Below are 112,160 nucleotides of genomic sequence, written 5' to 3'. Positions count from 1 at the left end.
GCGGTTCGCATATTCTTGCCGGACGACGGGCTCGAGCAGCGTGCCCCAGCGCATTGGTTCGCTCTCGGCTTGGTCGACGAGCAGGCCGCGCTTGTCGAGGAAGACGTCCAGCGCAGAACGGTAAGGCGACACACCGAGAATGGCGGCAACATCGCTCCCGCCGATGCCGGTGCGGCGCTCGGCAAGCCATGCTTCGCGGGTTGAGATGGCGTTCAAAGGAACTTCTCCGTCGGCTTGAGATCGAACAGGTGATCCGCGTAGCGCCGCGCAACCCGGACGGTTTGGCCGCCCACGGTCATCCACTTCGGCGCGGTCGCTCGGATCAGGTAGAAGCGCAGCGTGACCGCACCGGCAGTGTCGGTGTGCCGGATCATCACGCGCTCACCCTTCAGGTAGAGCGCCGCGGAGGTTTCGAGTGCATCGGCCAGGTTGATCGGTGCCTGCCCTTGATTGAGGCGGGCGGTGCCATCCTCGTTGATGAAGAACAGCTCGAACTCTTCGGCCCGATGTGCGCGGGGGCGGGCAACGGCGGCGCTCACAGCGCGAGCACTCCGACGATGAGCCCAAAGACGGGCACCGCCCAGAGCATCGCCGGCACGACCGCGCGGCGGATCAGGTGGCGAGCATAAGGGGTCATGCCGCCACCCGCTGCGCCGGGGCCGCGCTCAGGCGCCCTGTGAGCCGATCGTAGATGACCCATGCGACGGGACGCTGGGCATAGAACGCCGCATGATCGCAGCGCCCCATGGCCTCGCACTCATACTGATCGCGGATCGCTTCAAGGCGAGCCGGACCGGCACCGAGATAGCGGATGTAGTCGTCGTGGGTGCGGTAGTAGACGCGCCGATGCTCGGCCAGCGCAGGCGGGTTCAGCGCCAGCGCTTCGAGGATAGCCCGCGCCTCGGGGTGATCCCACCAGCGCGCGATGCCCGCCGGGGCATCGTCTTCGACCATCTGGCGCAATGCCCAGTTGCATCCGGGCTGAGTGTTGACCCGCGACATTCGTCCGCTCCCTGGTGATGAGCGAACATTAGTGTGATATTACACACCAAGTCAAGCGGGAAGGTGTGCTATCTCACACTTATTTTTTGGCGCAGGGGTATCCCTCTTTCAAGGCGGTCAAAACAACCACCGCAGCCTGACGGTTCAAGGCGTCTGGGCGGCGCTTCATAAAGTCGACGACGACTTTGCGGCTTTCGCGCATTGTCGTTTGATCCGGCATGCAAAAGACCAGCGGAGCTTCCGCTAAGCCGCTCCCGAGGTAATAGCCGTCGATGACCCCGCCGATAAAGGCGTAGCACTGCATGCCGCGGTCCAGCTCTTTGGCGGTGCAATTTTCGTAGAGTTCAGAGGCGTCCCGGACCGGGGTGGACGGGAGCTCCTCTTGGATTACGGCCGAGGCCGCGAGCGTCGCGGCATAACCCAGAGCACTGGCGTAGCCCATATGACCTCCACATCCATCATGTCAGCGGCGTTCAAGGATCGCAGGGTGTAGCGGCCCGGCATGGTTCCAGGCGCAAGGATCTTCAGAAACGTCCCGCCATCGGCGGTGCAGACCGCGCAATACTCGCCGAGGTATTCCGGCAGCACGCCATCATGATCACGGCGGACATAGATGACGTCTCCCGCCTCGTATTTAGGCAGCATAGAGTCGCCGCTTACTTCGAGCGCCATAAGCCGGCCAGCCGCGAGCGGCGGGCGCGGGACGCACTCAGGCTCGTCAGTTTCTTCGAACAAAATTGCTCCGCCCGCCCCGATCTTACCGAGCAGTGGCACAGGATCGCGCCCAGCTATATGGTCTAAGCTGACGTCAAAGAACTCGGCAAGCTTCACAAGGGTGCCGACGCGGACATCGTGCCGCTTTTCATCAAACAGATCGCGGATAGCCGTTTCACCTAAGCCCGCCTGCTTGGCGAGCGGCTTTCGCTTGATGTCGCGCTTGTCCATGAGGTCTTTCAAGACTGCGCGCACCGCGTCCATGTCGAACCCGTCGGCCATGCCGCGGGTATCGCATGTCGCCGCGAGCGATCGGCAGTCGGGCAATATCACCCGTTGACGGTGTGCAGTATCACACCTTATAACGGGCTGCATGAGCACGCTCCTCGTTGACATCGAAGCTTTCCTGACAGCTCACGACATGTCGCCGACGCGTTTCGGCGAACAGGCGCGTGGCGACCGCCATCTCGTGCGGCAGCTGCGCGAAGAAAAGCGCCGCGTTTGGCCGGAAACAGAGCAGGCAATCCGTCGCTTCATGGCGACCTACCCGAACCATGAGCCTTGGGTTCCGAAGCGCCCCCGCGCGCGTCGCAAGGCCGCAGTATGACCCAGCCGACCGAGCATGACATCCGCCGGATCGTGCGGGAGGAACTGGCCGCAATGATGCGGCGGTGCGCCGACGCGAGTGGCGCCGACTGCAGCAGAGCCAAGTCGGCCGCATGAGCCCGCCCGGATCCTCTGTTTCCCCGTCGGCACTCCCGCTGACACCGCACGGCGTAGGCGTGCGGCACCTGTGTGCTGCGTCGGGCAATGCCCCACCCCCGTGCTCGGCGCAGCACACGTTTTTCCGTCTTTCCCCCATGTCGCCGGAGTAGCCCGTGTCTGACCATTGTGCAGCGGAAGGGTCGCCAATCGTCTCGCGCGATCGCGTGACCGAGACGGTGCGCGCGCTTCTGCAGACCGCGATCCTGATCGAGCGCAAGTTTACGGCCGAGCAGGTCGCTCATCTGTCCGGCCTGAAGCTGCGCGCCATCCGGTCCTATATGGCGAACGATCCGGCAGAGATCCGCGAGACGCCTCTGTCGAGTGCTCTTTCGATTGCAGTTGTCCTGGGCGGCAAGGCCGTGAACTCGATCCTGGCGCTGATCGGTTATGGCGGCGCCACGCCGCTTGATGAGCCCGACGAAATCTCGCCCGGCGTGATTGTTGCCCAGCTGATCGAGCACACCGCGCCCATCGCTCAGGCGGCTGCGGACGGGCGCATCGACCATGTCGAACGACCGATCACCCGCGCCGCGGCCGACAAGATCATCGCTGCCGTTCTGCCGCTCTCCAGCATGGCGGATGCCGGCTGATGGCGGCCAACCATCCCGCGTTCGGTGCTGGCTCGCGCGCTCGCTTTGACGGCCAGCCTTCCACCGCGAACCCGTATCCAATCGGCAGCACGGCCTATCGCGCCTGGGCCAAGGGCTGGAACGAGATCAACGCCAAGCTCGGGAGCGGCCGATGAGCCAGAACCGCTCCACCGCCGTGATGCAGCGTCGTGTCGAGGCGCATGACTCGCTTGAGGATTTCCCGACGCCGCCCTGGGCGACGCGCGCCCTTTGTGAATGGCTGCTTGGCTTGGACATGGATATCTCACTCGACGCGCAGACCGTGCGCGAGCCGGCGGCCAACCGCGGCCACATGGTCAGGCCGCTCGCCGAGTATTTCGCCGAGGTGCGCGCCAGCGATGTCCATGACTATGGCGTCGGCTTTCCCGTGGCGGATTATCTGTTCGGGCCAGCCGATCAGCTCGATCTGACCGATTGGACCATCACCAACCCGCCTTTCCGGCTTGCTGAGCAGTTCATCGCACGCGCTCTCGAGACCAGCCGCATGGGCGTCGCGATGATCCTGCGCACCTCTTTCCTTGAAGGGGTAGGGCGCTTCGAGCGCCTGTTCTCGATCCGGCGGCCGTCGTGGGCGCTGCAGTTCACCGAGCGCGTCGTCATGCACAAGGGCAAGCTTTCGGCCAACGGATCGACGGCGACTTCCTATGCCTGGCTGGTCTGGCAGCATGGCAAGTCCGGGACGCGCCTCGACTGGATAGCGCCGTGCCGCCGGCACCTCGAGCGCGCGACCGACTACCAGAATCAGGATTTGGCGGCGTGAGCGGCGGTTCAGCCCAGTTGCGCCGTTACCGGCGCCTGCGCCGCGACGGTGCTTCGCAGATCGAGGCCGCCATGCGCGCCGGCATCTCACTAGGCGAAGCGAACCTCGTCGACGCCGACGACGCGCGCTGCCCGCCATCTCCCGAAGCCTTCGAACTGCTGGAGATCAGCCGTGACGACACACGATCAGCTCAGGTCGGAGATGGCGCACGACCTGAGGAGCCACCGCGCGAAGCAGCGCGAACGCCGGAAGCGGGCACCGATCATCGCCAAGATGAACCTGATCCGGGCCGAGCTCGGCCTGCCAACGATCAACCCCGAAGGAGCGTGACCATGGGACGTGCCCGAAAGCAGAAGACGGAAGAGGTCGAGGAGCTCGGCCAGAAGGACTTTGGCGTGTCCGCCGTCAGCGCCAATGGCACAGATTTGAGGTTGTGATTTAAGGAGGATCTGGGCTTCGTCGCAGTGACGAAGGAACGAAGATGAAGCCCAGATCCTCCAATGCAAAATCGCCGGTGAAGGCCCCTGCGGAGCGGGTGGTGAAGGACATCCGGCGACAGACCCGACGCCACTTCTCGGCCGAGGACAAGATCCGGATCGTGCTGGAAGGCCTGCGCGGTGACGACAGCATCGCCGAGCTGTGCCGCAAGGAAGGGATCGCCCAGAGCCTGTACTACACCTGGTCGAAGGAGTTCATGGAAGCGGGCAAGCGCCGCCTTGCGGGCGACACTGCCCGTGCCGCGACCACCGGCGAGGTGCAGGACCTGCGTCGCGAAGCCCGTGCGCTGAAGGAATGCGTGGCCGATCTGATGCTGGAAAACCGGTTGCTCAAAAAAAGCATCGTCGCGGATGGGGGCGACGACGAATGAGGTATCCCGCATCCGAGAAGCTCGAGATCATCAGGATCGTCGAGCAGTCACACCTGCCTGCCAAGCGCACGCTGGAGCAGCTCGGCATCCCCCGCCGGACGTTCTATCGCTGGTATGACCGTTACCTTGAAGGCGGGCCGGAGGCGTTGGAAGATCGGCCATCGGCGCCGAGCCGGGTGTGGAACCGCATCCCGGCCAACATCCACGACCAGATCATCGAGCTGGCGCTGGAACAGTCTGAGCTGAGCCCCCGAGAGCTGGCCGTGCGCTTCACCGACGAGCAGCGCTACTTCGTATCGGAAGCCACGGTTTACCGGCTGCTCAAGGCCCACGACCTGATCACCAGCCCGGCCTATGTCGTGATCAAGGCGGCCGACCAGTTCCACACCAAGACCACCCGCCCGAACGAGATGTGGCAGACTGACTTCACCTACTTCAAGATCATCGGGTGGGGCTGGATGTACCTGTCGACCGTGCTCGACGACTTCTCGCGCTACATCATCGCCTGGAAGCTGTGCACCAACATGCGAGCCGAGGACGTCACCGACACGCTGGACCTCGCCCTCAAGGCCTCGGGCTGCGACAGCGCCACGGTGCTGCATAAACCCCGGCTGCTCAGCGATAACGGCCCCAGCTACATTGCTGGCGAACTGGCGGAATACATCGAGGCCCGGAAGATGAGCCACGTCCGCGGCGCCCCGTGTCATCCCCAGACCCAGGGCAAGATCGAGCGCTGGCACCAGACACTGAAGAACCGCATCCTGCTGGAAAACTACTTCCTGCCCGGCGACCTTGAGGCCCAGATCGAGGCCTTCGTCGAGCACTACAACCACCAGCGTTACCACGAGAGCCTGAACAACGTGACGCCCGCCGACGCCTACTGCGGCAGGGCTCCAGCCATCATCAAACAGCGCGAAAGGATCAAGCGACAGACCATCGACCATCGGCGCTTGCAGCACCGCAAGCTCGCCGCCTAACATCAATCCCCAGACGACGCCCGCACTCCGCTAATTTACGCCGCGATCTGTGCCGAATGTCCTGACGACGGACATGCTGCGACGGATCGTACATCCCTGAACATTCTCAAACGGACTCATAGCCACAGCAACGGGCATCCGATACGACTTACGCGTATCTGCAGGAGGTCGTCGATGCGAAAACGCGCCCCAATCCGTCTGTTGAGCTTAGGCAGCATCTTTCTTATCGCGACTAGCTCTGGTGTTTACCCTATGATCGCCGCCGTGAAGGACCAAGAAGCAGGAGAGGGTGCGAAAATCTCTGTACGTCCAGAATGCGATACGCCCGCCGAAGTCGCTGGTGATCTTGTTGTAACGGACCTACCCAAGAATCCCACTGCAATCCGGATACAGCCAGGCGTCGATCTGGCTATTACTTCGATATCGAAAGTGACTGGATCCTGTGTTGACGATCTCTCCGAGGTCAACGGAAGCATCTACGAGTTCAGGGGCCAGGTGGCGGTCGGTTATACAACTCAAGGCGTTGTCCCAGCAAAAGTCGGTTCTGTTTTCAAGGGTGCATGGACACGAGAGGACATGAGGCTGCCGGGTAACGCCGCGAAGTTCGTAATGGCCATTCCCGTACCTTCCCCCCTAGGACCGACCACGATACGTTTTACGTGGGCCTCTGGCGTTACAGAAAGTCTTCTTTGATTGCTTCGTTCGCCGTCTGCAAAGATGGATCTAAAACAAGGCCAAAAATGATCGCCCAGAGCGATGTTCCATTTTCGAAACTATCGATTTTTCCATCGCATCACTATTCTGTCGCAGGACTCTCTCTGCTTTCCGAAATGAAAAACAAATCTCGGACCGTTTTGATGCTCCGTTACTCCTATAGCTTCGACGGCGCTGAAATATGTAATATTGCGAGATAGTCAGAAAGGGCATCAAGCGTGTCTACGGAGACAGAAGACTATAACGATACCATTGTCGTTACTGGTTCTCGGCAAAAATACCACGACTATTGGGGAAGTTGGTTTTGGGTCAGCGGCGCTGGCTTCGCCGGCCCGCTTGATGGGATAGGCGGTGGGGGTGGTGTCCAGTCCTCTCCAGATAGTGCCAACAACGTGGTTCATGTCAACTTCGAGCCGACAGATGGGCAGGCGGCATTAGGGCCAAAACCCAATCAGCCTCTTGAAACTTGCCGCGCACATTGATTCAGGGAGTCTCCGCTGAGGCAGGAGGCTTTGGAAATGTCGCGTTCGTTGTTTTGGCTGTCGGATGAAGCATGGGCTGCGATCGAGCCGCACTTGCCGAAGAACCAGCCCGGAGCGCGTCGCGTCGATGACCGGCGGGTGATCTCGGGCATCGTGCACATGCTGAAGTGCGGTGGCCGCTGGGCGGACTGCCCGCCCGAACACGGCCCTTCGACGACGGTCTACAACCGCTGGAACCGGTGGAGCCGCCGGGGCATCTGGACGCGCATCTTGGCGGCGCTCACTGAGGAAGGCTGGATCGCGGAGACCGGTCAGATCGACAGCAGCTACATCAAAGCCCACCGCTCCGCCGACGGCGCAAAAGGGGGGCGCGGGCCAATGCCATTGGCATCTCGCGTGGCGGCCGGACGACGAAGATCCACGCCCTTGTCGATGTCCTCGGACGGCCCCTCCGCCTCGTCCTGACGCCCGGCAATACCTCGGATGTGAAAGGCGCTGACCTGCTGATCGGCGAAACGGCTGGAATGAAGCGGGTGATCGCCGACCGCGGCTAAGATGCCAACCGCATCCGGGCTGCCTTGCGCGAGCAGGGCACGATCCCGGTGATCCCCGGACGGCGCAACCGCAAGCGCCCGATCCAATATGACGAACGACGCGACAAGGACCGTTGGCGCGTCGAGGCCATGTTCTGCCGCCTCAACGACTTCCGCCGCATCGCTACCCGCTACGACAAGCTCGCCAGGAACTTCCTGTCGGCCATAAGCCTCGCTGCCGCCGTCGCATTCTGGCTCTGATCGAGTCTCGACCCTAGGTGGGTTCAGACGGGCTGCTTTGATGCGCCTCTGGATCTGGTGCAGCGTCGGCGGTCTGGGCGGGGTAGTTGAGTGCCTGCTGTCGGGCTTCCAAAAAACAACCCCGTTCCCGGAACATCCCCAGAACCCCGTCGGGGACTATTCGGGGACTCCCCCTGCCGGCCGCCGCCATCTGCTGCCCGCTGTTGCCGCTCCGGTGATCTCCGATTGACCGTGCCAGAGGGCAGCGCCTAAGGGAAAAGCCGTGTCGGGGAGTAGCGCAGCCTGGTAGCGCATCTGCTTTGGGAGCAGAGGGTCGCAGGTTCGAATCCTGTCTCCCCGACCAACCATGATCCTCGTCGTCCACCCCTTCGGTCCTGGCGATCGGCATGGCTATGGTCGTCGACGATGCGGTGACAGCGACCGCGCATCGATTGTCGCCGGGGCCAGACGTCGCGTCAGCTGCGGTTTTGCGCTAACGGCGATTGATGGATGGGTCTTTTGAGGGTGCGAGCGCGCCACCGCGTGCGGACGAGGGCTATTGGCACCGCGCGGCGGACCGGCTGGTGGCAACGCTTGCTGCGCTCGATGCCGGGGCAAGTGCGCCGGCGGTCGGCGATGTCTTTCCCGATCTGGCTCTGCCCGACGCGCGCGGGCGGCTGGTGGGGCTGGCGTCGCTGCTGGACCGGGGGCCGGTCGTGCTCAGCTTTCATCGCGGGCTCTGGTGCCCATGGTGCGTGGGCGAGATCGAAAGCTGGCGCGGTGCGCGACCTGCGCTCGATGCAGCGGGAGCGCGGCTGGTCGCGGTCACGCCGGAGCTTGGCGGGCGGGCGGCCGACATGGCGGCGCTGCTTGGCCCGGCGGGGCAGGTGCTGTGCGATGTCGATTTCGGCGCGACGCTGTCGCTGGGGCTGGGTTTCTTCGTCGGGGCCGATCTGATCGCCCGTTATCAGGCGGCGGGGATGGATCTGGATGCGCTTTACGGCGCGGCGAGCGGCATCCTGCCGATCCCGGCGACGTTCGTCATCGGCCGTGACCGCATCGTGCGTTTCGCTCATGTCGACCGCGATTTCCGGCACCGCGCCGATCCGGCCGACGTGCTGTCCTCAATCGCCGGCCGAGGCTGAAAAACAGGCCTTGTCGTCCGCGATGGTGACCGGGCCGGGATAATGGCGCGCGATCGCGGCCAGCCCCTCGGCCCGGCGCACCAGCGCACGTGCCATATTGTGGGTGAGGATCAGCCGCTTCGCCATCAGCCGGGCGGCGGCGGCGCCGATGTCGGCGGGCGGGCGGTGCAACCCGCGGGGCTGCCCCGGGCCTTCGGGGATCGCATGATGCATGATCAGCAGATCGGGCCGGCTGCCGGCCAGCCGCGCCTCAAAGCCTGATGACAGCGCGCTCTGGTCCCCTGCGAACACGATCATCCGCCCGCCGGCCCGCACCAGATAGGCAAGGGCGGGGACCGGCCCATGATGGACGGGAAGCGCGGACAGCACATAATCATCCCCCGTGATCAGCACTTTTTCCGCGCCGGACCTGATGTCGGCGGCGGCAATCTCGCGGATCGCAAGGCGCGGTGCCGGCTCGGCCAGCCAGTCGGCAAGATAGGCAAAAGCGCCATTTTCCCCCGCGATCACCGTCATGTGCGCGCTGATGCCGGCAAACACCCCGCTGCCGTCCGGCCCGAACAGCGTCAGCCGGGCCGGCGGGTCGGCAAAGTTCGATGTCTTGAGGATCGCGGCAAGATCACCGGCATGGTCGACATGCAGATGGCTGATCGCGATCGCATCCAGTGCAGCGGGGGCAACCCCGGCCTCGCCCAGCCGCAGCGCCGCCCCGGCCCCGCATCGATCAGCAGTCGTGGCCGCCCGTCGATCCGCACCAGATAGGATGGCCCGGCGCGCCCCTCGGCAATCGGGCCGCCCGATCCCAGAATGTCGACACTCAGGCCAGCGCCCGGGCATGCGAGTGCCGCCGCCAGCAACGGGACGAACGACAGCGGCATCAGGCGGCGATCATCTGCACGGGGCTGCGTTCGGTGCCGAGCAGCCGGTCCAGCGACCATTGGCCGCCGCCGCGCGCGATGAGCGGCAGCAGCATCGCCGCCCACGACAAATGGGTCGGCCACGCATCGGGATAGACGAAGATCTGGATCGTGGCCGTCATGCCCATCAGGCCGAGCGCACCGAGGCGGGTGAACAGGCCGAGCGCGAGCAGGATGGGAAACAGATGCTCGCAATAGGTCGCGGCATGGGCGGCGATGCCGGGCGGGACGAGCGGCAGCGCATATTCATATTCGAACAATGTATAGGTCGACTCCTTGATCGTCAGCAGCCCCTCGACCTTGGTGCGGCCGGACAGGAAAAACACCGCCGCCGCGCCCAGCCGTGCAACCAGCAGCCAGAGCGAGTCGGGGATGTGCGTGAGCAATGCAGCCAGCCGGGCATAGATGTTCATGCAGTCTCTCCGTGGATGGGAATAAGTGCGCCGACCCTGGCGAGCGTCGGCAACTGGGCCAGCGCCGCCGGGGGCAGCGCCGATGCCGCATCGGCCAGCGTCTTGCCGGCGCGAAGGGCGTCGAGCAGCGGCAGCGCGTCGCGGGCGACCGGCCTGACCTGCACCCCCGCACCGGCGCGGGTAACGAGCGCCAGCTCGCCATGGTCCGGGAACGCCGCCGGCCATTCCGCCCTCGGCTGATGGGCCGCCCACAACGTGGCCACCGGATGCGGCGACGCGCACCAGCCGGTCGCCGGAGCGAGCGGCCAGCGCTGGCTGGGCGAGGGCGGTGCGCGGAGCGGCTTCGCATCGGCGGCGAACAGCGCCCGTACCACCAGCCATTCGAGGCGCGCGACATCGGCGAGCCATGGCCATGCGGCGAGCGGGCGGATCCGCGCGATCGTCGTCGCCAGCCCGCGCCCGTATAGGCACAGCCGGGGATCGGCCGGCGGCTGCCGACGAATGTGGCGCAGCGCCAGCGCGGCAAAGCCGTCCGCGCCGATCATCGCCCGCAGCACGGGATAATTGTCCTGAAGCGCGGTCTGCGCTGCCACCAGCGCATTGTTGCGGTGAACGGCAATCGCGGCCGCTGCCTCCCGGCCCGCCGGTATTGCGGGTCGCCCAAAGCGTCCGGACACGGGCAGCGACAGAAGACGCGCGAACCGCGCCTCGAAGGCCTCCGGCGCTGCGGGGGGCAGCGGGCCGTCGCCGCAGGGACCGGCTCAGGCCGCATAGTGTCGCGGCCCGGTCCCGCCCGCCGCCGCCAGCAGCGGGGAAAACGCCTCCGCCTCGGCCAGCAGGGCTGCAAAGGGGGCAGATCGGCGTCGCGCTCGACGAGCAGCGGCACCGGCCCGGTGCGGGCCAGCAGCCGTTCAGCAAGGGCGAACACGGCCGAGGCGACGGGACAGTCATGGCTGTCGATCAGCAGCCTGCCGCCGGGATCGGCGCTGTGGCCCGCGACATGGATTTCGGCGACCGCCTCGGCCGGCACCGCATCGACCAGCGCGACCGCGTCCAGCCCGAGATTATGGGCGGAGACATGGATGTTGTTGACGTCGATCAGCAGCCCGCAGCCCGTGCGGTCGGCAAGTTCGGCCAGAAACGCATGTTCGGGCATGTCGTGATCGCCCGGCAGATCGGCTTGCGCGACATAGTGGGACGGGTTTTCGATCAGCAGCCGCCGGCCAAGGATCTGCTGTGCCCGATCGACATTCGCCGCCGTCAGCGCCAGCGCGGCGCGGGTGCGCGGGAAAGGCAGGAAATCGGGCACGTGCCAGCGGCCGATGCGCTGCCAGGCCAGATGGTCTGAAACGAGGACCGGCCCGACATCGTCGCACAGCCGCGCCAGCCGCCGCAGGTGCGGCAGCGGGGCCGGTTCGGTTCCGGCCAGCGCCAGGCCGACGCCGTGCAGCGACACCGGGTGCCGGGCGGCGATGTCGATCAGCGCCGCCCGGCGTGGCCCGCCGGGAACCATGAAGTTCTCGGCATGCACCTCGAACCACAGCCCGTCGGGCAGCAGCGGATCGACATCGCCGCGCGCGATGAGCGCCAGATGCGGCAGCCTGAGGCCGATGCCCGGGGTCGCGCGCAAAGGTGCCGGATGCTGGCCGGGCCGGTCCATTGCGGGTCTCAGGCCGGGGTGAGCGAGCCCGAGCCCTTCGGCGTCTTGATCTTGGTGCAGGTGCCGGCAGGCACCAGCTTCCAGGCATTTTTCTGGTAATCGACCTTGGACGTGCCCGCGCAGCTGGTGCCGGCACCGGCCGCACAGTCATTCTGGCCGGCCTTGGCCACGCCATAGCATTTTTCCATCTTGGGCTTGTCAGGCGCAGCCTGCGCCGCGCTTGCGGCAAGGGCGGCGGCCAGCACCGGCAGGATCAGCTGGGAACGGTCAATCGTCATCGGGACACCCTGTCATCCGCCGCTCGCCAGGCCGTGACGCAGCCGCCCGGCAAAGCGGGCGGCTGCGTGGAACCGACGGGGAGAGGCGGGGCAAGAGCGTCGGCACCACCCCTTGTCCGGGCCGGGCGGCGATCCGGTTACATGCCCGCGCCGGACCGGTCGTGGCGACGTGCGGCGTGTAACCGGTGGCGTGACCGGGCCGAACAGACAGATGCCGGGTCCGCCAACGGGGCGCGGCGCGAAACCGATGGCCCGCCGGGCCGATTCGAGGAGATGAACATGCTTGCCACCCGCATCACCATTGCCACCGCCGCCGCCACCGTGGCGCTGGCCGGGGCCGCGTCCGCCCAGAGCCAGCACAAGGCGGCCGACGAGGACAAAGTCGTCCATTGCTATGGCATCAACAGCTGCAAGGGATCGTCGGACTGCGCGACGGCCAGCAGCTCGTGCAAGGGGCAGAACTCCTGCAAGGGCCAGGGTTTCAAGGCGCTGACGGTCAAGGCGTGCAAGGCCGCCGGCGGCCGGCTGACCGAAAAGTAAAGCCTTGGCCGGGCCGCAGCCGGCGGCGGACATGACTGGCCCGGGGGGCGGCACCTGCCGGCCCCCCCAACCGTCCTATCCGGCCGGCGCCTGCCGGCCCCTCAACCGTCCAGCCCGGCCGGCACCTGCCGGCCCCTCAACCGTCCGGCCCGGCCGAGCCGGCGCATTTCGGAAGGCGAGGCAAATGCCCGCACCCCTTGCATGTCCCGAACTTGCCGCCCCGCTTTACGGGCTGGGCCTTCGGCGTCCGCACCATGATGCGTTCATGGCCGGTCGGGTGCCGGTCGATTTCGTCGAGGTGATTTCGGAAAACTTCATGGTCGATGGCGGCCGGCCGGCGCATGTGCTGCGCGCCGTGCGGCGGCACCATCAGGTCGCGTTGCACGGGGTCTCCATGTCGCTCGGCTCGGTCGACGGTCCCGATCCGGCCTATCTCGTCCGGCTGAAAAGGCTGGCTGACGAGATCGAGCCGATCTGGATTTCGGATCATCTGGCATGGACGGGGATTGGCGGCATCAGCAGCCATGATCTGCTGCCACTGCCCTATACGGCCGAAGCGCTGGGCATTGTTGCCGCCAACATCCAGCGCGCGCAGGATCTGCTTGGCCGTGCGCTGCTGATCGAAAATCCGTCGACCTATCTTGTCTTTGCCGACAATGAGATGCCCGAATGGGCATTTCTTGCAGCGCTCGTCCGCATGACCGGCTGCGGGCTGTTGCTCGACGTGAACAACATCCATGTGTCCGCGCATAATCACGGGTTTGATCCCGCCGACTGGCTGGACGGGCTGCCTTGGGCTGCGGTCCGCCAGCTTCATCTGGCCGGGCCGAGCCAGGGGCCGGACGGCCTGCTGATCGACACCCATGATCATCCGGTGCCCGAGCCGGTCTGGGCGCTTTATGCCGAGGTCCGTCGCCGTGCCGGGCCGGTCGCGGTGATGATCGAGCGCGATGACGAGATCCCGCCGCTCGGCGAGCTGCTGGCCGAGCTTGACCGGGCGCGGCTGCCCGACCCCATGGCCATGCCCGCAATGGCGGACCGGCCATGACCGGCCTTGCCGCGCTGCAGCGCCGCTTTCAGGCCGGGCTGATCGCCGGCGATCTGTCTGGCCTTAGGGATCTGGTGCGGGCGCCCGCGGGGCTTGCCGTTCATGCCCATGCCGCGCGCGCGATGCTGGTCGATGCGCTGGCCGACAATCATCCCAAGACGCTGCACTGGCTGGGCGGGGAAAGTTTTACGGCATTGGCGCTCGATTACATCGCGCTGACGCCGTCCTGCAGCTGGACGCTGGCCGATTACGGGGCCGATTTTGCCGAATATCTGGCCCGGACCTGTGCCGCCGATCCCGAAATCGGCGAGATTGCGGCAATCGACTGGGCGCTCAGATGCGCGTTTTCGGCCGCCGATCCGGGCTCGGACGACTGGGCGCGGGTGCCCGGGCTGGAGTGGGACCGGCTGTCTCTCATGCTTGCACCCGGCGCAGCGTTGCTGCCGGTTACGACCAATGCCGATGAGATCTGGGCGGCGGTGCCCGAACGGCCGGTGACCCCCGGCTGCTTGGCGAAGGCGTCACGCTGCTTGTCGCGCGCGACCGGCTCGAGCCGGTGTTCCGCCGCCTGCCGGCGGGCGAGGCGCGGCTGCTGGCGCTGCTGGCCGCCGGCACCGCCTTTGGCGCGGCCTGCGAGCGATGCGGGGCGGACGCGGGAGCAATCGGCCGCTGGCTTGCGGGCTGGCTCAGGATCGGGCTGGTCGTCCCGCGCGCCTGATCCGCACGATTGCCGCACAGCCAAGCACTGCCAGGTTCATCACGGCAAATCCGATGAGCGCGCTGGCCGCGCCCGCGGGTGCTGCGCCCAGCAGCAATGCATCATTGCCGCCCGGCAGCAGCCGTGCGCCCATCATCATCAGCGCACCGCCGATGATGCTGCGCCCGGTGGCCTCCCAGCCATTCCAGCACAGGCGAAGCCGGCCGGTCAGCCAGCCCGAGGTCAGCGCACCGCCCAGCGTCGCGATCATCGCCAGCCCCGCCTGACCCGGCGGACGGGCCATCCCCGCGATCAGCCCGTCCAGCGTCTCGCGCTCGACATCGACCCAGGTCCAGCCGGGCAGGGCGACGAACAGCAGCCCGCCCGCCAGCCCCATCGCGGTCATCAACCCGAACAGCCGCGTGCCGCCGGGCCGGGACATCAGCCAGATCGCGGTTGCGGCGAGCATCAGCCCGCCTGCGGTGACCAGCATCAGTCCGGCGCTGCCCGGTTCGGCGAACGGTCCCGGTGGCGGCACCACCCGCCAGCCAAGCCCGGCCCCCAGCGCATCGCCGATCGCCACCCCCAGCGGCAGCGCCACCAGATGAGCCTCGCCATTGCCCAGCCGCCAGAGCGACCCGATCAGGCACGCCCCGTTCACGAACGCGCCGATGCCGAGCAGCACGCCTCCGCCGATCAGCGCCGGACCGACGGGGGTGCTGCCCGGCAGATGGTCACCCACACCCAGCAGCCACGCGGCGGGCAGACAGATGACCGTCGCCGCTGCCATTGCGGTTGCAAAGCCGATGATCAGCCGCGCATCGCGCCGGTCGAGCCACTGGGTCATGGCGACGACGCCGCAGGTGCCGCCGCGATGGGCCGCGAACCCGACGACAAAGGCAGCGATCAGGCAGAGCAGGGCGATGATCATGCGGGCAGGTCCGGCCGCTGGGTGATGATCCGCGCCGCCCGGTCGAACGTCAGATAGCTCCACAGCCAGTTGGTGCCCACGATGAGGCGGTTGCGAAAGCCCGCCAGCGCCCACACATGCACGGCGCACCACAGCAGCCAGGCGAAATGCCCGCTCAACCGTGCGCGCCCCAGATCAGCGACCGCGCGCGACCGGCCGATGGTCGCGAGGCTCCCGGCGTGGCGGTAGCGGAAGGCCGGGGCCGGCCGACCGCTGCGCCGGGCGATGATCGTCTGACCGACATGCCGGCCCATCTGGGTCGCGGCCGGGGCGAGGCCGGGAACCGGCCGGCCATCGGGGCCGGGCACGGCGGCGGTGTCACCAATCACGAAAATGTCGGGATCATCGGGCAAGGCGAGGTCAGGCCCGGTGAGCACACGTCCCCCGGGATCTGCCGCCGCCCCCAGCCATGTTGCGGCGGGCGAGGCCGCGACCCCGGCCGCCCACGCGATAACCGCCGCCTTGATCTGTTCCGCGCCGATCATGATCATGCCCGCCGATATCCCCGTGACCTTGGCGTTCAGGCGCACGTCGACGCCCAGGGCGTTGAGCGAGCGGGCCGCAGCATCGGACAGCGATGGCGGAAAGGCCTGCAGCAACCGCGCGCCGCCATCGACCAGCAGCACGCGGACGCAGCGGCGGGTGATGTGGGGAAAATCGCGCTCCGCCGCATGACGGGCGAGTTCGGCGATCGCACCGGCCAGCTCGACCCCGGTCGGCCCGCCGCCGACAACGACAAAGGTCAGATGCTCGGCGCGGGTTTCGCGGGATTCGGCGCGCATCGTCTCGGCCCGCTCAAGCGCGAGCAGCAGCTGATGACGCAGCCGGATCGCATCGTCGATGGTCTTGATGCCCGGCGCATGTGCGGCCCAGCCCGGCTGGCCGAAATAGCCATGGCGCGCGCCGGTCGCGACAATGAGCGTGCTGAACTCCAGCCCGGCACCGCTCGCCAGCCGGACGGCGCGGCGCGCCCGGTCGATGCCGGTCACCTCGTCCATCACCACGCTGACCGTCGGCCAGCGGCGCAGGATCGTGCGGATCGGCGCGGCGATGTCGGCCGGTGACAGACCGGCCGTCGCGACCTGATACAGCAGGGGCTGGAACAGGTGATGGTTCTGACGGTCGACAAGGATCGTGGCGACGCCCGCCTGGCCGAGCATCCGGGCGGCGGCCAGCCCGGCAAAGCCGCCGCCGATGATGACGACCGGGTCGGCAGGGTGATGCAGTGCAGACATGCCCGGTCATTCGCACCGGGCGGGCGCGGCGTTACACGGGCCGGCCGGGCCGGGCGGGCATCGCGCCCGCGATGGCGGTGCTGGCCATCGCCCCACGGGGCGCATTATCCTTGCTGCACATATGCTGCCGATTGCCCCATCTCTTGCCGCCGAAGCTGCCCGCCTTGCCCCTTATGCTGCGGCCTATGATGCGCTCATTGCCGGCATGGTCGCGCGCGGGGCCGGGCGCCGCGCGCCGCGCGTCGGCCAGGCGTTTCCGGGCTTTGCCCTGCCCGATGCGACCGGGCGGTTCCACAGCCTTGCCGAGCTGCTTGCCGGGCAGGATGCGCTTGTCCTGAGCTTTCACCGCGGGCTGTGGTGCCCATGGTGCCGGGTCGAGAGTCAGGGCTGGGCGGAGGCGGGGCCGCATCTGGCAGCGGCGGGCGCGCGGCTGGTCACCATATCGCCCGAACTGGATGGACGCGCCGGGGCGATCGCCGCGCGTGCCGGGGCGCTTGGCCTGTGCGATGTCGATCTCGGCCTGTGCCTTGCGCTCGGGCTGGCCATCGCTCTGCCGCCGGAGCTGGTGGCCGATTATGCGCGGGGCGGCGACGATCTGGTCGCGCTGACCGGTGGCAGCGGGCGGCTGCTGCCGATCCCGGCCACCTTCCTGCTCGACCGGGCGGGGATCGTCCGCTTCGCCTTTGTCGATCCCGATTTCCGCCGCCGTGCGGAACCGGCGATGGTGCTGGGCATGCTCGACCGGATCTAGCGCGGCATCCGATCCGATGCATCGGATCGGCCGTTCTGTTGCTCAGGTCTCTCGCTGTTCTCCGGGTCTCCGGGCGGGTCAGCCCGGCGGCAAACTGTTAGCCGGCGGCGTTCGTCCAGGCGCGTGCCCGGCTGGCGCGGACGAAGCTGTCGGCCGCAAGGCTGCGGCGTCGCCCCGAAATCCCCGCCAGCACGACATCGGCGGAAATCTCCGCGCCTTCGACGCTCAGGCCGTGCATGCCCGGCTCGCCGGGATCGGGCATGAAGCCGGTGCCAAGCCCCGCCGCGATCAGCCGCCGGAGCTGCATGCCGTCGCGCGCCATGTGGCGGAAGCCGAGATCAAGGCCGACAATCTCCGCCCGCGCGCGGAGCGCCGCGACACCCTCGCAGTCATGGTCGATCAGCGGCTCGCCGGCCAGCTCCGCGAGCGTGACGCGGTTGCGGCCGGCATGGATATGTCCCGATCGGACGACCATCCGGTAATCATGGCTGAACAGCCGCCAGGCTTCGAACCGTTCGGGCGCGTCGGCAGGAGCTTCGACGATCATCAGATCAAGCGTACCGGCCAGCGCCTGGGCGATCAGCTCCCGGCTGGTGCCGCCGACGACGTTCAGCTGCAGCCCCGGCATCGCCTGCGCCAGATCGCCGAGCACCGCATCGAGTGTTGCCGATCCGACGAGCGCGCAGACGCCCAGATTGAGCGGCGCGACCTGTCCCTTGCCAAAGCCGCGCGCCAGCGTCTTTGCCGCCTCGGCGGCTTCATAGGTGCGCGTCAGGTGCGGCAGCATCAGCCGGCCAAGTTCGGTCAGATGGGTGCGCGCCCGTTCGCGCCGGAACAGCGGCCCGCCCAGCTCGTCCTCGAGCTTCTGGATCGCGCGGGTGAGCGATGGCTGGGCGACACGGCATTCCTCCGCCGCCCGGGTGAAATTGAGCAGCCGCGCCGCTGTCAGGAAATACCGGATCTGATGCATTTCCATAGGCGTAGGATAACAAAGCGGCACGGCGCGACAAGACCCGTTGCGCAGCTGGTATCATTTTTGATCCTGATCGCGGCGATAGCGTTCTCCTATCGAAAACATGCGCCTCCGATGGCTGTGCCCCCCGATCCGCCCCCGGCAGACTGGTCGCAGGGTGTGGGGAGGAACGATGGCATGAACGGGAACAATGCCGTAACGGGCAGCAACTCGGGCCGATTGCTCGACCGTGACCCCGAGCGGCGCGGCGGGGGCCCGGCGGCGATCAAGGTCCCCGGACGGGGGAAAGGGGGCGCGCGCAATCCCGCCGACATGCGCTGGTCCGACCTGATGGCACGGGGCAGGGCTGGCGACCGGCGCGCCTATGACCGGCTGCTTGGCGAGCTGCGTCCCTGGCTGTGCCGCTATTTCGCCCGGCGGCTGCCGGCGATCCATGTCGACGATGCGGTGCAGGAAACGCTGATTGCCGTGCACAATCGCCGGCATGATTTTGACATCACGCTGCCCTTTCACCCCTGGCTGGCGGCGATCGCCCGGTTCAAATGGGTCGACCGGCTGCGGATGATGGAGCGTGAGCAAACTGCCCTGGATGCCGAACCGACCACCCCGAGCCACGAGATCGACATTGTCAGCTGCCATGTCGTCGGGCGGTTGCTGGGCGGGCTGCGCCCCGCCCAGGCCGAGGCGATCCGGCTGGTCAAGATGAACGGCCTGTCGATCATCGAGGCATCGGCACAGACCGGCCAGTCGCAGTCACTGGTCAAGGTCAATATCCATCGTGGGCTCAAACGACTGGCCGGGCTGCTGGTTGAGCCGGCCCCGGCGCTGGCGGACGCCGTCACCGGTCGCTGACCGGCCGTGCCGATCATGGTCAGCCCCTGATCATGGGAGCGAGCCGAGCGGCCAGATCGCCTGCGCCTGGCCCGACGATCAGGTGCAGGCTGCCGCCCGCCATCGTCGCGCCGCGAATACCCAGGCGGTGCAGTTCGGCCATGGCTTCCGGCCGGGCGAGCAGATCATCGACCGGACCGGCGCACTCCAGCACAAGCCTTGTGTCGCGCGCGGTGATATCGGCGGTGGTGAGCGGGCGCAGCCATGCCGCCAGCGCATGCGCATCGATGGCGGATCGCAGGCCAGCCGGGAGAGGGACGGGAACAGTCCGGGCGTCCAGCGGCGCGTCCGGCATCTCCGCCGGGGCGGTCTCGGCTGCAATCTGGCGGATCTCGCCCGCCAGCCGGTCGGCGGTCGGGCCGATCACGACCTGCAGCGCATCGCCACCGGGGCGGAACACGCCACGCGCGCCCAGCCGCCTGAGTGCCGCCTCATCGACCAATGCCTGATCGGCGACGCGCAGCCTTAGCCTGGTCGTGCAGGCGTCGATCGCGCTGAGATTCCCCGGCCCGCCAAGCGCTGCGGCAAAGCGCGCGGCGACCGGCAGCGCCATGTCCGCATCGCTATCCGCATCGATGGTTGCTGACACATCGTCAGCGGGATCGCGGCCGGGCGTTTTCAGGTCGAACCGGCGGATGCACCAGCTGAATGCGGCATAATAGACAAGCGCATATGCCGCCCCGACCGGCAGCAGCATGAGGGGCCGGGTCGCGAGGCCAAAGCTCAGCAGATAATCGAACAGCCCGGCGGAAAAGCCGAAGCCCAGCCGCACGCCCAGCGCATCCATCAGCGCCATCGACAGCCCGGTCAGGATCGCGTGCAGCGCGTAAAGCGCAGGGGCGAGGAACATGAAGCTGAACTCGATCGGCTCGGTCACCCCGGTCAGGAAGCTGGTTGCCCCCAGGCTGAGCAGCATGCCGCCGACCGCGCGGCGCTGGCTGGCATGGGCGGCGCGGTACATCGCAAGACAGGCGGCGGGCAGGCCGAACATCATCACCGGGAAAAAGCCGCTCATGAACGCGCCGGCCGCGGGATCGCCGGCGAAGAAACGCTTAAGGTCGCCGGTCGCGCCGCCGAAGTCGCCCAGGATGAACCAGGCGATGTTGTTGAGGATATGATGCAGCCCGGTAACGATCAGCAGCCGGTTGAGCGCGCCATAGGCGAACAAACCCGCAGGCCCGGCCTCGACCGCCCGGCGGCTGAGCATATCGACCCCGGCCGACAGCAGTGGAAACCCCATGCCAAAGACAAGCGCGACGCCCAGTCCCGCCAGCCCGGCCGCGATCGGCACGAACCGCCGCCCGCCGAAAAACGCCAGATAATCGGGCATCCGGATATCGGCGTAGCGGTTATACAGCTGCCCCGCGATCAGCCCGGAGACGATCCCTGCCGGCACGCTGAGCCGGGCGATCTGGCCGTCGCGCCAAGCACTGGTCAGCGCGGCGCGGACGTCGCTGCCCAACCCCGCGCCAAGTCCTGGCGGCACGGCGAGCAGCGCCTTCGCGCCTTCGGTCGCGACCAGATAGGCGACCGCTCCGGCCAGCCCTGCCGCGCCATGGTTTTCGCGCGCCAGTCCGATGGCGACCCCGATGCCGAACAGCAGCCCGAGATGGCCAAAAATCGCATTGCCGGCGGCGGCGATGAACGTCAGGTCGAGCAGATCGGGCTGTCCGAGGCGAAGCAGCAGCCCGGCGACGGGCAGCACCGCGATCGGCAACATCAGCGCACGGCCAAGCGGCTGCAGACGGGCGAGGACGGCGCTCATCGGGCAAACTCCTGGGCAAGGGCGCGCACGGCGCGGGCATCGGGCAGGCAGAGCGCCGTGCGCGCGAGATCGCGGCAGGCGGGCAGGTCGAGCATGCGCAGCCGCGCCTTGACCGGCGCGATCTGGTCGATGGCAACCGACAGCTCGGTCACGCCCAGCCCGATCAGCAGCGGTGTGGCGAGCGGATCGGACGCGATGCCACCGCACACGCCGATCCAGCGACCGTGCCGGGCCGCGCCCTCGGCTGCAAGCGCGATCAGGCGCAGCACCGCCGGGTGAAGCGCATCGACCCGCGCGGCGGTCGCCGGATTTCCCCGGTCGCACGCAAGGGCATATTGGGTAAGGTCGTTGCTCCCGATCGACAGGAAATCGGCCTCGCGCGCAATGGCATCGGCCCCCAGTGCCGCCGCCGGGGTCTCGACCATCACGCCAAGCGGCGTGGGGCGGTCGATACCCAGCGTCCGCTCGGCCGCGCGCAGCCGGTCGCGCACCGCGGCAAGTTCGGCGGGTTCGATCACCATCGGCACCATGATCCGCCGCTGGGGCGCCGGCACCCCGGCAAGGATCGCGCGCAGCTGGGTGTCGAGCAGATCCTGCCGCGCCAGGTTGAGACGCACGCCGCGCAAGCCCAGCGCAGGATTGTCCTCGGTCGCCATCGGCAGATAGGGGGCGGGCTTGTCGCCGCCAATGTCGAAGGTGCGCACGATCAGCGGCCGGTCGGCCAGTGCGGCGGCGATCTCGCCATAGATGCGCGCCTGTTCCGCCTCGCCCGGCGCGTCGGCGCGGTCAAGAAACAGGAACTCGGTGCGCAGCAGCCCGCAGCCTTCCGCCCCGCCCGCCACTGCGCGCCCCGCTTCGGCGGCCGAGCCGAGATTGGCGAACACCTCGATATGGGTGCCGTCGCGCGTCATCGCCGGACGATGCGCCTCGGCCAGTGCCTCAGCCCGCGCCGCGCGCGCGGCCGCCAGCCGCTGGGCCGCGGCGTCAAGCCGCAGCTCGTCGGGTGCGGTGTCCAGCCCGGCATCGGCATCGAGAATGAGCGGCTGGCCATCGGCGATCGCGAGCACATCCGGCCCGAGCGCGACGAGCATCGGCACGCCCGCCGCAGCGGCCAGGATCGCGACATGCGAGGTCGGGCCGCCCCGCGCCAGCGCGATACCGGCGAGACGGCCGGTGTCGAGCGCCTGAAACTCGCTGGGCAGCAGATCATCGGCAATCAGGATGGCTGCGCGGGGCAGGGGGACGGCTGAGTGCGGGGGGGCTGCTGAGGGCAGGGGCGCGTGCGCCGTTCCCGCGCAGACCAGTTCGGCGATCACCTGCCGCTCGATATCGGCCAGATCGTCGATCCGCTCGATCAGCAGGGCGTCGCCGGTTGCCGCCAGCGCCGCCTGACAGTCGCGCACCGCGCGCCGCCAGGCAAAGGCTGCGCTCGCCCCCGCATCGATGGATTTTCCGGCAGCGTCGGCGAGTTCTGGATCGTCGACCAGCGCGCGGTGCGCGGCGGCAATGTCGGCCATCGGGCCGTGTCCATGTGTGTCAAGCCGGGCGGCAACGGCGGCGCGGGCGCGGTCGAGTGCGGCGCGTTCTTCGGGGGCAGGACCACCGGTTTCGGGCACGGCAAGCTCGGCGCGGCGGAACTTTGCGGCGACCCCGATTGCCAGCCCCGGGGCTCCCGTGACGCCCAGGATCAGGTCGCCCGCGCGCTGCGATGCGCCCATCGCCGGGGGCGGAGCATGGGCGCGGACCGGCGGCGGATGATCGGCGGCTTCGCCCATGCCGCTGTCGATGAGCGCGAACAGCGCATCGGCTGCCGCCTCGGCATCGGGGCCATGCGCCTCGATGGTCAGCCGGTCGCCGTGCCGCGCGGCCAAGGTCAGCAGCGCCACCGTGCTGCGCGCGCTTGCCCGCCGCGCGCCCGTCAGGATCGCGACATCGGCGGCATAGGGGCGGAGCGCGGCAACGATCCGCGCCGACGGGCGGGCATGAATGCCGTTGGCCATTGCCAGCACCAGCTCACGTCTGGCGGCCGGCCTTGCCGGTGCTGCGGGGACGGCTGGAGAAGCGGGGGGCGGTGCACCCGGCACGACATGGCCGATCGCAGCACCAGCGGTCACCAGCCTGGCGTTCTGGTCGATCAGCATCCGGTCGCCCTCGCCAATCACGACGATCGGCGTGACGACCGACCGCGCAGCGCGGGCGACATGGTCGAGGTCGAAGCAGATCAGCGGATCGCCGGGCGCGACCTGCGCCCCTTCCGCCACTTGCGGAGTAAAACCGGCCCCGCCCAACGCCACCGTGTCGAGGCCGATATGGATGAGGATCGTCGTCCCGTCCCCGGCCGCGATGGTCACTGAATGGCCGGTGCGGGCGACTGCTACCACCGTTCCCGCGAGTGGGGCCGTGACCAGGCCGTCAAGCGGGTCGATCGCGATGCCCGGCCCCATCGACCCGCTGGCAAAGACCGGATCGGCAACCTCGTGCAGCGGCATCAGCCAGCCGCCAAGCGGCGCGAGAAAAGGTGTCACTTGATCAGTCTCACTTGCTCGATCGCCCAGAGCGGGTCTGGCCCCCAGGCGGTGTAGGTCAGGCACAGCGTCGCCTTGTCCTGCAGCGGCGGCAGCGGCGCGGTCAGGATCGTCACGCCCGGATTGCCGGTCGCGGGCTGGAGCGGCAGGCGGGCGACCGGTTCGCCGTCGCAGCTGCCGGTGCGCACCTCGATCTCGCCGGCTGGCGTCGCGGGCGGGCGGAAGCGGATGGTGTCACGATCACCCCCGACCTGAAAGTTGAACGGCAGCTGCCCGACATGCACGGCAATCGCGTGGGCGCCGTTTGTCGGCGCATCGTCCCACCGCCAGCAGGGATCCAGAATGTCGATCAGGAACCGCGCCCGCTCGCCTGCTGCCGGATAGTCATCCTCCAGATAGAGCGGCAGCCGCCCTGTGCAGCTGCGCAGGGCGGTGCTCGACACCCGGTCCGGCGTGGAGGGCACAGCGCCGCCGGCTGCGTCCCGAAAGGCGGTATCGGCAGCCACAAGGCCGAGCGGCGTCATGCGGCCAAGCTGGGGAGCCAGCCGCGCAAGAAAGTCAGGATAGTCGGCCGCGCCCGCCCAGCCGATTTCGGCAACCGCCAGCGCGCGCGGAAATGCCATCCACGCCACCCGGTCCTCGGTGCGGACATGTTCGGTCCACACCTGCCCCTGCAGCCCGCGCAGATGCCTGAGCAGCGCCCTGCCCGGCCGGTCGCCCAGCGGCTTCACGGCAATCACGCTCGCCAGATCCTGCACCCTGCCGCGCCCCGGCGGCTCGGCCGGGCCCTCGCCCTGGCGATGGTCGAAATACAAAGCGGGTGCTGCGGCCAGGATCGTGTCATGCCCGCGCGCCGCCGCCTGTTCGGCACCTTCGCGCCCGCGCCACGACATCACGATGGCATCGCCGGGCAGGGGCGCGTCCAGAATCTCGTCCCAGCCGATTAGCCTGCGGCCATGGCGGGCCAGATACTGGCCGATGCGGCCGATCATCCAGTTCTGCAGCCCCGCTTCGTCGCCGACGCCCAGTTCGCGGATCCGCGCCTGCACGCGCGGATCTGCGCGCCACTGGTCCTTGATCGCCTCGTCCCCGCCGACATGGATCTCGCGCGATGGGAACAGCGCGATCACCTCGGCGAACACATCCTCCAGAAAGGCGATCGTCCGTTCATCAGGCGCATAGAGCCAGGGGAACACGCCCCAATGGGATTCGATGCCCGGCGGCGGGGTCACGCCCATGCCCAGTTCGGGATAGGCGCGCAGCGCCGACAGCGCATGGCCGGGCAGCTCGATCTCGGGCACCACGGTCACGCCCCGCGCGGCGGCGAAGGCGACAATGTCGCGCACATCATCCTGCGTGTAATGGCCGGTGACCGGCGGCAGCGGCGGTGCACCCGGAGCTGTCGCGGGCAGGCGGGTGCCGCCGATCGCGGTCAGCCGCGGATATTTGCGGATCTCCAGCCGCCAGCCCTGATCGTCGACCAGATGCCAGTGAAACCGGTTGAGCTTGTTGACCGCCATCCATTCGATGAAGCGACGGATGAATGCCGGCGACTGGGGGTGGCGGGCGGAATCGAGCATCATGCCGCGCCAGCCGAAGCGCGGCTGGTCGTCGATCCGGACCGCCGGCAGCTCGCCGGTGCGGCCCGGCCGGGTCGCCAGCTGCCACAGGGTGACGGCCCCGTAATACAGCCCGGCGCGGTCGCCGCCCGTCACGGTCACGCCGCGCGGCGTGGCAACCACGCGGTAAGCCTCGGGTTGCAGCGCCGGATCGCGGCGGAACCTGATCGCCGGGCTGCCGGCACCGTTGGCACGGATCACGGGCGCGATGCCCGTCGTGCGCCGCATCAGATCGGCAAAGGCCGCCGCCGCATCGGCATCGCCGGTCAGCGGGGTCGATGCGGAGACAAAAAAACTGCCGCCATCGACCCGGATCCGGGCCGGTTGCGGCAGCAGGTGGAGAGATTGCGCCGCCGCCGGGGCCGCCAGCCCGATCAGGGCGGCGACCACGGCCTTGGCGACCGGACGGATCATGGGACCGGGCATTGGGGGCCTCAGTAGCGGACGCGCACCCCGGCATAGAAGATCCGCCCATTGTCATACAGGGCGCGGAACCGGTCGGTGGTTCCGGCATATTGGAAAATCTTGGTGTTGGTCAGGTTGACCGCATCGGCCGTCAGCGAGACATTGTCGGTCAGCTTGTAGCTGATCGAGGCGTCAAGCGTGTCGGTAGCCGCCTGGTTGAGCGGCGAGGCGCGGTCGATGTTGATGAAGAAGGCCGAGCGATAGTTGTAGGACAGGCGCGCCGACAGCCGGTCATTCTCGTAATAGCCGGTCAGGTTGAGCGCATGCTTGGAGTTGCCGGGGATCGGATCACCCGATTCAGACTGGGCATCTGAATAGGTATAGTTGACCACCGCGCCGAAGCCGCCCCAGATCGGCCGCGACACCTGCAGTTCGAAGCCCTTGTTGGTGCCGCCCGCGCCGTTCGAGCGGCGGTTGATGTCGAACAGGCAGTTATAGAGCTGCTGGCCGGCATTGATCAGCGTGCATCGCGACAGGTTGGGCGTGCCGGTCTGCACCGGGAAGCGCTCCTGCACCGTGCGGTTGACGATGTAGGACTGGATGTCGCGGTAATAAAGCGCGGCGGCGACGATGGTGTCGCGGTCCGGATACCATTCGATGCTCAGGTCCGCACCATTGGCGCGATAGGGACGGACATTGGGATCACCGCCGTCGCCGGTGAGCGCGCCGGGGTTGAGGCTGACGCGCGGGACGATGTCGGTATAGTCGGGCCGCGTGACCGTGCGGCCCGCCGCGACGCGGACGACGACGGTCGGGCTGACGTCGAACGCCAGGTTCGCGCTCGGCAGGATGTCGGTATAGGACTGGTTGATCTCGACGGGCAGATAGGTGCCGAACGGATTGGCGATCGCACCCGGCGTGTTGGCCGGCACGCCGAGCAGATTGCCGCGCGAAATCTGGTCGGTGCGGATGATGCGCACGCCAAAGTTCCCGCGGACCTTTTCACCCTCGCCGCCGATCTTGGCCATCACATAGCCGCCATAGGTGCGCTCGGTGATCGAATAATTCTCCGGCGGGTTGATCACCCGCTCGCGCACCGAGGCCGGCTGGCCGTTGAGGATCGAGCGCAGCTTGCCCCGGTCGACCGCGAAATAGCTGGTGAGCGTGCCGGGCAGGGCTATGTTGGCGAGGAAATCATCCGGCAGGCTGCCGCCGGCAAAGCTGGCCGAGGTGCAGGGCGCTCCGCCACAGCCCCGCGTGCTCAGCGGGATGAAGAAGCCGCCGAACGTGGTCGCTAGGAACCGCGCCTCGCGCAGATGGTCGGTATATTTGCCGCCGAACTTGAGCGCCGTGATCGGGCCCCAGTCGACGTCTTTTTCAAGGTCGGCGTAGAAATAGGTTTCCTCGTCGATATTGTCGATCTTGTGCAGCGACGCGAAGTCGAAGATCAGGTCCGACGGCCGGTTGGGATCGATGCCGGTAAAGCGCACCTGGGGCACGCGGCCGGTGATGTCGAAGGTGAAGGCCCCGGGCGCCGCACCTTCGTAAAAGGGCTGGGAGTTGGTCGCGCCCTTGGCCTTGGTGTAGCCGCCCTTCAGGTGCAGTCGCGCGCTGTCGCCGACCTGCCAGGTCACGTCCAGATCGCCCGACCAGGTGTCGGCAAAGGCATCGCGGTCGATCACGTCGTACACGGCGGCGCGGCCGCCGGGCGTCGAGGTCACGGTGCCGCGGACGACGGTGCCGTTGGCGACGGTCGGGTTGGTAAGCGTGCCGCCGCCGCCCAGCGCGTTCGATGTCCAGGCGAGATAGTTGGCGTTCACATTGTCGGCGTTGAAGCGCGAATAAAGCCCGGTCGCGATGATCTCCAGATCGTCGGACGGCTTGAACTGCAGCTCGATGTTGCCGCCATAGCGTTCACGGGTCTGCTGGAACAGTGCCGAGCCGATGAGTGCTGGGATCTGCGCCGTCTGGCCGCCGACCGTCACGTCCTGATAGCCGAGCACTTCCACACCGTCGCGGCGGATCTGGCGCTTCTGATAGACCGCGCCCAGCAGGATGCCGAACGTTTCGTCAGCATTTTTCCAGCTGACCATGCCCGAGGCCTGCGGATCGACCTTGCCCGAACGCTCGGTATAGACAGCCTGTGCCGAGGCCGAGACCGTCCAGCGGTCGAGATCGAGCGGGCGGCGGGTATTGACGTTGATCGTGCCGCCGATGCCGCCTTCTTCGATATCGGCCTGCGGGCTTTTGAACACTTCCAGCTTGCCGACGATTTCCGACGGCAGCGTCAGATAGTTGAACGAGCGCGTCGCCGACAGCTGGTCGAGGATGAACCAGTCTGCGGTGGCGATGCCATGGCCGTTGACCAGCGTCTTGGTCAGGTTCGGCGCGGTGCCGCGCAGAGATACGCGCTCGCCTTCGCCAAACTCGCGGTTGATGACGATGCCTGGCACGCGCTGCAGTGCTTCGGCGACATTCTTGTCGGGGAATTTGCCGATATCCTCGGCCGACAGCACATCGGCAACCATGTCGGTCAGTCTTTTGGCCTGGAGCGACTGGGCGATCGAGCTGCGAAAGCCCTGGACGACGATCTCGTCGCCATTCTGGCCGCCGCTGTTCTGGCTGCCGCTGTTCTGGGCTGCGGCCGTCTGAGCCGGGTCGGCCGCTGCCACATCCGCTGCAGCGTCCGGTGATGCTGCAAGGACCGCGCCGGGCGTGCCGGCAATCAAGATCGCCGCCAGGCTGGCCGCGCTGAACAGGTGATTATGCTTGGTCATCATTTCCCCCTCCCGTTGACGGCGGCCTTTGGACATTTCCAATAAGCTACCAATATGGGACCAGATGCAGTTCATCATATGCATTGGCATCACCGTCAAGGGGGATTCTTGCAAAGTCATGACAGAAAAATGCATTTTTGGGCTGGCAATGGTCCGATATTGGTTATAGGTGTCGAACCAAGGGAGGCGTCGCATATGGGGCTGTTGCAGGATGTCGTCACGCTCGAGAAGCGGGCCGGGAACAAGCAGTCCGGGGACGGGCAGGCGGCCGGCCCGCTCTATCTGCGGCTGCAGGATGCGCTGCGCCGCGCCATCGAGCAGCGCCAGCTGAAGCCCCAGGATGCGCTGCCCCCCGAACGCGATCTGGCCCGCGACTTCGGGGTGTCGCGCATCACCGTGCGCAAGGCGCTGGACGGGCTGGTGGCCGAAGGGCTGCTGACCCGGCGGCAGGGGGCGGGCACCTTCGTTGCCGGCCGCGTCGAAAAACAGTTCGCCAAGCTCACCTCCTTTTCCGAGGACATGATCGCCCGCGGCCGCGCGCCGAGCAGCGAATGGCTGCTGCGGGCGCGCGGCGCGGTCACGCCCGATGAGTCGCTGACTTTGGGGCTGTCGCCGGGCACGCCGGTCTACCGGTTCCACCGCATCCGCTTTGCCGATGGCTCGCCAATGGCCCTTGAACAGTCGACGATCGCCGGGGACTGTCTGGGCGATGTCGATGCGGTCAGCGACTCGCTCTATGCGGCGCTGGATGCGGCCGGCAACCGGCCGGTGCGGGCGCTGCAGCGGTTGCGCGCGGTGCTGTTCAACCGCGAACAGGCCGGGCTGTTGCAGGTTTCGGCCGGCGCGCCGGGCCTGTTCATCGAGCGGCGCGGCTTTCTGGACGATGGCCGCGCGGTCGAGATGACCCACAGCTGGTATCGCGGCGACGCCTATGACTTTGTTGCAGAGCTGAACGCGCTGTGAGCACCGCCGGCACCACCCGCATGCAGATCGAGGCCGCCGAGGCGCCCGAAGTCGTGGCCCGGCTGCTCGCCGCCAATGCCGGCCGCGTGGCCGAACTCGCGGCGATGCTTCGCGCTGCCCCGCCGCCCATGGTGATGACCTGTGCGCGCGGCAGCTCTGATCATGCCGCCACCTATGCGAAATATCTGATCGAAACCCGGCTCGGCATCCCCGTCGTGTCGGCCGCGCCCTCGACTGCGTCGGTTTACGGCGTCACGCCGCGCGCGGGCCGGGCCTTGTGCATAGCCGTGTCGCAGTCTGGGGCCAGCCCCGATCTGCTCGCCACCGTGGATGCCGCGGCCGATGGCGGGGCCGGGATTGCGGCGTTCGTGAATGTCGCCGATTCGCCGCTCGCCGCCCGCGCCGACTGGCTGTTTCCGCTCCATGCCGGTCGGGAGCTGAGCGTCGCGGCGACCAAATCCTGCATCGCCAGCCTGGCCGGCCTCGCCCAGCTGGTGGACGGTTGGGCCGGCGAACCGGCGGCCGATCTCGTCCGTCTGCCCGACCTGCTGGCGGCAGCGCAGGCGTGCGACTGGACGCCGCTGGTCGCGCGACTGCGCGATGCGCGCGGGCTGTTCGTCCTTGGCCGGGGTGTGGGACTGGGCATCGCGCAGGAGGCGGCGCTCAAGTTCAAGGAAACCTGCCAGATCCATGCCGAAGCCTACAGTGCGGCAGAGGTGCGGCACGGGCCGATGGCATTGATCGGGCCGGACTTTCCGGTGCTGATCTTCCGGCAGGAAGATGAAACGGCGGTCGGCATCGATGCGCTGGCCGCTGATCTGGCGGCGCGCGGCGCGCCGGTGTTCATGGTCGGAAAGGCGCTGGCTGGGGTGACGGCGCTGCCAGCGGTCGCGGCACCTGCCATGCTTGCGCCAATCGTCCAGCTGCAGAGCTTTTACCGCGCGGCGGCCGAACTCGCGGTCGCGCGCGGGCTTGATCCTGATGCGCCGCCGCATCTGAAAAAAGTGACCGAGACGGTCTGATGGCGCTGCTGTTCGTGAATGGCCGGGTGCTGGTCGACGGGGTGCTGCGCACCGACGTGTCGGTGCTGGTCGACGGCGCGCGGATCGCCGCGCTGCTGCCCGCTGATGCGCGCGCGAATGCCGAGACCGTCGATCTGGCCGGCGACATTCTGGCACCCGGCTTTATCGACACCCAGGTCAATGGCGGGGGCGGGGTGCTGTTCAACGACGCGCCGACAGCCGCCACCATCGCTGCCATCGGGGGCGCGCATCGTCGGTTCGGCACGACGGGCTTTCTGCCGACGCTGATCAGCGATGATCCGCCGGTCATCGCCCGCGCGATCGCAGCGGTGGATCAGGCGATCGAGGACGGGGTGCCCGGCGTGCTCGGCATCCATATCGAGGGGCCGTTCCTGAACGTCGCCCGGCGCGGCATCCATCTGGCCAGCAAGATCCGCCAGATCGACCATGCCAGCGTCGATCTGGTCACCCTGCTGCGCGGCGGGCGCACGCTCGTCACGCTTGCACCCGAACTGGCGACGCCGGAGCTGATCCAGGCGCTGGTCGCGCGCGGGGCGGTGGTTGCCGGCGGCCACAGCGATGCGCGCTATGATGAAGCCCGTGCCGCGGTTGCGGCGGGCATGACGGGCGCGACCCATTTGTTCAACGCCATGTCGCCGCTCGGCAACCGCGAGCCGGGGATGGTCGGGGCGGTGCTCGACAGCCCCGGCGTCATTGCGGGGATCGTTGTCGATGGCCGCCATGTCCATCCCGCGACGCTCAGGATCGCCATCGCCGCGCGCGGGGCCGATGCCTTCATGCTCGTCACCGATGCGATGCCGACCGTGGGCGGCGGCAGTTCGTTCATGCTGCAGGGCAAAAGGATCGAGGTGCGGGACGGGGTGTGCGTGGATGAAGCGGGCACGCTCGCCGGATCGGATCTCGACATGGCCCGCGCGGTCCGCAACGCCGTCGGGCTGATCGGCCTGCCGCTTGAGACCGCGCTCGCCATGGCCTCGGCGGTGCCGGCCCGGTTTCTGGGGCTGGAGGCCGAATATGGCCGGATCGCGCCGGGGATGCGGGCGAGCCTTGTTCGCCTGACTGCGGCGCTGGAGGTCGTGCAGAGCTGGATCGACGGCGCGGCCTGACACCGGTTACGAGCCAAGCCTCACACGCGCTGCCACGCCAGGACATGGTCGCGGATGCGGCCGTCACGCATCGCCTCGGGGGCGGACAGGACCAGCCCGCTGTGGCCGTCGAACCGCGCCAGCCGGCGCTGGTCGGTTCCGGCCATGTCGGGGTTGAGCGCCATCGTCACATGATGGACGACATGATCGCCATCGACCGACCATGGCCCGGCATAATGGAAATAGCCGTCAAACGCCCCGGCCTTGGCCGCCGGATCGGCGGCCCGCGCATTGGCCAGGCCGAACACCGGCCGGCCGGCGCGTGCGATGCTGGCCGTCATGACGCCGGGGGCGTAGACGATATAGCCATGCGCGTCCGGCCCGAACGGATGGGTCGCCCCGCCGTCCGGATAGTCGATGCGCCAGGCAACCAGGCGCCATGCGCCCAGGAAAGCGGCGGGATCATGCGGCATGGGCGTGGTCCTGTGGCAAAGCGGGCCGGCGGTTCTGCACGATGCGGAACCGCCCGGCGACAAAGGCGAGATCGGCAAGACAGGCATTGCCCGCCGGATTGAGCCCGGTGACGTGATAATCGCTATAGGCGGCGGCAAAGTTCGCCCACATCGCGCCGGTCAGGTTAATCGACAGGTTCATTCCTGCGCCGGCAAAGGCGTCCGCCGCCCGGTCGATCAGCGCCGGATCGGTCGCATAGAGATAGGAGGAGATCGCCCCGTGCCGGCGGCCGAGCGTGGTCGCCTCGTCAATAGCGGCCTCGGCATCGTCGGCGGCGATCAGGAACAGCACCGGCCCGAAATGTTCGGCCCCGTACAGCGCCTCTGCCCCGGCGGGAACGGCGACGACCAGCGGGGTCATGGTCCGCGCCTCGGGATAATCGGGATGGGCATAGGGGCGGGGGCGCCTCAGCACCCGTGCGCCGGGCATCTGCCCGGCCCGTGCCTCCAGCGCGCGGACGATGTCGCAGCTCGCCTCGGCCTGCACCGCGCCCATGATCCCGGCGGCGCTGGCCGGCGCATCGGCAATCTCGTCGATCGCGGCGATGATCGCGGCGGCGACATCGTCGAAGCGCATCGGTCCGGCCGGGGTCTGGATGCCGCCTGCAGGGATGTAGATGTTCTGCGGGCTGGTGCACATCTGCGCTGAATAAAGGCAGGCCGCGCGCGCGACGGCGCGGGCGACCGCCGCCGGATCCTCGGCCCCGGCCAGCACCACCGCATTCAGCCCGGCGGTTTCGGTGAACAGCAGCTTGCCGGTCACGCTGCGTTCCAGTTCGCCGCCAAAGGCCGGGCTGCCGGTAAAATCGATGATCGCCACCGCCGGATCGTCGATGAAGCGCCGCGCGACCGGTTCCGCCCGTGTGTCGACGGCAAGCGTGACCAGATCCGGGTCAAAGCCATAATCGGCCAGCGTCCGCCGGCACGCGGCGACCGCGATCGCCATCGGCAGCACGGCGATGGGATGCGGTTTCACGATCACCGGGTTGCCGGTGGCCAGGCTGGCGAACATTGCCGGATAGGCGTTCCAGGTCGGGAAGGAGGCGCAGCAGATGACCAGGGCGATGCCGCGCGGGACCAGCCGGTATTGCTTGGCCAGCACGACATCTTCGGCGCCGAACTGGCGCTGCCACCGCGCTTCGGGCGTCACGTCGCGCATCGCCTTGGCGGCATAGGCGAGCGCCTCGATCCCCCGGTCGAGTGCATTGGGGCCGCTGCCGCTGAACGCCTGGGTGAAGCTTTGCCCGGTGACCTGCATCACTGCATGGGCCATTTCAAAGTTCACCGCATAGAGCCGCAGCGCCATTTCGGCGCACAGGGCAATGCGCTGTTCGGGCGGCGTGGCGGCCCAGCCGGGCAGCGCCGCTGCGGCCGCCGCGATCAGCGCCGCCGGATCCGATTGCGGATAGCTGATGCCGAGCGGGCGGCGCGTATAGGGCGACACCTCCTCGCCGATCCAGCCGGTGATGCCGGGCTGATCGAGGGCGAAGCGCCGGTCGAGCCGGGCATTGAACGCCGCCCGCCCGGCTTCCGGCGCGCCCGGGGCATGGAACCGCGCGCTCGGCGAGTCGCGGAACGGGCTCCAGTGGCGGCGGGTTTCGACCGCGGCAATGGCATCGGCGATCAGCGGCGCATGGCGCGCGGCGAGCATGGCGGGTGTTTCAGTCATCACTGTCCGGTCCGGGGTTCAGGCGTTGGACGATCATCGCGGCACCGACGCCCGATGCGCCGCTGGTCACGACCATGCCTAGGCTGGCCCCGCCATGATCGAGGCTGTCGAGCAGGCTGGAGAGCAGGATGGCCCCGCTTGCGCCCAGCGGATGGCCCTTGGCGATATGCCCGCCGCCGACATTGACCCGGCCCGGATCGACCCGGCGGTCGCGCAGGAACAGGGCGGCGGTGACGGCAAAGGCTTCCATGAACTCGATCCGCTCGATGTCGCGCAGATCAAGCCCCGCGCGGCTGAGCGCGCGGGCCATCGCGTCCAGCCCGCCGGTCAGCCCGGCCGCCGGGCTGGCCGCGCCTTCGGCATAGGCAAGGATGCGCGCCCGTGGCCGCCCGCCGCCATCGCCGCTCAGCAGCGCGAGCGCCGCGCCGTCGCACACCGGCGGCGCATGACCCAGCGTGTGGCGGGGTGCGAAACGCCGGCCCTCCAGCGCCTCGGCATAGTCATCCTGCAGCGCGCCGAACGCCGGGGGCAGGGCGGCCAGCGCCTCGGCCGTGGTCGCAGGCCGGATGCACTCTTCCCGCGCGAGACCCGCGGTCGCCACGCGCGAGGCGTTGAGCCGGGGATCATGCTCCGCCGCCGCCGCCCGCTGCTGCGACATCAGCGCGACCGCATCCAGCTCGTCCCGGCCGATGCCCAGCGCGTCCGCCAGCCGGTCGGCGGCCAGCACGACGGGGATGTAGCGCCGGTCGGCGGGCAGGGCGGCATCGGTGTAATAGTCCGCGCGGTCGCCCATGAACGGCACCCGGCTCATCATCTCGACCCCGCCGGCCAGCACATGGCCCGCCTGTCCGGCGGCGATCTGCGCCGCAGCCATGCCGATCGCGGTCAGCCCCGAGGTGCAGTAATTGTTGATGCTGAGCGCGGGCATGGTGTCGGGCAGCCCCGCCTCCAGCCGCGCAACCAGGGCGATATGCCCGCCCTGCGCGCCCGTCTGGCCGACACAGCCGAGGATCAGCGCATCCGCCGCGCGTGCATCCCCCGACCCGCGCCGTTCGAGCGCTGCAACCTGACCGGCGACCAACTGTCCGGGCCGGAGCGCGGCCAGACCGCCATCGGCGCGCGCCTTGCCGCGCGGCGTGCGCACCGCATCGTGCAGATAAACCGGCGTCATGACGTCAGACGCCGACCACGAAACAGACCGATGTCGTCGCGCTGCCGCCGACATTGAAGGTCGCAAAGCGCCGTGCGCCCTCGACCTGGCAGTCGCCCGCCCGGCCGCTGACCTGTCGTGCGGCGTCGAGCAGCATCCTGACCCCGGTCGCGCCGACCGGGTGGCCCAGCCCGATCAGTCCGCCCGACGGATTGACCGGCAGCCGGCCGCCAAGCGCGATCGTCCCGTCTTCCACCGCGCGCCAGCTTTGCCCCGGCGGGGTCAGGCCGAAATGATCGATCGCCATATATTGGGTGATCGAAAAACAGTCATGCACCTCCAGCCCGTCGACCTGATGGATGTCGGCCAGCCCGGCCCGGCCAAGCGCATCCATCATCGCGCGGCGGACAAAGGGGAAGACGAACGGGGCGTCGCGGCTGTCGGCCAGCTTGCGGGTAAAGGACAGGGGCGCGGTGCTGTGGCCCCAGCCGGTGATGCGCGGGATCGTGTCCAGCCGCTGGCCGGTGCGCTCGGCATAAGCGCGCGCGACCTCGGCCGAGGCGAGGAAGATCGCCGCCGCGCCGTCGGTCACCTGGCCGCAATCCGATTTGCGCAGCCGCCCCTCGATCACCGGGTTGAGCATGTCGTCATCGCCCAGATGGTCGGGCGTCACCGTCCAGCCGCGCGTCTGCGCCAGCGGATTGCGCCGGGCATTGGCAAAGGCATTGGCCGAGATCGCGCGCAGATGCGCCCGATCGAGCCCGTAACGGCGGTCATATTCGTCGGCCACGCCGGAAAAGATGTGCGGCCAGACATAGGTGGCGTCCTGCGCCTCCTGCCCGGCCCAGGCGGCGGCCCCCAGATATTCGGCGGCGCGCCGGCCCGGCACATTGCGCATCAGTTCCACCCCGACGACCAGCGCGAGGCCGTAGCGCCCGGCCTCGATCTCCGCCGAGGCGGCGAGCGCGGCGATGCTGCCCGACGCGCAGGCAGCCTCGTGCCGGGCGGCGGGGACGCCCGCCAGCGCGGGGTGGACATGGCCCATGAACCCGCCCAGCTGCCCCTGGCCGGCGAACAATTCGCCGACGAAATTGCCGATATGCACGGTCTCGACCTGTTCGGGCGCGATGCCGGTTGCGGCGAAGGCCGCTTCGCTCGCGTCGCGGATCAGTTCGAACAAGCCGCCGCCCTCGCGAGTGACGTTGCGCGCGAAATCGGTCTGCGCGCCGCCAAGGATGAACACCTCGCGGCTCATGCCGCCGTCTCCGCCGCACCTGCCAGCGTGGCGAGCGCCTGGGCGCGGGCTTCGCTGCGCATCACCTTGTTGGTGACGTTGCGGGGCAAGGCGGGCAGGCGGAACAGCCGCTCCGGCAGCTTGAACACCGCCATGTCCTTGCCGCGCAGGAAATCGGTCACCTCATCCAGCGTCAGATCGGCCTCGCCACGCGGCACATAGGCAAGGCCGATGCGCTCACCCATCACCGGGCAGGGGAGCGAAAAGGCGCAGGCCTCCGCGATCAGCGGGTGGCCGCCCAGCAGCTGGTCGATCTCTTCGGGTGCGATGTTCACCCCGCCGCGGATGATCAGGTCCTTTGACCGGCCGACGAAGCGGTAATGCCGGCCGCCGCCCGCAATCTCGAACAGGTCGCCGGTGCGGAACCAGCCATCGGCGGTGAAGGCCTGGGCGGTCTGGTCGGGCGCGTCCCAATAGCCTTCGAACACCGTCGGTCCGCGGATCTCAAGCTCGCCGGCCACGCCTTCTTCCTCGATGGGCGCGCCGCCGCCCGGCGGCACCAGCCGGGTTTCGATATTGGGGCCGCGCCCCGCGCCATGCGGCCGGGCGAACAGCGACCGGCGCGGAAAGATCGATGCCCGCGCATCGGGATCGGGTTCGTCGGCGGCGCTGGTGATCAGCGATACGCCTTCGTTCGATCCGAAGATGTTGACCACCTCGATCCCCAGCCGCTCCTGAAAGCCGCGCACCATCGCCGGGGCAAGCGGGGCGGAGCCCGATCCGATCACCCTGACGCTCGACAGATCGACCCGCGCCAGCAGCGCCTCGTTCTGGAGCAGCATGTTGAGCACCGCGGGCGGCGCGATGGTGAAGGAGGGGCGCTCCTCGGCAATCTGGCGCAGATAGATTTGCGGGTCGAAGGGATGGTGCAGCACCATGGTGCCGACCGTTTTCAGCCAGCACATGGTGATCCCGCCGATCGACGCCATGTTGATGAGCGGGAAGGGGTTCAGAAGCACCGCCCCATCCTCCAGCCGCGCGGCCTCGTAACAGGCAGCGGCGATCGCCACCCAGTGATTGTGGCTGCGCGGCACACCCTTGGGCACGCCGGTCGTCCCCGATGTCCAGCAGATGGTGAAGATGTCATCCGCGCTGCCGCCCGCTGCCGGCACGGGATGCGCCGCCGCATCACCCGGCGCCGACAGGTCGATCGCCCCGGCAGGCGGGTTCGGGCCGAAGGTCATCAGCCGGCAGTCGGCGGGCAGCAGCGGCCGCGCGACGCCGACATGATCGGCATGATGCACCTGGGTGGCGCAGACAAAGCCGCGCGGGCGGACGATGCCGATCATCGTGCGCAGCTCGTGCGAGCGATACTGGACCGCGACCGGGCTGACGATCACGCCGATCGTGGCGGCCGCGAAATAGAGCGTCACGAACTCGCTGATATTGGGCAGCTGGACCATCAGCACGTCGCCGCGCGCCAGCCCCGATGCGGTCAGCAGCCCTGCCAGCCGCGTCACCTCTGCCGCCATCTCGGAATAGGTCAGCCGCCGCGGCGCGCCAAAGGCGAAATCGGCCCGGTTGGGCGCATCGACCAGCGCCGTCCGCGCCGGATGGGCGCCGGCATTGGCGCGGAACATCGCGTCCAGCGTCACATCCCCCCACCAGCCATCGGCGCGGCAGGCGGCGCGTTTTTCGGCACTGGCGACGGTCATCGGCCCGCCCCCGCCGTGAGGATCGGGTTTTCGCCCATGCCGATGTCGCTGCCATTCGCCCAGCTGCTGTGCGTGCCAGCGCAGATGCGCTCGGGCAGGCGGATGCGGCACACCGGCCCGGCGGCGATGTCGCGCGCGTCGATCAGCACGCATTCGGACGTGTCGCTGTTCAGATCGGCGACGAACGACACCAGATAGCCATCATCCTCTGCGGTCGCGCCGATGCGCGGTGCAAACGGGCTTTCGCTGGCAAAGCGGCCGGGGCCGAACTCATAGCTCTGGCTCGCCCCCGTCTCCAGATCATGCTTGACCAGCCCGCGGAACAGGAACCAGCCCGGTTCGGGGATCGCGCTGTAGGCGTAACGATATTTCCGCCCGGCATATTTCTGGTTGAACATGCCGAACTCGAGGATGCGGTCATCGAGCCGCTCCTCATGCGTCCGCCCGGTCTTCAGGTTGAACCGCCAGCGGTGGAGCTTGGGCTTCAGCAGATGCTGGTCGAGATAGGCCATCATCCGTTCCAGCCCCTCGGGCGCGCCGGGATAGGAGCGCGGCATCGGCTCTTCCTGGAAATAGCCGTCGAGGATGATCTCGTCGCCCTCCTCATAGGCGTTCAGCCAGTGGAGCGTATAGGTGGGCGTGGCCTCGAACCATCTGATGTCCTCGGTCCGGCCATAGCGCGGGATGATCGCGAACCGTGTCGGCATGTCGGGATGGAACTGCACGACATGCAGCCCGCGCTTCAGCAGATCTGGATCCCAGAACAGTGGCATGTCGTTGAGGATCGAATAATTGGCGGTAAACGCCATGTCGTGCGGCAGGCGCGGCCCGGGCAGCGGCACCGGCACATAATGTTTCAGGCGGTTGTCCGCGCCGACGACGCCGTAATGCATATAGGGCGCGTGCTTGGAGTAGTTGAAAAACAGCAGCTCGCCCGTCGCCTCGTCGGTCTTGCAATGCGCCGAAATGCCGTCGACCGGCACCCACGCCTCGGTGCCATATTGTTCCATCGTGAAGGGGTCGAGACGATAGCCCTCGCCGCACTGGTAGAAGGTCGACAGGATCCGCCCGGCATGGACGACCACGTCGGTCGACGAGGAATCCTTCAGCCATTCCTGCGCCCCCCAGCCGGGCCGGGTGGAGCGGTGCGGCGGTTCCATCAGCCCGGCCCAGAGCGACCGCCCGGCCTCGCGTTCGGCCTCGAAACCCTTGGTGCGCACGAAACGGCTGCGATAGCTCGCCCGGCCGCCCTTGAACGAGATCGAATGGATGAAGCCGTCGCCATCGAACGGGTGATAGCGGCCGATCGGCTCGTGGATCTGGTTTTCCCCGGTGCGCACATAGACGCCGTCGATATCGTCGGGGATGCGGCCGATGACTTCGGCATCGCCATTGGCGAACACGGCGTCCCATTCGTTATAGGTCGGGCGCCACGCCCCTTGCGTATAGGGGTTGTCGCTCGGGGCCAGGGTCGATGCGATCGTGTCGACAAGGGTCGCGGGCATTTGCTCTCTCCTAAATGTCGAAACCGGGCAGCCTCAGCGCCGCCTCATATTGGTGTCCGATCCGCGCGATGATCGCCGCCAGCGGTTCGACCGCGTCGACCGCGCCGACACCCTGTCCGGCGGACCACACATTCTTCCACGCCTTGGCCTCGCCATGCGCGTCGGCGAAATCGGGGCGGCGTGCCTCAGGCATGTTGTCGGGATCATGGCCGGCGGCGATCAGGCTGGCGCGCAGCCAGTTGGCGGGCACGCCGGTGATGCCGCGCGACAGCACGATGTCCTCGCCGCCGGCCTCGACGACCATCTGCTTATAGGCCGGGTCGGCCAGGCTTTCCGCACAGGCGATGAGGCCGGTGCCGACATAGGCGAGATCGGCCCCCAGTATCTCCGCCGCGCGCACCGCCCGGCCGGTCGTGATCGCCCCGCCCAGCACCAGCGGCCCGCTCCAGAAGCGGCGGACCTCCTCGACAAAGGCAAAACCCGCCATCGCGCCGGTATGGCCGCCCGCGCCCGCGGCGACGAGCACCAGCCCGTCGACGCCCGCCGCCGCCGCCTTGCGGGCAAAACCAACCGAGTTCACATCGGCGAACACGCGCCCGCCATAGCCATGGACGGCATCGACAACCCTGGCCGGGCTGCCAAGCGCGGTGATCACCAGGGGCGGCCGGTGGCGGACGACAATCTCCAGATCCGCCGCCAGCCGGGTGTTCGATGGATGGACGACCAGATTGACCGCCCATCCGGCCGCTTCCGGGCTGGCGGCGATCGCGGCGGCGATCCGGGCCAGCCAGTCGTCGAGGATTTCGGGCGTCCGCGCATTGGGCGAGGGCAGCGATCCGATGATCCCGGCACGCGCGGCCGCGATTACCATGTCCGGCCCGGACACCAGAAACATCGGCGCGGCGATCACCGGCAAACGCAGATTATGGCGCAGAATGGGCGGTATCGGCATCGCGGCGTCGGACTGTCCTGCGAGACTGGGTTCTGGGCCCGGACTTATGCCCGATCCCGGCTTGTATAACCATACCTAAATGCGGTAGGTTCCATTATGCAAGCCAAAAAGCCCCGGCACCGCATCTCCGCGGCCGAACCGGGGGACGTCAGGGAGGATGCACATGAAACGGACGATCCTGCTGTGCCTCATGGGAACGGCGCTGACCGCCCCCGCCTTCGCCCAGTCTGTTCAGGATGGGCAATCGGGTGATGGGCTGGATGATATCATCGTCACCGCCCAGAAGCGCGCGGAAGGCCTGTCGGACGTGCCGATTTCGATCTCGGCGGTCAGCGGCAAGCTGCTCGAAAGCTATGGCCAGACCAGCCTTGAGCAGCTGTCCTATTCGGTTCCCAACCTGAAGATCACCCAGACGGCGATTGCCAACCGCATCGCCATTCGCGGCATCGCGTCGGGCGACAACAAGGGGTTCGAGCAATCGGTCGCGATGTTCGTCGACGGCGTCTATTATGGCCGTGACCAGCTGAGCCGGCTGCCGCTTGTCGATCTGGAACGGGTGGAGGTGCTGCGCGGCCCGCAGCCGACCTTGTTCGGCAACAACGCGATTGCCGGGGCGGTCAACATGGTCACCCGCCGGCCGACGTCGGAGCTTGAGGCGTCGCTGAGCGGGCTTTACGAGTTCAACCATCAGGAAGCGCAGCTGACCGGGGTGATTTCGGGCCCGGTGGCCGATGGCGTCGGTGCCCGGCTGGTCGGCTATTACCGGCATATGGACGGGTTTTTCCGCAACACGCAGACGCGGCGCGAAGAACCCAATCTGCGCGAGGCGTTCGTGCGCGGGATCGTCGATTTCGACCGGGGCGGGCCGGCCCGTGCGAGCCTGAAGCTGGAATATGCCGATTTCCGCACCCGCGGCCAGCCGCGCGAGGCGTTCGGCGCGACCGGCACCTATTCGGCCATATTCACCGGGCCGCTCGCGGTCGATACGGTTGAGGATTATGTCAAGGCCGATGGCGGATATGTCAGCGACAACAGGGTTTTGAACGCTGTTCTGAATACCGAGTTCGATGTCGGCGAGCATGTGCTGACCTCGGTCACCGGCTATGTCGACTATCGCACGCGCGAGACGGTGGACGTCGATTTCACCGAGCTGGCGCTGCTCGACGGCACCACCCAGGGCGAGGATTATGCCCAGTTTTCGCAGGAGCTGCGCCTGACCTCGCCGGGCGGGGAAAAGTTCGATTACATCGCCGGCGTCTATTACCAGCATTCGCGGCTCGACGCCGATGATCAGGTGCGGTTCAACCGCACCTTTCTGGGCTTTGGCCCGCCGTTCAACGCGATCGGCGACACCAGCAACGAGCGTGTCTATGCGCAGAAATCGGACCTGTTTTCCGCCTTTGCGCAGGGCAAGCTGGAACTGGCCCGGTCACTGCGCCTGACCGCCGGCGCGCGGTTCAACCATGAACGCAAGAGCGGCGCGCGCACTCTGGTGATCAATCGCGGGGCGGCCAATCTCTTTCCGCTGCCGGTGGTGCTCGGCACGTTCCGCGCGCTCAACATCGAAGCGCACCAGATTTCCGGCCGCTTCCGCCAGAGCTGGCTCGATCCGATGGCCAATCTGCAGTTCGATGCCAGCGACGCGCTGATGGTCTATGTCTCGTTCGCGCGCGGCACCAAGGCGGGGGCTTTGACATTCGGTCCAACTCGCGGCCGGATTCGACGACGGTGGCGCGGCCCGGGGCGTTCCAGTTCGACCGTGAACGGGCGAACAATCTAGAAGCGGGGCTGAAATACAAGGCTGGCGCGCTGGCGTTCAACCTGTCGGTCTACCGCACCGATTATGACGATCTGCAGGTCAACATCTTCGACGGCACGCTGAACTTCAACGTCCGCAACGCTGCGGGTGCGCGCACCCAGGGGGTGGAGGCCGATGCGCGGATCGCCGTGACCGACCGGCTGACGCTGAGCGGTGCTGTCGCCTATCTCGATTTCAAGTTCACCGACTTCACAAGCGGTCAGTGCTTCTTCCAGCAAGTGCCAGGGCCTGGTGGGTTTTGTGACTATACCGGCAAGCGCAATGCGCTGTCGCCGCGCTGGTCGGGCAATGCCAATGCGGATTTCCGCCAGCCGCTGACCGATGCGCTGAAGCTGGGCATCAACCTCAACATGGATTTTTCAAGCAGCTTCATCGCCTCGGCCAATCTCGATCCGCGCACCCGGCAATCGGGCTTTGCCCGGCTCGGCGCGCGCATCGCGCTGGCGGCCGATGATGATCGCTGGGAGGTTGCGCTTGTCGGGCGCAACCTGACGAACCAGCGCATCCTGCAACAGGCCGGGCCGCTGCCGCTGTCGACCACGATCACGCGCGGCGGCGGGATCGCCTATACCGGGATTTACGACCGGCCGCGCAACATCGCGCTGGCGTTCAACCTGCGCTTCTAGGGTGGGCTGCGTGCAGAGCGAGCGCCGCGTCGGCCCGCGCGTCTTTGACGGCGGGGGCCACGCGGCCTATCGGCGGACGCCAAGGGGCGAGATGGACAGGCGCGGGCCGGGTTGGCGCGCGGCAAGCGAGCGAGGACTGAACAGCGACGATGAAGGCTGAAACTATCCGGGCCTGCTCGATCTGGCGGGCGCTGGAGGTCGTGGGCGACGTGCCGGTGCTGCTCATCATGGAGCGCGCCTTTCTCGGCACGAATCGGTTCGAGCTGTTCGTCGAACAGACCAGCCTGCCGCGCTCGGTCGTCAGCGCACGGCTTAAAAAGCTGGTTGAGAATGATTGCCTTGCCCGCGTCCGGCGCCCGCCGGCGCGGCGTCACATCTATGTGCTGACGACCAAGGGACGCGACCTGTTCGGCATCGCGCTGATGATGCTGCGCTGGCAGCATCGCTGGGAGCCGCGCGCGCGCGAGTTTCGCGTCGATCTTGTCCACCGCGGATGCGGCGGGTCGATCGAGCCGGTGCCGGTGTGCGCGGCCTGCGACACCGAAATCGATCCGCGTGCCGTCAGCTGGCGCGAAGGCCCCGGCCTGGCGCAGGTCACGCCGACTTACGGGCGGCGGCGACGGCTGACCGAGGCGGTGGCCGGGCGACGCAGCACCGGCACGCTGATCGACACGGTGATCGAACTGTTCGGCGACCGCTGGGCGACTTTGGTCGTGCGCGCCGCCTTTACCGGCATCCACCGGTTCGACGACATCCAGCGCGACACGCTGATGGCGACCAACATCCTGGCCGGGCGGATCGAAAGGCTGGTCGCGCAGGGGATATTGCGCGCCGTGCCTTATTCGAACCATCCCGACCGGTTCGATTACAAGCTGACCGAAAAGGGGCTGGATCTGTATCCGGTCATCCTCGGGCTGCTGCAATGGGGCGACCGCTGGTATGCCGATGAACGGGGCCGCCGCTGCTGCTCAGCCATGTGCCGTGCGGCCATGACCTGAAGATGCGCGTGACGTGCAGCGGGTGCGGCGGCGAGCTGACGCTCGACAATAGCAGCTTCTCGCTTAGAAGCAGGGAAAATCAAGACAAGGCAGATATATGACCGGCTTTCCTGTCAGGATTTATCACAATCCGTCCTGTGGCACTTCGCGCAATGTGAAGGCGATGATCGAGGCGGCGGGCCATGTGCCGGAGGTGGTTGAATATCTGAAGGCCGGGTGGACGCGGCCCGAGCTGGAGGCGCTGGCCGCGCGCATCGAGGGCGGCGTGCGCGCGCTGCTGCGTGAACGCGGCACCCCGGCAGCGGAACTGGGGCTGACCGATGCCGGCGTCGATGATGCGCAGATCCTTGATGCGATGTGCGCGCATCCGATCCTGGTCAACCGGCCGATCGTGGTGACGCCAAAGGGCGCCGCGCTGTGCCGCCCGGCCGAAAAGGTGGCAGATCTGCTCACGCCCTGAGGTGGGACGGGCGCGGGCCGCAGATGCGGCTCTGAGGCTCCGCACCCTTTAAAGAATGGCCAGCCTTCCCGCCTTCAGGCTCTGGCTGTCGGCCCCTGAACCGCGACGGCGCGGCTGTCGCCGGGGTGCGTCCCGGGCTTGACACTGTGTGTTCATGCATGGAACATAACATGAACATATGCGGGAAGTCATGCAGGAATCGGTGCGTCTTCACCCCGCCTTCCGGCGGGCCGTCACTCTGGCTCCGGCCATTGGCCGGGGGCGGGACGGGCTGTGCGCGCTGGGCGACGGCGCGGTCGATCAGGCGCTGGCCGGCGGGCTGGCGCAGGGCGGCTGCATGAAGTCCTGACGGCAGCGGCCGAGGATGCGGCGGCAGCCGCCGGCTTTGCCGCGATGCTCGCCCGCCGCCTCGCCCGGCCCGCCGGTCCGCTCATCTGGCTGCGCGAGGAGGCGGTCGAGCGGCGGCTGGCGCTGCACGCCCCCGGGCTTGCCGCATTGGGGCTGGATCCGGGGCGGCTGGTGCTGGGGGCGATGCCCGATGCGCTGGCGGTGCTGCGCGCCGGGGTGGAGGCGCTGCGCTGCGGTGATGTCGCGCTGGTGGTGATCGAGATCTGGCACCAGCCGGCGATTCTCGACCTGACGGCGACCCGCAGGCTGGCGCTGGCGGCCGAGCGCTCGGGGGTGACGCCGCTGCTGCTGCGCATCGCCGCCCGGCCGATGCCCAGCGCCGCGCATACGCGCTGGGATGTGACGCCGGCCCTGTCCCGGCCGCTGGTCGACGACGCGCCCGGGCACCCGGCGCTGGCCGCGCGGCTGGCCCGCCACCGCGGCGGACGGGCGGGCATGGATTGGCGAATGGAATGGGATCGTGACACAGGCAGTTTCCGCGCAGCAGCGCTATCTGGCGCTGTTCCTTCCCTTTCTGGCGACCGACCGGCTGCGGTTATCCGACCGGGGCCATGGCGGCGCGTCGGCTGATCTGCCGCTCATCCTGACTGAAAAGCTGCGCGGGGCAGACCGGGTTGCCGCCTGCAACGCCCCGGCGCTCGCTGTGGGGCTGGTGCCGGGCATGGCGCTCGCCGATGCGCGGGCGCGGGTGCCGGACGTCAGGGTCGCGCCGCATGATCCGGCGGCCGATCTGGCGCTGATCGAGCGGCTGGCCGACGATCTGGACCGGTTCACGCCGATGGTCGCGCTCGATCCGCCCGACGGGCTGATGCTCGACATGACGGGCTGCGTGCATCTGTTCGGCAGCGAAGCGGCGCTGGCCGCGCAGGTCGAGGCGCGGCTGACCGGGTTCGGCCTTGCCGTGCGCCATGCCTTTGCCGCGACGCCCGAGGGCGCGCGCGCGCTGGCCCGGTTCCAGAGCGTGCCCGCGGCGAGCGAAGCCGCGGCGCTGCGCCGGCTGCCGGTCATGGCGCTCGAGCTTGAGGACGAGGCGCTGCACGCGCTGCGCCGGGCCGGGCTGCGCACCATCGGCGATCTGGCCGGGCGGCCGCGCGCGCCGCTGGCGGCGCGGTTCGGGGCCGGCGTGACCGACCGGCTCGACCGGCTGCTCGGGCTGGCCGACAGCCGCATCACCCCGCGTCGGCCGCCCCCGGCACTGCGGTTCGAGCGCCGCTTCGCCGAGCCGCTGGGGCTGGCCGGCAGCCTGATGGCGGTGATCGCCGAACTGGCCGGCGAGGCGGCGGCGGCTCTCGCCGAACGCGACCGGGGCGGGCGCTGCTTTGTGCTGCGCTGCTATCGCTGCGACGGCCATGTCCGGTCGCTCATGGTCGATACCAGCCTGCCCAGCCGCGATCCGGCGCTGGTCGTGCGGCTGCTGCACGAGCGCATCGACGCGCTCGCGGACCCGCTCGATCCCGGTTTCGGGTTCGACATGCTGGCGCTCGACATTCCCCGGGTCGAGCCGCTCGCGCCCACCCAGCTCGCGCTTGAAGGCGGGGCGGTGCGCGAGGCCGAGCTGGCCGGGCTGATCGACCGGCTGGCCGCGCGTCATGGCCGGACGCGCCTGCGCCGGCTGGTTCCGGGCGACAGCCATGTGCCCGAACAGGGCGTGCTCAGCCTGCCCGCCGCCGATCGTCCGGCCCCCGCGCCCTGGGCCGCGCCCGCGCCCGGAGAGCCACCGCTCCGCCCGCTGCATCTGTTCGATCCGCCCCAGCCGATCGAGGTTGTCGCCGCCGTTCCCGAAGGTCCGCCGCGCCGGTTCCGCTGGAAGGGCAATGTGCATGATGTCGTCCGCTATGACGGGCCGGAGAGGATCGCCCCCGAATGGTGGCGGCTGGCGGCGGGCGAGGGGCGGACGCGCGACTATTTCCGCATCGAGGATGCGCGCGGGCGGCGTTACTGGCTGTTCCGGCACGGGCTTTACGGCCGGGAGGCGGCGGCCCCGCGCTGGTTCCTGCACGGGCTGTTTGCGTGATGCCCGGTTTCGCCGAACTGGCGGCGGCGACCAATTTCTCGTTCCTGCGCGGTGCGTCCCACCCGGCGGAAATGGTCGCGCGGGCGATCGAACTGGGCTGTGCCGGGCTGGGCATTGCCGATCGCAACAGCGTCGCCGGGGTGGTGCGCGCCCATGTCGCGCTGCGCGAGGCGCGGGACAAGGCGCTTGCCGCCGGCCTTGTGCCGCCCGCGTTCAGGCTGGTCGTCGGTGCCCGGCTGGCCTTTGCCGACGAGACGCCCGACATCATCGCCTATCCGGCGACGCGCGCCGGCTGGGGGCGGCTGACCGGGCTGCTCAGCCTGGGCAATCTGCGCGCGGCCAAGGGCGATTGCATCCTCCACCTCGCCGATCTGATCGACCATGCCGATGATTTGCTGCTGATCGTCATGCCCGATGCGGAGGCGGACGGGGTGGACGATGCGGTGCTGCGCCGCCTTGCCGCAGCCGCGCCGGGGCGGCTGTGGCTGGGCGCGACGATGCCGCGCAGCGGCCGCGACCGGCGGCGGCTGATCCGCCTTGGCCAGCAGGCGGACGGGGCGGGGGTGCGGCTGCTCGCGACCGCCGATCCGCTCTATGCGCGGCCCGAGGACCGGGTGATCCACGATATCATAAGCTGCATCCGCATGGGCACCACCGTCATGGCGGCAGGACGGCTGTTGCTGCCCAATGCCGAGCGGCATCTGAAGGGAGCAGACGAGATGGCGCGGCTGTTCGCCGCCCGCCCCGATGCGCTGGCGGCGAGCCTCGACCTCCTCGGCCGGATCGCCTTTTCGCTCGACGATCTGCGCTATTGCTATCCAAACGAGCCGGTGCCGGACGGCTGGGACGCGCAGGGCTGGCTTGAACATATGGTGCGGCAGGCGGCGCTTGCGCGTTACGGCGATCCGCTGCCGCCGCGCGTGGCGGCGATGCTGGCGGAAGAGTTCACGCTGATCGCCCGTCAGCGCTATGCCCATTATTTCCTGACCGTGCATGATCTGGTGCGTTATGCCCGCGCGCAGCAGCCGCCGATCCTGTGCCAGGGCGGGGATCGGCGGCGAACTCGATCGTCTGCTTCCTGCTCGGCGTGACATCGGTCGACCCGGTCGAGCACGACCTGCTGTTTTCCCGCTTCGTGTCCGAAGAACGCAGCGAACCGCCCGATATCGACGTGGATTTCGAGCATGAGCGGCGCGAGGAGGTGATCCAGTATATCTATCGCCGCTATGGCCGCCACCGCGCCGGCATCGCTGCGACCGTCATCCGTTACCGCCCGCGCAGCGCGATCCGCGAGGTCGGCAAGGCGCTCGGCCTGTCGACCGACGTGACCGCGCGGCTGAGCAGCACCATCTGGGGCAGCTTTGCCGACCGGGTGGAGGAAAAACGCTATCATGACGCCGGGTTCGATCCTGACGCGCCGGAGATTGCGCGGCTGCGCCGGATCGTCGACCGGCTGATCGGCTTTCCGCGCCATCTGTCCCAGCATGTCGGCGGTTTCGTGCTGACCGAGGATCGGCTCGATGCGCTGGTGCCGATCCACAATGCGGCGATGGCCGGCCGCAGCTTCATCGAATGGGACAAGGACGATATCGACGCGCTGGGGCTGATGAAGGTCGATGTGCTGGCGCTGGGGATGCTCAGCTGCATCCGCCGCGCCTTCGATCTGATGCGCCGCCACGGGCTGGGCGATCATGACCTGGAGGTGGATCTGAAGGCCGATGATCCGCTGGTTTACGACATGCTGTGCCGGGGCGACAGCATCGGCGTGTTCCAGGTCGAAAGCCGGGCGCAGATCAACATGCTGCCCCGGCTGCGGCCGCGCTGTCTTTACGACCTGACCGTCCAGGTCGCGATCGTCCGTCCCGGCCCGATCGAGGGGGAGATGGTGCACCCCTATCTGCGCCGCCGCGCCGGGCTGGAAAAGGCCGAGCTGCCATCGCCTTCGCCGCCGCACGATCCCGATGAACTGCGCACCGTGCTCGGCCAGACCTATGGCGTGCCGCTGTTCCAGGAACAGGCGATGAAGCTGGCGATCGTGGCCGCCGGTTTTTCCCCGTCAGAGGCCAATCAGCTGCGCCGTGCCATGGCGACGTTCCGCAATGTCGGCACCATTCACGAATTTCGCGACAAGATGGTCAGGGGCATGACCGCCAAGGGCTATGACCCCGATTTCGCCGAACGCTGTTTCCGCCAGATCGAAGGCTTTGGCAGCTACGGCTTTCCTGAAAGCCATGCCTTGTCCTTTGCCCGGCTGGTCTATGTCTCGTCATGGATCAAATGCCACCAGCCGGCGGTGTTCGCCTGTGCGCTGCTCAATGCCCAGCCGATGGGCTTTTACGCGCCGGCCCAGATCGTCCGCGATGCCCGTGAACATGGGGTGGAGATCTTTCCACTGGATGCGAATTCAAGCGATTGGGACAATAAGCTTGAACCGGATGTGAAGGGCGGCCTTGGCCTGCGCCTCGGCTTTCGTCAGCTTGACGGGTTTCGCCAGGCCTGGGCCGAGGCGTTGGTCGCCGCGCGCGAGCGGGGTGAGGGGGGCGGCCGTTTCGGCACGATCGGTGAGCTGACGCGGCGCGCCGGGCTGCCGAGCGCGGCACTCAGGCTGCTGGCCGATGGCGATGCGTTCGGATCGCTGGGGCTGAAGCGGCGCGATGCGCTGTGGGCGGCGCGCCGGATCGCCGGGCCGGCGCTGCCGCTGTTCGAGGCTGCCGGGGCCGATGATCAGGGGCGGAGGCCGATATGGCCCTGCCGCCCATGCCTGCGGCAGAAGCGGTGATCGCCGATTATCAGGCGCTGCGCCTGTCGCTCAGCGCGCATCCGCTCGCCTTTCTGCGCGACCGGCTGCGCGGGGAGGGGGTGGCCAGCTGTGCCGACATCGCCGCTGCGCGTTCGGGCGCGCGGATGCAGGTTGCCGGGCTGGTGCTGGTCCGCCAGCGGCCGGGCAAGGGCAATGCGATCTTCGTGACGCTGGAGGATGAAACCGGCATCACCAATGTGATCCTGTGGGCCAGCCGCTTCGAACGCTATCGCCGCGCCGTCATGGCGGCGCGGCTGATGCAGGTGGCGGGCGAGGTGCAGAAAAGCCGCGAGGGCGTCGTGCACCTGCTCGCCGCGCGCATCATCGACCGCAGCGACCTGATCGACGCCCTTTCCGACGCCGAAGCCCGCATGCCCCGCGCCCATGCCGACGAGGTCGACCACCCCCAGCCGCCCCGCAGCGCACCGCCCCGCGCGCGGGCCATCCCCGCGACGCACGGCTGATGCCCCGTTCGCGCGATTTTCACTGACACGGGCTGGTCAGCCGAAAATGTCATTGCCGATGATTGGCCGGTAATGGCCCGGGATCACGATCAAGCACGTGGCTGAAAAGTGCCGCGCCTATGCCGGCGTCAGCCGCAGCAGCCGTCCGCCGGGATGATCTTCCAGAACCCACAGTGATCCGTCTGCGGCCTCTTTCACCTCACGGATGCGCTGTCCAAGCGGGATACGCTGCACTTCGGATGCCGTCGTCCCGTCCAGCTGAACGCGCACCAGTCCTCTCGACACCAGACCGGTAATGATCGCCTGACCCCGCCAGCCGACGAACAGCGAACCGGAATAGACGATCATGCTCGAGGGGGCGATCGACGGGGTCCAACTGATTGCCGGGGCGACATATTGCGGCGCGGTGGCGTGACGCGGGATCGGCACGTCATCATATCGAATGCCCTCAGACACATTCGGCCAGCCATAGCTTCTGCCGGGCTGAATCAGGTTCAATTCGTCGCCGCCTTTCGGCCCCATTTCATTCTGCCAGAGCCGCCCCGACAGGTCGAACGCCAGCCCATACGGGTTCCGGTGCCCCGTCGACCAGATCTCGGGCCGGGCACCGGCGGTCGTCACGAACGGATTATCGGCCGGGATGCTGCCATCGTCACGCAGCCGGATGATCTTGCCCAGCGTCGTCGCGGTTTCGCTGGCATCCACACCGACGGGCCTGTCGCCTGCGGCGATGAACAGAGTTCCGTCCTGCGCGAACAGCAGGCGCCCGCCATAGCCGCCATCGGCGGCAACCTTCGGATCCTGTCGCCAGATCACCCTTACATCGGTAAGGCGATAGGATTGAAGATCGATCACGGCGCGGGCAACGGCAATACCCCGGGCCGTGCTGTCGCCCTCGACATAGCTCAGATATATGGTCCGGTTCGACTGAAACTGCGGGTGCAGTTCCACATCAAGCAGACCGCCCTGGGATTCAATAAAGTCCACTGTGGGCACGCCGGCCACATTTGCGACTATCGTGCCGGCGGAGGTGAGCACCCGCAGGCGCCCTGCCTTTTCCGTGACGAGCAACCTGCCATCGGGCATGAATTCCATCGCCCAGGGACGATCGAGAGTGGCGATTGTCTGGGTCTGAACCGCCGTCGTCGGCGGTGGCGGCGGAGCAGGTGTCGGCACAGGCGCCAGGCCCCAGGGACAATGCTGACTTGGGGGGAACGCTCATCGGCCTCGCCGCCGCCGCCGCAGGCGGCCAGCAGCAATGCGAGACAAAGCGGAGTTCTGATCTTTACCACGTTGCCACTCCCGCGAGAATCTAGCTTTCGCGGTGCCCGACACGGGATTTTGGAATGGTTAGCGCCGGATCAGTAGCTTTACTTAACGCCGCGTTCAGCACGCGCCGCCCCGCCTGCCGGAGGGCGTCCGTAGCCTGCTACCGTGAGGCGGCTACCGTCCCCGCGACGCACGGCTGATGCTCCGCTCGCGCGATTTTCACTGAAACGGGCTGGGCGATCGCGACTGGCCGGGGCGTGGGAAGGCCAGGGCCAGGGCCAGGGCATCTGGCCCGAACCCCGGATCGCCTGGTTCCGGCTGCTTGAGTCGCTGCATTTTCCGGATCACCGGGCAACCCAGCCCAAAGAGCCTTGGGCTTTGCCGGCCATCTCCCTTGCCCCGCCCATAAGTCTGTTTCGGGCCGCTCCCGCCACACGAGCGGGTTCACTCGCGCATTACGGCGCGCAAGCAGCGATTAGGCGACGCGAGGAAGTGCCGAAAAACGACCGGTTATCAGCGACGAAGCTTGGCGGAGACGGAGGGATTCGAACCCTCGGTACGAGTAATCCCCGTACGGCGGTTTAGCAAACCGCTGGTTTCAGCCACTCACCCACGTCTCCGGATGCGGCGGAAGCGGCGCTATAGCCGGGGCTGGCGCGCGGATCAACCGGTGGCGTGACAACATTCGGCACGGCGTGCGCGGGGGCGTATTCACCCTCCAGACAGGTTGGGCTAGCTTAACCGGCAGGGGCGCTGCGGCATCTGCCGGGGCGGCGATATGCACGAGACGGAAAAAGGGACTGAGGGCAATGAAGATCACGCAGCAGGGCCGGCACGGTATCCGGGCGGCGATGATGGCGACGCTGGCGCTGGGCATTGCCGCCGCGCCGGTCGCGGGCGGGGCGCAGGTGAGGACCATCGACCCCAACACCGCGATCGACGCCGATCTTGCGCCCCGCAGCCAGCCCGCCCCGGCTACGCCGCCGGCCGAGACCATCTATTATGGCGACACCAACCCGCCGGGCCAGCAGGCACCGGGGCAGTCGACACCGGGGCAGGCGGCCCCGGTTCAATCGGTGCCGGCGCAGCCCGGGCAAACCGGCGGCTCCACCCCGGGCGCACCCGCTGCCGTGCCGCCATCACCGACCGCCAAGGCCTATCGCGAGGATGATCTTATCGGTGCCGCCGAAGGTGTTTTTGGCAAGGGAGCCAAGGGCCTGGCGGACATTATTCGCAAGGTGTTGAAGGATCAGGGCGAGCCCAGCGCCTATATCACCGGGCGCGAGGCGGGCGGCGCGCTGGTCGTCGGGCTGCGTTATGGTTCGGGCACGCTGTTCCATGCCGTCGAGGGCCAGCGCCCGGTTTACTGGACCGGGCCGTCGGTCGGCTTCGATGCCGGTGGCGATGCCGGGCGGACGTTCGTGCTCGTCTATAATCTGCACGACAGCCAGGAGCTTTATCAGCGTTTCCCGGCCGGGCAGGGCACCGCCTATTTCATCGGCGGATTCACCGCCAGCTATCTGCGTTCAGGCGATATCGTACTGATCCCGATCCGCCTGGGCGTCGGCATGCGGCTGGGTGCCAATGTCGGCTATATGAAGTTCACCGAGAAGCAGAACTGGTTCCCCTTCTGATCCGGACGGCCGGGGCAGGGGGCGCAGGCACGTATCCGGCCGCCCCGCTGCACCGGCGCCACGGTCAGCCGACGAAGCGCCAGCGCAGTGTTTCGCCGGCATGAAAGGGGACGACATGGTCGCCGCCGGCGGGCAGGCTGTCGGGCACCGTCTGCGGCGCGCGTTCGAGCGTGATCTGCCCCTCGTTCAGCGGCAGGCCGTAGAAGCGTGGGCCATGTTCGGAGGCAAAGCCTTCGAGCTTGTCGAGCGCGCCTTCCTCCTCGAACACGGTCGCATAGCTTTCAAGCGCATAGGGCGCGTTGAAGATGCCCGCGCAACCGCAGCTGCTTTCCTTCGCATGGATTTCGTGCGGCGCGCTGTCGGTGCCGAGGAAATATTTGGGCGAACCCGAGGTCGCGGCGCGGCGCAGGGCCAGCCGGTGGCGCTCACGCTTGGCGACCGGCAGGCAATAGGCATGGGGTCGGATGCCGCCGGCGAACATCGCGTTGCGGTTGATGATCAGATGCTGCGGGGTGATCGTCGCGGCGATGTTCGGCCCGCCATCGGCCACGAAATCCACCGCATCGGCGGTGGTGATGTGCTCGAACACGATCCGGAGCGCCGGGAAATCCTGCATCAGGCCGATCAGCACCGAATCGATGAACGCGGCCTCGCGGTCGAAAATGTCGATATCCGCATCGGTCACTTCGCCATGGATCAGCAGCGGCATACCGATCCGCTGCATCGCCTCGAGCGCGGGATAGATGTTGCGCACATCGGTCACGCCATGCGCCGAGTTGGTGGTCGCATGCGCGGGATAGAGCTTGCAGGCGGTGAGCACCCCGGTTTCAAAGCCGTGCGCGATCTCGTCCGGATCGGCATCGTTGATCATGTAATAGGTCATCAGCGGGGTGAACCCGCTGCCCGGCGGCAGCGCGGCGAGAATGCGGTCGCGATAGGCGGCGGCCGCCGCGACCGTGGTGACCGGCGGCTTCAGATTCGGCATCACGATCGCGCGGGCAAACTGCCGCGCCGTATAGGGCGCGACCGAGGCCAGCATGTCGCCATCGCGCAGATGCACGTGCCAGTCATCGGGCTGGCGGATGGTCAGCCGGTCGACGGAACCGGAACGGGCGGCGGCAGCGGGGGCGGGGCGATGCTCTTCCTTTTCCATGCCTGCCTCCTTAACTGGGTCGCATGTCGCAAACCACCCTTATCGGCCGCGCGCTCGTCCGTCTGTCGGGCGATGATGTGCGCGATTTCCTCCAGGGGCTCGTCACCCAGGACGTCCGACTCGTCACGCCGGAGACGCCGCGCTACGCCGGGCTGCTGACGCCGCAGGGCAAGGCGCTGTTCGATTTCATCCTGTGGGCCGATGGCGCGGACATTCTGATCGATTGCGAGGCGGATGCGGCGGAGGCGCTGGTGCGCCGCCTGTCGATCTACCGGCTGCGGCGGCGGATCGACATTGCCGTCGATGCCGGGCTTGCCGTGCACTGGGCACCGGATGGCGATCAGGGGGTGGCCGATCCCCGGCTGGCCGCGCTTGGCCGGCGCTGGATTGCGCCGGCGGATATGGGCGCGGATGGGGGTGGCGACGGCGGTGCCGATGCGCGCTGGACCGCCCACCGGCTGGCGCTGGGCGTGCCCGAGGGGGCGGTCGATCTGGGGCAGGACAGGGTGCTGTGGCTTGAAACCAATGCCGCTGAGCTGTCGGGCGTCAGCTTCACCAAGGGCTGCTATGTCGGGCAGGAAAACACTGCCCGGATGAACTATCGGCAGAAGGTCTCGCGCCGTCTGCTGCGCGTCGGCGGGCCGGACGGGGCGGTGTTCGAGCGTCGCCGCGTCGAGGCACCCGGCGACGACGCCTTCATTCCCGACTGGCTGGCCCCGGCCCTCGCCGCAGCCGGATGAGCGCGACCAGCGCGATCCCGGCCCAGATGACGTTGAGCGCGGCCGACGGGATCGCCCCGTTCCAGCCGCTGTTGATGATGAAGCCGACCGCGCCGGCAAGGTTCATCGCCTGATAGGCGGGGCTGGCCGCCGCCATCCGCCCGGCGGTCAGCAGGCCATAGGCGACAAGGATCAGCAGCGCGCCGCCCCAGCCCGCAATATCAACCCAGATCGGGGTCACCAGCTGAGCGACGCCTTCAGCCGCTCTGCCCCGGCATGGCTCTGGGCATCCGCCGGCCCGGTGCCGTCATAACGGGGCACGATGTGCAGATGCGCGGGGAAGGACCGGCCCGGTCCGTTGCCGGCCACCGCCGCCACGACGGTAAAGCCCGTCGCGCCGAACGCCGCCTGCTGGGCACGGCCGGCCGCGTCGGCGGCGCGGTAGAGCGCGGCGCGTGTCGGCTCGGGCAGATCCTCGATCCGCGCCACGGCCTGACGAGGAATGACCAGCGTCTGGCCGGCGGCGGTCGCGGCGGGCGGGAGCACGATCAGCGCCTCCGCCGACGCCGCGATCACCGCGCGCCCGCCATCGGCGCGCAGCAGACACGAAAACGGGTTGGCCGGATCGAGCAACGGGGCAGCCAGGGTGGCAGGCAGCGGCGCATGCGCCGCTGCCGCCGCCATGACCAGTCCGGCCAGCATCGTCACGAAGCGAGTTTCCGCAGCACGTAGGGCAGGATGCCACCGTTCAGGAAATAGTCCAGCTCGTTCACCGTATCGATGCGGCACCGGGTCGCGAACGTCTCGGTGCTGCCATCGGCGCGGCGGAGCGTGACATGCACGTCCTGGCGCGGCTTGAGCCCGGCGACATCGGCGATGGTGAAGGTCTCCGTGCCGTCGAGCCGCAGCGTCTTGCGGTCGACACCCTCGGCAAACTGAAGCGGCAGGACGCCCATGCCGACCAGGTTCGAGCGGTGGATGCGCTCGAAGCTTTCGGCGATGACGACGCGGACGCCGAGCAGGTTGGTGCCCTTGGCCGCCCAGTCACGCGACGAGCCGGTGCCATATTCCTTGCCCGCGACGACGATCAGCGGGGTGCCGTCGGCCTTGTGGCGCATCGCCGCGTCGTAAATCGCCATGACCTCGCCCTGATAGCTGGTCATGCCGCCTTCGACGCCCGGCACCATTTCGTTGCGGATGCGGATGTTGGCGAAGGTGCCGCGCATCATCACCTCATGGTTGCCGCGCCGGGCGCCATAGGAGTTGAAGTCGGCGCGGGCGACCTGATGCTCCATCAGGTAACGGCCCGCCGGGCTGTCGGCCTTGATCGAACCGGCCGGCGAAATGTGGTCGGTCGTGATCGAATCGCCCAGGATCGCCAGCGGCTTGGCATCGATGATGTCGGCGACCGGCGCCGGGGTCATGCCCATGCCCTCGAAATAGGGCGGGTTGGCGACATAGGTCGAACCGGCGCGCCACGCATAGGTGTCGGACCCTTCGACATTGATGCCGCGCCACTTGATGTCGCCGTCGAACACATTGGCGTAGCGCGACGCGAACATGTCGCGGGTGACGCTCGCATCCATCAGCGCGCGCACTTCGGCGTTCGAGGGCCAGATGTCCTTCAGATAGACGTCCTGGCCGTCGCTGCCCTTGCCGATCGGCGTCGTCACCATGTCGTCGCGCACCGTGCCCTTGAGCGCATAGGCGACGACCAGCGGCGGCGAGGCGAGGAAGTTGGCGCGCACATCGGGCGACACCCGGCCTTCAAAGTTGCGGTTGCCCGACAGGACCGAGGCGGCAACCACGTCATTGTCGTTGATCGACTTGCTGATCGGTGCCGGCAGCGGGCCGGAGTTGCCGATGCAGGTCGTGCAGCCATAGCCGACCAGGTTGAAGCCGATCGCGTCGAGATCCGCCTGCAGCCCGGACTTTTCCAGATAGTCGGTGACCACCTGGCTGCCGGGGGCCAGGCTGGTCTTGACCCAGGGCTTGCGGGTCAGGCCCTTTTCCCGCGCCTTGCGGGCGACGAGGCCGGCGGCGACCAGCACCGAGGGGTTGGAGGTGTTGGTGCAGCTGGTGATCGCGGCGATCACGACGTCGCCATCGGCAATGCCATGGTCGGTGCCGTCGACGGCATGGCGGCCGGCGGACTTGCCCTCGACCGAGGCGTTGAACACATCATCGACGTCGCCCAGCGACACCCGGTCCTGCGGCCGCTTCGGCCCGGCGAGCGAGGGCTGGACGGTGCCCATGTCGAGTTCCAGCGTGTCGGTGAACACCGGATCCGGCGTGTTCGCGTCGCGCCACATGCCCTGCGCCTTGGCATAGGCTTCGGTGAGCGCGATGGTTTCTTCCGGCCGGCCGGTCAGGCGCATGTAATCGAGCGTCTGCGCATCGACCGGGAAGAAGCCGCAGGTCGCGCCATATTCAGGCGCCATGTTGGCGATGGTCGCGCGGTCGGCCAGGCTCAGCGCATCGAGGCCGGGGCCGTAAAACTCGACAAAGCGGCCAACGACGCCCTTCTTGCGCAGCATCTGGGTGACGGTGAGCACCAGATCGGTCGCGGTGATGCCTTCGGCCAGATTGCCGGTCAGGCGGAACCCGACGACTTCGGGGATCAGCATCGACACCGGCTGGCCGAGCATCGCGGCTTCCGCCTCGATGCCGCCCACGCCCCAGCCGAGCACGCCCAGGCCATTGACCATCGTGGTGTGGCTGTCGGTGCCGACCAGCGTGTCGGGATAGGCGACGGTCTCGCCCGCGGTATCGGCCGACGACCAGACGGCGCGCGCCAGATATTCCAGGTTGACCTGATGGCAGATGCCGGTGCCCGGCGGCACGACGCGGAAATTGTCGAGCGCCTTGGAACCCCATTTCAGGAACTCATAGCGCTCCATGTTGCGCTGATATTCCAAGTCGACATTCTGCTCGAACGCCTTGGGATTGCCGAACTCGTCCACCATCACCGAATGGTCGATGACCAGATCGACCGGGACCAGCGGGTTGATCTTCTGCGCGTCGCCGCCCAGCCGGTTCATCGCGTCGCGCATCGCCGCCAGATCGACGACGCAGGGAACGCCGGTGAAATCCTGCATCAGCACGCGGGCCGGGCGATACTGGATCTCGCGGTCCGAACGCGGGTTGTTCTGCCAGTCGGCGAGCGCCTTCACGTCCTCGACCGTCACGGTCACGCCGTCTTCGAACCGGATCAGGTTTTCAAACAGCACCTTCATCGAGAAGGGCAGGCGCGACACATCGCCGACCTTCGCCGCCGCCTTGGCGATCGAATAATAGGCGTAGCGCTTGCCGCCCACCTCGAGCACGGAGCGGGTGGAAAGCGTATCCTGGCCGACAGCGGTCATGGGGCGTGTCCTCTTTTGTCTGGGGCCAGTGGTCCTGGCCGCGTTTCGCTGAAAAATCCCGGCGCTCCTAGCAAGCCCGGTCAAGCTCGAAAAGGGCGCGAAATGTGCCATTGCGGCACGAGGGCCCGAAACGAACGGTCAAACACGCCTTTGTCACATATCTGAAGCCTGTGTTAACTACCCGCTCGTGCCTGACCGGTCGGCATGGCCGCCTGCCTCGTCATCGCGCAAAGGGGTAATATAGGATGAAGAAACTGTTCCTGGCCGCCACCGCGGCCATTGCGATCGCTGCTGCCGCGCCGGCCGACGCCGCGACGCTGATCTTCACGATCACCAATATCGGCGGCGAGGATCGCGGCGATTTCAGCTTCACGCTCGACACCAGCCGGGTGCCCGACCTGGTGCTGACCGACAGCGTGCGCTACACCTCGGGCATCCAGGTCAGCTACCGCGATGTGCCGGGCGCCGGCACCGGCGTGGCGACGACGGGCCTGAGCTTCTTCACCGGCCGCCAGCAGGGTGGCCTGTCGCTCGGCGCGTCGGGCTGGCTGCCGATCGGCACCCTGCGCCTGCTCAACACCGCGCTGATTACCAATGCGAGCTTCAACACCGCGCTGCCGCGCGGCCAGAACCTGCCGGTCTTCCGCCTTGGCACCTTCGATGTGTCGACCACCGCGCAGAACAGCGGCCCGCGCCCGTTCGACAATTACCGCATCACCATCGCCGAAGTGCCGGAACCGGCGACCTGGGCGATGATGGTGATCGGCTTTGGCGCGGCCGGCTATGGCCTGCGCCGCCGCCGCGTCGCCTATACGCTCGCCTAAAGCGTTTTAAAGCCGGGTGGCCTCACCCGGCGACAGCAAAAACGCGGTAAAACAATAGCCTGGAGTGGCTTCCGATCCGATGCAATCGGATCGGAAGCCACTCCAGTCCCGTGCCGGGCCGGGCCGGGCAGGATATCCGTCCGGCCCGGATGCGGTCAACGTTCCTCGTTCAGATCCTGCAGCCGCGTGCGCGCCATGCGCGGTTCGCGCTGCAACCCGCCATCCTGCTTGATCTGGCGGCGCAGCTCGTCGCGCTTTTCATGGATCGAGGCGATCACCGGCCCGACCGCGACGCCCAGATCGACCAGCACCGCTTCGGACAGCTGCAGCGAGCTTTCGAGCGTCTCGGGCACCGCATCGGTCGCGCCGGCCTTGTAGAGTTCGGCGGCATGGTCGGCATCGCGGGCGCGGGCGACAATCGTCAGGCCCGGCACCCAGCCGCGCACCCGCCGCGTCAGCTGCACGCTCAACACCGGATCGTCCATGGTCAGGATGAGCGCCTGGGCATGGCCGAGGCGCAGCCGGTCGACCAGATCGGGCCGGCTGGCATCGCCGAACAGCACCGGATAGCCGTCGCGCCGGGCACCAGCGACGGTGTCGATATCCGATTCAACCGCAACGAACGGCTTACCGTGCATCTTCAGCATGTCGGCGACCATCTGGCCGACCCGGCCAAAGCCGATGATGACCGTGCCGCCGGGCGGTTCGTCGCTCGCCTCGATATCCTCGACCCGCTCGATCCGGCGGCCAAGATCGCGGCCCAGCCGGGCGAGCAGCGGGGTGAGGGTGAGGCCGAGCGCGGTCACGATCTGCCAGAACGCAGCATCCGATGCCGCGATCAACCCGGCCTGTGCGCCCGCGCCAAGGACGATCAGCGTCGTTTCCGACGGAGAGGCCATCAGCACCGCCGTCTGCACCGCCGCGCCGCGGTTGATGGCCGCCAGCCGGAGCAGCGCCCCGGTCATCAGCGCCTTGACCAGCATGACGCTGATCACCGCAAGGGTGAGTTCCGGCCAGCGTGCGATCACGGTCGCCAGATCGATGCTCATGCCGACGGTGATCAGGAACACGCCCAGCGCCAGCCCGCGGAACGGCGCGGTGATCGATTCGACCTCGCCGCGATATTCGGTTTCGGCGATGATCAGCCCGGCGATCAGCGCGCCGACGATCGGCGACAGGCCGGCCGCGCTGGTCGCCAGGCTGGCGGCGATCACGACCAGCAGGCTGGCGGCAAGGAACAGCTCGGGACTTTTGGTGCGCGCCGCCTGTGCGAACAGCCGCGGCAGCACCACCCGGCCGCCGACGACAAGCGCCAGAATCGCCGCCGTGCCCAGCGCCAGCGTCTGCGCAAGGCCCGACATGGCATCGCCGGCGCGCGGCCCGATGGCGCTCAGCACGAAGATGATCGGGACGAGCGCCACATCCTCGAACAGCAGCATCGCAAAAGCGGGGCGGCCGATCGCGCTTTTCGTGCCGACCATCGGCAACACGAGCGCAGTCGATGACAAAGCAAGCGCGACGCCAAGGCCGAAGGCGGCGGCGGGCTGCATCCCGATCAGCCACAGCCCCGCGCCGATCAGCGCGCCCGATCCGAACAGCTCGGCCGCGCCGACGCCGAACACCAGTGCGCGCATGCCCCACAGGCGGCGGAAGGACAGTTCCAGCCCGATGGAAAACAGCAGCAGGATGATCCCGAACTCGGCAAAAGGCTCGATGGCCTCGGGCTCCGAGATCGTGACATAGTAAAGCCAGGGGTGGCGGGCGACGAGCTGGCCGAGGCCGAACGGGCCGACCAGCGCGCCGACAAGAATGAAGCCGATGACCGGGTTGATGCGGAACCGGGCAAAGGCAGGGATCACCAGGCCCGCCGCGCCTAGGATCACCAGTGCATCCGAAAAACCGCTGCTCGCCAGATTGATCGCCATCGCGGCAGCCTAGAGCGTTTTCATCCCGGGTGGAAACACCCGGCGGTGCGGAAAACGCGGCAAAACAGCAAGCTCGTTCGGTCGCATAAGCCGGGGCGTGACGGCCAAATCACCCCCCGGCGCGGCAGTTTCAAAAAATGGCTCAGGCCCAGTTGGCCATCGCCTTTTCAAGATTGGCGCGGATCGCCTCGAAGAACTGCTCGGTCGTCATCCAGGGCTGATCCGGGCCGATCAGGATGGCGAGGTCCTTGGTCATCTGGCCGCTTTCGACGGTCTCGATGCACACGCGCTCGAGCGTTTCGGCAAAGCGCGTCACGTCCGGCGTGCCGTCGAACCGGCCGCGATATTTGAGGCCGCCGGTCCAGGCGAAGATCGACGCGATCGGGTTGGTCGAGGTCGACTTGCCCTGCTGGTGCATGCGGTAGTGACGGGTCACGGTGCCGTGCGCGGCCTCGGCCTCGACGGTCTTGCCGTCCGGCGACAGCAGCACCGAGGTCATCAGCCCGAGCGAGCCAAAGCCCTGTGCCACCGAGTCCGACTGCACGTCGCCGTCATAATTCTTGCAGGCCCAGACGAACTTGCCGCTCCACTTGAGCGCTGAGGCGACCATATCGTCGATCAGGCGATGTTCGTAAACGATGCCGAGCTTTTCGAACTGCGCCTTGAACTCGTTCTCGTACACCTCCTGGAAGATGTCCTTGAAGCGCCCGTCATAGGCCTTCATGATCGTGTTCTTGGTCGACAGATAGACCGGCCATTCGCGCAGGATGCCGTAGTTCAGCGACGCGCGCGCAAAGTCGCGGATCGAATCGTCGAGATTGTACATCGCCATCGCGACGCCCGAGGACGGGAACTGGAACACCTCCTCGTCGATCGTCTGGCCGTCCTCGCCTTCGAACACCAGGCGCAGCTTGCCGGGGCCGGGCACGCGGAAATCGGTCGCGCGATACTGGTCGCCAAAGGCATGGCGGCCGACGACGATCGGGTCGGTCCAGCCCGGCACCAGCCGGGGGACGTTCTTGATCACGATCGGCTCGCGGAACACCACGCCGCCCAGGATGTTGCGAATCGTCCCGTTGGGCGATTTCCACATCTTCTTGAGGCCGAACTCCTTCACCCGTGCCTCGTCGGGGTGATGGTCGCGCACTTCACGCCGACGCCATATTTCTTGATCGCGCGGGCGGATTCGACGGTGATCTTGTCGTCGGTCTCGTCGCGCTTCTCGATGCCCAGGTCGTAATATTCGAGGTCGATGTCGAGATAGGGCAGGATCAGCCGTTCACGGATCCACGCCCAGATGATGCGGGTCATCTCGTCGCCATCGAGCTCGACAACGGGCGTTTTCACCTTGATCTTGGCCATCGACAATCATCCTGTGGTTTCGTTTGCACCGCCCTTAGGCAAGCCGCGCGGCCCGATCAACCGGGGCGATGGCAGCAAGCGCGGTGCCGGCAAAGCCTTGGGGCGTGCGCCATCCGCCGTTGAGATTGCGCGCCGACCGGCCTAGACGCAGGGGCATGGCTTCCCTCGATACCCCGCCCGCCGCCACCGCCCCCGTCAAGTGGCGCTTCCCGGCCGTTCATCCCGAAGGGCGCAAGTTCGTCCTGATCGCCGCGCTCATCACCCTTGGTTTTGCGCTGATGGCGTGGGAAACGCTCGCCTGGCCGATGGCCGGCATCACCATCTGGGTCGCGGCGTTTTTCCGCGATCCCGTGCGCAGCGTGCCGCAGGGCGAGGGGCTGGTGATCGCGCCCGCCGACGGGCTGATCACCCTGATCCAGCAGGTGCCGCCGCCGCGCGAGCTGACCGGGCCGGACGGGCTGGACGACGCGCCGATGATGCGCGTGTCGATCTTCATGAGCGTGTTCGACGTCCACATCAACCGCGCGCCCGTCGCCGGCCTGATCCGCCAGGTCGTCTATATCCCGGGCAAATTCCTGAACGCCGACCTCGACAAGGCGAGCGAGGACAATGAGCGCCAGCATTTCCTGGTCGAGGCCGAGGATGGCACCCGCATCGGCTTCACCCAGATCGCCGGGCTGGTCGCGCGGCGCATCGTGCCGTTCGTGAAGCCGGGTGACCGGGTCGGGCGCGGCGAGCGGGTCGGCCTGATCCGCTTCGGCAGCCGTGTCGATGTCTATCTGCCCGCCGGCACCGCGCCGCGCGTGGCGCTCGGCCAGCGCACCATCGCCGGGGAAACCGTGATCGCCCGGCTGGGCGAAACCGAGGCGGGAGCGGGCCTGCCGCAATGATCGCGCGCCGCCCCCTGCGCGGGATCTCGCTGCGCGCCGTCGCGCCCAATGCGGTCACTGCGCTGGCGCTGTGCATGGGGCTGTCCGGCGTGCGCTTTGCCATTGGCGGCGAATGGGACCGGGCGCTCGGCGCGATCATCGTCGCCGGGGTGCTTGACGGGCTGGACGGGCGCATCGCCCGGCTGCTCAAGGGCGAGAGCCGGTTCGGCGCCGAGCTTGATTCGCTGTCCGACGTCATCGCCTTCGGCGTTTCGCCGGCGATCATCCTCTATCTCTGGTCACTTCAGGCGCTGCCCAAATTCGGCTGGATCTTCGCGCTTGCCCATGCCGTGTGCTGCGCGCTGCGCCTGGCACGGTTCAACGCCCAGATCGATGCCGTCGAACAGCCGCACAAATCGGCCGGTTTCCTGACCGGGGTTCCGGCACCCGCCGGCGCGGGGCTGGCGCTGCTGCCCGTCTATATCTGGCTCTGGTCGGGAGAGGCGACGCTGCGCGAGCCGTGGCTGGTCGCGCCCTGGGCCGCGCTGGTCGCCTTTCTGATGATCTCGAACGTCGCGACCTATAGCTGGTCGTCGCTGCGTCTGCGCCGCGGCATCAGGCTGGAGGCGATTGCCGGTGTCGCGCTGCTGGGCGGGGCGCTGGTATCCGATCCGTGGATCACGCTGACCGTCATCACCATCGTCTATGCCGGGCTGATCCCGTTCAGCATCCGTTCCTATGCGCGGGTCAGGCGGCAGCGGCAAGCCGCAGGCCCCGCACCGACCCGGCCTGCAGCCGAGCCGTCCGGCCCGCCGGCCTGACCGGTCCGGCACGCACGGGCCGGGCCCCGGCCATATGCCCCGGTGCCAGCGCAGCGCGGATCTGCGGCAGGTCGCGCAGGATCATCGCGCCCACCAGGCCAAGGCCCGACACGAACAGCAGCGAGAAAGCGAGGGCAGCAAGAACGTGAGCGGTGAGGGCGATCATCATGGCCTCCATTTGTTCCGTCGCCGTAGTTCGCTCTTTGTTCCGATCTTGTCAACCCTTGCATTTGTTGGCCGGCGCCGCTAATGCGCCGCCCATTCCACATGAGGGCCGCACATACCGGTGCCGGGGCAACCTGGTTCCAGGCTCTCAGAGGTTCAACCGGGTAGGAGAAAGACCATGGCGGTTCCCACCGTCTCTCTGCAGGCGCTTATCGAAGCCGGCGCGCATTTCGGCCATCAGACGCATCGCTGGAATCCGAAGATGAAGCCGTACATCTACGGCGAGCGCAATGGCGTTCACATCCTCGACCTGTCGCAGACCGTTCCGCTGTTCGCCCGCGCGCTCGACTTTGTCAGCCAGACGGTCGCGGCCGGCGGCAAGGTGCTGTTCGTCGGCACCAAGCGCCAGGCGCAGGAGCCGATCGCCGAGGCCGCGCGCCGCGCCGGCCAGCATTATGTCAACCATCGCTGGCTGGGCGGCATGCTCACCAACTGGAAGACGATTTCGAACTCGATCAAGCGTTTCAAGGCGCTGGAAGAGCAGCTGGCGGGCGATACCCACGGCCTGACCAAGAAGGAAGTCCTCCAGCTGACCCGCGAGCGCGACAAGTTCGAGCTGTCGCTGGGCGGCATCCGCGACATGGGCGGCATTCCCGACGTGATGTTCGTGATCGACGCCAACAAGGAAGAGCTGGCGATCAAGGAAGCCAACACGCTCGGCATCCCGGTCGTCGCGATCCTCGATTCGAACGTCTCGCCCGACGGCATCGCCTTCCCGGTGCCGGGCAATGACGACGCCAGCCGTGCCATCCGCCTGTATTGCGAGGCGATCGCCCAGGCCGCGACCCGTGGCGGTCAGGCCGGTGCCGCGCAGCGCGGCGTCGATCTCGGCGCGATGGACACCCCGCCGGCCGAGGAAGTGCTCGGCGAAGGCGCGGCCGCCTAAGGCCGCCTGACCGGTGCGGGCGGCGGCTGACCGTCGCCCGCGCCGGTTTCCCGATTTTGTCACAGCTGCCCGGCAGAGCGCGGAGCGCCGCTGGGCCAAACCCAAGCCAGGAAGGAGCCAGATGATGGCGGAGATTACGGCTGCAACGGTCAAGGAGCTGCGCGAGCGCTCCGGTGCCGGCATGATGGACTGCAAAAAGGCGCTCAACGAAACCGGCGGCGATATCGAAGCCGCGATCGACTGGCTGCGCACCAAGGGCCTTGCGGCCGCCGCCAAGAAGGCCGGCCGCACCGCTGCCGAGGGTCTGGTCGGCGTCGCCGTTGCCGGCACGCGCGGCGCGGTTGTCGAGGTTAACTCGGAAACCGACTTCGTCGCCAAGAACGACCAGTTCCAGTCGTTCGTCCGTGACGTCACCCAGATCGCGCTCGGCACTGGTGAAGATGTCGACGCGCTGCTCGCCGCTGCCATGCCTGCCGGCGGCACCGTGCAGGAGGCGCTGACTGCCAACATCGCCACCATCGGCGAGAACCAGTCGCTGCGCCGCGCCCGCGTGCTCGAAGTGAGCGAGGGCGCGGTCGTGTCCTATGTCCACAATGCTGCGGCACCCGGCCTTGGCAAGATCGGCGTGCTCGTCGCGCTCGAGGGCAATGCTCCGGCCGACCGCATCGAAGCGCTTGGCAAGCAGCTCGCGATGCACATCGCGGCCGCCTATCCGCTCGCGCTGACCGGCGACCTGATCGATCCGGCGCTGATCGAGCGCGAAGCCGCGATCGCCCGTGAAAAGGCTGCCGACAAGATCGCCGGCAAGCCGCCGGAAGTCGCCGAGAAGATCATCAACGGCCCGGTCGAGAAGTTCCGCAAGGAAAATGCACTGCTCACCCAGGCGTTCGTGATCGACGGCAAGACGCCGGTGCAGGACGTGGTCGCCGCCGAAGCCAAGGCGGCGGGCGGATCGATCGCGATCAAGGATTTCGTCCGCTTCCAGCTGGGCGAAGGCATTGAGAAGCAGCAGAGCGACTTCGCCGCCGAAGTCGCCGCGACCGCCGGGCTGAAGTCGGCCTGACGATGGTGCCGGGCCGGCCATGCGCCGGCCCGGCTGCCGCCTGACGGGCGGCGTTCCCGCCCGTTCGCCGCCCATTGGCGGCAGGGCGCGGCACGGCCCGCCCGATACGCTTGGATTTCCGCGCTGCCGCCACTAAGGTCGCGCGCCACACCGAACCGAACCCGATCGGACCAAACATGACCCGCCCGCGCTTCAACCGTGTTCTCCTGAAGCTGTCCGGAGAGGTGTTGATGGGGCCGGGCCAGTTCGGCATCGATCCCGACACCGTCGCCCGCGTCGCTGGCGAGATCGCCGCCGCCAAGGAAGCGGGGCACGAGATTTGCGTTGTCGTCGGCGGGGGAAACATCTTCCGCGGCCTTGCCGCCGCCGCCAAGGGCTTTGAGCGCGCCACCGCTGATTATATGGGCATGCTCGCCACGGTGATGAACGCGCTCGCGCTGCAGAACGCGCTTGAGCAGATCGGCGTCGACACCCGCGTCCAGTCGGCAATCCCGATGGCGTCGGTGTGCGAGCCCTATATCCGCCGCCGTGCCCAGCGCCATCTGGAGAAGGGGCGGATCGTGATCTTTGCCGCCGGGGTCGGCAGCCCGTTCTTCACCACCGACAGCGGCGCTGCGCTGCGCGCGGCCGAAATGAACTGCGACGCGCTGTTCAAGGGCACGTCGGTCGACGGCGTTTACGACGCCGATCCCAAAAAGGTCGCGAGCGCGACCCGCTATGAAACGGTCGCGTTCAGCAAGGTGCTGTCCGATGACCTCAAGGTCATGGACGCCAGTGCCATCGCGCTGTGCCGTGACAACGATATCCCGATCGTCGTGTTCAACATCCGCGAACAGGGCAATCTGGCCCAGGTGCTGCGCGGTGAGGGCGTGGCCACGATCGTTCAGAACGAAGGAGCTTGAGTGATGCCCGCTTATGACAAGGCCGACCTTGAACGGCGCATGCACGGCGCGGTCGAGGCGCTGAAGCACGATCTGACCGGCCTGCGCACGGGCCGTGCGTCGACGTCGCTGCTCGATCCGGTGCAGGTCGAGGTTTACGGCGCGCATATGCCGCTCAACCAGGTGGCGACGGTGTCCGCGCCGGAACCGCGCATGCTGTCGGTGCAGGTGTGGGACCGCACCAATGTCGGGCCGGTGGACAAGGCGATCCGTTCGGCGGGCCTCGGCCTCAACCCCATTGTCGACGGGCAGACGCTGCGCCTGCCGATCCCCGATCTGACCGAGGAACGCCGCCGCGAACTCGCCAAGCTGGCGGGCCAGTATGCGGAAAAGGCGCGGATCGCGGTGCGCAATGTGCGCCGTGACGGGATGGACGCGCTCAAGACAGATGAAAAGAAGAACGGGCTGAGCGAGGACGAGCGCAAGCGCGCCGAAACCGATGTGCAGAAGCTGACCGATGCGACGATCGCCGAGATCGACGCCGCCGCCCAGGCGAAGGAAAAGGAAATCCTCGGCAAGTGACCGGTCAGGGCGCCCCCCTGTCCGCGCCGCCGCACGCCGCGGCGGATGCGGCCACGCCCGGGGCGGGGGGCGAGCCTGCCGGGCCGCGCCATGTCGCGATCATCATGGACGGCAATGGCCGCTGGGCGAAGAAGCGCCGGCTGCCGCGCGTGGCCGGGCACCGCAAGGGGGTCGAGGCGGCGCGCAATGTCGTCCGCGCCGCCGGTGATCTCGGCATCGAGGTGCTGACGCTTTACGCCTTCTCGTCCGAGAATTGGCGACGGCCGGCCGAGGAAGTGGCCGACCTGATGGGGCTGCTGCGCCATTTCATCCTCGCCGACATCGAAGAGCTGGCACAGGCCGGGGTCAGGCTACGCGTGATCGGCGAATATCGCGCGCTCAGCCCCGATCTGGTGCGGCTGATCGACGGGGCGCTTGCCCGCACGGCGGACAATCGCGGCACCACCCTGGTCGTCGCGCTCAATTACGGCGCGCAGAACGAGCTGGTCGAGGCGACGCGCCGGCTGGCCGAACGCTGTGCGCGCGGCGAGCTCGATCCCGCCGCTATCGGGCCGGCGCATATTGAATCCGAACTGGCGACGCATGGCCTGCCGCCGGTTGACCTGCTGATCCGCACATCGGGCGAACACCGGCTGTCGAACTTTCTGCTGTGGCAATGCGCCTATGCGGAGCTGCTGTTCGTCGATGCGCTGTGGCCCGATTTCGATGGCGACCGGCTGGCCCAGGCGCTGGACGATTTCGCCCGGCGGGAGCGCCGCTTCGGCGGACTATGACCGCCGGCAAATCCGGATCTGATCTGGGCGTGCGCAGCGCGGTCGGGCTTGTGCTGATCGCGGTTGCGCTGCTCGCGCTCTGGGCCGGGCCGGTGGGGCTGTGGCTGCTGATCGCGACGGCGGCGATGCTGATGCTCGCCGAATGGTGCGATCTGTCCGGCGCGGACGCCCGCGGGCGCCGCGCGGCGCTGTTTGCCGCCTGTGTGCCGCTGGCGATCCTCGCCCCGCCGCCGGTTGCCGCCGGTCCGGGATCGCTTGCGCTCGGGCTGGGCGTGGCGGCGGCGCTGGTGACGGCGGGCATCACCGGGCGGGTGCGGTTGGGTCTGGGTGTTCTTTATGTCGTGCTGCCGGCGATCGCGCTGGTCTTCATCCGCGCCGAGGCGGACGGCCTGCTCCTGTGCCTGTGGGTGCTGGCGGGGGTGTGGGCGACCGATATCGGGGCCTATTTTGCCGGGCGGACGATTGGCGGGCCGAAGCTTGCCCCGGCGATCAGCCCGAACAAGACCTGGGCCGGGCTGGGCGGCGGCGTGATCGCGGCGCTTGCATTCGGCCTCATTCTCTGGCGCTTTCTGGAACTGCCGCTGGCGCTGGCGCTGCTCAGCCCGGTGCTGGCGGTGGTCGCCCAGGCGGGCGATCTGTTCGAAAGCGCGCTGAAGCGCCGTGCGGGGGTGAAGGACAGTGGACGGATCTTGCCGGGGCATGGCGGCGTGATGGACCGGCTTGACGGTCTGGTCACGGCTGCGCCGGTGGCAGCGATCCTGATCCTCGTCCAACGGATGCTATGACAAAGAAGATTTCGATTTTCGGGGCCACCGGGTCGATCGGCACATCGACGCTTGATCTGGTCGAACAGGAACCGGGGCGGTTCGAGGTGGTCGCGCTGACCGCCAATCGCGACGTGCAGGGTCTGGCGGCGGCGGCGCGGCGCACGGGCGCGCGGATCGCGGTGATCGGCGAGGAGGCGCTGCTCGGGGACCTGCGCGCCGCGCTTGCCGGATCGGGGATCGAGGCGGCGGCCGGGGCAGGGGCACTGGTCGATGCCGCGCGGGCCGGGGCCGACTGGACGATGGCGGCGATCGTCGGCTGTGCCGGCCTGCCGCCGGTGATGGCGGCGATCGAGGCGGGGGGCGTCGTCGCGCTCGCCAACAAGGAAGCTCTGGTGTCGGCGGGCGCGCTGATGACGGCTGCCGCCGCGCGCACCGGCGCACGCATCCTGCCGGTTGATTCCGAACATAATGCAATCTGGCAGTGTTTCGACCATGACCGGCCCGACCGGATCGCACGCATCCTGCTGACGGCGAGCGGCGGGCCGTTCCGGTCGCGCTCGCGCGCCGAAATGGCGTCGGTCACGCCCGAAGAGGCGGTGCGCCATCCGAACTGGTCGATGGGTGCCAAGATCTCGGTCGATTCGGCGACGATGATGAACAAGGGGCTGGAGCTGATCGAGGCGGCGCGGCTGTTCCCGGTGCCGCACGAGCGGATCGAGATCCTCGTCCATCCCCAGTCGGTCATCCATTCGATGGTCGAATATGTCGACGGGTCGGTGCTGGCGCAGCTGGGCACGCCCGACATGCGCACGCCCATCGCTTACACGCTTGCCTGGCCCGACCGGATGACGACGCGTGCCGAGCGGCTGGACCTTGTGCGCCACGGCCGGCTGGAGTTCGAGGCACCGGACGAAGACCGCTTCCCCGCGCTGCGGCTGGCCCGCGCAGCCGTGATCGCCTGCGGCGCGCGCCCGGCGATCCTCAATGCCGCCAATGAAGTGGCGGTGGCGGCGTTTCTCGGCCGCCGGATCGGCTTTCTCGACATCGCTGCAATTGTCGAGGAAACGCTCGGCCGCTATGATCCGCCCGCGCCCCGATCGATCGACGATGTGTTCAGCATCGATCAAGATGCGCGCAGGCAGGCAGAAGCCGCGATGAAGGTGTTTGTCGATTGACCCAGTCTCCCGGCGTGCTGCTGACGGTCCTTGCCTTTCTCGGCGTGATCGGTCCGCTCGTGTTCCTGCACGAGCTTGGCCATTATCTTGCCGGGCGGCTGTTCGGCGTGAAGGCGGAGGTGTTCGCGATCGGCTTCGGGCGCGAGCTGTTCGGGCTGACCGACCGGCGCGGCACGCGCTGGACCTTTGGCTGGCTGCCGCTGGGCGGCTATGTCCGCTTCGCGGGTGACCTCAATGCGGGCAGCGAACCCGATCCCGCCTGGCTCGCCTTGCCGGCGGAGGAGCGGGCGCAGACATTCCAGGCCAAGCCGCTGTGGCAGCGGGCGATCATCGTCGCCGCCGGGCCGGTTGCCAACTTCATCGTCGCGGTGATGATCCTGGCGGCGTTTGCGATGCTGGTCGGCGTCAACCGCACCCCGCCCGTCGCGGGCACCGTTCAGCCGGGCAGCGCGGCGGCCAGCGCGGGGATCCGTGCCGGCGACCGCATTCATACCGTCGACGGGCGCGCTGTCGATGATTTCGGCGATATCGCCGAATATGTGATCGCACGCCCGGCGGTGCCGATCCGCTTCGAAGTTGAACGCGACGGCCGCATGCGCACCATCACCGCGATCCCGGCCGTGCAGTACAAGGCCGACCGGTTCGGCAATCGTTACGCGTTCGGGCGCATGGGCATCACCTCGCCGACGCCGGTCGTGGAGCGTGTCTCGCTGGTCGAGGCGCCGGGCGTTGCGGTCGATCAGACACTGGGCATCATGCGGACCATGGTCGATGGCATCGGCCAGATCATCACCGGGCTGCGGCCGGTCAGCGAACTGGGCGGGCCGCTGCGCATCGCGCAGTTTTCGGGCGAGGCGGCGAGTGCCGGGCTGACCAGTCTCGCCTATCTGATCGCGCTGATTTCGATCAATCTTGGCTTCATCAACCTGTTGCCGGTCCCGATGCTGGATGGCGGCCATCTGCTGTTCTACGGGATCGAGGCGCTGCGCAGAAAGCCGGTCGGTGCCGAGGTGCAGCAATGGGCCTATCGTTCCGGGCTGGTGCTGCTGCTGTCGCTGATGCTGTTCGTGACGTTCAACGATCTGGCCGCTTTTGGGCTCTGGCGGGGCTGGCGGGGTTGATCGGTTAAACGCCATCGGGCAGGGCGCGCACTGGGCGCGGGACTTTCATTTTCGTCCAAGGGTATTTCGGTGACGGCGACAGCATTTCATCCATTCGGCAGACGCGCGGTTGCGGCCCTGCTTGCGGGCACCATCTGCCCGTCCGTCGCGGTCGCGCAGACGGTGGGCGCGCCCGCCACACCGGCACCGCCGCCGGTGACGTTCGTGCCCGCGCCGCAGGGTGACATCATCACCCAGGTCAATGTCGTCGGTTCGCAGCGCATCGAGCCGGATACGGTGCGCTCCTATGTGAAGCTGCGCCCGGGCCAGCTCTATACCGCCGAAGCGGGCGACCAGGCGATCAAGGACCTGTTCGAGACCGAGCTGTTCGCCGACGTGACGGTGCGCGAGACCGCCGCCGGCGTCGTGACCATCGAGGTCAAGGAAAACCCGGTCATCAACCGCATCCTGTTCGAGGGCAACAAGCGGCTGAAGGAGGACAAGATCCTCAAGGAGATCCGCCTCGCGCCGCGGCAGATCTTCACCCGGTCGAAGGTTCGCGCCGATGTCGCCCGGATCATCGAACTCTATCGTCGCCAGGGTCGGTTCGCCGCCACCGTCGAACCGCAGATGGTGATGCTCGACCAGAACCGGGTCGATATCGTCTATGCGATCTCCGAAGGGCCGAAATCCAAGGTCCGGCAGATCAACATCATCGGCAATGACAAATTCAGCGCCGATCGCCTTCGCGGCGAAATGGCGACGAAGCAGACCCGCATCACCAGCTTCTTCAGCTCCAACACCAGCTATGACCCCGACCGGCTGGCCTATGACCAGCAGAAGCTGCGGCAGTTCTACCTGACCGAGGGCTATGCCGATTTCCGCGTCGTGTCGGCGGTCGCCGAACTGACGCCGGACAAGGAAGACTTCATCATCACCTATGTGATCGAGGAAGGGGAGCGGTATAAATTCGGCGAGGTGAAGGTCGAAAGCGAGCTGCGCGACTTCAAGCCGGATTTCGTCAAGACGCTGCTGCCGATGAAGGCGGGCGACTGGTACAACGCCAAGCAGGTCGAAGACACGGTCAACTCGATCAGCGAGACCGCGGGCCTGCTCGGCTATGCGTTCGCGCAGGTCGAACCGAACTTCAACCGCGATGCCGAAACGCGGACGATGGAGCTGACCTTCCAGGTCGCCGAAACGCCGCGCGTCTATGTCGAGCGCATCGACATCAACGGCAATACCATCACGCAGGACAAGGTGATCCGGCGCGAGTTCCGCCTGCAGGAAGGCGATGCGTTCAACGCCTTCCTCGTCAAGCGTTCGAAGGACCGCATCCAGTCGCTCGGCTATTTCCAGGAAAAATTCGAGATCGAGCAGAAGCCGGGCTCCGGCCCGGACCGGGTCGTGCTCGAGGCGAATCTGGAGGAAAAGCCGACCGGCGAGCTGACGCTGTCGGCAGGTTTTTCCAGCCTTGAGCGGTTCATCGTCAATGCCGGCATCTCGCAGAACAATTTCCGCGGGCGCGGCCAGTCGGTCAGCGCCTCGGTCAATTATTCGCAGTTCAACAAATCGGTCGAGCTCGGCTTTACCGAGCCCTATCTGCTCGATCGCAACATCGCGCTGGGCGGCAACATCTTCCGGCGCGATTTCAACCAGTTCAACTTTATCGGCGGCAATCAGCGCAACACCACCTACAGCCAGGTGTCGACCGGGTTCCAGCTGCGCCTCGGCGTGCCGCTGACCGAGTTCATGCAGTTCCAGGCGCGCTACAACTTCAGCATCGACGATGTGTCGCTGGCGCAGGATTTCTTCACCGGCGGGCGCTGCGATCCGTTCCTGGCCGGGCGCTTCTTGTGCGACACCATCGGCAAGCAGACGACGTCGTCGATCGGCTATTCGATCGTGTATTCGACGCTCGATAACGGCATCCGCCCGACGCGCGGCAACCGCATCACCTGGAACCAGGATTTTGCGGGCCTGGGCGGCAGCATCCGTTATCTGCGCAGCCGCCTGAACGCCGACAAATATGTCAATCTCGGCCGCGGCTTCGTCCTGAACTTCGGCTTTGAGGGCGGCTATATCCGCTCGTTCAACCGCACCCTGCGCGACGAGAACGGCAACGCGATCGAGCCGGTGCGGATCATCGACCGCTTCTTCCTCGGCCAGCCGCAGTTCCGCGGCTTCGAGATCCGCGGCATCGGTCCGCGCGTGCTGCGCTATCAGCTCGATGAGCAGGGCGAGCCGATCATCGGCCGGCGGCGCGAACTGCTCGCCGACGACTCGCTCGGCGGTCGCGCTTATTATCTTGCCAAGATCGAGATGCCGCTGCCGCTCGGCTCGGGCATCCAGGAACTGGGCATCCGCCCTTCGGTGTTCGTCGACATCGGTTCGGTGTTCGGGGTCAAGCGTCCGCAGGTCACCTCGCGCGAGACATTCCGCGATCCGGCCGATGGCGTGATCAAGGCCAAGTGCCGCAACATCGCGACCGGCCAGCTGACCTTCCCGCCGGCCGGCGGTGCCTGCCCGACGGGCACGACCCCGCTGCCCGCCTTCGACGAACAGTTCCTGGGCGACACCTGGAGGCCGCGCGTGTCGGCCGGTTTCGGGGTCAACTGGAACTCGCCGTTCGGCCCGCTGCGCATCGACATCGCCAAGGCGCTTGTCACCCAGCCGGGTGACGATCCCCAGCTCATCACTTTCAACGTAGGGACCCAGTTCTGATGACCAAGCTCACCACCATCGCGCTCGCCGCGCTCGCGCTGTCCGCCGCCCCGGCCGTCGCGCAGAAGCTGCCCAACGCGACCATCGCGGTTGTCGACACCGACCGCATCCTGCGCGAATGCACGGCCTGCCGCGCCGCCCAGACCCAGCTGCAGGCGCAGGTCCAGCAGCTGCAGCAGCGCCAGCAGACGCTGGCCGCGCCGCTGCAGACCGAGGCGCAGGCCCTGCAGACCCAGGTGCAGGCGCTGCAGGGCAAGCAGCCCGACGCCGCGCTCCAGCAGCGGATCCAGTCGCTCCAGACCCGCCAGAACCAGGCGAATGAGGAGCTTAACCGCGGCGAGCAGAATCTGCGGTCGATCCAGCAGCATGTGCTGCAGCAGATCAACACGCGCCTCGGGCCGATCATCGACAGCACGCTTGCCGCGCGCGGCGCGAGCGTCGTGCTCGACCGTGGTGCGGTGCTGGCGGTCGCCCCGGCGATCGACATCACCAACGATGTGCTCGCCCAGCTCAACACCCAGCTGCCCAGCGTCAGCGTGACCCCGCTGCCGCAGCCGGCGCAGCAGCCGGCCCAGCAGCCCCAGGGCCGCTGATCATGGACGGTGAGGCGGTCGAACGCGGGCCGCTGGACATCACCCGCGTGCTCGCGGCGCTGCCGCACCGCTATCCGATGCTGCTCGTGGACCGGGTCGAAAGCCTGGTCCCCGACCAGTCGATTGCGGCGATCAAGGCGGTGTCGTTCAACGAGCCGTTCTTCCAGGGGCATTTCCCCGGTCGCCCGATCATGCCGGGCGTGCTGATCGTCGAGGCGCTGGCCCAGGCGGCCGGCGTGCTGGCGATCGAGACGCTCGGCCTCGCGGGGACCGGCAAGCTCGTCTATTTCATGGCGATCGAGAATGCGAAGTTCCGCAAGCCCGTCGAACCGGGCGTGCTGCTGCGTCTCGAGGTCAGCTTCGTCCAGAAGCGGGCGCGGGTGTGCAAGTTCGCCGGCCGTGCGCTGGTCGATGGCGAGCTGGCGGCCGAGGCGTCGTTCACCGCCATGATCGCGGACGCGCCGGCCTGAGCGGGACGATGCTGATCGGTTGAACCACCGGGCCGGTTCTGCTACCGGCCCGCCTTCCATTTGCGTGGCTGGTCGGAAACCAGCCCTGACGGAGCAAGGCGCATGAAGAAGAACATCCACCCCGACTATCACATGATCAAGGTGCAGATGACCGACGGCACCGTCTACGAGACCCGCTCGACCTGGGGCAAGGAAGGCGACACTATGGTCCTCGAAATCGACCCGCTGGCCCATCCGGCCTGGACGGGCGGCACCCAGCGTCTGCTCGACGCCGGTGGTCAGGTCGCGCGCTTCAACAAGCGCTTTGGCGGCCTCACGCTCGGCAAGAAGTAAGCTTGGTTTGCCGGCACTGCGCCCCGCGGCGCGGTGCCGGCAACAGCCCGGATCAGTCCGCGGCCATCACTGTTTCGACGTTACTGGCCCGACGTTACTGGCCCGAAGCTGCCGTCAGCCGGGTCGAGAAGGCTCAAAAGCCCGTCGGCAATCGAAAATATCGCGCCGTGCAGGCGCAGCGTGCCCGCCGCCTCGCGCGGTGCGATGAACGGGAAGCTGCGCAGATTGGCAAGGCTGACGCGCACGCTCTCGCGCTCCAGCGCCGCCACCGCGTCCGGCCCGTCGCCATGTTCGGCCATCACGCGCTGCCGCGCCTGATCGAGCAATGCCATCCAGTCATGGATGAAGCCGCCATCGCCGGGTGCGGACGCTTCGAACCGGCGGCTGAGCGCGGCGCTCACCCCGCCGCAAGCGCCGTGCCCCATCACCACGATGTCGCGCACCTCAAGCTGGGTGACCGCAAACTCGAGCGCCGCCGATACGCCATGATGTCCGCCGCCCCGCTCGAACGGGGGCACCAGTGCGGCGACGTTGCGCACCACGAACATCTCGCCGGGCGAGGTGTCGAAAATCTGCGCCGGGTCCACCCGGCTGTCGGAACAGGCAATGACCATCACCTGCGGCGCCTGCGCCGCCGACAGGGCAGCCCAGCGTTCGCGCTGCGTGGTCCAGCCGGAATCGTGGAACCGGCGATAGCCCGCGATCAGCGCCTCAAATCCCTGTTTCATCACGGTTGCGGTTAAGGCCGCGCGGCGGGGGTGGCAAGGCCGCCACCGGATCGCTATCTGCACGCACATGACCGAACCGCTTTCGACCGAGCCGCGCGCGCCGCGCATCCGCAAGCCCGACTGGATCCGCGTCAAGGCGCCGACCAGCACCGGCTTTGCCGAGACCCGCGCGCTGATGCGCAGGCTCAATCTCGCGACCGTGTGCGAAGAGGCCGCCTGCCCGAATATCGGTGAGTGCTGGACCAAGAAACACGCGACGGTGATGATCCTGGGCGATGTCTGCACGCGCGCCTGCGCGTTCTGCAACGTCAAGACCGGCATGCCGCGCGCCGTCGATCCCAAGGAGCCGCAGCATGTCGCCGATGCCGCCGCCGAAATGGGGCTGCAGCACATCGTCATCACCTCGGTCGACCGTGACGATCTGCCGGACGGCGGCGCCAGCCAGTTCGTCAAGGTGATCGAGGCGCTGCGCCGCACGACGCCGTCGACCACCATCGAGATCCTGACGCCCGATTTCCGCAACAAGCATGAGGCGGCGGTCGAGGCGATCGTCGCCGCGCGGCCCGATGTCTATAACCACAATCTGGAAACGGTGCCGCGGCTCTACCCGACGATCCGGCCGGGCGCGCGCTATTATGCGTCGCTGCGGCTGCTTGAACAGGTCAAGCGGCTCGACCCGACGATCTTCACCAAATCGGGCATCATGCTCGGGCTGGGCGAGGAGCGGCTGGAGGTGCATCAGGTGATGGACGACATGCGCTCCGCCGATGTCGATTTCCTGACCATGGGCCAGTATCTCCAGCCCACGCCCCGCCATGCCAAGGTGGCGGAGTTCGTGACGCCGCAGGCGTTCAACGCCTATGCCGCGATCGCCCGCGCCAAGGGCTTTCTGCTCGTCGCCTCGTCGCCGCTCACCCGGTCGAGCTACCATGCCGGCGAGGATTTCGAGCGGCTGCGCGCGGCGCGCAACGCGCGTCTGGGGCGCTGATCCCGGTGCCGCGGCACAGCGAGACCCGGCAGCTGCCCTATTCGCCGGAGCAGATGTTCGACCTGGTCGCCGATGTCGCGCGCTATGGCGAGTTTCTGCCCTGGGTCGCGGCGGTGCGGGTGCGCTCGGACAGCGAGACCGAGATGGTCGCCGACCTGATCGTCGGGTTCAAGGCGCTGCGCGAACGCTTCACCAGCCGCGTTCACAAGACGCGGCCGGCGCGGATCACTGTCGATTACCTCGACGGGCCGCTCAAGCATCTGAGCAATGAATGGGGCTTCCGCCCGGACGGGCAGGGCGGAACGCTGGTCGACTTCACCGTCGATTTCGCGTTCCGCAACCGGCTGTTCGAGGCGATTGCCGGCCAGATGTTCGATACCGCGCTGCGCAAGATGATCGGCGCGTTCGAAGCGCGTGCCGCAGCGCTTTACGCCCCGGGCGCGACCGACGCCTCGGGCATCAGCAGTTCAAGCGCGCACAACGCCGCCTGAAGGCGGATCCCGCCCCGGCCAAGATCGCCGAACTCGCGCCGTTCGGCCTTGACCTGATCGGGCGCTGCGTCGCGCTCGGCGCGGGCGAACACCACGGTGCCGACCGGCTTTTTCTCGCTGCCGCCGCCGGGCCCTGCAATGCCGGTGATCGCCACCGCGACATCGGCGCGCGACCGCGCGAGCGCACCCTGCGCCATCGCCCAGGCAACCGCGACCGACACCGATCCAAAGGTTTCAAGCACGTCGAGGCTGACCGACAGCAGGTCCATCTTCGCCTCGTTCGAATAGGTGACGAAGCTGGTTTCGAACACGTCGGACGAGCCGGCAATCTCGGTCAGCGCGGCGCTGACCAGCCCGCCCGTGCAGCTTTCGGCCACCGCGATGCGCCGCCCGGCAGCGCGATTGGCCTCCACGACCGCGCGGGCGGCCTCGCGCAGCGCCTCGGGCAGCAGATAATCCGTCATTCCAAAACCTCCCTGGGCCCGCGCTGACCGGCCATTGCGGCAGCCGCGTTGCACCGCCCGGCGGGGCTGGCGACGCGGTGCCGGCCGCCGGTCATGCCAGAGCCTCGATGATCCGCACTGTGGCCACGGCCTGGGCGGCAATGCCTTCGCCCCGGCCGGTAAAGCCCAGCCGCTCCGTGGTCGTTGCCTTGACGCTAATCCGCCCTTCGGGAAGCCGCAACAGCCCGGCGATGTGCGCGCGGATGGCGTCCCGATATGGGCCGATCCGGGGCGCCTCGCAGATGATCGTCAGGTCGACATGCTCGATCCGTCCGCCGGCCCGCGCGACGCGCAGCGCCGCATGTTCGAGAAAGCGGGACGAGGCCGCGCCGCGCCATTGCGGGTCGCTGGGCGGGAAATGGCTGCCGATATCGCCGTCGCCGATCGCGCCCAGCACGGCGTCGGTCAGCGCGTGCAGCGCGACATCGGCATCAGAGTGGCCGATCAGGCCCTGCGCATGGGGAATGTTGATCCCGCCCAGCCACAGCTGATGGCCGTCGCCCAGCCGGTGGACGTCATAGCCCATGCCGGTCCGCCAGCTGCTCGCCGCCGCCAGCCAGGTTTCGGCGCGGTCGAAATCGGCGGGATGGGTGATCTTGTCGAGCACCGGATCGCCCGCGACCAGCGCGACCGGCTCCCCCAGCGCGCGCAGCATCTGCGCGTCGTCGGTCGGCTCCTCGCCGCCCGCCCAGCCGCGATGGGCGGCAAGGATCGCGTCCAGCCGGAAGGCCTGCGGCGTCTGGACGCGCTGCAGCCCGTCGCGCGGCACGATGTCGCCAAGCGCGCCCTGATCGCCGCGGGCGAGCGTGTCGGCGACCGGCAGCACCGGCACCGCTCCCGCCGCATCGTCGAGCGCTGCGGCCAGCCGGTCGATGACGGCGCGGGGAATGAGCGGGCGGGCCGCGTCATGGATCAGCACCCGGTCGCCGTGCCCAAGCGCGGCCACCGCCTCCAGCCCGGCTGCGACCGAGGCCCGCCGCGTCGCCCCGCCGGGGACCATGGCCAGGACCGGCCGGCCATCGAGCGCGGCGCGGGCCATCTCCTCCGCTCCCTCGGCCACGACGAGCACGACGCCCGCGACGCGCGGATGGCGCATCAGGCTGTCATGGGCATGGGCGATCAGCGGTAGGCCCGCCAGCGCGCGATATTGCTTGGGCAGGCCGCCGCCTGCGCGTTCGCCGCGCCCGGCGGCGACGATCACTGCGATCATATCGGTCATGCGTCCGGCGATAGACCGCTCCTGCCTTGTCGGAAAGGCCCGACACGGCTATGGCACTGCCTCTTTTCAAGGCACATCATGTCCCGACTGAAGCCCATCGAGATCGGTCCGGTGCGGATCGAAAGCCCCGTGCTGCTGGCGCCGATGACCGGCGTCACCGATCTGCCGTTCCGGCGGATCGTGCGGCGCTATGGCTCCGGCCTGAACGTCACCGAGATGATCGCCAGCCAGGCGATGATCCGCGAAACGCGCCAGTCGCTGCAAAAGGCGGCCTGGGACCCGATCGAGGAACCGGTGTCGATGCAGCTTGCCGGCTGCAGCCCCCGCGAAATGGCCGAGGCCGCGCGGCTGAACGAGGATCGCGGGGCGGCGATCATCGACATCAACATGGGCTGCCCGGTCAAGAAGGTGGTGAACGGCGATGCCGGATCGGCGCTGATGCGCGACCTGCCGCTCGCTGCCGCGATCATCGAGGCGACGGTCAAGGCGGTGAGCCGCCCGGTCACGCTCAAGATGCGGATGGGCTGGGACCATCAGAGCCTCAATGCGCCCGAACTGGCACGCATCGCCGAGGATCTGGGCGTGCGGATGATCACCGTGCATGGCCGCACCCGCTGCCAGATGTACAAAGGCGAGGCCGACTGGGCGTTCGTCGCGCGGGTCAAGCAGGCGGTGAAGGTGCCGGTGATCGTCAATGGCGACATCTGCTCGATTGCGGACGCCGAACAGGCGCTCGAACAATCGGGGGCGGACGGGGTGATGATCGGCCGGGGTGCCTATGGCAAGCCGTGGCTGCTCGCCCAGGTGATGCGCTGGTTCGCGACCGGCCAGGCGATGCCCGACCCGACGATCGAGGAGCAATATCACCTGATCGTCGAGCATTACCACGCGATGCTCGATCATTACGGCGAGACGACCGGCGTCAACATGGCGCGCAAGCATATCGGCTGGTACACGCGCGGCCTGACCGGGTCGGCCGAGTTCCGCAACCGGGTGAACCAGGAAGCCTCGGCGGACCGGGTGCTGGCGATGCTCGCCGAATTCTACGCCCCGTGGCTGAGCCGGGCAGCAGCCTGATCTCCGGCGCGGCGGGCATAGCAGCGGCGGAGATCATTGCCGCGCTGCCGACGCCGCTGATCGTGCTCGACCCCGACGAGCGGGTGCGCGAGGCCAATGCAGCCGCTGAAAATCTGCTCAACATCGGCGTCGCGACGATGCGCGGGCGGCCGCTGGCCGATCTGATCGTGCCGCCGCTCGATTATGTCCGCCGCACCGGCAGCGACGGGGCGCTGGCGCTGTATGACCAGCCGCTGATGACGACGCGCGGGCTGAGGCTGAGGGTGGATTTTCTGGTCGGCCCGGTGCTCGACCGCCCGGGCTGGCGCGTGCTCGTGCTGCAGCAGGGGCGGTGACGCGGGGGCTGGGCCCGGCGCGCGAGCGGGCCGGGCGCAGCGCGGTCGGCGCGGCAGCGATGCTTGCGCATGAAATCAAAAATCCGCTGTCGGGCATTCGCGGCGCCGCGCAGCTGATCGAAAGCGAGGTGCGCGGCGAGGCGCAGGCGCTGACCCGTCTGATCCGCGGCGAAGTGGACCGGATCGCCGCGCTGATCGACCGGATGCAGCAGTTCACCGACGAACGGCCGGTGCCGCTGGCGCCGGAAAATCTCTATACGGTGCTGGAGCATGTGCGGCTGGTGGCGGCATCGGGCTTTGCCGCCCATGCGGTGATCGAGGAACGCTATGATCCGTCGCTGCCGCCGGTGCTCACCCACCGCGACTCGCTTGCCCAGCTGCTCATCAACCTGTTGAAAAACGCCGCCGAGGCGGTGGCGGACAAGGGGCTGATCCAGATCGCCACCGCCTATCGCCACGGCGTCTCGGTGGCCGATGGCAGCGGCCGCCGCGTCGCCCTGCCGATCGAGATCCGCGTCAGCGACGACGGCCCCGGCGTGCCCGAGGATCTGGTCGAGCATCTGTTCGAACCCTTCGTGACCACCAAGCGGGGCGGGCAGGGCCTGGGCCTCGCGCTCGCTGACAAGCTCGCCCGCGACATGGGCGGCATCCTGCGCTATTCGCGTGAAGACGGGCGCACGGTGTTCCGCCTGCTCCTGCCGCGCGCGCAATGAGAGGGTAATGGCCCATATCCTGCTTCTCGACGACGATGCCGCGATCCGGACGGTGGTGACCGCCGGGCTGAGGCGCGCCGGCCATACGGTGACGGGGGTCGGCACCATATCGGCGGCGGCGGGGGCGATTGCGCGGGCGGACCTGTTCATCACCGATGTCGTCCTGCCCGATGGCGACGGGCTGGAAGCGGTCGAGCGGCTGGCCGCCCGCAGGCCGGACATTCCGGTGATCGTCATGTCGGCACAGAACACGCTGACCACCGCGGTGCGCGCCACCGAACGCGGCGCGTATGAATATCTGCCCAAGCCGTTTGATCTCGACGAACTGGTGCGCGCGGTCGACAGCGGGCTGCTGGCGCGCGGCCGGGCCGAACCCGCGCCGCGCACCGCGCCGCTCGACCGGATGCCGCTGATCGGCCGCTCGGCGGCGATGCAGGACGTCTACCGCACCATTGCCCGCGTCGTCGCCACCGACCTGTCGGTGCTGGTGATGGGCGAAAGCGGGACCGGCAAGGAGCTGATCGCGCGGGCGATCCATGAGCTGGGGCCGCGCGCCGGTGCGCCGTTCGTGGCGATCAACATGGCCGCCATCCCGCGCGAGCTGATCGAATCCGAACTGTTCGGCCATGAACGCGGGGCCTTTACCGGCGCGCAGGCGCGCACGCCGGGCCGGTTCGAACAGGCGCGCGGCGGCACGCTGTTCCTCGATGAAATCGGCGACATGCCGCTCGAGGCGCAGACCCGGCTGCTGCGCGTGCTCCAGACCGGCGAATATCATCTGGTCGGCGGGGCGCGGCTGGAGCGCGCCGATGTGCGCGTGATCGCCGCGACCCACAAGCATTTGCCGCGCCTGATCGAGCAGGGGGTGTTCCGCGAGGATCTCTATTACCGGCTGAACGTGGTGCCGATCGACGTCCCGCCGCTGCGCCGCCGGCGTGAGGATATCGAGCTGCTGGCCAATCATTTCCTCGATCAGGCGGCGGGCGAGGGGCTGCCGCGCAAGACGCTTGGCCGCGACGCGCTTGACCGGCTGGCCGCGCATGGCTGGCCCGGCAATGTCCGCGAGCTGGAAAATCTGATGCGCCGCCTGGCCGTGCTCGCGCGCGAGGACCGGATCGGCGCGGCGACGATCGAGCGCCATCTGGGGGCGCTCGCCCAGCCCGCCGATGATCCGCAGCAGGCGGATCTGGCGATGCTGATCGAACGTGCGCTCGCCGCCCTGTTCGCCGAACATCATCCGGGCCTGCCCCCCGACGGCCTGTATGACCGCATCGTCGCCACGATCGAGGGGCCGCTGCTGACCGCGGCGCTGGCCGCGACCGGCGGCAATCAGTTGCGCGCTGCGTCGCTGCTGGGGCTGAACCGCAACACGCTGCGCAAGAAGCTGGCCGATCATGGCATCGATCCGCAGCGCGCGCGCCGCCGGGGCTGAGCCGCGCGCCGCGATCATGGCAGCCAACTGTTGCCTTGCGGCAACATCCGCTTGCCGGAGCATCAATCTGTTGTAATGATGCAACGATGAATGCCGGTTTGCATCAGGCGGCACCGCGACCGATCCCGCGCTGGCAGCGGGCGTTTGCAGTGGCGCGCGGGCGGACCCGTTATGTCCCGCTGCTCGAACTCGCAACGCTGGTTGCCGCGATCGCCATTGGCATCGGCAGCTACTTCCTGCTCGCCCGCCAGCCGGCCAACTCCCCGCTGTCGCCGCCATTCATGGCGCTGCTGCTGGTCGCCAATCTGGTGCCGGCGATTGCGCTGCTCGTGCTGCTCGGGCGGCGGGTGGCGATGCGCCGCGCCGCACGTTCGCCGGTCGGCGGGGGCGGGCGGCTGCATGTCCGGCTGGTGGCGCTGTTTTCGACGATCGCCGCCGTGCCGACGCTGCTCGTCGTCATTTTCGCGTCGCTGCTGTTTCAATATGGCGTCGAGTTCTGGTTTTCGGATCGGGCGCGGGGGATGCTCGAAAATGCGAGCGAACTGGCCCAGGGCTATTACCGCGAAAAGCGCCGCGACGTCGCCGATGAGACGGTGACGATGGCGGGCGACCTGCGCGATTTCCTGCGCGAGGCGACGCTCGCCAGTCCCGAGTTTGCCGAAGGCTATGGCTGGCAGGTGCTCGCCCGCAAGCTGAGCGAATCCGCCATCGTGACGATTTCGCCCGACGGAACGGCGCGAACGCTGGCGATGGTCAATCCCGACTCGCGCCCTGTCGAGGAGCGCGTGTCGCCCGACATCGTGCGCGAACTGGGCCGGGGCGTGCCGGTGGTCGTGACCAACAGCATGGACCGGATCGAGGCGGTGACGCGGCTGTTGCCGGATTCGCCGACCTATCTCTATGCGTCGCGTGCGACCGACCTGAACGCCCTGTCCCAGTCGCGCCGGGCGGCGGCGGTGCTGACCGACTACCGCGCGCTGCTGGAGCGGTCGCGCACCCTGCAGCTGCGCTTCAACGCCGCGTTGCTGCTGATTTCGCTGCTGATCGTCGGCGCGGCGGTGTGGATTGCGCTGACCGTGGCGGACCGGCTGGTCAGGCCGGTCGGGGAACTTGTCGATGCGGCGCGCAAGGTCGCGGCGGGGGATCTGGCCGCGCGGGTGGAGGCCCCGCGCTCGCGCGACGAAATCGGCACGCTCGCCTTTGCGTTCAACCGCATGACCGAGCGGCTGCAGGAACAGACCCAGGCGCTGGTTGCGGCCAATGACCAGCTCGACCGCCGCCGGGCCTTTACCGAGGCGGTGCTGTCGGGCGTGACCGCGGGGGTGGTTTCGATCGATGCCGAGCGGCGCATCCTGCTGATCAACAGCTCGGCGGCGGCGTTTCTGGCGATGGCGGGCGATCCGGTCGGCGCGCGGCTGGACGATGTCGCGCCCGATCTGGCGCGGCTGCTCGACGGGGCGGATCTGGAACCGGTGGTGCAGCTGGTGCGGGACGGGGAGACGCGGACGCTGGCCGTCAAGATCGTCGCCGATGCGCGCGGCCATGTGATCACATTCGACGACATCACCCAGCAGCTGCTCGACCAGCGCCGCGCCGCCTGGTCCGATGTCGCGCGCCGCATCGCGCATGAGATCAAGAACCCGCTGACCCCGATCCAGTTGGCGGCGGAGCGGTTGCAGCGCCGCTATGGCAAGGAGATCGCCGCCGATCGTGCGACCTTTGACCGGCTGACCGACACGATCGTGCGGCAGGTGGGCGATCTGCGCCGCATGGTCGATGAATTCTCGTCCTTCGCGCGCATGCCCAAGCCGATGTTCGCAGCCGAATCGATTGTCGATATCGCTCGCCAGGCGATGTTCCTGCACGAGGTCGCGCATCCGGGCATCCGCTTCGTCCTGAATGCGCCCGATCCTGCCCCGGTGCTGGTGTGCGACCGTCGCCAGCTCGGTCAGGCGCTGACCAACATCGTCAAGAACGCCGTCGAAGCGATCGGCCGGCGGTCGGGCGAGGGCGCTGCCTCCGGCATGGTCGAAATGACCATCGCCGATGAGGGGCCAAGGCGGCTGGTGGTGACGGTCGCCGATGACGGAGCGGGCCTGCCGAGCGAGCGGGCGCGGCTGTTCGAGCCTTATGTGACGCTGCGCGCGCGTGGCACCGGCCTTGGCCTCGCGATCGTCAAGAAGATCGTCGAGGAACATCTGGGCACGATCGATCTGCATGACCGGGACGGCGGCGGGGCGGTTGTGCGCATCCTGCTCGATCCCGGTGCGCTCGCGCCGCTTGCCGGCAAGGCGGACGGGCTGGAGGCGGTGACATGACGCACACATCGCCCGGGGGAGGCATATGACGCGGGGGCGCGGACTGAAGCGTGGAATGGAAGGACGGCGATGGCGCTCGATGTTTTGATTGTCGACGACGAACAGGACATTCGCGACCTGGTGTCAGGCGTGCTGGAGGATGAAGGCTATACCGCGCGCGGGGCGGCCGACAGCGACAGCGCGCTGGACGCGATCCGCGACCGGCGCCCCTCGCTCGTCCTGCTCGATGTCTGGCTGCAGGGGTCGCGGCTCGACGGGCTGGACCTGCTCGACGAGATCAAGCGCCGCGATCCATCGCTGCCGGTGCTGGTGATTTCGGGGCATGGCAATCTCGACACCGCGGTGACCGCGATCCGGCGCGGGGCGGCCGATTTCATCGAAAAGCCGTTCGAGGCCGAACGGCTGCTCCATCTGGTCAGCCGCGCGACCGAGACCGAACGGCTGCGCCGCGAAAATGCGACACTCAAGGCGCAGATCGGCGGCGGCGACGAACTGACCGGCAACAGCTCGGCGATCAACGTCGTGCGCGCGACATTGAAGCGCGTGGCCCCGACCGGCAGCCGGGTGCTGGTCACCGGCCCGGCAGGGGTCGGCAAGGAAGTGGCGGCGCGGCTGCTGCATCTGTGGAGCCCGCGCGCCGATGCGCCGTTCGTGATCGTCAGCGCTGCGCGGATGACGCCCGAGCGGGTCGAGGAGGAGCTGTTCGGCGTCGAGGATGGCGGCGAGGTCAGCCGGCCCGGCCTGCTCGAACAGGCGCATGGCGGCACATTGTTCCTCGACGAGATCGCCGACATGCCGGTCACCACCCAGGCCAAGATCCTGCGCGTGCTGACCGATCAGAGCTTTGTGCGCATCGGCGGGCAGCGGACGGTCAAGGTCGATGTCCGCGTCGTGTCGGCGACCGCCAAGGACCTGCCGGGCGAAATCGCCGCCGGGCAATTCCGCGAGGACCTCTATTACCGGCTGAATGTCGTCCCCGTGCATCTGCCGCCGCTTGCCGAGCGGCGCGAGGACATCCCCGCGCTCGTCGATCATTTCGTGGCGCGCTATGCGGCAGAGCGGCGGGTGCCGACCCCGGATCTGGCCGATGATGCGGTGGCCGCGCTTCAGGCCTATGACTGGCCCGGCAATGTGCGCCAGCTGCGCAACATCGTTGAACGCACGATCATCATGGCCCCTGGCGACCGGATCGGGCGGATCGAGCTCGACATGCTGCCGCCCGAAATCCTGTCGGCCCAGCCGCAGGTGGCGACAAGCGCGAGCGCGACCGCGATCATGGGCGCACCGCTGCGCGAGGCGCGGGAGACGTTCGAGCGCGAATATCTGCGCATCCAGATCCGCCGTTTTTCGGGCAATATCTCGCGCACGGCGAGCTTTATCGGGATGGAAAGATCGGCTCTGCACCGCAAGCTCAAGCTGCTTGGCCTTGCCGACCAGCGCGACGATGAATGAGCGGGGTGTAACTGCCTCTCGACGTTACGGACCGGCGGCGCTATGCTTGGTCAGCCTGTATTTGGGCGGGCCTTAAAGCCGCCGGAAAGAGCGGAGGATCTGACATGGCCGACAAGGTCAACAATCTCCAGGACATGTTCCTGAACTCGCTGCGCAAGTCGAAGACGCCGGTGACCATGTTCCTGGTCAAGGGTGTGAAGCTGCAGGGCATCATCACCTGGTTCGACAATTTCTCGGTGCTGCTGCGCCGCGACGGCAACTCGCAGCTTGTCTACAAGCATGCGATCTCGACCGTCATGCCCGCCCAGCCGGTCGATCTCGCCCCGATCGAACGGGCCTTTGCCGAAAGCAGCAAGCGCCCGGCGCTGCTTCAGGAGGTGTTCCTGAACGCCGTGCGCCGCAGCGGCGATCCGGTGACGATGTTCCTCGTCAACGGCGTGATGCTGCAGGGCGAGGTCGCGGCGTTCGACCTGTTCTGCCTGTTGCTGCGCCGCGACGACCAGACCCAGCTGGTTTACAAGCACGCGATCTCGACCGTGCAGCCGGCCCACCCGCTCAACCTTGCCGAAGAGCAGGAACAGGGCGACTGATCCGCCCCTGCGCCGCCGGCTGCGGTTGAGCCGGGCCGTCATCGCGCCTATCTGGTGCCGATGAGTGGTTTTGAACGTGATCCGGACGAGTTTGCGCGTGGTGCGCGGGCGGTCATTGCCCATCCCGACCTGCGCCAGGGCGATCCGCGCGACACCGAGGCGCGGCTGGACGAAGCCGCCGGCCTTGCGCTCGCCATCGGCATCGATGTGCGCGAACGCATCGCGCTGCGCATCCGCGCTCCCAAGCCGGCGACCCTGTTCGGCAGCGGCCAGGTGGAGGAGATTGCCGCCGCGATCGCCGCGCACGACGCGCAGCTGCTGATCGTCGACGGGGCGATCACCCCGGTCCAGCAGCGCAACCTTGAACAGGCGGTCAAGGCCAAGGTGATCGACCGCACCGGCCTGATCCTTGAAATCTTCGGCGAACGCGCCGCTACCGCCGAGGGCGGTTGCAGGTCGAGCTGGCGCATCTCGACTATCAGGCCGGGCGGCTGGTGCGCAGCTGGACCCATCTGGAGCGCCAGCGCGGCGGCTTCGGCTTTCTGGGCGGCCCCGGCGAAACCCAGATCGAGGCCGACCGGCGGATGATCCGCGACCGCATGGCGCGGCTGCGCCGCGAACTGGAAACGGTCACGCGCACCCGCACGCTGCACCGCGACCGGCGGCGGCGCGCGCCCTGGCCGGTGATCGCGCTCGTCGGTTATACCAATGCCGGCAAATCGACGCTGTTCAACCGGCTGACCGGGGCGCGGGTGATGGCCGAGGATCTGCTGTTTGCAACGCTTGATCCGACGATGCGGCAGATCAGCCTGCCGGGGCTGGACAAGGCGATCCTGTCCGACACGGTGGGGTTCGTGTCCGACCTGCCGACGCAGCTGGTCGCGGCGTTCCGCGCCACGCTGGAAGAGGTGATTTCAGCCGATCTGATCGTCCATGTCCGCGACATCGCCCATCCCGACAGCGAGGCGCAGGCATCCGATGTCGAAAAGGTGCTGGCCGAAATCGGCGCGGAGGCGCCGCGCATCGAGGTGTGGAACAAGGCCGACCGGCTGGGCGATGCCGCCGACGCCGTCCGCGCCGAGGCGGCACGGCGCGACGATGTGGTGCTCGTCTCCGCCCTGTCGGGTGAGGGCGTGGATGCGCTGAAGCGGCTGCTGTCGGATCGGCTGACGGCGAGCAACCGGGTCCGCCATGTCGATCTGGCGCTGGCCGACGGCGCGGGCGCGGCCTGGCTGCACGAGCATGGCGAGGTGCTGGGCAGCGAGATCCGCGACGATCGGGTCGCGTTCAACGTGCGCCTGTCGGATGCTGACTGGAACCGGTTCCTGACCCGGATCGACCCGCCGCGCGCCTGATTGCAGGGCCGATCGGCGGGCCGATTGGCGGGAAGGGCAAAATCGCCTACGCCCCCGAAATGACCATCGACCTCGAAATCGCCCGCGCCACCACGCTCCAGCCGATTGCCGCGATCGCTGCACGCGCGGGCATCCCCGAGGCGGCGGTCGAGCCTTATGGACGTCTGAAGGCGAAGATCGCGCCCGAGGCGGTGGCGGCGGGGCGGGACGGGCGGCTGATCCTCGTCACCGCGATCAACCCGACCCCGGCTGGTGAGGGCAAGACGACCATGTCGGTCGGGCTGGCCGATGCGCTCAACCTGACCGGGCGGCGGACGATGCTGTGCCTGCGCGAACCCTCGCTCGGCCCGTGCTTCGGGCAAAAGGGCGGGGCGACCGGCGGCGGCCATGCCCAGATCGGCCCGATGGACGACATCAACCTGCATTTCACCGGCGATTTCCACGCCGTGACCGCGGCGCACAATCTGCTCGCCGCGATGATCGACAATCATGTCCATTGGGGCAATGCGCTCGACATCGATGTGCGCCGGATCAGCTGGCGGCGGGTGCTCGACATGAACGACCGCGCCCTGCGCCAGACCGTGCAGGGGCTGGGCGGGCCGGGCAGCGGCTTTCCGCGCGAATCCGGCTTCGACATCACCGTGGCGTCGGAGGTGATGGCGATCCTGTGCCTTGCCGGTGATCCCGCCGATCTGCAGGACCGGCTGGGCCGGATCGTGATCGGCCAGACCCGCGACCGCCGGCCCGTCACCGCGCGCGACCTGAAGGCCGATGGCGCGATGGCGGTGCTGCTGAAGGATGCGCTGCGGCCCAATCTGGTCCAGACGCTCGCCGGCAATCCCGCGCTGGTCCATGGCGGCCCGTTCGCCAACATCGCCCATGGCTGCAACTCGGTGATCGCCACGCGCACCGCGCTCAGGCTCGCCGATTATGTCGTGACCGAGGCCGGGTTCGGGGCCGATCTGGGCGCGGAGAAATTCTTCGACATCAAATGCCGGCAGGCCGGCCTTGTGCCCGATGCCGCCGTGCTGGTGGCGACGGTCCGGGCCCTGAAGATGAACGGCGGCGTCGCCCGCGCGGATCTGGCGCGCGAGGATGTGGCGGCGGTGACGCGCGGCGCGGCCAATCTTGTCCGCCATATCGAAAATCTGCGGCTGTTCGGGGTGCCGGTCGTCGTGGCGCTCAACCATTTCGGCGGCGACAGCGAGGCCGAGATCGCGGCGGTGCGCGCCGCCGCCACGGCCGCCTGGGTGGATCTGCATGTCTGCCGCCAATGGGCCGAGGGCGGGGCGGGGGCGGTCGATCTGGCCGAAGCGGTTGCCGCACTGGCCGAGGGCGGCTCTGCCCGCTTCGCGCCGCTTTACCCCGATGATCTGCCGCTGTTCGACAAGATCGAGACCGTGGCCAGGCGCATCTACCGCGCGGAGCGGGTGGAGGCCGGCCCGGCGATCCGCCGCCAGCTTGCCGCGTGGGACGCCGCCGGGCACGGCCATCTGCCGGTCTGCATCGCCAAGACCCAATACAGCTTCTCGGCCGATCCCGCGCTGCTCGGCGCGCCGGAGGGACATGTGCTGCCGGTGCGCGAAGTGCGGCTGGCGGCCGGGGCGGGGTTCGTCGTTGCGGTCTGCGGCGACATCATGACAATGCCGGGCCTGCCGCGCCAGCCGGCGGCGGAGGCCATTCACCTCGATCCGGACGGGCTGGTCCAGGGCCTGTTCTGACCGGCAACGCCCGGTTTTTCCCCATGATCTGAACAGGATGCCTGTGCCTATGCACCGGCAGAAGCAGGGCTGTGCGCGCGCCGTGCGCCATGCGTCCCGGCCTCATCCGTAGATAACCGTATTCAGCCGCAGTGCAGCAAAGGGGATTTGCTCGGTGGGGCACAAAGGCCGGTTGCGGCCGGAACACCCCCTTTCATGGCGCCGGATTCGGCTCGCGCAGGGAAAAGGGAATGGTCACTCTCACGCTCAAGACATTCGGCTGGCTCGGCCTGGCGCTGATCGCGCTCGCCGCCGCCATCGCCGCCGCCGATGCCGGCTTTACGACACATATGACGATTGCCGGGCTGGCCGCGCTCGTCACCGCCTTCGTCACCGCGCGCGGCGCGGGCGATCCGGCGCTCGGGCAGCCGCGCACCGCGCCCGCCGGCTATGACGACGACCTGATCCGGCTGGGCGTGATCGCGACGCTGTTCTGGGGCATGGCCGGCTTCATCGCCGGGCTTTACATCGCCCTTCAGCTCGCCTTTCCCGCGCTCAATCTCGGGCTTGAATACACGACCTTCGGGCGGCTGCGGCCGCTCCACACCTCGGCGGTGATCTTCGCCTTTGGCGGCAATGCGCTGATCGCCACCAGCTTCTGGGTGGTGCAGCGGACGTGCCGGGCGCGGCTCGCCTTTCCCGCGCTCGCCCGGTTCGTGTTCTGGGGCTATCAGCTGTTCATCGTGCTGGCGGCGACCGGCTATCTGCTCGGCATCACCGAGGGCCGCGAATATGCAGAGCCCGAATGGTATGTCGACATCTGGCTGACCCTGGTCTGGGTTGCGTATCTGGCCGTCTATCTCGGCACGATCGTGCGCCGGCACGAGCCGCATATCTATGTCGCCAACTGGTTCTACATCGCCTTCATCATCACCGTGGCGATGCTTCACCTTGTCAACAACCTGTCGCTGCCGGTCAGCCTGGTGGGGGCCAAATCCTATTCGGCCTTTGCCGGGGTGCAGGATGCGCTGACCCAGTGGTGGTACGGCCATAATGCGGTCGGTTTCTTCCTGACCGCCGGTTTTCTGGGCATGATGTATTATTTCGTGCCGAAACAGGCCGAGCGCCCGGTCTACAGCTACCGGCTGTCGATCGTCCATTTCTGGTCGCTGATCTTCCTCTATATCTGGGCGGGTCCGCACCATCTGCATTACACCGCGCTGCCCGATTGGGCGCAGACGCTGGGCATGGTGTTTTCGATCATGCTGTGGATGCCCAGCTGGGGCGGGATGATCAACGGCCTGATGACCCTGTCGGGCGCGTGGGACAAGATCCGCACCGATCCGATCATTCGCATGATGGTGCTGGCGCTCGCCTTTTACGGGATGAGCACCTTCGAAGGCCCGCTGATGTCGGTGAAGGCAGTGAACTCGCTGTCGCATTACACCGACTGGACGATCGGCCATGTCCATTCGGGCGCGCTCGGCTGGGTCGGCATGATCAGCTTTGCGGCGGTCTATTTCATGACCCCGCGGCTGTGGCAGCGCACCCGGCTCTATTCGCTGCGCATGATCAACTGGCACTTCTGGTGCGCGACGGCGGGCATCGTCCTCTACGCCTCGGCCATGTGGGTGGCGGGCATCATGCAGGGGCTGATGTGGCGCGAATATGGGGCGGACGGCTATCTCGTCTATTCCTTCGCCGAAGTCGTCGCCGCGATGAAGCCCTATTACCTGATCCGGGCGGCGGGCGGCGCGCTCTACCTGCTCGGCGCGGCGTTCATGGTCTGGAACATCGCCCAGACGATCCGTGGCCGGCTGCGCGACGAAGCGCCGCTCGCCGACGCGCCCTATGACCCGGCTGCCGACCATCCTCTGCCCGCCCGCGCCGCCATGGCGCCGGCCCATGCGATCGCCGCTGAATAAGGAACCCCGACATGGCGACCAAAATCCTCGACCATGGCAGGATCGAACGCAACGTCACGCTGCTGATGGTCCTGTCGCTCATCACCGTGGCCATTGGCGGGATCGTCGAGATCGCGCCGCTGTTCTGGATCGACTCGACGATCGAAAAGGTCGACGGGGTCCGGCCCTACACGCCGCTCGAACAGGCGGGGCGCGACATCTATGTCCGCGAAGGCTGTTTCAACTGCCACAGCCAGATGATCCGTCCGTTCCGCGACGAGGTCGAACGCTATGGCCATTACAGCCTGGCGGCCGAGAGCATGTATGATCACCCGTTCCAATGGGGATCAAAGCGCACCGGGCCGGATCTGGCGCGGGTCGGCGGACGCTATTCGGATGAATGGCATGTCCAGCATCTGAAGAACCCGCAGGCGGTGGTGCCGGAGTCGATCATGCCCGGCTATGCCTTTCTGGCGACGCGCGAGCTCAAGGTGCCCGACATGACGGCCAGCCTGACCGCGCTGCGCCGGGTGGGCGTGCCGTACCGCGACGACCAGGTCGCCAATGCCCGGGCCGATCTGTTCGCCCAGGCCGATCCCGCCGCCGACAGCGCCGATTTCCTGAAGCGTTATCCGACCGCCCAGGTGCGCGATTATGACGGCGATCCCGCCCGCGTGACCGAGATGGACGCGCTGGTCGCCTATCTGCAGATGCTCGGCACGCTGGTCGATACGCGCAAGGCGGCGGCGATGGAGCAGGCCAGATGAGCTACCATCTGCTGCGCGAGCTGGCCGACAGCTTTGGCCTGCTTTTCCTGGTCATCGTCTTTGTGACCGCCGTCATCCGCGCCTTCCGGCCCGGTGCCCGGCCCCATCATCTGAACGCCAGCCTCATTCCGCTGAGCGACGAGGAACCGCGTCATGGCTGACACGAACCTGCCTTCGGTCGAAACCACCCATCATGAATGGGACGGGATCGAGGAACTGAACACCCCGCTGCCGCGCTGGTGGCTGTGGACCTTCTATGCGACGATCATCTTCGCGCTCGGCTATATGGTCGCCTATCCGGCGGTGCCGCTGCTGAGCACTGCCACGGCGGGCATGCTCAACTGGAGCAGCCGGGGCCAGTTTGCCCAGGAACAGGCAGCGGCCAAGGCGGCGCGCGCCGGCACCGAACAGGCACTCGCCAGCCTGCCGATCGAGCAGATCGCCGCCGATCCCCGGCTGATGGGCGCGGCGGTCGAGGGCGGACGCGCTGCGTTCAAGGTCAACTGCGTCCAGTGCCATGGCGCGGGGGCGGCGGGATCGCCCGGCTATCCGAACCTCAACGACAATGACTGGCTGTGGGGCGGCGATCTGCGCGCCATCCACACCACGCTTGAACATGGCATCCGCCATCCGGGCGACGAGGCGACGCGCATGTCGCAAATGCCGGCCTTTGGCCGCGACGGCATCCTGAATGCAGGCCAGATCGCCGATGTCGTGTCGCACGTCCGGGTGATTGCGGGCGCGGAAGCGCCGAGCCGGTCCGCACAGCGCGGGGCGCAGCTTTATGCCGACAGTTGCGCTGCCTGCCACGGGGCCGAGGGCAAGGGCGACCGCGCGCTGGGCGCGCCCAACCTGACCGATGCGATCTGGCTATATGGCGGCGACCGTGCGGCGCTGACCCAGACGGTCACCAATGCGCGTTACGGCGTGATGCCGGGCTGGAACCGCAAGCTTGATGCGGCGACGCTCAACATGCTCGCCGCCTATGTCCACAGCCTGGGCGGCGGGGAATAACGATGACACCCGCCGGGGCCAGCGTCGCCGCGCCAAAGGGGAAGGGCCAGCGCCCGGCCCCGCCGCCGCCGCCCGAAAGCCTTTATGTCCGGCGCGCGGACATTTTTCCGCGCGCCGTGGACGGATTTTACCGGCGGCTCAAATGGGCGATCATGGCGGCGACGCTGGCGGTCTATTACGTCACGCCCTGGCTGCGCTGGGATCGGGGGCCTTACGCTCCCGATCAGGCGGTGCTGGTCGATCTCGCGCATCGCCGCTTCTATTTCTTCGCGGTCGAGATCTGGCCGCACGAATTCTATTATGTCGCCGGACTGCTGGTGATGGCGGGGATCGGGCTGTTCCTGATTACCTCTGCGGTCGGGCGCGCCTGGTGCGGCTACGCCTGCCCGCAGACCGTGTGGACCGACCTGTTCCTGCATGTCGAACGCTGGATCGACGGCGACCGCAATGCCCAGCTCCGGCTGCGCGCCGCGCCGATCGGCCCGGCCAAGGTCATGAAGCGGCTGGCCAAGCATGGCCTGTGGCTGCTGATCGCGATGGCGACCGGCGGGGCGTGGATTTTCTATTTCGCCGATGCGCCGACGCTGGCGCGCGACTTCCTGACCGGTCAGGCGGCGATGGTCGCCTATGCAACCGTCGGCGTGCTCACCGCCACCACCTATGTCTTTGCCGGCTGGATGCGCGAACAGGTCTGCATCTATATGTGCCCCTGGCCGCGCATCCAGGCGGCGATGCTCGACGAACGCTCGCTGATCGTCACCTACAAGGACTGGCGCGGCGAGCCGCGCAGCCATGGGGCCAAGCGCGCCGAGGCGGCGGGTGCGCCGACCGGGGACTGCATCGACTGTTCGGCCTGCGTCCAGGTCTGCCCGACCGGGATCGACATCCGCGAGGGGCCGCAACTGGCCTGCATCACCTGCGCACTGTGCATCGATGCCTGTGACGCGGTGATGGCGAAGATCGACCGTCCGCGCGGGCTGATCGATTATGCGACGTTCGAGGATTGCCGCGCGGAAGCCGCCGGCGCGCCGCCGGTGCCGATCCGGCGGACGCTGCTGCGGTCGCGGACCTTGCTCTATTTCGGGCTGTGGGCGGCGGTCGGCATGGCGATGGTGCTGTCGCTCGGCGCGCGCACCCGGCTCGACCTGTCGGTCACGCCCGACCGCAACCCGCTGTGGGTGCGGCTGGCCGATGGCGACATCCGCAACGCGGTGACGGTCAAGGTGCGCAACATGGAGGCGCGGCCCCGCCCGGTCCGGATCGAGCTGGTCGGGCTGCCCGGCGGCGCGTTGTGGGATTCGCTCACCAATGAACGCAGCGCCGCGCGCGGCCTGACCATCACCGTTCCCGCCGATCAGGTCGAGAAGCGCCGGATTTACATCCGCGCGCCGCGCACCGCTCCGGACAACTACGCATTGAGGCTGGTTGCCCTCGATGGTGAACCGGCGGGCGATACCGACGAACTGCGCTTTGAAAAGCCGGAGGAGGGCGAGTGAGCAAGCGGGCGATGGCAGGCGGCGGAGACGCGCCGCGCGGCTTTACCGGCCGCCACATGGCGGGTGCGATCACCGGCTTTTTCGCGGTGGTGATCGGGGTCAATCTGACCATGGCGGTGCTGGCGACGATGAGCTTTGGCGGCAAGGTGGTCGACAACAGCTATGTCGCCTCGCAGCGCTTCAACGGCTGGCTGGCCGAGGCGCGGGCGCAGGACGATGCCGGCTGGCAGGCGGGCTTTGCCGCCGATGCCGGCCATGTGGTGATCACCAGCCGCCCCGGCAGCAGGGTCGAGGCCGTGGCCAGCCACCCGCTCGGCCGCGCGCCTGAACGTGCGCTCAGCTTTGTCGAGCAGTCACCGGGCCGCTACCGCGCGGCGGAGCGGCTGCCCGCCGGGCGGTGGCAGCTGCGCGCGACGATCTGGGCGAAACCGGGCCGGGGGAAAGCGGGCCTGGATAAAGCGGACGGCGCTGCCGCCCCGGCGCGCTTTGCAGCGGATGTGCGGCTGTGACAGTCGCGATCGCACATAGCGAGTTTGCGCTGCCCGGCGTGCGCTGCGCCGGCTGCATCGCAAAGATCGAACGCGGGCTGGCACCGATGGCCGGGGTCCGCGCCGCGCGCGTCAACATGACGACGCGGCGCGTGGCCATCGACCATGCGCCGGACCTGACGCCCGACCAGCTCCGCGCCGCCCTGGCCGGGATCGGGTTCGAGGCCCAGCCCATCGCCGCCGCCGCGGCCGCGGCAGCGACCGAGGATGCGGGCGAAAGCCGCGCGCTCATTCGCGCGATGGCGGTCGCGGGCTTTGCGGCGATGAACATCATGCTGCTGTCGGTCTCGGTCTGGTCGGGGGCGAGCGGGGCGACGCGCGACCTGTTCCACTGGCTGTCGGCGCTGATCGCGATGCCGACCGTCGCCTATGCGGGCCGGCCGTTCTTCGCCTCCGCCTGGGCGGCGGTGCGGCGCGGGCGGACCAACATGGACGTGCCGATTTCGATCGGCGTCATCCTGGCGACCGCGCTCAGCCTGTTTGAAACCGTGACCGGCGGGCCGCACGCCTATTTCGACGGCGCGGTGTCGCTGCTGTTCTTCCTGCTGGTCGGGCGCGTGCTCGACAGCGTGATGCGCGACCGGGCGCGCGCGGGCGTTGCCGCGCTGCTGCGCGAAACCGCGCCGGGCGGCGCGGTCGAGCTTGCCGACGGGCAGACGGCATGGCGGCGCGCCGATGAAATCACGCCCGACATGACGCTGATCGTCGCGGCGGGCGAAAGGCTGGCCGCGGACGGCATCGTCCTGCGCGGTGACAGCCGGCTCGACATGTCGCTGATCACCGGCGAAAGCCGGCCGGAACCGGTCGCCCCGGCTTCGCGGGTGGTGGCGGGCACGCTCAACATCGATGCGCCGCTCGCCATCCGGGTGACCGCCGCGGGCGAAGCGACGACCATCGCCGGCATCGCCCGGCTGATGGACGCGGCGGGCCAGGGACGGTCGCGCTATGTGCGGATCGCGGACCGGGCGGCGCGCCTTTACGCCCCCGCCGTGCATCTGCTCGCGCTGCTCAGCTTTGCCGGCTGGATGATCGTCGGGGCGGGCTGGCATGACGCGCTGCTGGTCGCGGTGGCGGTGCTGATCATCACCTGTCCGTGCGCACTCGGCCTTGCCGTGCCCGCCGCGCAGATCGTGGCGGCGGGCGCGCTGATGAAGCGCGGGGTGCTGATCAAGGATGGCTCCGCGCTCGAACGGCTGGCCGAGGCGGACTGCGTGCGGCTGGACAAGACCGGCACGCTGACGCTGGGGCGCCCCACGCCCGTCGGGGCGCTGCCGCTCAAAGGCGAGGAACGCCCGGTTGCGCTGGCGCTGGCGCGGGCGAGCACCCATCCGGTCGCCCGTGCGCTGGCGATCGAGCTGCAGCGCGCGGGCGTGATCGCCGCCACGCTCGACGATGTGCGCGAAACGCCGGGGCTGGGCGTTGAAGGGCGGGTCGTCGGGGGCGGGGTGGGCGGGCTGATCGCACGGCTTGGCCGCACCGAATGGGTGGGGCTGGGCGTCGCGGCGCATGACGGGCTCGAAACCGGCTTCCGGCTGGGCGAGGATGCGCCGAAGCGGCTGTGCTTTGCGGATCGGCTGCGCGACGACGCGGCGGCGACCGTTGCCGGCATGAAGGCGCTGGGCATGGATGTCGGCATCCTGTCCGGCGACCGGGGGGAGGCGGTGCGTCCGGTCGCCGCCGCGCTTGGGCTGACCGCTCAGGTCCGGATGCGTCCGGAAGACAAATTGGCGGCCATCGACCGGCTGAAATTGGCAGGCCATCATGTGCTGATGATCGGCGACGGGCTGAATGACGGGCCGGCGCTGGCCGCCGGCCATGTCTCGCTGGCGCCCGCCTCGGCCAGCGATGTCGGCCAGACGGCTGCCGACGCGGTGTTCATGGGCGACAGCCTTGCCCCCACGCTGATCGCGGTGCGCGCCGCGCGCGCGACCCGGCGGATCGTCGGGCAGAACTTCGTGCTCGCCATCGGTTACAATGCGCTGGCGGTGCCGCTTGCCATTCTTGGCCATGTCACGCCGCTGGTGGCGGCGATCGCCATGTCGAGTTCGTCGCTGATCGTGGTGGCAAACGCGCTGCGCCTGAGGAGCTGTGCACGATGAGCGGGCTTGCCTTTCTGATCCCGGTTGCGCTGCTGCTCGGCCTTGGCGGGCTGGCAGCCTTTCTCTGGTCGCTCGGGGCCGGCCAATATGACGATATGGACGGCGCGGCGCTGCGCATCCTGATTGACGAGGACGGCGTGAGCGTCCCTGCCGCCATGACGTCAGCCACCGGCAGGGAACCTGGGCTGTGACCGGGCGGGCGATCCTGCCGTTCGCGGCCGTGTTGATGCTCGCCTGGCCGGCGGCTGCGCGCGAGACCAGGCGGCACATCATGGTTCCGACCTGCAATGGCGGCCAGGTCCGCATTCCGCTCGACAAGGAGGGGGGCGGCGGCCCAAGCGATGACCGGCCCTGCATCTCCGCCTGTCACGCGCCTCTGCCCAGCCGCAAGAGATCCGTATAACACCCTATAGCTGGCCGGGCCGGCGGGCGCGAAGCTTTGGCCATGTGGCCTTATCATTCCGATCTGCTCGCCCGGCCGGTGCCGCGCTACACCAGCTATCCGACCGCCGCCGAGTTCACCGAGGGGGTTGAGCGCAGCGCGCATGACGCGGCACTGGCCGCGATCGCGCCGGGGGCGGAGGTGTCGCTCTATCTCCACATCCCCTATTGCCACGAAATCTGCTGGTATTGCGGCTGCAACACGGGTGCCGCCAATCGCAGCGCGCGGCTGACCGCCTATCTCGACGCGCTGAGTGCGGAGATCGACCTGCTCGCCCGCCGGGTGGCGGCGAGGGTGCGGGTGGGGCGCATCGCCTTTGGCGGCGGCAGCCCCAATGCCATTTCCGCCGAGGCGATGGCCGGGCTGGTCGCGCAGCTGCGCGACCGGTTCGATGCGCCGGCCCCGATCCTGTCGGTCGAACTCGATCCGCGCAGCTGGAGCAGCGAGTGGGAAGCCATGCTCGCGACCTGCGGCTTTCAGCGCGCCAGCCTTGGCGTCCAGACCTTTGCGGCCGAGGTGCAGGCGCGGATCGGGCGCGTGCAGCCGACCGAGCTGATCGCAGAGGTCACCGCCGGCCTGCGCCGGGCGGGTGTCGCGTCGATCAATCATGATCTGATGTATGGCCTGCCGGGGCAGGACATTGCGGCGCTGGAAGACAGCATCCACCAGTCGGTGGCGCTCGGGGCCGACCGGCTGGCGGTGTTCGGCTATGCCCATGTGCCGCACATGCTGCCGCGCCAGCGACGCATCGACGCCAGCCAGCTTCCCGACGGCTATGCCCGGTTCCGCCAGGCGGCATTTGCCTATCATCTGCTGGCCCGGCATGGCTATGTGCCGGTTGGCTTTGATCATTTCGCAAAGCCGACGGACCCGGTGGGACGGGCAGTGAAGGAAGATCGGATATTCCGCAACTTCCAAGGCTTTACAGATGATACCTCACAATATCTTCTGGGCCTGGGGGCGAGTGCGATCAGCCAGTTTCCGCATCTGATCGTCCAGAATGACAAAAGCGCGGGCCGTTACCGGATGAACGTGACCGCCGAGCTGCTGGCGACCGAACGCGGTGTGGCGCGGGACGGGGAGGACCAGCTGCGCGGTCGGATCATCGAACATCTGCTGTGCCGGGGCCATGCCAAGGTGCCAGCGGGACGCTTTGTCGATGCGCTCGATCGGCTGACGCCCTTTGCCGATGCCGGGCTGGTGACGCTGGGCAACGGCGAAGTCCGCATCGCGCCATCGGCACTGGCCTATGCACGCGGCATTGCCGCCTGTTTCGACCGGCACCGGGAACCCGGCCAGCGCCAGTTCAGCAGCGCGGTGTAGCGAACTGCCCAGGTGGCGGATCAGGCTGGCCCGGCCTCGCGCTTCGCCCGCTGCCACAGCTCTTCCTTGGCAGCGAGATCGAGGGCGGCAAAGTCCGTCGCCATCGCCTCCATCGCTCTGAAGCGTGTTTCAAACTTGCGATTGGCCGCGCGCAAAGCCTCTTCCGGATCAATGTTCAGATGGCGCGCGAAGTTGACGACGGCAAACAGCAGATCGCCAATCTCATCGGCCCGATCCTCGGGCGCGGCGGCGTCAACCTCGGCCAGTTCCTCCAGGATCTTGGCGCGCGCGCCGGCTGGGTCCGGCCAGTCAAAGCCGGTGCGCGCCGCGCGTTTCTGCAGCTTTTCGGCACGCAGCAGCGCGGGCAGCGCCTGCGTCACGCCGGCGAGCGCGCTGGCATCGGTGCCGGTGGCCGCACGTTCGGCGGCCTTGACCGCTTCCCAGCCGGGTGTCGTCCCGTCGCCGAACACATGCGGGTGGCGGCGCTCCATCTTGTCGCCGATGCCCGACAGCACATCGGCCAGATCGAACGCGCCCATTTCCTCGGCGATCCGCGCATGGAACACCACCTGAAGCGCCAGATCGCCAAGCTCGTCGCGCAATGCGGGCAGATCCTGGCGCGCGATCGCGTCGGCCACCTCATAGGCTTCCTCAATCGTGTAAGGCGCAATCGACGCAAAGCTCTGCGCGACATCCCATTCGCAGCCATGGTCCGGATCGCGCAGCCGGGCCATAATGCCCGCAAGCCGCGCCAGCGCAGCGGGTGCAGCCTGCCGGTTGGCATGCGGGGTCTCGCTCTCGGTTCCGGCAGGGGCGCTGTGGCTCGTTCCGCTCATCGTGAAATGTTCGCGCAATTCTGGGAAGTCCCTATTTGTGCAAGGCGGAAATGTCACACTCCTCCTTAAGTCTGGGTTGTCCCGGTAGTCCATAGGAGGGCCCCATGCGGGCGGCGCAGCGCGCACCCACAGCGCTGGCGTAGCCGCCCGCATGGTAGGTACCTGTGGACCCACCGGGTCAACCCGGGGGGATGGGGGTGCGGGGGAAGGGGGCTCTGTCGGCTTGGCTCAGCGCAGACCCGTATCCGGTGCCGCCGTCGCTCGCTCACGGCAGCCTAGGCGGCGTGGACAAATTTGAGCCAGTATCTGGCGGTGGCGAGATGGACCATTCCGAGGAAGCTATTGGCAAGCTGGTCGTAGCGGGTGGCGATGGCGCGGTTGATCTTGAGTTGTCCGAACATGCGCTCGATGCGGTTGCGCTGCTTGTAGAGCGTCCGATCATGCCCGATTTTCACGCGGCGGTTTGACCGGCCAGGGATGACGGCCTCGATTTCCCGTTTGGCAAGGTCGGCACGGATTGCGTCGGCGTCGTAGCCCTTGTCGGCGAGCAAGGCGTCGGGTGCGCGCTCGGGTAGGCCGATCAAGGCGTCATAGGCCTTGCAATCTGCCGCCTCGCCGACTGTCAGATGGAACGCGAGCGGTCGTCCGAGGGCATCAGCCAGGCAGTGAAGTTTACTGGTGAACCCGCTCCGCGAGCGGCCAAGAGCTCGTCGATGAGTCCCCCTTTTCCGCCCGCTGCCGAGACGTGGGCGCGAACGGTGGTGCTGTCGATGCTGTAGTGGCCGCTGTCCGCCATGATTTCGGCCAATGTTACGGCGACGGTCTCCCAGACTCCGGCTTCGCTCCAACGTCGGAACCGGCGATAGATGGTGTTCCAACTGCCGTATTTGGGCGGGACATCGTGCCACGGAGCGCCGCGACGGAGCCGCCAAAGTATGCCATTGATGATCGAGCGGTTTTGCTCGGGCGGACGGCCTCGGCCACGGTTCTCAGGCTCGATCGGCAACAAGCCATTCAGAACACGCCACTCCGCTTCGGTGAGATCGCCCCGGCTCAAACCTGCCTCCAAAAGGCAGCCTTGAATCAACCTCATCGCTTCGCGTCAATCTCGCCGTGCGTTTCCTTCATCAGTTCGATTGCGAAGGCCGTGCTTTTGGGAAATAAGTTCACCTATGACTGCCGTGCCAATAGACGAAGCCGCACCACAGGCATCGACACTGAAACTGATGCTGATGGGGTTCCAGACCCTCTGGTACCCCTATATTTTCGTCTGGTTCATCCAGAAACCAGAATACCCGACGGCGTTCCGCCGGGTCTTCACCGCATGGGCGATCTTCTGGTGCGGATGCGCAGTGCTGTTCTTTGTCGTGCAATTCGTCACGGGCGATCAACTCAGATAGGCATCCAGCCCGCCCCGAATTTGTCCACGCCGCCTAGACTTCTGCCGTGCCGGCGACACGATCTGCGTCGTGCGCCTCGACCGGCTCGGCCGTTCGCTCAAGGAGCTGCTGGAGACTATCGACATGTTCAAGGCGCGCGGGCTGGCGTTCCGATCGTTGGAGGAGCGTCTGGATACGTCGTCGGCGGCTGGCGAGCTGGTGTTCCACGTCTTCGGCGCCATCGCACATTTCGAACGGCGGCTCATCATCGAGCGTACCCGCGACGGCATTGCCGCTGCCCGTGCACGCGGCAAGGTACCGGGGCGGCCGATGCTCGACACCGACAAGCTCGCCTCGGCGCTCAAGCTGGTTGAAGCTGGTGTTCGTCCCGCGCAGGCTGCGAAGCAACTCGGGCTTGGGCGATCCACCCTCTACCGTGAACTTGCGGTTTTGCGGGATACGATGCCATTTACGCCTGCGCTGGAGGAAGTACCCTGATGGCTCGCGTCCTTCTGGTAACGATCGGCTCCCTGGGAGACCTGCACCCGTTCATAGCGATCGGTCGAGCCTTGACCGTGCAGGGGCACCGCGTCGTTCTGGCGGTTCCCGAAGACGGCGTCGCCAAAGTCCGTGCCGCCGGCCTCGATGCCGCGCCGATCCTGCCAGGCTATGCCGACATCTGCGCACGCCTGGGCATGAGTCCGGAAGAGGCGGCGGCCAAGGTTCTCGGAGACACGAACTTCGTCGTCGACCAGATCCTCATCCCGTCGCTTCGATCGAGCACGGCAGCGCTGGACGAATTATCGGCGGATGCTGACGTGATCGCCGGTTCGATCTTCGCCCTTGCCTCGGAGATCGTCGCGGAAAAGCGCGGCCTGCCTTTGGCGTCAGTCGTGCTTCAACCCATGACGTTGTTCTCGGCGTGGCAGCCTCCCACGGCACCACGGTTTGAGATCATGCGGCATCGGCCGCGCACCGCCATCGGGCGGGGCTGGAACCGGACATTCTTCGCCCTCGCGCGCGCCACCCTGCGTCGGCGTCACGCCCGGCAGATCGATCATGTTCGTGCCGCACACGGCCTTCCGTCCAGCCAGGGTGCTCCCATGCTCGATCATGGCTCGGCCACAGCGGCTGTCATATGCTGCTGGTCGCAGGCGTTAGGCAAGCTTCCACCCGATGCACCGCATCACGCGATCCTGACGGGCTTTCCCTTCTTCGACAGCGAGAGCGGCGCCGACGACGAACTGGCCGTCGAACTTCGAGCCTTTCTCGACGACGGTCCTCCGCCGCTCGTCTTCACTCTGGGATCGTTCGCGGTCGCTTCGGCCGGCCGGTTCTATGATGAGGCGGCTGCGCTCAGCCGTGCCGTCGGCAGACGAGCGGTGCTGCTGACCGGGCAACCGAGACCACCGCGTCGCGATAGCGACTGCCTCATCATGAATTATGCGCCACACTCGGCTGTCTTCCCTCGTGCATCTGCCATCGTTCATCATGGCGGCATCGGGACGACTGGACAGGCATTGCGTGCGGGACGCCCGCAGATCGTCGTTCCCCACTTCGGCGATCAATTCGACAATGCCGCGCGATTGGAAGCGAGTGGCGTGAGCGCCACAATCCATCGCGACAGGTTCAAGGCCGATCAGTGCACGAGCATCGTATCACACATATTGACTGACCCAGTGATGGCGGATGCGGCACACCGGGCGACGACGATCATTGCCGGGGAAGACGGCGCGGCGAAAGCCGCACGGCACATTGCCGCTTTGGCAGTGACATCGCCTCTGGCAAACGGCTGACATCGACCTCGAGAACTGACAGATGTTGTCGTGGCCTCTGTGCCGGTCCAGAAAACATCCGTTTTCCGGACGGGTAGTCACCGGTCACGCGCCGATACGACGGCTGTGCTCCGCAAGAGCGCGCGGCAGACGCTCGTTCGGAGCGGGCGGATTGGTGAGAGCCTGAAAGAGGGCTGCCCGGTCTCGATCGGACAGGCTCAGAGTCTCGCGCTCGGAGATTTTGCGGGGCTGCTGCATCACAGGCTCTGATGGTCGGTCTCGGACGAATCGCAATCGTTATCGTGCGCCCATTGGTTCGAAACGTCCATGCCTTCGGCCGCCAGCGCATCAGCTGCCCGGGCGATCATCATGGCGTGCGTCCCTGACGGGAACGTCGCGGCGTGGGGGCGGCGGTCCTGATCGGCCTGAGTGCGATGGCGCCACAGCACGACCGGGCCGCGGGCGACGTGATCGGCTGCCAGAGCCACAGCCTGCTCGACAGCTTTGGACATCGCGGCTTCGAGCTGGTCGAGCGCGGCTGCGGCGTCGGTCGGGATCGAACTGTATCCGGATTGCCAGCGCTTGACCGTGCGGTCCTGCAACCCGCATAGGCTCGTGGTCTCGTCGACGGGCAGGCCCAGCGAACGGCGGCGGGTGTCAGATTCCGCCGGGGTCATCAGCGCGCCCATGTTTGCGTTCCGCTTCGGTGATCAGTTGCCGTCCACGGTCGGCGTCGCGTGCGATGCCCCGGCCTTCGACCAGCATGTGACCGAGCCGATACTTCGCCTCGGCGTTCCCCGGTCCGCCGTCCGCATTGGGGATCATCATGACCTGCCCTGCACCGCCGGGCCGGACGGGCGGAGAATAGATGCTGGTGAATGCGGGGCGGTCCTGCGCCGCCTTTTCATATAGTGCGGCGGCACGGCTATCGTCGCGCGCCACGCCGCTACCCGTTTCGAGGGCGCGGGCGAGTTCGACCATCGCCGTCCGATCGCCCTGATCGGCCCGGCATTGTAGGTGCGGCAACCGCATTGCTTCATCGGCATAGGTGTAGCGGATGCGGGTCACGCCCGCCGCGCCAGTGATCGGTACGGCCCCGACGCCGCGCAGAGCGGCACAAATCGGTGGAGAAGAGGGTGTAGCGCAGCCTGCGATCGCCATCAGGAGAGGCAATACGGTCCACGTCCTCATTGCACTTCCTCGTCCGGCACGAGATCCCAATCGACGTTACCGCGCGCCTCCTGCCGCTTGCGCGATTTGCCGGGCGGCAGCTGTGCTGAGGTCAGGCCGCCAAGCTTGCGTAGGGCTTCGGCCATCAACGGCTTTTGTCGTTGCAACGCAACGTCGACCATGGTGTCGCCATCGCCTTCCAGTCCCGCAAGCGTGTTCGGGTCCGCGCCCGCCTGCACCAGCACCGCGGCACTCGCCGGGTTCTTGCAAGCCGCTGCGACGATCCAGAGCGGCGGTTCGCCGTTGAGACGCGCATCGAGCGGGTAATCGATGCGCACACCGGCGCCGGTAAGAAGCGCTCCCGTCGACGGTTTGCATGCGCGCGATAGGTCGGCCCATGATTGCCACAGCAGGTCGGGGCGCTTCGCCTTGTCGCCGCGAAACCCTGCCGCGAGCATCAGGCGAATGACGTCATTCCAACCCGGGCGTACCGCCGCACCCAGCGCCTCCTCCATCGATTGCGGGCCTTCGCTGACCGTGACGAGCTGAACCAGCGAGCGGATCATCGCCATCTTCTGCGCATCGGGCGCGCTGGGAAGTGCCTCCGTCGTGGGATCTTCCATGGGATGCATGGGGATGCGCGCTTCGATAAGGTCCATGTAGCCGGTCAAGGCCCGCGCCACACCGACCGGTCTGAGGGTGGCGAGCGATGCGACGAGCGCCGGATCGCTCCTTTCGACAGCCCTATGGGCGATCATGGTAAAGGTGTCGAGGCGCTGCTTGAGGGCGGCCAGACCGTCCCATGACGCGATCTGCGGGAAGCGACCGTCCGGATAGGAGGCTTGGCGCTGCTCACCAAACCGGTCGACGCGAACAGGGGCCACCAACGGCGCCAGTGCGGTCATCATATCGGCGGTGCCGTACTGCGCGACCGCATCGACGATCGTGGCTCGACGATATTCGTGCAGGTCGGCAGCCTCGCGGGCGAGCACCAGCAGACCAGCGGTGTTGCCGGCCTTTATCGTGTCTTCCATACGGAGCCGACGATCGGCAGCTTCGCGTACGCACGATGCAAGAGCGACGATATCGCCCTGCGAGGCTGACGTCCGACACGCACTCAGCCGGCTTGCCGGGAGCAGATTGAGTTCACCCCCATAGTTGGCGAGAAAGATCAGGGCATTTTCCTGTTCAGCGCTGGCTGCAGTGGCCCACAGCACCGACTCCGCCTTTGATCGGCCGAGTTCCTGTTCGTGCAAAGCGATGTAGCGCCGGGCCAGATCGAAGCGGCCCGCCTTCGTCAGCCGGTGAACCCAAAAGGACGGATCACCGCCTTCGAGTAGAGGCAGGAGCCTGGTGACGGCATCGTCCTGCCGCGCGTCGAGCGCGCGATTGAATGCGGAAGCGATTTCGTGTTGAACGACGGTCTGCTCATCATCAGCGGTAGTCGCCTTCCGGTCGCGCACGACACGGTCGATCAGATCGGCGCGGCCGGTGCTGACAACAAGACCGATCCAGTCGCATTCGAGTGCGAACATCTGGCCGGGTTCGCGCCGGTCGGCGCACAGACCGGTTGCACCGTCGAACCTGGCTCCGCGATCTAGCATCGCGGCGACGAGCGCGCCATTCTTCATTCGCAGTGCTCGAGCAAGCGGCGCCGGACCATCGAAGTCGCCCCCGCTCGAAGGCGGTCGAACCGCAGGATCGGCACCCCGCTCGATTAGCAGGCGCGCCATCTCGCCGTCGTTACGGTATAGTGCCCAGTGCAGGGCGGTGTGCCCGAGAAGATCTCGGGCGTTGATGTCGGCACCTGCCGCCACGCCGGCCAGCATGGCCGGATCGGCGCTACGCGCGGCCTCGGCATAGGTTCGCACAGTTCCTGTGTAGCGTGCCTTCGGCCGCTTGCCCTCTCGCGCGCAGAGTTCCGGATAGAGGAACAGCGGATCGTCGACGAGAGCCTGGTTGTAACGGGTCACGAAGCGGGTCGCAGCCTCGCCGTGGGTCACTTCCTCCTTGCCGCTGATGACGTCGTCGGCGACATACCATTTCCCGATCGCGGGCCGCGTCCATAGCGCACACGATACGCCCGGCAGGCTCCAGCCCGAGGGCATGAAACCGATATAGTTGCTCCCGGCAAGACGGAAGTCGCCTCTGTTGGCAGCACTCCTGGCCTCTTTCGCCGGATCGCGCGCCTTCAGCCTGGCGGTCTTTTGTCGAAGAACCTGTTCCATGGTCTGGGCTGAAGACTGTCCCGTACAGGCAGCGGGTATGAGCAGGAAAAACAGGACGACTAGCACCGAACGCAACATAGCTTTCTCCCCCTCTTATGCCGATCGCGCTGTCCGTTGCGGCAGCTTCTCGCCATCAGGCCCGATCTCGTCTTTCGGCGTGACATGACGGTAGAGCGTCTGCCGCGTGATGCCGAGTTCGGCGCACAGCTCCGCGACCGTGGTTTCGGGCTTGCCCATCGCGGCCTGGGCTAGGCGAGGCTTAGCGGGCGTCATGTTGAACGGACTTCCGCCATGCCGTCCCCGCGCACGGGCGGAGGCGAGGCCGGCGCGGGTGCGCTCCTCCAACGATCCTCATCCTGTCACATAACCCGTCTTCTGGTCTATAGAGACACCAAGGACGTCTGCTGCTCGGGTGTACTTTATCTCGCGCTTGAGAACGCCGGTGAGAAGTTGCGACAGTCGCTCGGGCGGGCAACGCATCGTTCGATCCCTTCGAACCGCCGGCTGGCTGCCGCCGCTCGAAAAGGGACATTTGAGCGTTGCAGGATCCGGACATTTGAGCGTTTCTCCTACATGAAAATATCCCGATAATATACATTATGTAAAATATGATCCGATTGGAGGCCGGCATCAGGCCCCTCGGCCGCGCCAACGGTCCGCTCGGGCTCCAGGATCAATGTGCGCCCTTCGACGCGCCACGACGCCAGCGACGACAGAAAGTTCATGCCCAGCACATTGGTGTCGCCAAAGGCCGGCGACACCACCGCCGCGAGATCGCGCGCGACAATCGGGCCAAGCCGCAACTCGGCAATCCGGGCCCGCCGCGCTTCGACCCGGCCATTGGCCGTCGCCAGCACGACCGGAAACCCGCTCTGCGCAATGTCGAGCCCGGCGGCGCGTGCCTGGTTCAGCCCCATGGCGGTGCGCGTTGCGCCGCTGTCGATCAGGAAGCGCTGTTCGGTGCCATTGACCCGCGCCCGCACCCAGAAATGCCCGTCATCCGCCATCGGGATCCTGAGCGTGCCGCCGACCGTGCGGCCATGTTCGCCCGACAGGTCGCCGAGCACGCGGCCAGCCAGACTTTTCAGCTCGGCCCTGTAGCTGGCGGCAACCAGCACCGCGCCGATGATCAGCAGCCAGCCTGCCGCCATCCGTGCCAGCGATCCGAACGGCACCCGCCGCGCGATCAGGCCCGATCCGACCAGCATGAGCATCAGCAGCGCGCCGGCAAGCTGCGCAGAGTGATCGCCGCTCATGCGATCACCAGCTGCTGGCCGTCATGGGCCGGCATCACGCCTTCGGGCAGCTCGGCACACAGCGTCCGGTAATCCATCGAGTTGTCCATATGGGTCAGCAAGGCCCGGCCCGGCCTGACCTGCCCGATCCAGCGCAGCACATCGTCCAGATGGGCATGGGTCGGGTGCGGCGCGCGGCGCAGGGCATCGACAATCCAGAGATCGCACTGCTCGTACAGATTATGCATTTCATCGGTCATGCGGTTGAAATCTGTGGCGTAGACGATTGATTTTCCCCGGCTGTCGAACCGCAGGCCGGCGGAGGTGATCGCGCCATGGGGCTGATCGACGGCGCGCAGCCGGATGTCGCCGATCATCATGTCGTCATCCAGATTGCCGAGCGTCGCAATCGCCGGATAGCCCGGCTCGCCGGCGAAAACATAGCCGAAGCGCCGGTGCAGCACCGCTGCCGTTTCAGGCCGCGCATAGCCGGAAACGGGCCGGCCCATGCGGTGGAACAGCGGCCGCAGATCATCGAGGCCGTGGACATGGTCGGCATGGTCATGCGTCCAGATGACCGCGCTCAGCCAGCCGATGCCGGCATCCAGCAGCTGCATCCTGAGGTCGGGTGTCGTGTCGACCAGAATGCGCGTGTCGCCGCTTTCAACGAGGATCGACACGCGGCGACGGCGGTTGCGCGGCTCGGCCGGATCGCAGGCGCCCCAGTCGCCATCGCTGCCATCCTCGCCGATGCGCGGCACGCCCGATGACGTGCCGCAGCCGAGGATGGTGACCTTCACCGCGCAGCCTTGGTAAACAGCCGATGAAAGTTTGCGGTCGTCGCCTCGGCCAGCGCCTCAGCTTCGGTGCCGCGCAGCGCCGCCAGGAACCGCGCGGTATCGGCCACGAACGCCGGCTCGCACGGCTTTCCGCGATGCGGCACCGGGGCGAGGAACGGCGCATCGGTTTCGATCAGCAGCCGGTCTTCGGGGATCATCCGCGCCGTTTCCTGCAGGTCGCGGGCGTTCTTGAACGTCACGATCCCCGACAGCGAGATGTAGAAGCCAAGATCGAGCATCCGCACCGCAAAATCGCGGCTGGCGGTGAAGCAGTGAATGACCCCGCGATAGTCGCCCGCCGCCATTTCGTCGGCGATCAGCCGGTGACTGTCTTCCTCCGCATCGCGGGTGTGAACGATGACCGGCAGGCCCGTCTGCCGGGCTGCGGCGATATGGGCGCGGAAACTGTCCTGCTGCCGCGCGCGGTCGCTATGGTCGTAATAATAATCGAGGCCGGTTTCACCGATCGCCACCACCCGGGGGTGCGCGGCCCGCGCGATCAGCCGGTCGGTGTCGACATCGGGATGCGCATCGGCCTCATGCGGGTGGATGCCGATACTGGCCCAGATATGGTCATGGCGCTCGGCAACCCCGATCACATCGTCCCATTCGCGCGCGCGCGTCGAGATGTTGAGCATCGTCGCCACGCCCGCCGCCCGGGCGCGGGCAATGACCCCGGCCTGATCCTCGACCAGCCCTTCATAGTTCAGATGGCAGTGGCTGTCGGTAAGCTGCATCACGCCTCCCCGTCACGCCTCGCCTTCGGCCGGCAGCTCCAGCCGGGGAAAGATCGGGCTGGGCGGGGCAAGAACCGTGCTGTCCAGCCAGTCCCGATCGGGCAGATCGGCATAGCCACGCCGGTCGGCGGCAACGCCCAGCAGGTCAAGCAGCCGGTCGGCCGAGCCGGGGATGACCGGCCGGATCGCGATCGCCAGTTCGCGCAGCGCCAGCAGCAGCGTGCGCAGCACCGCCTCCATCCGCTCCGGATCGGTCTTGCGCAGCGCCCAGGGTGCCTGGGCGTCGACATATTGGTTGCACGCGAACACGCCGCGCATCCATGCCTCGCACGCCTGTGACAGCGCCAGATCGGCAAAGGCCGCCGGCACGTCGCGCCGCGCCGCCTGTGCGACCAGATCGAGCAAAGCATCATCAGCCGGATCGCCGCGCCCGGCCGCCGGTACCCGGCCCAGATTTTTGGCGATGAAGCTCAGCACCCGCTGCGCGAGATTGCCGAAGCTGTTGGCCAGATCGGCATTCACGCGGGTGACGATCGCTTCGGCCGAATAGCTGCCATCCTGGCCGAACACGACCTCGCGCAGCAGGAAATAGCGCAATCCGTCGATCCCGAAGCGTTCGGCAAGGTCGAGCGGATCGACCACATTGCCGAGCGATTTCGACATCTTCTCGCCGCGGTGGAGCAGGAAGCCATGCCCGAACACCTGATGCGGCAGCTTAATCCCCGCCGACAGCAGGAACGCCGGCCAGTAAACGGCGTGGAAACGCACAATATCCTTGCCGATCACATGCAGGTCAGCCGGCCAGCGCGCGTCATAGCCGGCATCGGGATAACCGGCGCCGGTCAGATAGTTGGTGAGCGCATCCACCCACACATACATCACATGGCCCTCGGCCCCCGGCACCTTCACGCCCCAGTCGAAGCTGGTGCGCGACACCGACAGGTCGGCCAGCCCGGCCTCGACAAAGCGGATCACCTCGTTGCGGCGCGCTTCCGGGCGGATGAAATCGGGATTGTCGCGGTAAAGCGCGAGCAGCTGGTCCTGATAGCGCGACAGGCGGAAGAACCAGCTTTCCTCGACCGTCCATTCAACCGGGGTGCCCTGTGGCGACAGGCGGACGCCCCCTTCCCCGTCGACCAGTTCCTTTTCATCGTAAAAGGCTTCGTCGCGGACCGAATACCAGCCCTCGTAACGCCCGAGATACAGGTCGCCGCGCGCCGCCATCGCGTTCCAGATCGCCTGGCTCGCGGCGTGATGATCCGGCTCGGTGGTGCGGATGAATCGATCATAGGAAATGTTCAGAGCATCGCACATTGCCTTGAAATAACACGACATTTCATCAGCAAGCGCGGACACGTCAACGCCCTTGTCGCGCGCCGTCTGGACCATTTTAAGCCCATGTTCGTCGGTGCCGGTCTGGAAGAAGACGTCGCGGCCCGACATGCGCTGGAACCGGGCGACGGCATCGGCGGCGATCGCTTCATAGGCATGGCCGATATGGGGACGGCCATTGGGATAGCTGATCGCGGTGGTGATGTAGAAAGGCTTGGCCATGGCCGTCAGCCTTTAGCGTGTGCGCGCGTCCGGGCAAGCGCGGCCACATGCCCGCACAGCTGGAAAACCGTTGCCTGCGGGTCGAGCGACAGCGGCAGCGCGCTGGCCGCCAGATCGCGCGCCCGTTCCCATTCGGTCAGGATCGCGTCCAGCTGCGCGCCGCGCGCGGTGCGGGCGCGTTCGACGAGAAAGGCGGGCGCGCGTTCGAGAAACGCCTGATAGCGCGGCTGCACCGCCTTGGCCGACAGCGCCTTGGCGAGCGCCAGCCGCTCCGCATTGCGGGGATCGCCGGTGTCGGCAATCCGGTCGAGTGCGGCGTCCAGCCCGGCCAGATCCAGCCCGGCAAAGCGCAGCGCCTGCCCCGGCGCGCCGCCGCCCGCGCGCACCAGCGCGGCCAGCTCGTCCGGCGCGGCGTCGGGCAGCGCCCCGGCGAGCGCTGCTGTCATGACGTCATCGCCAAGCGCCTGAAAACGCAGGATCCGGCAGCGTGACCTGATGGTGGGCAGCAACCGGCCCGGCGAATGGCTGACCAGCAGGAAGATGGTTCCAGCGGGCGGCTCCTCCAGGCTTTTGAGCAGGGCATTGGCCCCGGCGCGTTCCAGATCGTCGACCGCATCGATGATGATCGCGCGCCGCGTCGACAAGGCCGGGGCCATGCCCAGCATCGGGACCAGCGCCCGGATCTGGTCG

The 112,160-nt window shown here is 67.7% G+C and carries 107 protein-coding genes, 2 tRNA genes and 7 pseudogenes (2 of these 116 running past the window's edge); 67 read left to right on the top strand and 49 right to left on the bottom strand.

Annotation, left to right across the window (positions count from 1 at the left end; translation table 11 throughout):
• The 5 genes from GVO57_RS11055 to GVO57_RS11035 all read right to left on the bottom strand — a co-directional run.
• Positions 1-216, bottom strand: partial view of a YqaJ viral recombinase family nuclease gene (locus GVO57_RS11055; RefSeq protein WP_160593180.1) — the 5' end (the start) only. 690 nt of this gene lie to the left of the window's left edge; only the first 216 of its 906 coding nucleotides appear in the window; its start codon is at positions 214-216; the stop codon falls past the left edge of the window.
• Entirely contained in the window at positions 213-539 is a 327-nt protein-coding gene (locus tag GVO57_RS11050; RefSeq protein WP_160593179.1) for a hypothetical protein, read from the bottom strand. The genes GVO57_RS11055 and GVO57_RS11050 overlap by 4 nt, the downstream gene beginning before the upstream one ends.
• Before the next feature lie 94 nt (positions 540-633).
• Complete coding sequence (locus GVO57_RS11045; RefSeq protein ID WP_160593178.1) at positions 634-1,002, bottom strand: hypothetical protein; 369 nt, start codon at positions 1,000-1,002, stop codon at positions 634-636.
• A 79-nt stretch (positions 1,003-1,081) separates the two neighbouring features.
• Positions 1,082-1,444, bottom strand: a complete 363-nt coding sequence (locus tag GVO57_RS11040) for a Rap1a/Tai family immunity protein (RefSeq protein WP_160593177.1) — start codon at positions 1,442-1,444, stop codon at positions 1,082-1,084.
• Positions 1,390-1,998 carry a S24 family peptidase gene (locus GVO57_RS11035; protein WP_233281349.1) on the bottom strand — a complete coding sequence of 203 codons (609 nt, stop codon included), beginning with the start codon at positions 1,996-1,998 and terminating at the stop codon, positions 1,390-1,392. Before GVO57_RS11035 ends, GVO57_RS11040 begins: the two co-directional genes overlap by 55 nt.
• A gap of 91 nt (positions 1,999-2,089) precedes the next feature.
• Between GVO57_RS11035 and GVO57_RS11030 the strand changes: the two genes are divergently transcribed.
• From GVO57_RS11030 to GVO57_RS10990, 10 genes and pseudogenes are all read left to right on the top strand, one after another.
• Complete coding sequence (locus tag GVO57_RS11030) at positions 2,090-2,323, top strand: hypothetical protein (protein WP_201752636.1); 234 nt, start codon at positions 2,090-2,092, stop codon at positions 2,321-2,323.
• A gap of 322 nt (positions 2,324-2,645) precedes the next feature.
• Positions 2,646-3,071, top strand: a complete 426-nt coding sequence (locus GVO57_RS11025; protein ID WP_160593176.1) for a hypothetical protein — start codon at positions 2,646-2,648, stop codon at positions 3,069-3,071.
• Positions 3,071-3,226 carry a ribosome modulation factor gene (locus GVO57_RS14645; protein WP_201752635.1) on the top strand — a complete coding sequence of 52 codons (156 nt, stop codon included), beginning with the start codon at positions 3,071-3,073 and terminating at the stop codon, positions 3,224-3,226. The genes GVO57_RS11025 and GVO57_RS14645 overlap by 1 nt, the downstream gene beginning before the upstream one ends.
• Complete coding sequence (locus GVO57_RS11020) at positions 3,223-3,870, top strand: methyltransferase (protein ID WP_160593175.1); 648 nt, start codon at positions 3,223-3,225, stop codon at positions 3,868-3,870. The genes GVO57_RS14645 and GVO57_RS11020 overlap by 4 nt, the downstream gene beginning before the upstream one ends.
• Positions 3,867-4,307, top strand: coding sequence for a hypothetical protein (locus GVO57_RS11015; RefSeq protein ID WP_160593174.1), 441 nt, complete (start codon positions 3,867-3,869; stop codon positions 4,305-4,307). Before GVO57_RS11020 ends, GVO57_RS11015 begins: the two co-directional genes overlap by 4 nt.
• Before the next feature lie 44 nt (positions 4,308-4,351).
• Positions 4,352-5,715, top strand: a protein-coding gene (locus GVO57_RS11010; RefSeq protein ID WP_160593173.1) for an IS3 family transposase whose coding sequence is annotated in 2 segments (ribosomal slippage) — positions 4,352-4,700 and positions 4,700-5,715 — 1,365 coding nt in all. Because the reading frame shifts where the segments join, the coding sequence is not laid out codon by codon here.
• 252 nt (positions 5,716-5,967) lie between these two features.
• Positions 5,968-6,408 carry a hypothetical protein gene (locus GVO57_RS11005; protein WP_160593172.1) on the top strand — a complete coding sequence of 147 codons (441 nt, stop codon included), beginning with the start codon at positions 5,968-5,970 and terminating at the stop codon, positions 6,406-6,408.
• Positions 6,409-6,947: 539 nt separating this feature from the next.
• Positions 6,948-7,705, top strand: a pseudogene (locus GVO57_RS11000) (IS5 family transposase).
• Positions 7,706-7,971: 266 nt separating this feature from the next.
• Positions 7,972-8,048: transfer RNA gene (locus GVO57_RS10995), tRNA-Pro, on the top strand.
• Positions 8,049-8,190: 142 nt separating this feature from the next.
• Positions 8,191-8,829, top strand: coding sequence for a peroxiredoxin-like family protein (locus GVO57_RS10990; protein WP_160593171.1), 639 nt, complete (start codon positions 8,191-8,193; stop codon positions 8,827-8,829).
• Here the strand turns inward: GVO57_RS10990 and GVO57_RS10985 are convergent.
• Genes GVO57_RS10985 through GVO57_RS10965 form a run of 5 tightly spaced genes read right to left on the bottom strand, consistent with a single transcriptional unit; the run spans position 8,809 to position 12,097 of the window.
• Positions 8,809-9,666, bottom strand: coding sequence for an MBL fold metallo-hydrolase (locus GVO57_RS10985; RefSeq protein WP_160593170.1), 858 nt, complete (start codon positions 9,664-9,666; stop codon positions 8,809-8,811). The two genes, GVO57_RS10990 and GVO57_RS10985, sit on opposite strands and share 21 nt — an antisense overlap.
• 40 nt (positions 9,667-9,706) lie before the next feature.
• Positions 9,707-10,159 (bottom strand): DoxX family protein, encoded by a 453-nt coding sequence (locus tag GVO57_RS10980; protein WP_160593169.1) that lies wholly within the window; start codon positions 10,157-10,159, stop codon positions 9,707-9,709.
• Positions 10,156-10,809, bottom strand: a complete 654-nt coding sequence (locus GVO57_RS10975) for an HvfC/BufC N-terminal domain-containing protein (RefSeq protein WP_233281572.1) — start codon at positions 10,807-10,809, stop codon at positions 10,156-10,158. Before GVO57_RS10975 ends, GVO57_RS10980 begins: the two co-directional genes overlap by 4 nt.
• Positions 10,701-11,819 carry a DUF692 domain-containing protein gene (locus GVO57_RS10970; RefSeq protein ID WP_160593167.1) on the bottom strand — a complete coding sequence of 373 codons (1,119 nt, stop codon included), beginning with the start codon at positions 11,817-11,819 and terminating at the stop codon, positions 10,701-10,703. Before GVO57_RS10970 ends, GVO57_RS10975 begins: the two co-directional genes overlap by 109 nt.
• An 8-nt stretch (positions 11,820-11,827) precedes the next feature.
• Positions 11,828-12,097: a BufA1 family periplasmic bufferin-type metallophore gene (locus GVO57_RS10965; RefSeq protein ID WP_160593166.1), complete on the bottom strand. Its 270-nt coding sequence runs from the start codon at positions 12,095-12,097 to the stop codon at positions 11,828-11,830.
• A gap of 273 nt (positions 12,098-12,370) precedes the next feature.
• Between GVO57_RS10965 and bufA2 the strand changes: the two genes are divergently transcribed.
• From bufA2 to GVO57_RS15070, 4 genes and pseudogenes are all read left to right on the top strand, one after another.
• Positions 12,371-12,637 carry a BufA2 family periplasmic bufferin-type metallophore gene (gene bufA2, locus GVO57_RS10960; protein WP_201752634.1) on the top strand — a complete coding sequence of 89 codons (267 nt, stop codon included), beginning with the start codon at positions 12,371-12,373 and terminating at the stop codon, positions 12,635-12,637.
• A 184-nt stretch (positions 12,638-12,821) separates the two neighbouring features.
• Complete coding sequence (gene bufB / locus GVO57_RS10955; RefSeq protein ID WP_160593165.1) at positions 12,822-13,685, top strand: MNIO family bufferin maturase; 864 nt, start codon at positions 12,822-12,824, stop codon at positions 13,683-13,685.
• A pseudogene (locus tag GVO57_RS15640) lies at positions 13,682-13,900 on the top strand (HvfC/BufC N-terminal domain-containing protein); the annotation flags it as partial. The gene bufB and the pseudogene GVO57_RS15640, both read left to right, overlap by 4 nt.
• A 341-nt stretch (positions 13,901-14,241) precedes the next feature.
• On the top strand, positions 14,242-14,403 hold the full coding sequence (locus GVO57_RS15070) for a hypothetical protein (RefSeq protein ID WP_233281348.1): 162 nt from the start codon (positions 14,242-14,244) through the stop codon (positions 14,401-14,403).
• On the opposite strand, the gene GVO57_RS15065 is transcribed toward GVO57_RS15070, so the two are convergent.
• Both GVO57_RS15065 and GVO57_RS10945 read right to left on the bottom strand, forming a co-directional pair.
• Positions 14,372-15,313, bottom strand: coding sequence for a YeeE/YedE thiosulfate transporter family protein (locus GVO57_RS15065; protein ID WP_233281347.1), 942 nt, complete (start codon positions 15,311-15,313; stop codon positions 14,372-14,374). The two genes, GVO57_RS15070 and GVO57_RS15065, sit on opposite strands and share 32 nt — an antisense overlap.
• Positions 15,310-16,587, bottom strand: coding sequence for an NAD(P)/FAD-dependent oxidoreductase (locus GVO57_RS10945; protein ID WP_160593164.1), 1,278 nt, complete (start codon positions 16,585-16,587; stop codon positions 15,310-15,312). Before GVO57_RS10945 ends, GVO57_RS15065 begins: the two co-directional genes overlap by 4 nt.
• A 121-nt stretch (positions 16,588-16,708) precedes the next feature.
• Here GVO57_RS10945 and GVO57_RS10940 point away from each other — a divergent pair, with 121 nt between their 5' ends.
• Complete coding sequence (locus tag GVO57_RS10940; protein WP_160593163.1) at positions 16,709-17,338, top strand: redoxin domain-containing protein; 630 nt, start codon at positions 16,709-16,711, stop codon at positions 17,336-17,338.
• A gap of 97 nt (positions 17,339-17,435) precedes the next feature.
• Here GVO57_RS10940 and GVO57_RS10935 read toward each other — a convergent pair whose 3' ends face one another.
• Complete coding sequence (locus tag GVO57_RS10935) at positions 17,436-18,314, bottom strand: LysR family transcriptional regulator (protein ID WP_160593162.1); 879 nt, start codon at positions 18,312-18,314, stop codon at positions 17,436-17,438.
• A gap of 174 nt (positions 18,315-18,488) precedes the next feature.
• Here GVO57_RS10935 and GVO57_RS10930 point away from each other — a divergent pair, with 174 nt between their 5' ends.
• Positions 18,489-19,163, top strand: a complete 675-nt coding sequence (locus GVO57_RS10930; RefSeq protein WP_233281346.1) for a sigma-70 family RNA polymerase sigma factor — start codon at positions 18,489-18,491, stop codon at positions 19,161-19,163.
• Between the two features lie 19 nt (positions 19,164-19,182).
• Here GVO57_RS10930 and nagE read toward each other — a convergent pair whose 3' ends face one another.
• Genes nagE through GVO57_RS10910 form a run of 4 tightly spaced genes read right to left on the bottom strand, consistent with a single transcriptional unit; the run spans position 19,183 to position 28,296 of the window.
• A complete protein-coding gene (gene nagE / locus GVO57_RS10925) occupies positions 19,183-20,967 on the bottom strand; it encodes an N-acetylglucosamine-specific PTS transporter subunit IIBC (protein ID WP_160593161.1) in 1,785 nt (594 codons plus the stop codon).
• Positions 20,964-23,492: a phosphoenolpyruvate--protein phosphotransferase gene (gene ptsP / locus GVO57_RS10920; protein WP_327785517.1), complete on the bottom strand. Its 2,529-nt coding sequence runs from the start codon at positions 23,490-23,492 to the stop codon at positions 20,964-20,966. The genes nagE and ptsP overlap by 4 nt, the downstream gene beginning before the upstream one ends.
• A complete protein-coding gene (locus GVO57_RS10915; RefSeq protein ID WP_160593160.1) occupies positions 23,489-25,525 on the bottom strand; it encodes a family 20 glycosylhydrolase in 2,037 nt (678 codons plus the stop codon). Before GVO57_RS10915 ends, ptsP begins: the two co-directional genes overlap by 4 nt.
• Before the next feature lie 20 nt (positions 25,526-25,545).
• Positions 25,546-28,296, bottom strand: a complete 2,751-nt coding sequence (locus GVO57_RS10910; RefSeq protein ID WP_233281345.1) for a TonB-dependent receptor — start codon at positions 28,294-28,296, stop codon at positions 25,546-25,548.
• Positions 28,297-28,488: 192 nt separating this feature from the next.
• Between GVO57_RS10910 and GVO57_RS10905 the strand changes: the two genes are divergently transcribed.
• The 3 genes from GVO57_RS10905 to nagA are packed head-to-tail and all read left to right on the top strand — an operon-like array spanning position 28,489 to position 31,405.
• Entirely contained in the window at positions 28,489-29,256 is a 768-nt protein-coding gene (locus tag GVO57_RS10905; protein ID WP_160593159.1) for a GntR family transcriptional regulator, read from the top strand.
• A 20-nt stretch (positions 29,257-29,276) separates the two neighbouring features.
• Complete coding sequence (locus GVO57_RS10900; protein WP_160593965.1) at positions 29,277-30,278, top strand: SIS domain-containing protein; 1,002 nt, start codon at positions 29,277-29,279, stop codon at positions 30,276-30,278.
• Positions 30,278-31,405: an N-acetylglucosamine-6-phosphate deacetylase gene (gene nagA, locus GVO57_RS10895; RefSeq protein WP_160593158.1), complete on the top strand. Its 1,128-nt coding sequence runs from the start codon at positions 30,278-30,280 to the stop codon at positions 31,403-31,405. Before GVO57_RS10900 ends, nagA begins: the two co-directional genes overlap by 1 nt.
• Positions 31,406-31,425: 20 nt before the next feature.
• On the opposite strand, the gene GVO57_RS10890 is transcribed toward nagA, so the two are convergent.
• The 7 genes from GVO57_RS10890 to GVO57_RS10860 are packed head-to-tail and all read right to left on the bottom strand — an operon-like array spanning position 31,426 to position 40,040.
• On the bottom strand, positions 31,426-31,857 hold the full coding sequence (locus GVO57_RS10890) for a lipocalin-like domain-containing protein (RefSeq protein ID WP_160593157.1): 432 nt from the start codon (positions 31,855-31,857) through the stop codon (positions 31,426-31,428).
• Entirely contained in the window at positions 31,847-33,565 is a 1,719-nt protein-coding gene (locus tag GVO57_RS10885; protein ID WP_160593156.1) for an aldehyde dehydrogenase family protein, read from the bottom strand. Before GVO57_RS10885 ends, GVO57_RS10890 begins: the two co-directional genes overlap by 11 nt.
• Complete coding sequence (locus GVO57_RS10880) at positions 33,558-34,736, bottom strand: acetyl-CoA C-acyltransferase (RefSeq protein WP_160593155.1); 1,179 nt, start codon at positions 34,734-34,736, stop codon at positions 33,558-33,560. The genes GVO57_RS10885 and GVO57_RS10880 overlap by 8 nt, the downstream gene beginning before the upstream one ends.
• Before the next feature lie 4 nt (positions 34,737-34,740).
• Positions 34,741-35,970: an acetyl-CoA acetyltransferase gene (locus tag GVO57_RS10875; protein WP_160593154.1), complete on the bottom strand. Its 1,230-nt coding sequence runs from the start codon at positions 35,968-35,970 to the stop codon at positions 34,741-34,743.
• Positions 35,967-37,664 (bottom strand): class I adenylate-forming enzyme family protein, encoded by a 1,698-nt coding sequence (locus GVO57_RS10870; RefSeq protein ID WP_160593153.1) that lies wholly within the window; start codon positions 37,662-37,664, stop codon positions 35,967-35,969. Before GVO57_RS10870 ends, GVO57_RS10875 begins: the two co-directional genes overlap by 4 nt.
• Positions 37,661-39,169, bottom strand: a complete 1,509-nt coding sequence (locus GVO57_RS10865) for a carotenoid oxygenase family protein (protein ID WP_160593152.1) — start codon at positions 39,167-39,169, stop codon at positions 37,661-37,663. The genes GVO57_RS10870 and GVO57_RS10865 overlap by 4 nt, the downstream gene beginning before the upstream one ends.
• A gap of 10 nt (positions 39,170-39,179) precedes the next feature.
• Complete coding sequence (locus tag GVO57_RS10860; protein WP_233281344.1) at positions 39,180-40,040, bottom strand: NAD(P)H-dependent flavin oxidoreductase; 861 nt, start codon at positions 40,038-40,040, stop codon at positions 39,180-39,182.
• A gap of 244 nt (positions 40,041-40,284) precedes the next feature.
• Between GVO57_RS10860 and GVO57_RS10855 the strand changes: the two genes are divergently transcribed.
• The 8 genes and pseudogenes from GVO57_RS10855 (at position 40,285) to GVO57_RS10825 (ending at position 49,736) form a co-directional block, all read left to right on the top strand.
• On the top strand, positions 40,285-41,901 hold the full coding sequence (locus GVO57_RS10855) for a TonB-dependent receptor (RefSeq protein ID WP_268830431.1): 1,617 nt from the start codon (positions 40,285-40,287) through the stop codon (positions 41,899-41,901).
• The gene (locus GVO57_RS15285) at positions 41,850-42,566 is read left to right on the top strand and encodes a TonB-dependent receptor domain-containing protein (protein WP_268830430.1); all 717 of its coding nucleotides are present in this window, start codon (positions 41,850-41,852) and stop codon (positions 42,564-42,566) included. Before GVO57_RS10855 ends, GVO57_RS15285 begins: the two co-directional genes overlap by 52 nt.
• A gap of 149 nt (positions 42,567-42,715) precedes the next feature.
• A complete protein-coding gene (locus GVO57_RS10850) occupies positions 42,716-43,564 on the top strand; it encodes a winged helix-turn-helix transcriptional regulator (protein WP_233281343.1) in 849 nt (282 codons plus the stop codon).
• A gap of 97 nt (positions 43,565-43,661) precedes the next feature.
• The gene (gene arsC / locus GVO57_RS10845; protein WP_160593150.1) at positions 43,662-44,024 is read left to right on the top strand and encodes an arsenate reductase (glutaredoxin); all 363 of its coding nucleotides are present in this window, start codon (positions 43,662-43,664) and stop codon (positions 44,022-44,024) included.
• A gap of 190 nt (positions 44,025-44,214) precedes the next feature.
• Positions 44,215-44,373 carry a hypothetical protein gene (locus GVO57_RS10840; RefSeq protein WP_160593149.1) on the top strand — a complete coding sequence of 53 codons (159 nt, stop codon included), beginning with the start codon at positions 44,215-44,217 and terminating at the stop codon, positions 44,371-44,373.
• A 44-nt stretch (positions 44,374-44,417) separates the two neighbouring features.
• The gene (locus tag GVO57_RS10835; protein WP_160593148.1) at positions 44,418-45,002 is read left to right on the top strand and encodes an ImuA family protein; all 585 of its coding nucleotides are present in this window, start codon (positions 44,418-44,420) and stop codon (positions 45,000-45,002) included.
• Positions 44,893-46,446, top strand: a complete 1,554-nt coding sequence (locus GVO57_RS10830; protein ID WP_160593147.1) for a Y-family DNA polymerase — start codon at positions 44,893-44,895, stop codon at positions 46,444-46,446. The genes GVO57_RS10835 and GVO57_RS10830 overlap by 110 nt, the downstream gene beginning before the upstream one ends.
• Positions 46,446-49,736, top strand: a pseudogene (locus GVO57_RS10825) (error-prone DNA polymerase). The gene GVO57_RS10830 and the pseudogene GVO57_RS10825 overlap by 1 nt, the downstream one beginning before the upstream one ends.
• Before the next feature lie 91 nt (positions 49,737-49,827).
• Here the strand turns inward: GVO57_RS10825 and GVO57_RS10820 are convergent.
• Together GVO57_RS10820 and GVO57_RS10815 are read right to left on the bottom strand one after the other, a co-directional pair.
• A complete protein-coding gene (locus GVO57_RS10820) occupies positions 49,828-50,805 on the bottom strand; it encodes a PQQ-dependent sugar dehydrogenase (protein WP_160593146.1) in 978 nt (325 codons plus the stop codon).
• A 701-nt stretch (positions 50,806-51,506) separates the two neighbouring features.
• Positions 51,507-51,599: transfer RNA gene (locus tag GVO57_RS10815), tRNA-Ser, on the bottom strand.
• Positions 51,600-51,788: 189 nt separating this feature from the next.
• Here GVO57_RS10815 and GVO57_RS10810 point away from each other — a divergent pair.
• Positions 51,789-52,613, top strand: a complete 825-nt coding sequence (locus GVO57_RS10810; protein WP_160593145.1) for a DUF1134 domain-containing protein — start codon at positions 51,789-51,791, stop codon at positions 52,611-52,613.
• 64 nt (positions 52,614-52,677) lie between these two features.
• On the opposite strand, the gene pyrC is transcribed toward GVO57_RS10810, so the two are convergent.
• Positions 52,678-53,766 (bottom strand): dihydroorotase, encoded by a 1,089-nt coding sequence (gene pyrC / locus GVO57_RS10805; protein WP_160593144.1) that lies wholly within the window; start codon positions 53,764-53,766, stop codon positions 52,678-52,680.
• Positions 53,767-53,789: 23 nt separating this feature from the next.
• Here pyrC and ygfZ point away from each other — a divergent pair, with 23 nt between their 5' ends.
• Complete coding sequence (gene ygfZ / locus GVO57_RS10800) at positions 53,790-54,506, top strand: CAF17-like 4Fe-4S cluster assembly/insertion protein YgfZ (protein WP_160593143.1); 717 nt, start codon at positions 53,790-53,792, stop codon at positions 54,504-54,506.
• Here ygfZ and GVO57_RS10795 read toward each other — a convergent pair.
• Genes GVO57_RS10795 through acnA form a run of 3 tightly spaced genes read right to left on the bottom strand, consistent with a single transcriptional unit; the run spans position 54,463 to position 57,850 of the window.
• Positions 54,463-54,726 carry a CBU_0592 family membrane protein gene (locus tag GVO57_RS10795; RefSeq protein WP_160593142.1) on the bottom strand — a complete coding sequence of 88 codons (264 nt, stop codon included), beginning with the start codon at positions 54,724-54,726 and terminating at the stop codon, positions 54,463-54,465. The genes ygfZ and GVO57_RS10795 overlap by 44 nt on opposite strands.
• Positions 54,723-55,187: an HIT family protein gene (locus tag GVO57_RS10790; protein ID WP_160593141.1), complete on the bottom strand. Its 465-nt coding sequence runs from the start codon at positions 55,185-55,187 to the stop codon at positions 54,723-54,725. The genes GVO57_RS10795 and GVO57_RS10790 overlap by 4 nt, the downstream gene beginning before the upstream one ends.
• Positions 55,188-55,189: 2 nt before the next feature.
• Entirely contained in the window at positions 55,190-57,850 is a 2,661-nt protein-coding gene (gene acnA / locus GVO57_RS10785) for an aconitate hydratase AcnA (protein WP_160593140.1), read from the bottom strand.
• 245 nt (positions 57,851-58,095) lie between these two features.
• Between acnA and GVO57_RS10780 the strand changes: the two genes are divergently transcribed.
• Positions 58,096-58,674, top strand: coding sequence for a PEPxxWA-CTERM sorting domain-containing protein (locus GVO57_RS10780; RefSeq protein WP_160593139.1), 579 nt, complete (start codon positions 58,096-58,098; stop codon positions 58,672-58,674).
• A 155-nt stretch (positions 58,675-58,829) separates the two neighbouring features.
• Here GVO57_RS10780 and GVO57_RS10775 read toward each other — a convergent pair whose 3' ends face one another.
• From GVO57_RS10775 to GVO57_RS15280, 3 genes and pseudogenes are all read right to left on the bottom strand, one after another.
• Positions 58,830-60,599, bottom strand: a complete 1,770-nt coding sequence (locus GVO57_RS10775; protein WP_160593138.1) for a cation:proton antiporter domain-containing protein — start codon at positions 60,597-60,599, stop codon at positions 58,830-58,832.
• 142 nt (positions 60,600-60,741) lie between these two features.
• Positions 60,742-61,961, bottom strand: a pseudogene (locus GVO57_RS10770) (NADP-dependent isocitrate dehydrogenase).
• Positions 61,962-61,995: 34 nt separating this feature from the next.
• Positions 61,996-62,118: a hypothetical protein gene (locus tag GVO57_RS15280; RefSeq protein ID WP_268830429.1), complete on the bottom strand. Its 123-nt coding sequence runs from the start codon at positions 62,116-62,118 to the stop codon at positions 61,996-61,998.
• On the opposite strand from GVO57_RS15280, the gene GVO57_RS10765 reads away from it, so the two are divergent.
• Both GVO57_RS10765 and GVO57_RS10760 read left to right on the top strand, forming a co-directional pair.
• The gene (locus GVO57_RS10765) at positions 62,117-62,851 is read left to right on the top strand and encodes a phosphatidylserine decarboxylase (RefSeq protein WP_160593137.1); all 735 of its coding nucleotides are present in this window, start codon (positions 62,117-62,119) and stop codon (positions 62,849-62,851) included. The two genes, GVO57_RS15280 and GVO57_RS10765, sit on opposite strands and share 2 nt — an antisense overlap.
• Positions 62,848-63,651, top strand: a complete 804-nt coding sequence (locus tag GVO57_RS10760; protein ID WP_160593136.1) for a CDP-alcohol phosphatidyltransferase family protein — start codon at positions 62,848-62,850, stop codon at positions 63,649-63,651. Before GVO57_RS10765 ends, GVO57_RS10760 begins: the two co-directional genes overlap by 4 nt.
• Here the strand turns inward: GVO57_RS10760 and GVO57_RS10755 are convergent.
• Entirely contained in the window at positions 63,578-63,820 is a 243-nt protein-coding gene (locus GVO57_RS10755) for a hypothetical protein (RefSeq protein WP_160593135.1), read from the bottom strand. The two genes, GVO57_RS10760 and GVO57_RS10755, sit on opposite strands and share 74 nt — an antisense overlap.
• Before the next feature lie 174 nt (positions 63,821-63,994).
• On the opposite strand from GVO57_RS10755, the gene rpsB reads away from it, so the two are divergent.
• The 12 genes and pseudogenes from rpsB (at position 63,995) to rpmE (ending at position 75,223) form a co-directional block, all read left to right on the top strand.
• The gene (gene rpsB, locus GVO57_RS10750) at positions 63,995-64,762 is read left to right on the top strand and encodes a 30S ribosomal protein S2 (RefSeq protein WP_160593134.1); all 768 of its coding nucleotides are present in this window, start codon (positions 63,995-63,997) and stop codon (positions 64,760-64,762) included.
• Between the two features lie 124 nt (positions 64,763-64,886).
• Positions 64,887-65,825 carry a translation elongation factor Ts gene (gene tsf, locus GVO57_RS10745; protein ID WP_160593964.1) on the top strand — a complete coding sequence of 313 codons (939 nt, stop codon included), beginning with the start codon at positions 64,887-64,889 and terminating at the stop codon, positions 65,823-65,825.
• Between the two features lie 176 nt (positions 65,826-66,001).
• A complete protein-coding gene (pyrH, locus tag GVO57_RS10740; RefSeq protein ID WP_160593133.1) occupies positions 66,002-66,727 on the top strand; it encodes a UMP kinase in 726 nt (241 codons plus the stop codon).
• Positions 66,728-66,730: 3 nt separating this feature from the next.
• A complete protein-coding gene (gene frr / locus GVO57_RS10735) occupies positions 66,731-67,288 on the top strand; it encodes a ribosome recycling factor (protein WP_160593963.1) in 558 nt (185 codons plus the stop codon).
• Between the two features lie 104 nt (positions 67,289-67,392).
• Complete coding sequence (gene uppS, locus GVO57_RS10730) at positions 67,393-68,061, top strand: polyprenyl diphosphate synthase (RefSeq protein WP_233281571.1); 669 nt, start codon at positions 67,393-67,395, stop codon at positions 68,059-68,061.
• On the top strand, positions 68,058-68,846 hold the full coding sequence (locus tag GVO57_RS10725; RefSeq protein ID WP_160593132.1) for a phosphatidate cytidylyltransferase: 789 nt from the start codon (positions 68,058-68,060) through the stop codon (positions 68,844-68,846). The genes uppS and GVO57_RS10725 overlap by 4 nt, the downstream gene beginning before the upstream one ends.
• A complete protein-coding gene (locus GVO57_RS10720; protein WP_160593131.1) occupies positions 68,843-70,003 on the top strand; it encodes a 1-deoxy-D-xylulose-5-phosphate reductoisomerase in 1,161 nt (386 codons plus the stop codon). Before GVO57_RS10725 ends, GVO57_RS10720 begins: the two co-directional genes overlap by 4 nt.
• Positions 70,000-71,132 (top strand): annotated as a pseudogene (gene rseP / locus GVO57_RS10715) (RIP metalloprotease RseP). Before GVO57_RS10720 ends, rseP begins: the two are co-directional and overlap by 4 nt.
• 61 nt (positions 71,133-71,193) lie before the next feature.
• Positions 71,194-73,827 carry an outer membrane protein assembly factor BamA gene (gene bamA / locus GVO57_RS10710; protein WP_201752633.1) on the top strand — a complete coding sequence of 878 codons (2,634 nt, stop codon included), beginning with the start codon at positions 71,194-71,196 and terminating at the stop codon, positions 73,825-73,827.
• Complete coding sequence (locus tag GVO57_RS10705; protein ID WP_201752632.1) at positions 73,827-74,420, top strand: OmpH family outer membrane protein; 594 nt, start codon at positions 73,827-73,829, stop codon at positions 74,418-74,420. The genes bamA and GVO57_RS10705 overlap by 1 nt, the downstream gene beginning before the upstream one ends.
• A gap of 2 nt (positions 74,421-74,422) precedes the next feature.
• Positions 74,423-74,890 carry a 3-hydroxyacyl-ACP dehydratase FabZ gene (gene fabZ, locus GVO57_RS10700; RefSeq protein ID WP_160593129.1) on the top strand — a complete coding sequence of 156 codons (468 nt, stop codon included), beginning with the start codon at positions 74,423-74,425 and terminating at the stop codon, positions 74,888-74,890.
• A 102-nt stretch (positions 74,891-74,992) separates the two neighbouring features.
• Complete coding sequence (gene rpmE, locus GVO57_RS10695) at positions 74,993-75,223, top strand: 50S ribosomal protein L31 (RefSeq protein WP_160593128.1); 231 nt, start codon at positions 74,993-74,995, stop codon at positions 75,221-75,223.
• Positions 75,224-75,303: 80 nt separating this feature from the next.
• Here the strand turns inward: rpmE and GVO57_RS10690 are convergent, their stop codons facing one another.
• Complete coding sequence (locus GVO57_RS10690) at positions 75,304-75,951, bottom strand: carbonic anhydrase (RefSeq protein ID WP_160593127.1); 648 nt, start codon at positions 75,949-75,951, stop codon at positions 75,304-75,306.
• A 67-nt stretch (positions 75,952-76,018) separates the two neighbouring features.
• On the opposite strand from GVO57_RS10690, the gene lipA reads away from it, so the two are divergent.
• The gene (lipA, locus tag GVO57_RS10685; RefSeq protein WP_160593126.1) at positions 76,019-76,939 is read left to right on the top strand and encodes a lipoyl synthase; all 921 of its coding nucleotides are present in this window, start codon (positions 76,019-76,021) and stop codon (positions 76,937-76,939) included.
• A gap of 5 nt (positions 76,940-76,944) precedes the next feature.
• Positions 76,945-77,430 (top strand): type II toxin-antitoxin system RatA family toxin, encoded by a 486-nt coding sequence (locus GVO57_RS10680; protein ID WP_160593125.1) that lies wholly within the window; start codon positions 76,945-76,947, stop codon positions 77,428-77,430.
• On the opposite strand, the gene GVO57_RS10675 is transcribed toward GVO57_RS10680, so the two are convergent.
• Positions 77,367-77,894 (bottom strand): CinA family protein, encoded by a 528-nt coding sequence (locus GVO57_RS10675; protein WP_160593124.1) that lies wholly within the window; start codon positions 77,892-77,894, stop codon positions 77,367-77,369. The two genes, GVO57_RS10680 and GVO57_RS10675, sit on opposite strands and share 64 nt — an antisense overlap.
• Before the next feature lie 91 nt (positions 77,895-77,985).
• Positions 77,986-79,152 (bottom strand): bifunctional 2-C-methyl-D-erythritol 4-phosphate cytidylyltransferase/2-C-methyl-D-erythritol 2,4-cyclodiphosphate synthase, encoded by a 1,167-nt coding sequence (locus GVO57_RS10670; protein ID WP_160593123.1) that lies wholly within the window; start codon positions 79,150-79,152, stop codon positions 77,986-77,988.
• A gap of 78 nt (positions 79,153-79,230) precedes the next feature.
• Here GVO57_RS10670 and dusB point away from each other — a divergent pair, with 78 nt between their 5' ends.
• From dusB to hemN, 18 genes and pseudogenes are all read left to right on the top strand, one after another.
• Complete coding sequence (gene dusB, locus GVO57_RS10665) at positions 79,231-80,229, top strand: tRNA dihydrouridine synthase DusB (RefSeq protein WP_160593122.1); 999 nt, start codon at positions 79,231-79,233, stop codon at positions 80,227-80,229.
• Positions 80,205-80,564, top strand: coding sequence for a PAS domain-containing protein (locus GVO57_RS15060; protein WP_233281342.1), 360 nt, complete (start codon positions 80,205-80,207; stop codon positions 80,562-80,564). Before dusB ends, GVO57_RS15060 begins: the two co-directional genes overlap by 25 nt.
• Positions 80,561-81,277, top strand: coding sequence for a two-component system sensor histidine kinase NtrB (locus GVO57_RS10660; protein WP_233281341.1), 717 nt, complete (start codon positions 80,561-80,563; stop codon positions 81,275-81,277). Before GVO57_RS15060 ends, GVO57_RS10660 begins: the two co-directional genes overlap by 4 nt.
• Before the next feature lie 7 nt (positions 81,278-81,284).
• Entirely contained in the window at positions 81,285-82,709 is a 1,425-nt protein-coding gene (gene ntrC, locus GVO57_RS10655; RefSeq protein ID WP_160593121.1) for a nitrogen regulation protein NR(I), read from the top strand.
• A gap of 86 nt (positions 82,710-82,795) precedes the next feature.
• Positions 82,796-85,027, top strand: a complete 2,232-nt coding sequence (locus GVO57_RS10650) for a sensor histidine kinase (protein ID WP_160593120.1) — start codon at positions 82,796-82,798, stop codon at positions 85,025-85,027.
• Between the two features lie 69 nt (positions 85,028-85,096).
• Positions 85,097-86,479, top strand: a complete 1,383-nt coding sequence (ntrX, locus tag GVO57_RS10645; RefSeq protein ID WP_160593119.1) for a nitrogen assimilation response regulator NtrX — start codon at positions 85,097-85,099, stop codon at positions 86,477-86,479.
• Between the two features lie 104 nt (positions 86,480-86,583).
• Positions 86,584-87,069 (top strand): RNA chaperone Hfq, encoded by a 486-nt coding sequence (gene hfq, locus GVO57_RS10640; RefSeq protein ID WP_160593118.1) that lies wholly within the window; start codon positions 86,584-86,586, stop codon positions 87,067-87,069.
• Between the two features lie 60 nt (positions 87,070-87,129).
• A pseudogene (hflX, locus tag GVO57_RS10635) lies at positions 87,130-88,424 on the top strand (GTPase HflX).
• 59 nt (positions 88,425-88,483) lie between these two features.
• Positions 88,484-90,145, top strand: coding sequence for a formate--tetrahydrofolate ligase (locus GVO57_RS10630; RefSeq protein WP_160593117.1), 1,662 nt, complete (start codon positions 88,484-88,486; stop codon positions 90,143-90,145).
• A gap of 230 nt (positions 90,146-90,375) precedes the next feature.
• A complete protein-coding gene (gene ccoN / locus GVO57_RS10625) occupies positions 90,376-92,049 on the top strand; it encodes a cytochrome-c oxidase, cbb3-type subunit I (protein WP_160593116.1) in 1,674 nt (557 codons plus the stop codon).
• An 11-nt stretch (positions 92,050-92,060) separates the two neighbouring features.
• Positions 92,061-92,795, top strand: coding sequence for a cytochrome-c oxidase, cbb3-type subunit II (gene ccoO / locus GVO57_RS10620; RefSeq protein WP_160593115.1), 735 nt, complete (start codon positions 92,061-92,063; stop codon positions 92,793-92,795).
• Positions 92,792-92,956 carry a cbb3-type cytochrome c oxidase subunit 3 gene (locus GVO57_RS10615; RefSeq protein WP_160593114.1) on the top strand — a complete coding sequence of 55 codons (165 nt, stop codon included), beginning with the start codon at positions 92,792-92,794 and terminating at the stop codon, positions 92,954-92,956. The genes ccoO and GVO57_RS10615 overlap by 4 nt, the downstream gene beginning before the upstream one ends.
• Positions 92,949-93,809: a cytochrome-c oxidase, cbb3-type subunit III gene (gene ccoP / locus GVO57_RS10610; protein ID WP_160593113.1), complete on the top strand. Its 861-nt coding sequence runs from the start codon at positions 92,949-92,951 to the stop codon at positions 93,807-93,809. Before GVO57_RS10615 ends, ccoP begins: the two co-directional genes overlap by 8 nt.
• 2 nt (positions 93,810-93,811) lie before the next feature.
• Positions 93,812-95,305 carry a cytochrome c oxidase accessory protein CcoG gene (gene ccoG, locus GVO57_RS10605; RefSeq protein ID WP_160593112.1) on the top strand — a complete coding sequence of 498 codons (1,494 nt, stop codon included), beginning with the start codon at positions 93,812-93,814 and terminating at the stop codon, positions 95,303-95,305.
• On the top strand, positions 95,302-95,814 hold the full coding sequence (locus GVO57_RS10600) for a FixH family protein (protein ID WP_327785516.1): 513 nt from the start codon (positions 95,302-95,304) through the stop codon (positions 95,812-95,814). The genes ccoG and GVO57_RS10600 overlap by 4 nt, the downstream gene beginning before the upstream one ends.
• Complete coding sequence (locus tag GVO57_RS10595) at positions 95,811-97,952, top strand: heavy metal translocating P-type ATPase (RefSeq protein WP_233281340.1); 2,142 nt, start codon at positions 95,811-95,813, stop codon at positions 97,950-97,952. Before GVO57_RS10600 ends, GVO57_RS10595 begins: the two co-directional genes overlap by 4 nt.
• A complete protein-coding gene (gene ccoS, locus GVO57_RS10590) occupies positions 97,949-98,143 on the top strand; it encodes a cbb3-type cytochrome oxidase assembly protein CcoS (protein WP_160593111.1) in 195 nt (64 codons plus the stop codon). The genes GVO57_RS10595 and ccoS overlap by 4 nt, the downstream gene beginning before the upstream one ends.
• A gap of 254 nt (positions 98,144-98,397) precedes the next feature.
• Positions 98,398-99,717, top strand: coding sequence for an oxygen-independent coproporphyrinogen III oxidase (gene hemN, locus GVO57_RS10585; protein ID WP_160593110.1), 1,320 nt, complete (start codon positions 98,398-98,400; stop codon positions 99,715-99,717).
• Between the two features lie 20 nt (positions 99,718-99,737).
• Here the strand turns inward: hemN and mazG are convergent, their stop codons facing one another.
• A complete protein-coding gene (gene mazG / locus GVO57_RS10580) occupies positions 99,738-100,451 on the bottom strand; it encodes a nucleoside triphosphate pyrophosphohydrolase (RefSeq protein WP_233281569.1) in 714 nt (237 codons plus the stop codon).
• Between the two features lie 377 nt (positions 100,452-100,828).
• A pseudogene (locus GVO57_RS10575) lies at positions 100,829-101,646 on the bottom strand (IS5 family transposase).
• A 79-nt stretch (positions 101,647-101,725) separates the two neighbouring features.
• Between GVO57_RS10575 and GVO57_RS10570 the strand changes: the two are divergent.
• From GVO57_RS10570 to GVO57_RS10560, 3 genes are all read left to right on the top strand, one after another.
• Positions 101,726-101,953, top strand: a complete 228-nt coding sequence (locus tag GVO57_RS10570; protein WP_160593109.1) for a hypothetical protein — start codon at positions 101,726-101,728, stop codon at positions 101,951-101,953.
• Between the two features lie 69 nt (positions 101,954-102,022).
• Positions 102,023-102,430 carry a recombinase family protein gene (locus tag GVO57_RS10565; protein ID WP_456115023.1) on the top strand — a complete coding sequence of 136 codons (408 nt, stop codon included), beginning with the start codon at positions 102,023-102,025 and terminating at the stop codon, positions 102,428-102,430.
• Entirely contained in the window at positions 102,430-103,728 is a 1,299-nt protein-coding gene (locus GVO57_RS10560; protein ID WP_160593108.1) for a glycosyltransferase, read from the top strand. The genes GVO57_RS10565 and GVO57_RS10560 overlap by 1 nt, the downstream gene beginning before the upstream one ends.
• An 84-nt stretch (positions 103,729-103,812) precedes the next feature.
• Here GVO57_RS10560 and GVO57_RS10555 read toward each other — a convergent pair whose 3' ends face one another.
• The 10 genes from GVO57_RS10555 to GVO57_RS10510 all read right to left on the bottom strand — a co-directional run.
• The gene (locus tag GVO57_RS10555; RefSeq protein WP_160593107.1) at positions 103,813-103,965 is read right to left on the bottom strand and encodes a type II toxin -antitoxin system TacA 1-like antitoxin; all 153 of its coding nucleotides are present in this window, start codon (positions 103,963-103,965) and stop codon (positions 103,813-103,815) included.
• Complete coding sequence (locus GVO57_RS10550; protein WP_160593106.1) at positions 103,965-104,396, bottom strand: hypothetical protein; 432 nt, start codon at positions 104,394-104,396, stop codon at positions 103,965-103,967. Before GVO57_RS10550 ends, GVO57_RS10555 begins: the two co-directional genes overlap by 1 nt.
• Positions 104,365-104,868: a tetratricopeptide repeat protein gene (locus GVO57_RS10545; protein ID WP_160593105.1), complete on the bottom strand. Its 504-nt coding sequence runs from the start codon at positions 104,866-104,868 to the stop codon at positions 104,365-104,367. Before GVO57_RS10545 ends, GVO57_RS10550 begins: the two co-directional genes overlap by 32 nt.
• Before the next feature lie 26 nt (positions 104,869-104,894).
• Complete coding sequence (locus GVO57_RS10540; protein ID WP_160593104.1) at positions 104,895-107,183, bottom strand: ankyrin repeat domain-containing protein; 2,289 nt, start codon at positions 107,181-107,183, stop codon at positions 104,895-104,897.
• Between the two features lie 15 nt (positions 107,184-107,198).
• Positions 107,199-107,342: a hypothetical protein gene (locus tag GVO57_RS15735; RefSeq protein ID WP_456115022.1), complete on the bottom strand. Its 144-nt coding sequence runs from the start codon at positions 107,340-107,342 to the stop codon at positions 107,199-107,201.
• A 332-nt stretch (positions 107,343-107,674) separates the two neighbouring features.
• Positions 107,675-108,361: a retropepsin-like aspartic protease family protein gene (locus GVO57_RS10530; RefSeq protein ID WP_160593103.1), complete on the bottom strand. Its 687-nt coding sequence runs from the start codon at positions 108,359-108,361 to the stop codon at positions 107,675-107,677.
• Positions 108,358-109,140 (bottom strand): MBL fold metallo-hydrolase, encoded by a 783-nt coding sequence (locus GVO57_RS10525; protein WP_160593102.1) that lies wholly within the window; start codon positions 109,138-109,140, stop codon positions 108,358-108,360. The genes GVO57_RS10530 and GVO57_RS10525 overlap by 4 nt, the downstream gene beginning before the upstream one ends.
• Positions 109,137-109,916 (bottom strand): TatD family hydrolase, encoded by a 780-nt coding sequence (locus tag GVO57_RS10520; RefSeq protein ID WP_160593101.1) that lies wholly within the window; start codon positions 109,914-109,916, stop codon positions 109,137-109,139. Before GVO57_RS10520 ends, GVO57_RS10525 begins: the two co-directional genes overlap by 4 nt.
• Positions 109,917-109,928: 12 nt before the next feature.
• Positions 109,929-111,470 carry a methionine--tRNA ligase gene (gene metG, locus GVO57_RS10515; protein ID WP_160593100.1) on the bottom strand — a complete coding sequence of 514 codons (1,542 nt, stop codon included), beginning with the start codon at positions 111,468-111,470 and terminating at the stop codon, positions 109,929-109,931.
• A gap of 5 nt (positions 111,471-111,475) precedes the next feature.
• A protein-coding gene (locus GVO57_RS10510) for a DNA polymerase III subunit delta' (RefSeq protein ID WP_160593099.1) crosses the window boundary here: on the bottom strand, positions 111,476-112,160 show its 3' portion. The gene runs 308 nt beyond the window's last position; 685 of the gene's 993 nt are visible here — the last part of the coding sequence; its start codon lies off the right edge, out of view; its stop codon occupies positions 111,476-111,478.

It is taken from the genome of Sphingomonas changnyeongensis (assembly GCF_009913435.1).
Lineage (GTDB): Bacteria > Pseudomonadota > Alphaproteobacteria > Sphingomonadales > Sphingomonadaceae > Sphingomonas_B > Sphingomonas_B changnyeongensis.
The sequence above is the reverse complement of the archived record's forward strand: the minus strand, read 5'-3'. Positions and strand labels throughout refer to the sequence as shown.

Bases quoted from the DNA above. Each gene is read 5' to 3' on its own strand.
- arsC (WP_160593150.1), top strand. From the start codon at position 43,662: ATGACCGGCTTTCCTGTCAGGATTTATCACAATCCGTCCTGTGGCACT.
- ccoS (WP_160593111.1), top strand. From the start codon at position 97,949: ATGAGCGGGCTTGCCTTTCTGATCCCGGTTGCGCTGCTGCTCGGCCTT.
- rpmE (WP_160593128.1), top strand. From the start codon at position 74,993: ATGAAGAAGAACATCCACCCCGACTATCACATGATCAAGGTGCAGATG.
- GVO57_RS10545 (WP_160593105.1), bottom strand. From the start codon at position 104,868: ATGGCGATCGCAGGCTGCGCTACACCCTCTTCTCCACCGATTTGTGCC.
- GVO57_RS10850 (WP_233281343.1), top strand. From the start codon at position 42,716: ATGAAGGCTGAAACTATCCGGGCCTGCTCGATCTGGCGGGCGCTGGAG.
- GVO57_RS10905 (WP_160593159.1), top strand. From the start codon at position 28,489: ATGGGGCTGTTGCAGGATGTCGTCACGCTCGAGAAGCGGGCCGGGAAC.
- GVO57_RS11030 (WP_201752636.1), top strand. From the start codon at position 2,090: ATGAGCACGCTCCTCGTTGACATCGAAGCTTTCCTGACAGCTCACGAC.
- metG (WP_160593100.1), bottom strand. From the start codon at position 111,470: ATGGCCAAGCCTTTCTACATCACCACCGCGATCAGCTATCCCAATGGC.
- ccoN (WP_160593116.1), top strand. From the start codon at position 90,376: ATGGTCACTCTCACGCTCAAGACATTCGGCTGGCTCGGCCTGGCGCTG.
- GVO57_RS10720 (WP_160593131.1), top strand. From the start codon at position 68,843: ATGACAAAGAAGATTTCGATTTTCGGGGCCACCGGGTCGATCGGCACA.
- rpsB (WP_160593134.1), top strand. From the start codon at position 63,995: ATGGCGGTTCCCACCGTCTCTCTGCAGGCGCTTATCGAAGCCGGCGCG.
- bufA2 (WP_201752634.1), top strand. From the start codon at position 12,371: ATGAACATGCTTGCCACCCGCATCACCATTGCCACCGCCGCCGCCACC.
- ccoO (WP_160593115.1), top strand. From the start codon at position 92,061: ATGGCGACCAAAATCCTCGACCATGGCAGGATCGAACGCAACGTCACG.
- nagE (WP_160593161.1), bottom strand. From the start codon at position 20,967: ATGAGCGCCGTCCTCGCCCGTCTGCAGCCGCTTGGCCGTGCGCTGATG.
- GVO57_RS10910 (WP_233281345.1), bottom strand. From the start codon at position 28,296: ATGATGACCAAGCATAATCACCTGTTCAGCGCGGCCAGCCTGGCGGCG.
- ygfZ (WP_160593143.1), top strand. From the start codon at position 53,790: ATGTCGCAAACCACCCTTATCGGCCGCGCGCTCGTCCGTCTGTCGGGC.
- GVO57_RS10725 (WP_160593132.1), top strand. From the start codon at position 68,058: ATGACCGCCGGCAAATCCGGATCTGATCTGGGCGTGCGCAGCGCGGTC.
- GVO57_RS10880 (WP_160593155.1), bottom strand. From the start codon at position 34,736: ATGACGCCGGTTTATCTGCACGATGCGGTGCGCACGCCGCGCGGCAAG.
- GVO57_RS10940 (WP_160593163.1), top strand. From the start codon at position 16,709: ATGCTGCCGATTGCCCCATCTCTTGCCGCCGAAGCTGCCCGCCTTGCC.
- GVO57_RS10550 (WP_160593106.1), bottom strand. From the start codon at position 104,396: ATGGGCGCGCTGATGACCCCGGCGGAATCTGACACCCGCCGCCGTTCG.
- pyrC (WP_160593144.1), bottom strand. From the start codon at position 53,766: ATGGAAAAGGAAGAGCATCGCCCCGCCCCCGCTGCCGCCGCCCGTTCC.
- nagA (WP_160593158.1), top strand. From the start codon at position 30,278: ATGGCGCTGCTGTTCGTGAATGGCCGGGTGCTGGTCGACGGGGTGCTG.
- GVO57_RS11040 (WP_160593177.1), bottom strand. From the start codon at position 1,444: ATGGGCTACGCCAGTGCTCTGGGTTATGCCGCGACGCTCGCGGCCTCG.
- acnA (WP_160593140.1), bottom strand. From the start codon at position 57,850: ATGACCGCTGTCGGCCAGGATACGCTTTCCACCCGCTCCGTGCTCGAG.
- GVO57_RS10670 (WP_160593123.1), bottom strand. From the start codon at position 79,152: ATGACCGATATGATCGCAGTGATCGTCGCCGCCGGGCGCGGCGAACGC.
- GVO57_RS10900 (WP_160593965.1), top strand. From the start codon at position 29,277: ATGCAGATCGAGGCCGCCGAGGCGCCCGAAGTCGTGGCCCGGCTGCTC.
- frr (WP_160593963.1), top strand. From the start codon at position 66,731: ATGCCCGCTTATGACAAGGCCGACCTTGAACGGCGCATGCACGGCGCG.
- GVO57_RS10555 (WP_160593107.1), bottom strand. From the start codon at position 103,965: ATGCAGCAGCCCCGCAAAATCTCCGAGCGCGAGACTCTGAGCCTGTCC.
- GVO57_RS10615 (WP_160593114.1), top strand. From the start codon at position 92,792: ATGAGCTACCATCTGCTGCGCGAGCTGGCCGACAGCTTTGGCCTGCTT.
- GVO57_RS10930 (WP_233281346.1), top strand. From the start codon at position 18,489: ATGAACGGGAACAATGCCGTAACGGGCAGCAACTCGGGCCGATTGCTC.
- GVO57_RS10520 (WP_160593101.1), bottom strand. From the start codon at position 109,916: ATGCAGCTTACCGACAGCCACTGCCATCTGAACTATGAAGGGCTGGTC.
- GVO57_RS14645 (WP_201752635.1), top strand. From the start codon at position 3,071: ATGGCGGCCAACCATCCCGCGTTCGGTGCTGGCTCGCGCGCTCGCTTT.
- ntrX (WP_160593119.1), top strand. From the start codon at position 85,097: ATGGCGCTCGATGTTTTGATTGTCGACGACGAACAGGACATTCGCGAC.
- GVO57_RS15280 (WP_268830429.1), bottom strand. From the start codon at position 62,118: ATGCCCCTGCGTCTAGGCCGGTCGGCGCGCAATCTCAACGGCGGATGG.
- GVO57_RS11020 (WP_160593175.1), top strand. From the start codon at position 3,223: ATGAGCCAGAACCGCTCCACCGCCGTGATGCAGCGTCGTGTCGAGGCG.
- GVO57_RS10890 (WP_160593157.1), bottom strand. From the start codon at position 31,857: ATGCCGCATGATCCCGCCGCTTTCCTGGGCGCATGGCGCCTGGTTGCC.
- GVO57_RS10780 (WP_160593139.1), top strand. From the start codon at position 58,096: ATGAAGAAACTGTTCCTGGCCGCCACCGCGGCCATTGCGATCGCTGCT.
- GVO57_RS10705 (WP_201752632.1), top strand. From the start codon at position 73,827: ATGACCAAGCTCACCACCATCGCGCTCGCCGCGCTCGCGCTGTCCGCC.
- GVO57_RS10980 (WP_160593169.1), bottom strand. From the start codon at position 10,159: ATGAACATCTATGCCCGGCTGGCTGCATTGCTCACGCACATCCCCGAC.
- fabZ (WP_160593129.1), top strand. From the start codon at position 74,423: ATGGACGGTGAGGCGGTCGAACGCGGGCCGCTGGACATCACCCGCGTG.
- GVO57_RS10775 (WP_160593138.1), bottom strand. From the start codon at position 60,599: ATGGCGATCAATCTGGCGAGCAGCGGTTTTTCGGATGCACTGGTGATC.
- GVO57_RS11005 (WP_160593172.1), top strand. From the start codon at position 5,968: ATGATCGCCGCCGTGAAGGACCAAGAAGCAGGAGAGGGTGCGAAAATC.
- ccoG (WP_160593112.1), top strand. From the start codon at position 93,812: ATGACACCCGCCGGGGCCAGCGTCGCCGCGCCAAAGGGGAAGGGCCAG.
- GVO57_RS10570 (WP_160593109.1), top strand. From the start codon at position 101,726: ATGACTGCCGTGCCAATAGACGAAGCCGCACCACAGGCATCGACACTG.
- ccoP (WP_160593113.1), top strand. From the start codon at position 92,949: ATGGCTGACACGAACCTGCCTTCGGTCGAAACCACCCATCATGAATGG.
- mazG (WP_233281569.1), bottom strand. From the start codon at position 100,451: ATGGCCCGGCTGCGCGATCCGGACCATGGCTGCGAATGGGATGTCGCG.
- hfq (WP_160593118.1), top strand. From the start codon at position 86,584: ATGGCCGACAAGGTCAACAATCTCCAGGACATGTTCCTGAACTCGCTG.
- GVO57_RS10915 (WP_160593160.1), bottom strand. From the start codon at position 25,525: ATGATCCGTCCGGTCGCCAAGGCCGTGGTCGCCGCCCTGATCGGGCTG.
- GVO57_RS10540 (WP_160593104.1), bottom strand. From the start codon at position 107,183: ATGTTGCGTTCGGTGCTAGTCGTCCTGTTTTTCCTGCTCATACCCGCT.
- GVO57_RS10690 (WP_160593127.1), bottom strand. From the start codon at position 75,951: ATGAAACAGGGATTTGAGGCGCTGATCGCGGGCTATCGCCGGTTCCAC.
- GVO57_RS10965 (WP_160593166.1), bottom strand. From the start codon at position 12,097: ATGACGATTGACCGTTCCCAGCTGATCCTGCCGGTGCTGGCCGCCGCC.
- GVO57_RS10675 (WP_160593124.1), bottom strand. From the start codon at position 77,894: ATGACGGATTATCTGCTGCCCGAGGCGCTGCGCGAGGCCGCCCGCGCG.
- GVO57_RS10530 (WP_160593103.1), bottom strand. From the start codon at position 108,361: ATGAGCGGCGATCACTCTGCGCAGCTTGCCGGCGCGCTGCTGATGCTC.
- GVO57_RS10560 (WP_160593108.1), top strand. From the start codon at position 102,430: ATGGCTCGCGTCCTTCTGGTAACGATCGGCTCCCTGGGAGACCTGCAC.
- GVO57_RS10755 (WP_160593135.1), bottom strand. From the start codon at position 63,820: ATGATGATCGCCCTCACCGCTCACGTTCTTGCTGCCCTCGCTTTCTCG.
- GVO57_RS10860 (WP_233281344.1), bottom strand. From the start codon at position 40,040: ATGGTAATCGCGGCCGCGCGTGCCGGGATCATCGGATCGCTGCCCTCG.
- GVO57_RS10990 (WP_160593171.1), top strand. From the start codon at position 8,191: ATGGATGGGTCTTTTGAGGGTGCGAGCGCGCCACCGCGTGCGGACGAG.
- GVO57_RS10935 (WP_160593162.1), bottom strand. From the start codon at position 18,314: ATGGAAATGCATCAGATCCGGTATTTCCTGACAGCGGCGCGGCTGCTC.
- GVO57_RS10985 (WP_160593170.1), bottom strand. From the start codon at position 9,666: ATGCCCGGGCGCTGGCCTGAGTGTCGACATTCTGGGATCGGGCGGCCC.
- GVO57_RS10790 (WP_160593141.1), bottom strand. From the start codon at position 55,187: ATGCTGGCCGGACTGGTCATGGCGGCGGCAGCGGCGCATGCGCCGCTG.
- hemN (WP_160593110.1), top strand. From the start codon at position 98,398: ATGTGGCCTTATCATTCCGATCTGCTCGCCCGGCCGGTGCCGCGCTAC.
- GVO57_RS10865 (WP_160593152.1), bottom strand. From the start codon at position 39,169: ATGCCCGCGACCCTTGTCGACACGATCGCATCGACCCTGGCCCCGAGC.
- pyrH (WP_160593133.1), top strand. From the start codon at position 66,002: ATGACCCGCCCGCGCTTCAACCGTGTTCTCCTGAAGCTGTCCGGAGAG.
- GVO57_RS15735 (WP_456115022.1), bottom strand. From the start codon at position 107,342: ATGGGCAAGCCCGAAACCACGGTCGCGGAGCTGTGCGCCGAACTCGGC.
- GVO57_RS10835 (WP_160593148.1), top strand. From the start codon at position 44,418: ATGCTCGCCCGCCGCCTCGCCCGGCCCGCCGGTCCGCTCATCTGGCTG.
- GVO57_RS10875 (WP_160593154.1), bottom strand. From the start codon at position 35,970: ATGAGCCGCGAGGTGTTCATCCTTGGCGGCGCGCAGACCGATTTCGCG.
- GVO57_RS10840 (WP_160593149.1), top strand. From the start codon at position 44,215: ATGCAGGAATCGGTGCGTCTTCACCCCGCCTTCCGGCGGGCCGTCACT.
- lipA (WP_160593126.1), top strand. From the start codon at position 76,019: ATGACCGAACCGCTTTCGACCGAGCCGCGCGCGCCGCGCATCCGCAAG.
- tsf (WP_160593964.1), top strand. From the start codon at position 64,887: ATGGCGGAGATTACGGCTGCAACGGTCAAGGAGCTGCGCGAGCGCTCC.
- GVO57_RS10765 (WP_160593137.1), top strand. From the start codon at position 62,117: ATGGCTTCCCTCGATACCCCGCCCGCCGCCACCGCCCCCGTCAAGTGG.
- uppS (WP_233281571.1), top strand. From the start codon at position 67,393: ATGGACGGCAATGGCCGCTGGGCGAAGAAGCGCCGGCTGCCGCGCGTG.
- GVO57_RS10650 (WP_160593120.1), top strand. From the start codon at position 82,796: ATGAATGCCGGTTTGCATCAGGCGGCACCGCGACCGATCCCGCGCTGG.
- GVO57_RS10870 (WP_160593153.1), bottom strand. From the start codon at position 37,664: ATGACCGTCGCCAGTGCCGAAAAACGCGCCGCCTGCCGCGCCGATGGC.
- GVO57_RS15065 (WP_233281347.1), bottom strand. From the start codon at position 15,313: ATGATCATCGCCCTGCTCTGCCTGATCGCTGCCTTTGTCGTCGGGTTC.
- GVO57_RS10630 (WP_160593117.1), top strand. From the start codon at position 88,484: ATGACCATCGACCTCGAAATCGCCCGCGCCACCACGCTCCAGCCGATT.
- GVO57_RS11035 (WP_233281349.1), bottom strand. From the start codon at position 1,998: ATGGCCGACGGGTTCGACATGGACGCGGTGCGCGCAGTCTTGAAAGAC.
- GVO57_RS11045 (WP_160593178.1), bottom strand. From the start codon at position 1,002: ATGTCGCGGGTCAACACTCAGCCCGGATGCAACTGGGCATTGCGCCAG.
- GVO57_RS10855 (WP_268830431.1), top strand. From the start codon at position 40,285: ATGAAACGGACGATCCTGCTGTGCCTCATGGGAACGGCGCTGACCGCC.
- dusB (WP_160593122.1), top strand. From the start codon at position 79,231: ATGTCCCGACTGAAGCCCATCGAGATCGGTCCGGTGCGGATCGAAAGC.
- GVO57_RS10810 (WP_160593145.1), top strand. From the start codon at position 51,789: ATGAAGATCACGCAGCAGGGCCGGCACGGTATCCGGGCGGCGATGATG.
- bufB (WP_160593165.1), top strand. From the start codon at position 12,822: ATGCCCGCACCCCTTGCATGTCCCGAACTTGCCGCCCCGCTTTACGGG.
- GVO57_RS10820 (WP_160593146.1), bottom strand. From the start codon at position 50,805: ATGGAATTCATGCCCGATGGCAGGTTGCTCGTCACGGAAAAGGCAGGG.
- GVO57_RS10760 (WP_160593136.1), top strand. From the start codon at position 62,848: ATGATCGCGCGCCGCCCCCTGCGCGGGATCTCGCTGCGCGCCGTCGCG.
- GVO57_RS10885 (WP_160593156.1), bottom strand. From the start codon at position 33,565: ATGACTGAAACACCCGCCATGCTCGCCGCGCGCCATGCGCCGCTGATC.
- GVO57_RS10945 (WP_160593164.1), bottom strand. From the start codon at position 16,587: ATGTCTGCACTGCATCACCCTGCCGACCCGGTCGTCATCATCGGCGGC.
- ntrC (WP_160593121.1), top strand. From the start codon at position 81,285: ATGGCCCATATCCTGCTTCTCGACGACGATGCCGCGATCCGGACGGTG.
- GVO57_RS10970 (WP_160593167.1), bottom strand. From the start codon at position 11,819: ATGGACCGGCCCGGCCAGCATCCGGCACCTTTGCGCGCGACCCCGGGC.